General features: G+C 60.7%; 92 protein-coding genes, 2 tRNA genes, 1 pseudogene and 1 riboswitch (2 of these 96 running past the window's edge). Of the genes and pseudogenes, 22 read left to right on the top strand and 73 right to left on the bottom strand.

All coding sequences use genetic code 11. From position 1 onward, the window contains the following. The 7 genes from ACTQ48_RS01220 to ACTQ48_RS01190 all read right to left on the bottom strand — a co-directional run. Window positions 1-1,360: the 5' portion of a hypothetical protein gene (locus ACTQ48_RS01220; RefSeq protein ID WP_441569910.1), read on the bottom strand. Its footprint begins 626 nt before the window's first position; 1,360 of the gene's 1,986 nt are visible here — the first part of the coding sequence; it begins with the start codon at window positions 1,358-1,360; its stop codon lies beyond the left edge, outside the window. 117 nt (window positions 1,361-1,477) lie between these two features. Further along, a complete protein-coding gene (locus ACTQ48_RS01215) occupies window positions 1,478-1,840 on the bottom strand; it encodes a desulfoferrodoxin family protein (protein ID WP_427747728.1) in 363 nt (120 codons plus the stop codon). 165 nt (window positions 1,841-2,005) lie between these two features. Beyond that, a complete protein-coding gene (locus ACTQ48_RS01210; protein ID WP_441569909.1) occupies window positions 2,006-5,479 on the bottom strand; it encodes a DEAD/DEAH box helicase in 3,474 nt (1,157 codons plus the stop codon). Window positions 5,480-5,641: 162 nt separating this feature from the next. After that, the gene (gene dnaE, locus ACTQ48_RS01205) at window positions 5,642-9,445 is read right to left on the bottom strand and encodes a DNA polymerase III subunit alpha (RefSeq protein WP_441569908.1); all 3,804 of its coding nucleotides are present in this window, start codon (window positions 9,443-9,445) and stop codon (window positions 5,642-5,644) included. A gap of 262 nt (window positions 9,446-9,707) precedes the next feature. Next, complete coding sequence (locus ACTQ48_RS01200) at window positions 9,708-13,334, bottom strand: UvrD-helicase domain-containing protein (protein ID WP_441569907.1); 3,627 nt, start codon at window positions 13,332-13,334, stop codon at window positions 9,708-9,710. A 3-nt stretch (window positions 13,335-13,337) separates the two neighbouring features. Further along, window positions 13,338-16,436, bottom strand: a complete 3,099-nt coding sequence (locus tag ACTQ48_RS01195; protein WP_441569906.1) for a PD-(D/E)XK nuclease family protein — start codon at window positions 16,434-16,436, stop codon at window positions 13,338-13,340. 240 nt (window positions 16,437-16,676) lie between these two features. Further along, window positions 16,677-16,976: a YerC/YecD family TrpR-related protein gene (locus ACTQ48_RS01190; RefSeq protein WP_154515917.1), complete on the bottom strand. Its 300-nt coding sequence runs from the start codon at window positions 16,974-16,976 to the stop codon at window positions 16,677-16,679. A gap of 326 nt (window positions 16,977-17,302) precedes the next feature. Here ACTQ48_RS01190 and ACTQ48_RS01185 point away from each other — a divergent pair, with 326 nt between their 5' ends. Continuing rightward, window positions 17,303-17,668, top strand: coding sequence for a phage holin family protein (locus tag ACTQ48_RS01185; protein WP_427717799.1), 366 nt, complete (start codon window positions 17,303-17,305; stop codon window positions 17,666-17,668). 137 nt (window positions 17,669-17,805) lie between these two features. On the opposite strand, the gene ACTQ48_RS01180 is transcribed toward ACTQ48_RS01185, so the two are convergent. Then, window positions 17,806-18,234, bottom strand: coding sequence for an RrF2 family transcriptional regulator (locus ACTQ48_RS01180; protein ID WP_154515923.1), 429 nt, complete (start codon window positions 18,232-18,234; stop codon window positions 17,806-17,808). A 251-nt stretch (window positions 18,235-18,485) separates the two neighbouring features. Here ACTQ48_RS01180 and cysK point away from each other — a divergent pair, with 251 nt between their 5' ends. Both cysK and mnmA read left to right on the top strand, forming a co-directional pair. After that, complete coding sequence (cysK, locus tag ACTQ48_RS01175; RefSeq protein WP_441569905.1) at window positions 18,486-19,424, top strand: cysteine synthase A; 939 nt, start codon at window positions 18,486-18,488, stop codon at window positions 19,422-19,424. 18 nt (window positions 19,425-19,442) lie between these two features. Continuing rightward, window positions 19,443-20,708 (top strand): tRNA 2-thiouridine(34) synthase MnmA, encoded by a 1,266-nt coding sequence (mnmA, locus tag ACTQ48_RS01170; RefSeq protein ID WP_441569904.1) that lies wholly within the window; start codon window positions 19,443-19,445, stop codon window positions 20,706-20,708. A gap of 8 nt (window positions 20,709-20,716) precedes the next feature. On the opposite strand, the gene ACTQ48_RS01165 is transcribed toward mnmA, so the two are convergent. The 4 genes from ACTQ48_RS01165 to ACTQ48_RS01150 form a co-directional block, all read right to left on the bottom strand. Beyond that, window positions 20,717-22,090, bottom strand: coding sequence for a hypothetical protein (locus tag ACTQ48_RS01165; protein WP_441569903.1), 1,374 nt, complete (start codon window positions 22,088-22,090; stop codon window positions 20,717-20,719). A gap of 138 nt (window positions 22,091-22,228) precedes the next feature. Further along, a complete protein-coding gene (locus ACTQ48_RS01160; RefSeq protein ID WP_441570002.1) occupies window positions 22,229-23,248 on the bottom strand; it encodes a M42 family metallopeptidase in 1,020 nt (339 codons plus the stop codon). Window positions 23,249-23,512: 264 nt separating this feature from the next. Next, window positions 23,513-24,679, bottom strand: coding sequence for a lactaldehyde reductase (gene fucO, locus ACTQ48_RS01155; protein WP_154515935.1), 1,167 nt, complete (start codon window positions 24,677-24,679; stop codon window positions 23,513-23,515). A gap of 228 nt (window positions 24,680-24,907) precedes the next feature. Continuing rightward, on the bottom strand, window positions 24,908-25,624 hold the full coding sequence (locus ACTQ48_RS01150; RefSeq protein ID WP_154515938.1) for a YoaK family protein: 717 nt from the start codon (window positions 25,622-25,624) through the stop codon (window positions 24,908-24,910). Between the two features lie 249 nt (window positions 25,625-25,873). On the opposite strand from ACTQ48_RS01150, the gene ACTQ48_RS01145 reads away from it, so the two are divergent. Continuing rightward, on the top strand, window positions 25,874-28,018 hold the full coding sequence (locus ACTQ48_RS01145) for a YgiQ family radical SAM protein (RefSeq protein ID WP_441569902.1): 2,145 nt from the start codon (window positions 25,874-25,876) through the stop codon (window positions 28,016-28,018). On the opposite strand, the gene ACTQ48_RS01140 is transcribed toward ACTQ48_RS01145, so the two are convergent. From ACTQ48_RS01140 to ACTQ48_RS01130, 3 genes are all read right to left on the bottom strand, one after another. Then, window positions 28,015-28,926, bottom strand: a complete 912-nt coding sequence (locus ACTQ48_RS01140) for a CPBP family glutamic-type intramembrane protease (protein ID WP_441044650.1) — start codon at window positions 28,924-28,926, stop codon at window positions 28,015-28,017. The two genes, ACTQ48_RS01145 and ACTQ48_RS01140, sit on opposite strands and share 4 nt — an antisense overlap. An 88-nt stretch (window positions 28,927-29,014) precedes the next feature. Next, window positions 29,015-29,218 carry a type II toxin-antitoxin system RelB/DinJ family antitoxin gene (locus ACTQ48_RS01135; RefSeq protein WP_117647680.1) on the bottom strand — a complete coding sequence of 68 codons (204 nt, stop codon included), beginning with the start codon at window positions 29,216-29,218 and terminating at the stop codon, window positions 29,015-29,017. A gap of 972 nt (window positions 29,219-30,190) precedes the next feature. Beyond that, complete coding sequence (locus tag ACTQ48_RS01130; RefSeq protein ID WP_441569901.1) at window positions 30,191-32,338, bottom strand: DEAD/DEAH box helicase; 2,148 nt, start codon at window positions 32,336-32,338, stop codon at window positions 30,191-30,193. 568 nt (window positions 32,339-32,906) lie between these two features. Here ACTQ48_RS01130 and ACTQ48_RS01125 point away from each other — a divergent pair. From ACTQ48_RS01125 to ACTQ48_RS01110, 4 genes are all read left to right on the top strand, one after another. Further along, the gene (locus ACTQ48_RS01125; protein WP_441569900.1) at window positions 32,907-35,249 is read left to right on the top strand and encodes a heavy metal translocating P-type ATPase; all 2,343 of its coding nucleotides are present in this window, start codon (window positions 32,907-32,909) and stop codon (window positions 35,247-35,249) included. Window positions 35,250-35,396: 147 nt separating this feature from the next. Continuing rightward, window positions 35,397-35,618 carry a heavy-metal-associated domain-containing protein gene (locus ACTQ48_RS01120; protein ID WP_441067527.1) on the top strand — a complete coding sequence of 74 codons (222 nt, stop codon included), beginning with the start codon at window positions 35,397-35,399 and terminating at the stop codon, window positions 35,616-35,618. Window positions 35,619-35,666: 48 nt separating this feature from the next. Then, window positions 35,667-35,939, top strand: coding sequence for a metal-sensing transcriptional repressor (locus ACTQ48_RS01115; RefSeq protein ID WP_154515956.1), 273 nt, complete (start codon window positions 35,667-35,669; stop codon window positions 35,937-35,939). 146 nt (window positions 35,940-36,085) lie between these two features. Then, window positions 36,086-36,559: a hypothetical protein gene (locus ACTQ48_RS01110; RefSeq protein WP_154515959.1), complete on the top strand. Its 474-nt coding sequence runs from the start codon at window positions 36,086-36,088 to the stop codon at window positions 36,557-36,559. A gap of 90 nt (window positions 36,560-36,649) precedes the next feature. Here ACTQ48_RS01110 and ACTQ48_RS01105 read toward each other — a convergent pair whose 3' ends face one another. The 5 genes from ACTQ48_RS01105 to gltB all read right to left on the bottom strand — a co-directional run bounded on the left by ACTQ48_RS01105 (window position 36,650) and on the right by gltB (window position 47,330). Next, on the bottom strand, window positions 36,650-38,053 hold the full coding sequence (locus ACTQ48_RS01105; protein WP_441569899.1) for an amidohydrolase family protein: 1,404 nt from the start codon (window positions 38,051-38,053) through the stop codon (window positions 36,650-36,652). Between the two features lie 538 nt (window positions 38,054-38,591). Beyond that, window positions 38,592-39,668, bottom strand: a complete 1,077-nt coding sequence (locus tag ACTQ48_RS01100) for a hypothetical protein (protein ID WP_441569898.1) — start codon at window positions 39,666-39,668, stop codon at window positions 38,592-38,594. 354 nt (window positions 39,669-40,022) lie between these two features. Then, window positions 40,023-40,730 (bottom strand): hypothetical protein, encoded by a 708-nt coding sequence (locus ACTQ48_RS01095; RefSeq protein WP_441563073.1) that lies wholly within the window; start codon window positions 40,728-40,730, stop codon window positions 40,023-40,025. 424 nt (window positions 40,731-41,154) lie between these two features. Next, a complete protein-coding gene (locus tag ACTQ48_RS01090) occupies window positions 41,155-42,636 on the bottom strand; it encodes a glutamate synthase subunit beta (RefSeq protein WP_441569897.1) in 1,482 nt (493 codons plus the stop codon). 5 nt (window positions 42,637-42,641) lie between these two features. Beyond that, window positions 42,642-47,330, bottom strand: a complete 4,689-nt coding sequence (gltB, locus tag ACTQ48_RS01085; RefSeq protein ID WP_441569896.1) for a glutamate synthase large subunit — start codon at window positions 47,328-47,330, stop codon at window positions 42,642-42,644. Between the two features lie 523 nt (window positions 47,331-47,853). Between gltB and ACTQ48_RS01080 the strand changes: the two genes are divergently transcribed. Then, window positions 47,854-49,110 (top strand): Nramp family divalent metal transporter, encoded by a 1,257-nt coding sequence (locus ACTQ48_RS01080; protein WP_441569895.1) that lies wholly within the window; start codon window positions 47,854-47,856, stop codon window positions 49,108-49,110. Between the two features lie 469 nt (window positions 49,111-49,579). On the opposite strand, the gene ACTQ48_RS01075 is transcribed toward ACTQ48_RS01080, so the two are convergent. The 6 genes from ACTQ48_RS01075 to ACTQ48_RS01050 all read right to left on the bottom strand — a co-directional run bounded on the left by ACTQ48_RS01075 (window position 49,580) and on the right by ACTQ48_RS01050 (window position 52,189). Beyond that, on the bottom strand, window positions 49,580-49,723 hold the full coding sequence (locus ACTQ48_RS01075) for a rubredoxin-like domain-containing protein (RefSeq protein ID WP_035137395.1): 144 nt from the start codon (window positions 49,721-49,723) through the stop codon (window positions 49,580-49,582). Window positions 49,724-49,812: 89 nt separating this feature from the next. Beyond that, complete coding sequence (locus ACTQ48_RS01070; RefSeq protein WP_427717758.1) at window positions 49,813-50,316, bottom strand: flavin reductase family protein; 504 nt, start codon at window positions 50,314-50,316, stop codon at window positions 49,813-49,815. A 232-nt stretch (window positions 50,317-50,548) separates the two neighbouring features. After that, window positions 50,549-51,019 (bottom strand): SsrA-binding protein SmpB, encoded by a 471-nt coding sequence (smpB, locus tag ACTQ48_RS01065; protein ID WP_006235325.1) that lies wholly within the window; start codon window positions 51,017-51,019, stop codon window positions 50,549-50,551. Then, entirely contained in the window at window positions 51,009-51,926 is a 918-nt protein-coding gene (locus ACTQ48_RS01060; protein WP_441569894.1) for a hypothetical protein, read from the bottom strand. The genes smpB and ACTQ48_RS01060 overlap by 11 nt, the downstream gene beginning before the upstream one ends. Window positions 51,927-52,021: 95 nt before the next feature. Continuing rightward, window positions 52,022-52,098, bottom strand: a tRNA-Glu gene (locus ACTQ48_RS01055). A 17-nt stretch (window positions 52,099-52,115) separates the two neighbouring features. Continuing rightward, a tRNA-Gln gene (locus tag ACTQ48_RS01050) sits at window positions 52,116-52,189 on the bottom strand. 258 nt (window positions 52,190-52,447) lie between these two features. Between ACTQ48_RS01050 and ACTQ48_RS01045 the strand changes: the two genes are divergently transcribed. Next, on the top strand, window positions 52,448-52,711 hold the full coding sequence (locus tag ACTQ48_RS01045) for a hypothetical protein (protein ID WP_441569893.1): 264 nt from the start codon (window positions 52,448-52,450) through the stop codon (window positions 52,709-52,711). A 212-nt stretch (window positions 52,712-52,923) separates the two neighbouring features. Here ACTQ48_RS01045 and ACTQ48_RS01040 read toward each other — a convergent pair whose 3' ends face one another. The 14 genes from ACTQ48_RS01040 to rpmE all read right to left on the bottom strand — a co-directional run bounded on the left by ACTQ48_RS01040 (window position 52,924) and on the right by rpmE (window position 68,978). Continuing rightward, on the bottom strand, window positions 52,924-53,289 hold the full coding sequence (locus tag ACTQ48_RS01040; protein WP_441560095.1) for an arsenate reductase family protein: 366 nt from the start codon (window positions 53,287-53,289) through the stop codon (window positions 52,924-52,926). A 116-nt stretch (window positions 53,290-53,405) separates the two neighbouring features. Continuing rightward, on the bottom strand, window positions 53,406-53,972 hold the full coding sequence (locus ACTQ48_RS01035) for a VanZ family protein (protein WP_441063542.1): 567 nt from the start codon (window positions 53,970-53,972) through the stop codon (window positions 53,406-53,408). 120 nt (window positions 53,973-54,092) lie between these two features. After that, a complete protein-coding gene (locus ACTQ48_RS01030; RefSeq protein WP_427717749.1) occupies window positions 54,093-54,698 on the bottom strand; it encodes a recombinase family protein in 606 nt (201 codons plus the stop codon). 174 nt (window positions 54,699-54,872) lie between these two features. Beyond that, window positions 54,873-57,008: a ribonuclease R family protein gene (locus ACTQ48_RS01025; RefSeq protein ID WP_441569892.1), complete on the bottom strand. Its 2,136-nt coding sequence runs from the start codon at window positions 57,006-57,008 to the stop codon at window positions 54,873-54,875. A gap of 267 nt (window positions 57,009-57,275) precedes the next feature. Then, a complete protein-coding gene (gene ftsX, locus ACTQ48_RS01020; protein ID WP_154515997.1) occupies window positions 57,276-58,196 on the bottom strand; it encodes a permease-like cell division protein FtsX in 921 nt (306 codons plus the stop codon). Then, the gene (gene ftsE / locus ACTQ48_RS01015; protein ID WP_441054830.1) at window positions 58,183-59,400 is read right to left on the bottom strand and encodes a cell division ATP-binding protein FtsE; all 1,218 of its coding nucleotides are present in this window, start codon (window positions 59,398-59,400) and stop codon (window positions 58,183-58,185) included. The genes ftsX and ftsE overlap by 14 nt, the downstream gene beginning before the upstream one ends. Before the next feature lie 449 nt (window positions 59,401-59,849). Further along, the gene (locus tag ACTQ48_RS01010; protein WP_441014998.1) at window positions 59,850-60,791 is read right to left on the bottom strand and encodes a transketolase family protein; all 942 of its coding nucleotides are present in this window, start codon (window positions 60,789-60,791) and stop codon (window positions 59,850-59,852) included. A 1-nt stretch (window position 60,792) separates the two neighbouring features. After that, entirely contained in the window at window positions 60,793-61,623 is an 831-nt protein-coding gene (locus tag ACTQ48_RS01005) for a transketolase (protein WP_154516003.1), read from the bottom strand. A 207-nt stretch (window positions 61,624-61,830) separates the two neighbouring features. Then, the gene (locus ACTQ48_RS01000) at window positions 61,831-62,721 is read right to left on the bottom strand and encodes a YitT family protein (protein WP_427717738.1); all 891 of its coding nucleotides are present in this window, start codon (window positions 62,719-62,721) and stop codon (window positions 61,831-61,833) included. 163 nt (window positions 62,722-62,884) lie between these two features. Further along, window positions 62,885-64,033: a peptide chain release factor 2 gene (gene prfB / locus ACTQ48_RS00995; protein ID WP_441569891.1), complete on the bottom strand. Its 1,149-nt coding sequence runs from the start codon at window positions 64,031-64,033 to the stop codon at window positions 62,885-62,887. Then, a complete protein-coding gene (secA, locus tag ACTQ48_RS00990) occupies window positions 64,033-66,840 on the bottom strand; it encodes a preprotein translocase subunit SecA (RefSeq protein ID WP_154516012.1) in 2,808 nt (935 codons plus the stop codon). Before secA ends, prfB begins: the two co-directional genes overlap by 1 nt. A gap of 158 nt (window positions 66,841-66,998) precedes the next feature. Further along, window positions 66,999-67,271, bottom strand: coding sequence for a hypothetical protein (locus ACTQ48_RS00985; RefSeq protein ID WP_427794657.1), 273 nt, complete (start codon window positions 67,269-67,271; stop codon window positions 66,999-67,001). After that, entirely contained in the window at window positions 67,258-68,361 is a 1,104-nt protein-coding gene (locus ACTQ48_RS00980) for a hypothetical protein (protein WP_441569890.1), read from the bottom strand. The genes ACTQ48_RS00985 and ACTQ48_RS00980 overlap by 14 nt, the downstream gene beginning before the upstream one ends. A 191-nt stretch (window positions 68,362-68,552) precedes the next feature. Next, entirely contained in the window at window positions 68,553-68,978 is a 426-nt protein-coding gene (rpmE, locus tag ACTQ48_RS00975; RefSeq protein WP_154516018.1) for a 50S ribosomal protein L31, read from the bottom strand. A gap of 349 nt (window positions 68,979-69,327) precedes the next feature. Here rpmE and ACTQ48_RS00970 point away from each other — a divergent pair, with 349 nt between their 5' ends. The 3 genes from ACTQ48_RS00970 to ACTQ48_RS00960 all read left to right on the top strand — a co-directional run bounded on the left by ACTQ48_RS00970 (window position 69,328) and on the right by ACTQ48_RS00960 (window position 72,038). Next, window positions 69,328-69,615, top strand: a complete 288-nt coding sequence (locus ACTQ48_RS00970; RefSeq protein ID WP_006235289.1) for an ACT domain-containing protein — start codon at window positions 69,328-69,330, stop codon at window positions 69,613-69,615. 74 nt (window positions 69,616-69,689) lie between these two features. Further along, the gene (locus tag ACTQ48_RS00965) at window positions 69,690-71,108 is read left to right on the top strand and encodes a citrate synthase (RefSeq protein WP_441044635.1); all 1,419 of its coding nucleotides are present in this window, start codon (window positions 69,690-69,692) and stop codon (window positions 71,106-71,108) included. Window positions 71,109-71,195: 87 nt separating this feature from the next. Then, window positions 71,196-72,038, top strand: coding sequence for a Cof-type HAD-IIB family hydrolase (locus tag ACTQ48_RS00960; protein WP_441569889.1), 843 nt, complete (start codon window positions 71,196-71,198; stop codon window positions 72,036-72,038). A 117-nt stretch (window positions 72,039-72,155) separates the two neighbouring features. Here ACTQ48_RS00960 and ACTQ48_RS00955 read toward each other — a convergent pair whose 3' ends face one another. The 4 genes from ACTQ48_RS00955 to ACTQ48_RS00940 form a co-directional block, all read right to left on the bottom strand. Continuing rightward, complete coding sequence (locus tag ACTQ48_RS00955; protein ID WP_441569888.1) at window positions 72,156-72,950, bottom strand: Cof-type HAD-IIB family hydrolase; 795 nt, start codon at window positions 72,948-72,950, stop codon at window positions 72,156-72,158. Between the two features lie 206 nt (window positions 72,951-73,156). Then, window positions 73,157-74,977: an adenine deaminase gene (locus tag ACTQ48_RS00950; RefSeq protein WP_441569887.1), complete on the bottom strand. Its 1,821-nt coding sequence runs from the start codon at window positions 74,975-74,977 to the stop codon at window positions 73,157-73,159. Between the two features lie 402 nt (window positions 74,978-75,379). Further along, on the bottom strand, window positions 75,380-76,591 hold the full coding sequence (tyrS, locus tag ACTQ48_RS00945; protein WP_427717719.1) for a tyrosine--tRNA ligase: 1,212 nt from the start codon (window positions 76,589-76,591) through the stop codon (window positions 75,380-75,382). 96 nt (window positions 76,592-76,687) lie between these two features. Then, complete coding sequence (locus tag ACTQ48_RS00940; protein ID WP_441569886.1) at window positions 76,688-78,646, bottom strand: U32 family peptidase; 1,959 nt, start codon at window positions 78,644-78,646, stop codon at window positions 76,688-76,690. Window positions 78,647-78,806: 160 nt separating this feature from the next. Between ACTQ48_RS00940 and ACTQ48_RS00935 the strand changes: the two genes are divergently transcribed. After that, entirely contained in the window at window positions 78,807-80,999 is a 2,193-nt protein-coding gene (locus ACTQ48_RS00935; RefSeq protein ID WP_441569885.1) for a transglycosylase domain-containing protein, read from the top strand. A gap of 172 nt (window positions 81,000-81,171) precedes the next feature. On the opposite strand, the gene ACTQ48_RS00930 is transcribed toward ACTQ48_RS00935, so the two are convergent. From ACTQ48_RS00930 to yqeB, 24 genes are all read right to left on the bottom strand, one after another. Beyond that, window positions 81,172-81,609 carry an arginine repressor gene (locus ACTQ48_RS00930; protein ID WP_154516043.1) on the bottom strand — a complete coding sequence of 146 codons (438 nt, stop codon included), beginning with the start codon at window positions 81,607-81,609 and terminating at the stop codon, window positions 81,172-81,174. 132 nt (window positions 81,610-81,741) lie between these two features. Then, complete coding sequence (locus ACTQ48_RS00925) at window positions 81,742-82,902, bottom strand: glycosyltransferase (RefSeq protein ID WP_441569884.1); 1,161 nt, start codon at window positions 82,900-82,902, stop codon at window positions 81,742-81,744. A gap of 35 nt (window positions 82,903-82,937) precedes the next feature. After that, entirely contained in the window at window positions 82,938-83,762 is an 825-nt protein-coding gene (gene truA, locus ACTQ48_RS00920) for a tRNA pseudouridine(38-40) synthase TruA (RefSeq protein ID WP_427717709.1), read from the bottom strand. Window positions 83,763-83,854: 92 nt separating this feature from the next. Then, window positions 83,855-84,337, bottom strand: a complete 483-nt coding sequence (gene rplQ, locus ACTQ48_RS00915; RefSeq protein WP_271742473.1) for a 50S ribosomal protein L17 — start codon at window positions 84,335-84,337, stop codon at window positions 83,855-83,857. Between the two features lie 30 nt (window positions 84,338-84,367). Further along, window positions 84,368-85,309: a DNA-directed RNA polymerase subunit alpha gene (locus ACTQ48_RS00910; protein WP_154516055.1), complete on the bottom strand. Its 942-nt coding sequence runs from the start codon at window positions 85,307-85,309 to the stop codon at window positions 84,368-84,370. A gap of 32 nt (window positions 85,310-85,341) precedes the next feature. Then, window positions 85,342-85,938, bottom strand: a complete 597-nt coding sequence (rpsD, locus tag ACTQ48_RS00905) for a 30S ribosomal protein S4 (protein WP_006235275.1) — start codon at window positions 85,936-85,938, stop codon at window positions 85,342-85,344. 19 nt (window positions 85,939-85,957) lie between these two features. Further along, window positions 85,958-86,362, bottom strand: coding sequence for a 30S ribosomal protein S11 (gene rpsK / locus ACTQ48_RS00900; protein ID WP_006235274.1), 405 nt, complete (start codon window positions 86,360-86,362; stop codon window positions 85,958-85,960). Window positions 86,363-86,376: 14 nt separating this feature from the next. After that, the gene (gene rpsM / locus ACTQ48_RS00895; RefSeq protein ID WP_154516058.1) at window positions 86,377-86,751 is read right to left on the bottom strand and encodes a 30S ribosomal protein S13; all 375 of its coding nucleotides are present in this window, start codon (window positions 86,749-86,751) and stop codon (window positions 86,377-86,379) included. Window positions 86,752-86,765: 14 nt separating this feature from the next. After that, window positions 86,766-86,879 carry a 50S ribosomal protein L36 gene (gene rpmJ / locus ACTQ48_RS00890; RefSeq protein ID WP_006363204.1) on the bottom strand — a complete coding sequence of 38 codons (114 nt, stop codon included), beginning with the start codon at window positions 86,877-86,879 and terminating at the stop codon, window positions 86,766-86,768. Between the two features lie 150 nt (window positions 86,880-87,029). After that, window positions 87,030-87,248, bottom strand: coding sequence for a translation initiation factor IF-1 (infA, locus tag ACTQ48_RS00885; protein ID WP_035137443.1), 219 nt, complete (start codon window positions 87,246-87,248; stop codon window positions 87,030-87,032). 232 nt (window positions 87,249-87,480) lie between these two features. Beyond that, complete coding sequence (gene map, locus ACTQ48_RS00880; protein WP_329738298.1) at window positions 87,481-88,269, bottom strand: type I methionyl aminopeptidase; 789 nt, start codon at window positions 88,267-88,269, stop codon at window positions 87,481-87,483. Beyond that, window positions 88,266-88,892 carry an adenylate kinase gene (locus ACTQ48_RS00875; RefSeq protein WP_154516064.1) on the bottom strand — a complete coding sequence of 209 codons (627 nt, stop codon included), beginning with the start codon at window positions 88,890-88,892 and terminating at the stop codon, window positions 88,266-88,268. Before ACTQ48_RS00875 ends, map begins: the two co-directional genes overlap by 4 nt. Before the next feature lie 18 nt (window positions 88,893-88,910). Next, window positions 88,911-90,197: a preprotein translocase subunit SecY gene (gene secY / locus ACTQ48_RS00870; RefSeq protein WP_370450586.1), complete on the bottom strand. Its 1,287-nt coding sequence runs from the start codon at window positions 90,195-90,197 to the stop codon at window positions 88,911-88,913. Further along, the gene (rplO, locus tag ACTQ48_RS00865; protein WP_006235267.1) at window positions 90,191-90,640 is read right to left on the bottom strand and encodes a 50S ribosomal protein L15; all 450 of its coding nucleotides are present in this window, start codon (window positions 90,638-90,640) and stop codon (window positions 90,191-90,193) included. The genes secY and rplO overlap by 7 nt, the downstream gene beginning before the upstream one ends. A gap of 3 nt (window positions 90,641-90,643) precedes the next feature. Then, window positions 90,644-90,826 (bottom strand): 50S ribosomal protein L30, encoded by a 183-nt coding sequence (gene rpmD / locus ACTQ48_RS00860; RefSeq protein WP_154516067.1) that lies wholly within the window; start codon window positions 90,824-90,826, stop codon window positions 90,644-90,646. A 2-nt stretch (window positions 90,827-90,828) separates the two neighbouring features. Next, a complete protein-coding gene (gene rpsE, locus ACTQ48_RS00855) occupies window positions 90,829-91,353 on the bottom strand; it encodes a 30S ribosomal protein S5 (protein WP_154516070.1) in 525 nt (174 codons plus the stop codon). A 14-nt stretch (window positions 91,354-91,367) separates the two neighbouring features. Further along, window positions 91,368-91,736, bottom strand: coding sequence for a 50S ribosomal protein L18 (gene rplR, locus ACTQ48_RS00850; RefSeq protein WP_118270231.1), 369 nt, complete (start codon window positions 91,734-91,736; stop codon window positions 91,368-91,370). A gap of 75 nt (window positions 91,737-91,811) precedes the next feature. Then, on the bottom strand, window positions 91,812-92,348 hold the full coding sequence (gene rplF / locus ACTQ48_RS00845; RefSeq protein ID WP_370450587.1) for a 50S ribosomal protein L6: 537 nt from the start codon (window positions 92,346-92,348) through the stop codon (window positions 91,812-91,814). 33 nt (window positions 92,349-92,381) lie between these two features. Next, window positions 92,382-92,780, bottom strand: a complete 399-nt coding sequence (rpsH, locus tag ACTQ48_RS00840) for a 30S ribosomal protein S8 (RefSeq protein ID WP_006235262.1) — start codon at window positions 92,778-92,780, stop codon at window positions 92,382-92,384. A 119-nt stretch (window positions 92,781-92,899) separates the two neighbouring features. Further along, window positions 92,900-93,085, bottom strand: coding sequence for a type Z 30S ribosomal protein S14 (locus tag ACTQ48_RS00835; protein WP_022094280.1), 186 nt, complete (start codon window positions 93,083-93,085; stop codon window positions 92,900-92,902). A 78-nt stretch (window positions 93,086-93,163) separates the two neighbouring features. Beyond that, window positions 93,164-93,721, bottom strand: a complete 558-nt coding sequence (gene rplE / locus ACTQ48_RS00830; RefSeq protein WP_154516073.1) for a 50S ribosomal protein L5 — start codon at window positions 93,719-93,721, stop codon at window positions 93,164-93,166. Window positions 93,722-94,029: 308 nt separating this feature from the next. Further along, a complete protein-coding gene (locus tag ACTQ48_RS00825; protein ID WP_441038792.1) occupies window positions 94,030-95,343 on the bottom strand; it encodes a uracil-xanthine permease family protein in 1,314 nt (437 codons plus the stop codon). Window positions 95,344-95,641: 298 nt separating this feature from the next. Beyond that, window positions 95,642-96,685 (bottom strand): XdhC family protein, encoded by a 1,044-nt coding sequence (locus ACTQ48_RS00820; RefSeq protein ID WP_441569883.1) that lies wholly within the window; start codon window positions 96,683-96,685, stop codon window positions 95,642-95,644. A gap of 9 nt (window positions 96,686-96,694) precedes the next feature. After that, window positions 96,695-97,489, bottom strand: a complete 795-nt coding sequence (yqeB, locus tag ACTQ48_RS00815) for a selenium-dependent molybdenum cofactor biosynthesis protein YqeB (RefSeq protein ID WP_441569882.1) — start codon at window positions 97,487-97,489, stop codon at window positions 96,695-96,697. 102 nt (window positions 97,490-97,591) lie between these two features. On the opposite strand from yqeB, the gene yqeC reads away from it, so the two are divergent. Beyond that, a complete protein-coding gene (yqeC, locus tag ACTQ48_RS00810) occupies window positions 97,592-98,329 on the top strand; it encodes a selenium cofactor biosynthesis protein YqeC (RefSeq protein ID WP_441569881.1) in 738 nt (245 codons plus the stop codon). Window positions 98,330-98,442: 113 nt separating this feature from the next. Here yqeC and ACTQ48_RS00805 read toward each other — a convergent pair whose 3' ends face one another. After that, window positions 98,443-99,033, bottom strand: coding sequence for a nucleotidyltransferase family protein (locus ACTQ48_RS00805; RefSeq protein WP_441569880.1), 591 nt, complete (start codon window positions 99,031-99,033; stop codon window positions 98,443-98,445). A gap of 267 nt (window positions 99,034-99,300) precedes the next feature. On the opposite strand from ACTQ48_RS00805, the gene ACTQ48_RS00800 reads away from it, so the two are divergent. The 5 genes and pseudogenes from ACTQ48_RS00800 to ACTQ48_RS00780 all read left to right on the top strand — a co-directional run bounded on the left by ACTQ48_RS00800 (window position 99,301) and on the right by ACTQ48_RS00780 (window position 104,869). Then, the gene (locus ACTQ48_RS00800; RefSeq protein ID WP_441540479.1) at window positions 99,301-99,954 is read left to right on the top strand and encodes a helix-turn-helix transcriptional regulator; all 654 of its coding nucleotides are present in this window, start codon (window positions 99,301-99,303) and stop codon (window positions 99,952-99,954) included. A 121-nt stretch (window positions 99,955-100,075) separates the two neighbouring features. Beyond that, the gene (locus tag ACTQ48_RS00795; RefSeq protein ID WP_441569879.1) at window positions 100,076-100,765 is read left to right on the top strand and encodes a hypothetical protein; all 690 of its coding nucleotides are present in this window, start codon (window positions 100,076-100,078) and stop codon (window positions 100,763-100,765) included. A gap of 298 nt (window positions 100,766-101,063) precedes the next feature. Beyond that, a riboswitch (SAM riboswitch) is annotated at window positions 101,064-101,154 on the top strand. A gap of 8 nt (window positions 101,155-101,162) precedes the next feature. Then, window positions 101,163-101,585, top strand: coding sequence for a hypothetical protein (locus ACTQ48_RS00790; protein WP_441569878.1), 423 nt, complete (start codon window positions 101,163-101,165; stop codon window positions 101,583-101,585). 201 nt (window positions 101,586-101,786) lie between these two features. Then, a pseudogene (locus ACTQ48_RS00785) lies at window positions 101,787-103,045 on the top strand (IS256 family transposase). 120 nt (window positions 103,046-103,165) lie between these two features. Beyond that, complete coding sequence (locus ACTQ48_RS00780) at window positions 103,166-104,869, top strand: DUF262 domain-containing protein (RefSeq protein ID WP_441569877.1); 1,704 nt, start codon at window positions 103,166-103,168, stop codon at window positions 104,867-104,869. Window positions 104,870-105,239: 370 nt separating this feature from the next. Here the strand turns inward: ACTQ48_RS00780 and ACTQ48_RS00775 are convergent, their stop codons facing one another. From ACTQ48_RS00775 to ACTQ48_RS00765, 3 genes are all read right to left on the bottom strand, one after another. Further along, window positions 105,240-110,471 (bottom strand): AAA domain-containing protein, encoded by a 5,232-nt coding sequence (locus ACTQ48_RS00775; RefSeq protein WP_441569876.1) that lies wholly within the window; start codon window positions 110,469-110,471, stop codon window positions 105,240-105,242. Window positions 110,472-110,855: 384 nt separating this feature from the next. Next, window positions 110,856-111,590 carry an exonuclease domain-containing protein gene (locus ACTQ48_RS00770; RefSeq protein ID WP_441569875.1) on the bottom strand — a complete coding sequence of 245 codons (735 nt, stop codon included), beginning with the start codon at window positions 111,588-111,590 and terminating at the stop codon, window positions 110,856-110,858. Window positions 111,591-112,517: 927 nt separating this feature from the next. Further along, a complete protein-coding gene (locus ACTQ48_RS00765; protein ID WP_229770606.1) occupies window positions 112,518-113,111 on the bottom strand; it encodes a solute carrier family 23 protein in 594 nt (197 codons plus the stop codon). Window positions 113,112-113,352: 241 nt separating this feature from the next. Between ACTQ48_RS00765 and ACTQ48_RS00760 the strand changes: the two genes are divergently transcribed. Further along, window positions 113,353-114,009: a helix-turn-helix transcriptional regulator gene (locus ACTQ48_RS00760; protein WP_441015054.1), complete on the top strand. Its 657-nt coding sequence runs from the start codon at window positions 113,353-113,355 to the stop codon at window positions 114,007-114,009. 245 nt (window positions 114,010-114,254) lie between these two features. Here ACTQ48_RS00760 and ACTQ48_RS00755 read toward each other — a convergent pair whose 3' ends face one another. Beyond that, window positions 114,255-114,632, bottom strand: coding sequence for a RidA family protein (locus ACTQ48_RS00755; protein ID WP_154514683.1), 378 nt, complete (start codon window positions 114,630-114,632; stop codon window positions 114,255-114,257). Window positions 114,633-114,931: 299 nt separating this feature from the next. On the opposite strand from ACTQ48_RS00755, the gene ACTQ48_RS00750 reads away from it, so the two are divergent. Further along, window positions 114,932-115,343 carry the start of a DUF3656 domain-containing U32 family peptidase gene (locus ACTQ48_RS00750; protein WP_441569874.1) on the top strand. It continues 2,084 nt past the right edge of the window, so only the first 412 of its 2,496 coding nucleotides appear in the window; the start codon lies at window positions 114,932-114,934; its stop codon lies off the right edge, out of view.

Raw genomic sequence — 115,343 nt, 5'->3', positions numbered from 1 at the left:
GCGCCAGCACTCGCTCCATACAATCTTCCACCGCGTTGAGCGTCACGAGCTCTTGGGGCACCACGGCAGACGTGCGGTTGCGCACGCGCGCCACAAACTCAAGCGTCGACAGGTACACATCGCCAAAGGGCGCAAAGTCGCCCTGGTAGCCGCCGGACAGTGCGGGCGCCGCTAGCGCGTACTCGGTCTTGGAGAGCGGGCTCAACGCCATGGCGCCCAGCTCGAGCGCCGTATCCTCCAACATCAGGCCCAGCGCACGCGAGCGCAGACGCTCGGCATCGCCCGCCGACACGTCGCGATCGAGCACACGCGCCGCATCCGGTGCATCGCGCTCGACGGTGCGAATGTGCAGGCGCTCGGCAATCGCGCGGACGGCGGCACAGCGGGCAGCCTCGGCCTCTTCCTGAGCCGGCGTAAAGATACGGTTGCGCCCCAGCACAAGGCCAATCACATTACGCGGGCCCAGAGCGTCAACGGCAAGTGCCGCCAGCAGGGACGAAGGCAAGTCACCCTCGAGTGCCACCACAGCACGCGACGTGCCGCGAGCGCGGGCATTGTCGCGCACGGCGAGCACCAGCGCCTGCCACAGCCACGCCTCGGAACGAAACTCGGGCAGTTCGTGATCTTCCAGGGCATCGAGCATCACGCCGCGCTGAATCTCCTGAACCAGCAGGCTCTCCTCAAAACACGGCGCCTGGGCCACCACGCGACCGCAGTCGTCGAGCACAAACGAACCGCCGGTATATACCGACTCGTCGTACGCACCGACCGGCGCCATGCAGGCAAACCACACGCTGCGCTTAGATGCGATCTTGCGGTAGGCACCGCTGCGAACGGCGGCGATGGCGGCAGTCTCGCGGTCGGTCATGTCAAACGCGTTGAATTGGAAATACGCAATGAGGTCAACACCGGTCGGCAACATCTCGAGTTCGCGGTCCAAGTCAAAAATCACGGCGATGCGCACGCCGTCCACGTCGAACACCGGCGGCGCCCAACGCGTATCGTTGTTCTCGCCACGCTGCAGGGCAATGCTCGATCGCGCCGGCACCACATGACCGTCCTTGAGCATCATGTAGTCGAGCAGCGGCTGGCCCTCAAACGAAACCGCCGCGGGCACGATGCAGATCATATCGAGCTCTTGGATACGCTCGGCAACACCGGTCAGGCCTGTCAGCATGTCGTGCTCAAAGTCGGCAGTACCCACCAGGCCGCCGGGCAGAGCACCCATAAAGAGCGGAGCCGGGACGCACAGCACGCGCGCCCCGCGCTCGTGGGCCAGACGAGCCTGGTCCTCGATGCGACCGCAAATGCCCTCAATATCACCCAGGCGCATATCGATCTGTGCAAGTGCGAGCTTCATGGCCCAGCCCTTTCCGTCGTAAACCATCGAAACCGTAGTAAAAGCGCCGGCCGCATAATGCAGCCGGCGCTTGCATGTGCATATGCTAGCTATGATACCCCGAGCGGGGGCGCGCTCCTAGAACGTCGCGGACCACAGCCCATGCAGGTTGCAGTAGGCATAGACGGTACCGGTCTTGGAGCCGCCAGCGAAAAACGTCGCGGGCTTCATGCCGGGCTCAAGGTAATGGACCTCCAGGCGGCCCTCGGCCTCAAGCGCGATCCACTCGATGTAGTGCTCGGGCAGCATGGGGTGCTCCGTCGAGCCCACGCGCGCACGAATGACGTGGCCGTCGCGCTCGGTCTCGACAACAGGCACGTGCTTCTCGTGCGCCGCATCCTCGGTGTTTGCCGTCAGCTCCGTGCAGCCGGCAGGGGTCGCAACGTCGTCGCCAAGAGCGGCAACGAGCTTGCCGTCGGAGTCTTTAAAGAATTTCGCCATGATGTTCTCCTTTGCTGATGTGCCAATGTTCTCGTTAGTTCTTATGCCCAAAGAGCGCCGAACCATCCATGGCATTGCAAATGAACACATAACGGGTGAGGCAAGCGGTCGGGCCAGGACGAACCGGCGACCTGGCCCAGCCCGGCGGCCCCATCCCGCGCGCAGCTAGCGACCGTCGCCACCGAGCAGCGCCAGAACATCCTCGCGCGTGAACAGCGCCGACGAAATGCCGTCACCGCCGAGCACACTGTTGACCAGGTCGCGCTTGGACTCCTGCATCTGCATGATGCGTTCCTCGATCGTGTCCTTGGCGATGAGCTTGTACACGGTCACGGTGTGCTGCTGGCCAATGCGGTGGGCGCGGTCGGTCGCCTGGTCCTGCGCCGCCACGTTCCACCACGGGTCGTAGTGGATGACCACGTCGGCAGCCGTCAAATTAAGGCCCACGCCGCCCGCCTTGAGCGAAATCAAGAACACCGGCACCTCGCCCGCTTGGAACTGCGCAACCATCTTGGCGCGGCTCTCTTTAGACGATGCGCCCGTAAGCTTAAGGAAGGCGATATCCTCCTTGGCCAGGCGCTTGCCGATGATATCGAGCATGCCCGTAAACTGGCTGAACAGCAAGATGCGATGACCGCCGTCGAGCGCGCCGTGGACGAGCTCCATACACGTATCGAGCTTGGCGCTTCCCGCCTTGTAGTCCGCGTAATGCAGATGAGGATCACAGCAGATCTGGCGCAGCTTGGTGAGCTCGGCAAGTACCTTGAGCTTATCTTTTTTGAACTCCCCGGCCTCGCGGTGCTGCACTTGCTGGGCAATGCGGTCCTGGTTGGCCAGGTAGAGCTTGCGCTGCTCGCCGGCGAGCTGCGCCATCACCGTATCCTCGATCTTCTCGGGCAGGTCGGCCACCACGTCTTCCTTGACGCGGCGCAGCACAAACGGCGACACGAGCGCCTGCAGGCGAGCGGCGCTGTCACCCTCGGCGTGCTCGACCGGGCTTTCGAAGCGCTTGGCAAACGACTCGCGCGTGCCGAGCAGGCCCGGCATCAAAAAGTCGAAGATGCTCCAGAGCTCGGACAGGCGGTTTTCGATGGGCGTGCCCGTCAAGGCAAAACGCACGCCGGCAGGCAGACGCTTTGCGGCGCGAGCCACCTGCGTGAGCGGGTTTTTAATGTACTGGGCTTCATCCAGCACCACGCGGGCAAAGTCCTGCTCGACGTACTCGTCGATATCGCGGCGCATGAGGTCATACGACGTCACGACCACGTTATGCTCGGCCACGCCGGCAATTTGCACGCGACGCTGGGCCTTGGTGCCCACAATGGCGCACACATCAATCGACGGGGCAAAGCGCTCCAGCTCGGCAGTCCAGTTGTACACGAGCGACGCAGGGCACACCACAAGCGTGGGCTTAGCGTCCCCCGCCTCCACGCGCGCCAGGATATGCGCGATCATCTGGAGCGTTTTGCCCAGGCCCATGTCGTCGGCCAAGATGCCGCCAAGGCCCAGGTGTTCGAGCGAACCGAGCCACTGGTAGCCGTCGACCTGGTAGCCACGCAGCGTGGCCTTGAGCGAGGCCGGCACCGTAAAGTCCATCTTGCCGAGCGTGTCCAGGCGCTCGACGGTGCGACGGAATGCAGCGTCGCGATCGGCTTCGAGCGCGGACGTGCGCGCAAGCATGCTGTCGACGAACAGGGTACTCGACGCGGGAAGCGACACGCCGTCGAGCAGGTCGACGGCATCGACCCCCAGATCCTCGGCAAGGCCAAACGCGGCGCGCGCTCCCTCGTCCAGGCGAATGATGTCGCCCGACGTGAGACGAGCAAACGTCTGGTGACGCTTGTAGGAATCGAGGTAGATGGCAAGGTCTGCCGCCGAAAGGCCGCTCGCGCCCAGTTCGACGTCGAGCAGGTTACTCTTGACGGTGGCGCGCACCGAAAGCTTGGGCGCAGGGCGGACAGAGATCTGGCGCAGGCGGTCGCTAAGCATGACCTCGCCCAGCTCGGACAGGGCAGACAGGCCCTCAGTGAGCAAGTGGAACAGGCTCTCGTCATCGCGTTCCTCAAACGCCAGGCCACCCTCGTAAAAGTCGAAATACAGAGCCGCCGTATCCATAACGCGAAACTCTGCCACCTCGTCGCGCGGCGGCACGCCCGGGTGCTGCTCTTCGAAGGGGCTGCCCGGAGCGCCCATGCTAAAGAGATCTGCCGACCAGTCGCCGTAGGTAACCGTAATTTTGCAGGTCACAAGGCCATCGTCGACGCCGATCGCCATGGCAAAGCTTGGCTCGGGCGCCACGGTATCGAGCGCAGCGGGCGCGGTAAGGTCGGTGTAGTCGCGCAAGATAGGCAGCGCCATGCGGCAAAACTCACCCACCTGGTCGGCGGCGATATGGACCGGTGTGCGGCAGGGCAACAAGTGCGATAGGAACGGCGCGGCATGTTGGACAAACGCCGTGTCGGTACGGCGCGCGCGGCGCGTATCGACCAGATAGGCGACATCGCCCGAGGCAAAGCAGTACGTATCGGCCGGAAGGCGCAAGTCGTAGCTGCCCCCGGCTGCCGGCACAATCTTGGCAGCAATCAGCGGCGGGCGCTTAGCCGGGACTTCGTTCTCCCCTTCCGGCAACGACTCGACTGCCACCACGTAGGCGCGGTGCGTCGTCGTCCCCCGCGACCAAGCAGGTTCAAAGGACATGGTCCTGCCACGCAGCAGGTCCAGCACGGACACGATGGAATACTCGGATACCGGCAACTGACGCTCGGCGACAAAACCGCTGCGGGCAAAGTCGTACGATGCCGAGCGCGAGCTCGTAATATCGCCTAGGTAGGCGACCGTCATTGCAACAAAGTCGAGCAGCTTTGCCGACACGTCATCGAAAGCCTCGGGCACATGGGCAAACGTAAGCTTCTTGCCATAGGAGAACGTACCGCCGCGCACATAGGCATCGGCCATGCCGTCGATATCCTTAACCACGTAGGACACCGAGCCACAGCGGATGCGAAACTCAAGCGCCCAGCTAAAGCGATCGGCAAACAGCGGATTGTAGTACGGCACCAGCGAGGGCTCCAGCACTGCTTTGGGCGCATCGGGGTCAATGGTGCCGGCGAGCTTGCGGCGCATGGCCACGAGTTTATCCATGCGCGCGTCCGAAAGATCGGAAAGCGCTGCCACAAGGCTCGGGCTCGTGGGCACGGGCGCCGGGAAGGGAAAGTTGGGGTTGACCGGAGATGCGCTGGGCGCGGAGCGTGTGGGCTGCTTGGACTGTGCGGGCGGCACCGTAAACGTGCGGACCGGCGTGCGCAAACCCTCGACGGGCTCGGCGCCGCTGGCATCCAGATACGCCAACGCCGTGGCGATGGCGTGCTTGCACATGCCGGAATAGCGGAAGGCGGCGGGACAATCGCAGTCGTAGTCGACAACCTCGTGCTCGTCCATATCGAGCGCCACGTGCGTCTTATACAGGTCGCCGCGCGAACCACGCACCGTGCCCTCGATATTCACGTTTTTGGAAAAGCGCGAGCCGGAGTCCTCAAACGACAGCACGGCGCCGTTGAGCATGAGCGAACGCCCCTTCATAAAGGTACTGCTGAGCGCCGCCTCCTTACGAAGCGTCTGCACAAACGTCCCCTGCGCCATCGCTTCCTCCAATCTCACCCGGGGTAGCTAATTTGGGACGGGGCTATTTTAGCTACCCCCATATGTCGGTTGAGATGTGTTCCGACCCCGACTCATTCGCCGTCAGCCAAAGGGTAGCTAAAAAAGCCCCGTCCCAAATTAGCTACCCCGCCAACGGCGTCCTTAGATCACCGTCACGCGACCTTGGTTACCCACGATGGCCTTGGCCTCGGCCAACAGCGGAATCGAACGTGCGTTGACCTTAGCAGGTACCTCGGCACGCAGCACGCGCCCGTCCGCCTGCTCGATAAAGATCTCTACGCGGTCGCCGCCCGGGTTGGCGGTGAGCACCGTGGCAAGACGCGCCATGTTGCCCTGGCTAAAGCGGCTGTTGGGCACCATGACCTCAAACACCTTGGGCTTGTTGTTCTCCTCGTTGAGCTCAAGCGGCACAATCTCCTGCGCGATGATCTGGTCGCCGCGGTCCGAGCGCTCGAGCTTGCCCTTAATGCGCACAAACGCGTCGGACAGCTGCGCGCCGGTCTCGGGGTCGACCTCGCCGTACAGATACCCCTCGGCCTCCTTGAAGGTCTTGGGGAACACCACGACCGTAGCCTCGCCTTCCATGTCCTCGAGCTGCACGATGCCCATGGGGTCGCCGTTTTTGGTCACGCGCTTGGACACGCTCGAGACCATACCGGCCCACCACAGCGCCTTGCCCTCGGGAATTTCCTGGTTGATGGTGCCGCCCGTGGGGTTTTGCACCTCGTAGCCGGTGTCGATCTGCGAAAACGAGAAGTCGCGCGCTTTGCTGAGCGCATACTCAAACGGGCGCAGCGGGTGGTCCGAGACATAGATGCCCAGAACCTCCTTCTCCTGGCTCAGCTTAAGGTGGCGGTCCCATTCCTGGCCATCCGGATCGGGTACGCTCACCTCAAAGCCCGAGCCCTCAACGTCGCCAAACATGTCGAAGAACGACGTCTGGCCGCTCGCGCGATCCTTCTGGCGCTTTGCCGCGGCATCGATGATGTTCTCGGGGTTGTTCTTGTCCACAAAGTGCATCATCTGACGACGCGGATACCCCGTGGAGTCGAAGGCACCTGCCTTGATGAGCGATTCGATCACGCGACGGTTGGCCTGGCTCGAGTCCACGCGCTCGACAAAATCATGCAGCGTCTTAAACGGACCGCCCGCCTCGCGCTCGGCGATAATCGCCTGCGCCACGCCGGTGCCCACGCCGCGGATACCGGCCAGACCAAAGCGCACACCTTCCTTGGTAGCCGTGAACTCGGTACCGGACTCGTTGACATCTGGCGAAAGCACGGGGATGCCGTCGTGACGGCATGCCGAGACGTAGTGCACGATCTTGTCGGTCTTGCCCGTATAGGACGTCAGGACGGCCGCCATGTACTCGTGCGGATAATGCGCCTTGAGCCACGCCGTCTGCATAACCAAGATGGCGTAGCCGGCGGAGTGCGACTTGTTGAAAGCGTAGGACGCGAACTCGAGAACATCGTCCCAAATCTTCTGGGCGACCTCGCGCGTGTAGTTGTTCTTGATGGCGCCGTTCATCCAGTGGTCGTAGGTGGTCTCGTCCGAGCCATCCTCCCAGTGGAGCACCGTCGACGTGAGCAGCTTGATCTTCTTCTTAGCCACGGGCTTACGGATACGCGAGTCCGATTCGCCCTTGGAGAAGCCGCACATCTCGACGGAGATGAGCATAACCTGCTCCTGGTAGACCATGGTGCCGTAGGTTTCGCCCAGGATGTCGTCCAGACGGTCGTCGTAGGAGACGGCCGGCTCCTTGCCGTTCATACGGTTGATGTAGGACGAAACCATACCGGCGCCCAGCGGGCCCGGGCGGTACAGGGCGATCAATGCCACGACGTGCTTGTACTCGGTGGGCTTCATGTTCTTGATCGTGGCCGTCATGCCGGCGGACTCGACCTGGAAGACGCCGGCGGTGTGGCCGGAGCCCATGAGCTTAAAGATCTCGGGATCGTCAAAGGGAATCTCTTCCTCTTTGATGTCGATGCCGAAGTTCTTTTTGATGTTTGCCTTGGCCTTGGAGATAACCGTCAGCGTACGCAGGCCCAAGAAGTCCATCTTGAGCAGGCCCATGTCGGCAACGGTATGGCCCTCGTACTGGGTAATCTCGACGCCGCCCTTGGTGTCGAGCTTGGTGGGCACGTGCTCGTTGACGGGGTCGCGGCAGATCAGAACGGCGCACGCATGCACGCCCTCGCCACGGGTGAGGCCCTCGATCGAGAGCGCCGTGTCGATGATGCGGCGGGCGTCGTCGTCCTTTTTATAGGCCTCGGCAAAGTCGGGGTTAAACAGATCCTCTTTGCCGGGTTGTTTTTCGAGCACCTGCTTGAGCTTGACCTTGGGGTCGCTCGAGACCATCTTGGACAGGCGCTGGCCCATGTAGACCGGGTAGTCCAGGACGCGCGCGGCGTCGTTGATGGCCTGCTTGGCCTTAATGGTCGAGTAGGTGATGACGTGGGTGACCTTCTCGGGACCGTAGAGCTGGCGAACGTGCTCCACGACCTCGAGACGCCGCTCATCGTCGAAGTCCATATCGATATCGGGCATCTCGGTACGCTGCGGGGACAGGAACCTCTCGAACATCAGACCGTTCTCGAGAGGGTCGAACGCGGTGATGTTCATGGCGTAGGCGACGATAGCGCCGGCGGCCGAGCCACGGCCGGGGCCGACGCCGATGCCGTTGTCCTTGGCCCATTGCACGTACTCGGCGACGATCAAAAAGTAGGCGGCAAAGCCCTTGTCGCAAATGACCTTGTATTCGTACTCAAAGCGCTCTTTGATGTTGACGCCACCGATCTCGCGCGTGGCCCAGTCGTCACCGTAGTGCTGGCGCAGGCCCTTCTCGCACTCGCGGCGGAACTGGCTCTCGTGCGTCTCGCCGGGATCGAGCAGCGGAAAGCGCGGCAGGATGATGGAGTCCCAGTCCAGCTCAACGTAGCACTTGTCGGCGATCTCGAGCGTGTTGTCGCAGGCCTCGGGGCAATACGGGAACATCGCCCGCATCTCCTCCTCGGTCTTCATGTAAAACTCCGAGCCGGTCATGCGCATGCGGTTGGGGTCGTCGACCTTGGCGTTCATGCCGATGCACATGATGACGTCCTGCACGGGCGCGTCCTCGCGGCGCAGGTAGTGGAAGTCGTTGGTGGCGATGACCTTGACGCCCACCTGTTTGGCGATATCAATGAGCGTGCGGTCCATCTGCTCGTCGGTCAGGCCGTTATCGGTGGTAATGCCGTGTTCCTGGATCTCGATGTAGAAGTCACCGGGGTCAAAGGTATCACGGAAGGTCCCGGCCCACTTGATGGCGCCTTCCATGTCACCGCGGTCGATGTATTTGGGGATGATGCCCGCGATGCAGGCGCTGGTGCAGATCATGCCCTTGGCGTGGCGGCGCAGGTTGTCGAGCGTCACGCGCGGCTTGTAGTAAAAGCCCTGCACGGCGGCCTCGGAGACCGTTTGCATCAGGTTGACGTAGCCCTCCTGGTCCTTGGCCAGAAGGATCATGTGGTAGAGCTCGGGTTTGTGGTCGCGGGCGAGCGTCTCGTCCGGCGTAAAGTAGACCTCGCAGCCAAAGATGGGCTTGATGACCAGAGGCGGCTTGAGCTCGTCGATATTGCCCTTCTCGTCCCACATGGCCATGTCCTTCACATACTGGGCATGCTCGCGCGGGTTTGCCTCGGGATCGGGCTCCACCAGCTCGTCGCGGCGGTCCTTTTCCAAGAAGGCCTTGTCGTGGCTCCACGTTTTGTACTCGGGCGTGTTGTGGTTGACGGCGTCGCAGGCCAGCGCCAGATCGGGCACGCCATACATGTAGCCGTGGTCGGTAATGGCCACGGCGGGCATGCCCAGCTCTACGGCACGGTTGACCATATCCTGGATACGGGTTGCGCCGTCGAGCATGGAAAAAACAGTGTGGTTGTGCAGATGGACGAATGCCATGTGATGAGCTCCGATGCGGGTTCGTGTTCTGACTGAACGATTTTACCCCACGGCACGGACAGCGCCCGAACCTAGCCAAACCCACACGGGTAGCTAATTTGGGACGGGGCTTTTTTAGCTACCCTTTGACTGACGGCGAACGAGTCGGGGTCGGAATACATCTCAACCGATGTATGGGGGTAGCTAAAAGAGCCCCGTCCCAAATTAGCTACCCCTGAGCTGCAGTGGAATCGGGAGGGATCCCACCGCACGTTATTGAGGGTTAGAGGTTGTAGGTGACCACCTGGGGCTCGGCGAGCTCGACTGAGACATCTGGGGCCGTCTGCTCCACGCGGACGAACTTGACGGTCACCGTCTTAAAGCCCGCCTTATGCAGAACATCCGAATAGACGCGCGCCTGCAGGGCGTGCTTCTCGAGCAGCTGGTCGGGTGTCTCATCCGGCGTGCCACCCGTCTTGTAATCGATGACCAGTGCGCGTGACGGATCGGCCGGGTCGGTCGCCAGCGCATCGATGGCGCCCTCGGCATATGCACCGTAGCGGGCAATGTCCTTGTCCTCGCAGCCCAGCGAGAAGAACGGCACTTCGGCACGGACGCACGGCCAGGCAAGAAGCTCGGCACGGACCGACGACCTGAGCCAGCGATTCAGGGCAACGTCAAAACGCTCGCGCTGCTCCGGCGTCAGGCACCACAGGCGCGTCAGCGCATCGGCACGCTCAGCGGGCAGCGCATCGGCACCCATCTCGATGAGCCACAGGCAGGCGGCATGGAACGCCGAGCCCAGCGCCATGGGGTTGCCGGCGGGCTCGACAGCAGCCACGTCTGCATCGGCCATCTCCGAGCCATCCGACTCGGCATCGTCGCCCGCCTCGTCCATGGGAACACGCGCCTCGGCGGCACGGTCTTCCGTCTCGGCATGGAGCGCCGCGGCGATCGACGAATAGCTGTACGAATCACGCGCCGGGAACGGACACGTGCCCATGCGCACGCCCGCCGCCTGGGGATATACGAGTTCAAACGAATCGGGCATGGGGTCGGCAGGACCGGGCACGGTTGAGTGCGCAGCATTATCGGCGACATCGGTATCGCCACGAACGAGCCTGCCCTCGGCATCCAGCGAAGCGTTGGCCTCAAACGCCTGCTCGCCAAAGGTAAAGTCCGAAAGCGAAATGAGCTCGTAGTCGCCCGGCTGGGAGCTGTCGACTACCAGGCGGTCGGCATCGAGCTGCGGCATGTCCAGAGCGTCGGTCGGCAGAATGCGGCGCAGCACGTCGTAGGTCAGATCGGTCTCGACATCGAAGGTCGGCACCGTCACCTTGCCACGGCTCACGCCGGCATCCATCGCCAAGATCACCAGCTCGCGCGCACGGGTCATGGCAACGTAGAGCAAACGGGCCCGCTCCTCGAGCGAAAGCTGCAGGTCGTCGTTGCGCAGGCGGGCAAATGCCTCGGCGGGAGAACCCGTCGCACAGACGTCCTCCATGAGCTCCGGCGGTAGCCACAGCGACGTGCCCTTGCCCTTAAACGCATGCTCAAACTGCTTTTTGACGTCATCGCCCTTTACGAACGTGCCGTCCGAGAGTTTAACGCCGTCGAAGCGTGCCGGCAGCGCCACGACCTGCGCTCCGCCCTCGACGCGACCCATCTGTGCCGCACCCGAGGACTTACGCACGCCAAAGCACTCGGCGACCGCCACGACCGGATATTCCAGACCCTTGGAGGCATGAACCGTCATGATGCGCACCGCGCCGTCGCCCTCCTCGTTGAGGGCGCCCGGGGCCTCCTTGCCCGCCAGGAAGCGATCGAAGGCAAGCGCAATGGAGCGCGGCGAGTTACCGAACTCGGCCTCCGCCTCGGCCACGGCATCGAGCGCCTTGAGCACGTTGGCGGCGATGGCCTTGCCCTCGGGTCCGCGCTGCGCCAGGCGCACGAACCAGCCGGAAGCATTGACCGCGTCGCGCGCGATGGCGGCGAACGAATCACGCCCCACGCGACGCAGTGCGTAGCGCAGCACCTCGCGGGCACGCGTCACGAGCGGCAAGCCCTGCAAGCCCGGCACATCGGAATCGCTCATGATGCCCGCATCGATGTTGCGGCGCGACGTCTCGCCCGTCTGATCGTCGAGTTTGGTCGCCAGCGCCAGGAACTCCTGGGCGCCGAGTGCAAACATCGGCGAGGCCAGCAGTGGCATAAGACCCTGCGCCGTATCGGCCGGATTGGCGAGGGCACAAACCAGGGCGCGCACCGTCTGCACCTCGGCAGCTTGGGCAAAGACCGAGCCGCCCGCGATGACGCAGTCGAGCCCCTGGTCACGGAAGGCCTGTGCGTAGACGTCTGCGTTGGTCATGCGGCCCAGCAGCAGCACCATGCCGCCCTGGGGCTGGCCGGCATCGGCAAGCGCGCGGAATCGCTCCGCGATCGCGCGGGCCTTGGCCTGTGTGCGCTCCTGCGTACTGCCGCCGGCAACAAAGAGGGCCTGGCGGCGCGAGGCATCCGCCACCAGCGTGTCCTTGCGGCCGTCGCTCGCCTCAAGATCCAAAAAGCCCTGCATCAGGCCGCCGTCATCGCCGTCGAAGACGCGGGCCACATAGCGCAGCACCTCGTCGTGGCTGCGGAAGTTGCGCACGAGCTTGACGAGCTCGCCGGCGGGGGCATCGGACGTGGCAACCGTCTCCGACGCCGCCGTCGATTCCACCTTGCGCTCCTGGCGACGGAACACCTCGACCTCGGCGCCGCGGAAGCGATAGATCGACTGCTGCGCATCGCCCACGGTGCACAGCGCGCGCTCCCCCGCACCCGTCAGGTAGCGGATTAGATCGACCTGCATCTGATCGGTATCCTGGAACTCGTCGATCATGACCATCTTAAAGCGGCCCTCGTACGCAGCACGAATGGCAGGGTAATCGCGCAGGGCCTCGTAGGCCATGCGCAGCAGGTCGTTATTATCGAGGGCGGACTGGGCAGCCTTCAGTGCGCGATACTCGGCCTCTACAGAGCGGGCCAAGCCCACCAGTGCATCGAGCGCGGGGCCACCGCAGGCAAGCACGATATTGATAAATGCATCGGCGGCCTCGGCCTTGAGCAGCTCGACCTGCTCCTTGGGGAATGCCTTGCTCGCGCGCGGCATGGCGCACGACATCATGAGTCGCGCCGCATCGGCCATGGTCTTGCCGCTCGCCTCGAACGCGTCGATGGCATCGAGCGCCGTCTGCGCCTTCTCGGTCGCGGCCTTGCTTGCGCCCAGCGCCGATCGATAGGCATCGGCGAGCGCCGAGGTATCGGCCTGGCCGCGCGCCACGCGCACGTCGTCCATGCCGCCCGGCAGCTGGCTCGAGAGCTCCAGCAGGTCGCGTACCAGGCCCTTGATGGTCGTGCCGGCGCCAAAGGGGCCGCCCTCGCCCGCCATGGGATACCAGGCGTAGAGGGCCTTGAGCGATGCCGCGAGCTCGGGGGCGGCATCGGGTGCCGTCGCGCGACCCAGCACATGCTCAACAGCCTGATCCATGAGCTCGTCGGTATCGGTGAGCACCGTGAACTCGGGGTCGATGCCCAACTCCAGCGCGTGTGCGCGCAGGATACGCGAGCACATGCCGTGAATGGTCGAGATCCACGCGTCGTCGACGGTCAGCGCTTCCTCGTCCATGCCCTCGTCGATAAGCGCACGGCGCACGCGATCGCGAATCTCGGCCGCGGCATCCTTGGTAAAGGTAATGGCGAGCACCTGGTCCAGATGCTCGACGAACGGACCGGATTCGGGCGAGAGCGCGTAGACGATGCGGCGCGTGAGGGTAAAGGTCTTGCCCGAACCGGCGCCCGCCGAGACAAACAGCGGACGGTCGAGCGTCTTGACGATCTGCAGCTGTTGCGGCATCAAGGTCGAAAGATCCATGGTCTACACGTCCCTCCTTACAAACGTTCCTTCGTGGTTATACGAGCAGCGGGCATGCGCGGCCTGCGTCGACGCCGGATCGACAGCGGTGACGTTGCCCGCCTCGAGTTCGCGCAAGCGCTCGGCGATGCCGGCCTCCACGCGATCGAGCAGGGCGTCGAAGTCCATGCTGCCACCCTCGCCGGGGAAACCTTTCTTAAGGCCCGGGATGCGACCGTCGCCACGCTCTTCCTCGAGCAGCTCGGCGCTCGCGGCACCGCGCAACGCCGGCTTGCCGCCCTTGGTCGAAAAATAGAGTGCCGCACGGGTATCCAAATCCAGCGCCCGGCGCATGGCCTGGGCGTAGATGAGCGTTTGGGTATGTGGCGGCAACCAGCGCGGATCGTCGATGGGCGCCGTGCCCGATTCCTCGTCGCGCACCGTAGGATCGGCGAGCTTAAACTCCTCAACGCCCGTGCGATGCTTGTAGTCAATCACCACAGCGCGATTCTCGGCATCCACATCCACACGGTCGATGCGCCCGCCGAGCGGCCAGCCGGCATACTCGACCTGGAGCTCGTTGAACGCAAACTCCAGGTAGCGCGGAGCGAAGGGGGCAAGCGCCTCGGACTCGTAGGCAAGCACGCCCTCCAGCTGCGGCAAGATCTCGGCCACCTGACGCTCCTCCACCGGCGAGAGCGGCACCAGCGGGCCCTCGTTGCCACGCTTGCCGGCGTGCTCGACCAAGGTCTCGTCAAAGACCTCGTGCAGCAGCTCCTGCGCACGCGGCAGGTTTTCGGGCGTCACACGCTCCATGCCCTCTTGGGGCAAACGGGCATGCAGATGTTCCAGCACGTCGTGGACAAAGTTGCCCTTCTCCATGTTGCCAAAACCCGCGTCGATAGACTGGGGCTTAACGCGATACGAGACGAACCAGCACAGCGGGCAGGTGGAATAGGCCTCGATCTGCGAGGCAGACGTCAGACGCGGTACAAGCGGCGCGTCCTCGCCCTCACCGTCCCGATGGCGCAAGACCAGATATGGCACGGCTGCCTCGCTCAAATGCTGAGGAGCCTCGCATGCCACGCGCTCGCGCTTGAGGCCCTTGCCGACTGCAGGGTCAAAATCACCTACGATATCGCCCTCGCCCACGCATGTCACCTGAGCGGCACCGGTGGCCTCGGCATGCGCCCGCAACTCGGTCCACACGGCAGCCGGATAGCACTCGCGCGCCTGGCGATCGTGCGTCACGCGCGCAAGCGCAACCGGGCCACGTGCCGCCTCCATCGCGTGGCCAAAGCGCACGCGCAACAAGGCCGCAGGCTCAAGCGTCACGCCCTCGCGACCAAGGCTCGCAGCCAACGTGGCCAGCGGTCCTTCCTCGTGTGAGAGCGGATAGCTGTCCAGATCGACATCGGCAAACAGCACGGCATCGTAGCTGCCGGGGCGCAGAGCCGCCGCATCGGCAAGCGAGGCAAAGCGAACCTGGGCACGTGGCGCACCGTCAACCTCGTAGGTCTCGTAATCGTAGGCGGTGCTACGCTTGTCCACCTTGGTGCGAATGCCATCGAGCACGGGCACGGTCGCGGCCTGCGACACGTCGAGCGCGCGGGCGTCATTCATAAGGATGTCGATGGCGTGGCGCAGCAGGGCCGTCTCCGCTTGGCGACGAGCTTGGCCATCCAGGCTGCCCAGCGAGCGATCGGGCAACGCCTCGGCAACGGCAAGCATGGCCTTGAGCGCCGTCACGGGCTTGTCGCGCCACAGTGCCTGGAACACGTCCGAGACCACACACGGTACGTTCTTAAACCAGTTTTCGTCGCTCGCCGCCTTGCGTGCGCCCCTCACCTGGCCTTGCACGCTCTGCAGCAGGCTCTTAACGCCCGCGGTAGTCTTGCTACGCGAGAGACGCATATTCTTATCGAAGATACGGGCATTGGCGGCATCAGCGCCCGAAAGCGGACTGTAGATCCAGTCGGTAAGCTCCGGCGCGGGCCACCACTCGGTCTTTGACGCCACACCCTCATCGGCCGCCTTCATGCGCTCGATCAAGCTGGCAAGCGCCGCAAACTGCCTGCCCGCAATGGATTGGGAAAACGCCGTGAATTCAGTTGTCTCGGCAGCGATATGACGAGCCGCCAGACGAGAGGCAAGCTCACCGAACAGCTGGGGTGCCCGGGCAGAAACAACGAGCACGCGTACGGGGTCGGCGGAGGGGCCGGCGGTATCGTCGGCCCCGAAACCCTGGCGCGCTTTTACCAGATCATCAATTGCGTCCGCATAAGCATGAGCACGGGCGTGGGGGCCAGCGACCTCAATAAAGGCAGGCTGAGCGGTGGTTCCACAAGCGGCATCAGACGCGACGGCGTCCTCCCTCAGCGGCGCGACCTCAAACAGCACACCGCTGGCATCAAATGCCGCGGCAAGTTCCTCGCGCATCGCCGCCTGCTCGCGAGCAAGCAGCACGACGACCTCTCCCCCACTGTTCGCCACAGCAGACAGCAGCTCGAGCAGACCGTGCGTAAACGACGTGACGCCGCGTACACAGACGGCACGGGCGCACGCCGGCAGATTATCGGCCAGAGCGCTGGCCATAATGTCAGCCGCCTCGCAGGGCTCGACCATATCTCGACGGTCCAAACCGCCCGCGTAGGCACGCAAAAGCTCGAACACACGAGCCTCGGCATCGCTTTTTGGCACAGGCCGGCAATTGTTGCCACGGCATCGCTCGGCAGCTGTCCCCGCCACACCTGGCAGCACATCGCGGGCCATGCGCGCAAGCATGCGCACTGTGCCCTGGCTGCGCGAAAGCGGCTGCAGGTCGACATCATCGAGACGCGTGACCATGTCCGAAAACAGCATCTGGCGCTGCAGGTTGTCGACGAAACCGCGCCCGTCGCCCAAAAGCTCCCAAAGCGAGCGAAGCCACGACGCGGGCGTCTTGTAATCGATGCCCAGCGAAACGCCGGCTTCCGCCGCATCATGACGGCACAGGTCGAGCTCGGCAAACGTTGGCGCCAGCAGCACGGCACGCCCGTGGCGGGCAATAAGGTCGGCAAGCAGCGCCGACTCGGCATCGCTCAAATCCGTGCCGGCATTAGTGGTATAGATTCGAACAGGCATGGTCCTCCACTCAAACTGTTCGCAATAATCAATGCATCCATCCTACCCGCCCAAGCGGACACATTGCCACCGCAGCTTCATCTTTTGGCGCTTTGGAGACAAGTCGCTTTGCACCACGTTGGTGCCAAGGGGGCAGACTCGTCCGTTGGTGCAAAGGGGACAGGCTCGCTTGCACCAATTATTCGGCATATAAAAACCGCCCCCGGAGGAGCGGTTTTTCACAATTCGTTTTGCCGCGGCCTATTCGCCATCCTCCAGCTTAATGAGGATCTTGCGGTAGCCACCGTACTCGCCGTTGAGCGCCTTGGATACACGGCTCACCGTGGTGGACGAAGCGCCGGTACGGACCTGAACCTCGACATAGGGCTCGCCCTCATCCAGGTAGCGCGCGACCTGCAGACGTTGCGATAGATCGCAAATCTCGCGCGGTGTGCAGATATCGGTCAAAAACGCTTGGATATCTTTCTCGTCGTCCAAAAGACTAAATGCGTGGACTAGCTGCTTGACATCAGGCTTGTCAAACATGTTCTCGATATTCATCGATCACCGCCAAACCCGCCAAAAGGCATCGAAGTTGATACTGGCACCGGGCATCGTTCGCCCATTCTATGCAATAGGGCAACGCATGTGGCTTTTGCCCGTAGCAGTTTAGCACACCACCAAACTAAAGTGACAAGACTCTCTGTCAGCGGCGCGTTTTTTAGGACGAACGCCGTTTTGAAACCGAATGCGCACGCAAGCTCCACGAATATCTGAGACAATGGGCGCCCAACGCAGAGGCGCACGCCAAGGCAACCATCCGATTCGCCGCGGCAAACGAGCTTACGCGCCACCAACACGTCACGCGCACCGGAAAGGAACCTACCATGCGCTTCTTGCTCAACTGGCTTTTGACCTCAATCGCTATCGCGATCGCCACGTTCCTCGTCCCCGGCATTCAGCCCTTCGGCATGGCCGACGCCTGGGTCTGCTTTGCCTTTGTGGGACTGTTCCTCAACGTCGTCGACTCGCTCGTCAAGCCGCTCCTGACGGTCATCTCGCTGCCGCTCACCATTATCACGCTGGGTATTTTTCAGCTTGTAGTCAACAGCTTTATGCTCGAGCTTGCCAGCTACCTATCGGTAAATCTGCTGGGCGCGGGCATCTCCATTGCCAGCTTTGGGTCGGCCTTTATGGGTAGCATTTTGGTGTCCATCACTCGAAGCATCTTCGACAGCATCGCCAGGAACTAAAGCAACCGGATACGGACCGCCACAACACGCCAAAACGAAGGCCGTCCATCGCAACGATGGACGGCCTTCGCCTTTGTCAAGCCTCAGAGGACAAAAGAATCTACCATTTCTACCCCGTCCCCAAATGGCTGGTGGGGCTAGATGACGTAGTCGTAGCCCCCGTTGGGGGCGACGAGCGCATCGAGCGTCACACCGTCGAGGTAGTCGTTGATGAGCTTGTCCAGGTTCTTCCACACGTCGAGCGTGGGGCACTCATCAGATCGCGAGCAGCCCTTGCAGTCGCCATCCAGGCAGGCGACCGGCGCCAGGCTGCCCTCGGTCAGGCGCAAGATCTCTCCCACCGTGTACTGCTCGGGCGGGCGCGTGAGCACGTAGCCACCGCCCTTGCCACGCATGCCCGAAAGCATGTTGGCGCGCACGAGCGTAGCCAAGATGTTCTCGAGATATTTCTCGGAAATCCCCTGTCGCGCCGCAATCTCTTTGAGCGGGATGCGACCGGCCGCCTGGTGCTCGGCCAGGTCGACCATAACGCGCAGGGCGTACCTGCCCTTAGTAGAAACCAACATATATAGTGCTGCCTTTCGGTCTTTTAATCCGTTGAAATTCTAGCCGAAAAATTGGCTTTGAAAATACCCATTCCATCAAGGTGGTTAATCGGCTCGTAATAATCTCCTATTTCCTATTGCATTACTAGGCTTTAGTGTCTACTATGCTTGCCAACAGCTAAATGAACAACCTATAAGGTTTATGGGTTTAGCTACTAGGCCACCGTAAAACCACACGGTATCCAGTCATTTGAACACTTTGGAGGTTCACCATGAGCAAGGTTTATACGTCCATCGATCAGCTTATCGGCCACACCCCGCTTTTGGAGCTCACTCACTTTGAGGCCGATGAGGACCTCAAGGCCCGCGTGCTCGTCAAATTGGAATACTTCAACCCCGCCGGGTCCGTCAAAGACCGCGTCGCCAAGAACATGATTGACGAGGCCGAGAAGGCCGGCAAGCTCGTGCGCGGCGGCGACTATACCGTCATCGAGCCCACGAGCGGCAACACCGGCGTCGGCATCGCCTCGGTGGCGGCGGCTCGCGGCTACAAGGTGATCATCACCATGCCCGAAACCATGTCCGTCGAGCGCCGCAAGCTTATGCAGGCATACGGCGCACAGCTCGTGCTCACCGACGGCTCCAAGGGCATGAAGGGCGCCATCGCCAAGGCCGAGGAGCTGCAGAAGGAGACCCCCAACAGCATCATCGCCGGCCAGTTCGTGAATCCCGCCAACCCCGCCATCCATAAGGCCACGACCGGCCCCGAGATCTGGGACGACACCGACGGCAAGGTCGACATCTTCGTCGCCGGCGTTGGCACCGGCGGCACCGTGACCGGTGTGGGCGAGTTCCTCAAGGAGCAGAACCCCGAGATTCAGGTTGTCGCCGTCGAGCCCGCCACCTCCCCGGTACTCTCCAAGGGCCAGGCCGGTCCGCACAAGATCCAGGGCATCGGTGCCGGCTTTGTGCCCGACGTCCTCGACACCCAGGTCTATGACGAGATCATCCCCGTCGAGAACGACGACGCCTTTGCCACCGGCCGCGCCGTGGGCCACAAGGAGGGCGTGCTCGTGGGCATTTCGTCCGGTGCCGCCGTGTGGGCCGCGCTGCAGCTAGCCAAGCGCCCCGAGAACGAGGGCAAGACCATCGTCGCACTGCTCGCCGATACCGGTGAGCGCTACCTGTCCACGGCACTGTTCCAGGACTAGAGCCTTTTTTCCCATAGGTTGAGCTCAGGGACGAACCTGCCTCCTCTCTCTCCCGGCGGTCTGAGCCCATCCCGTCAGGGTGTCCCACGAGACGCCCGAACTTGCTACAATGTCTGCGGCGCGGAACCAGCCTCCCGCGCCGCTTTTCTTTTTTGGCCACATGCCACCAAGGAGAACCTCCCCATGCACAACAAGCGCGTGCTCGTCGCCATGAGCGGCGGCGTCGATTCCAGCGTGACTGCCTATCTGCTCAAGTGCCAAGGCTACGAATGCGTCGGAGCCACTATGCGCCTCACCTGCCCTGCGCCCGATCCCGTCACGGGCATGAGCAAGGTCGACCGTGACATCGCCGATGCAAAGGCCGTCGCCGATCGCCTGGGGATACCTCACCATGTGCTCGACCTGCAGCAGGCCTTCGACCGAAACGTTATCGAGCGCTTCGTGACCGCCTACCAGGAGGGGCTGACGCCCAACCCGTGCATCATCTGCAACCGCCATATTAAGTTTGGCGCGCTGCTCGACGCGGCACTCGATATGGGCTGCGACTACATTGCCACGGGTCACTACGCCAAAACGAGCCAAGCGCCCGATGGCACCTGGCAGCTGCACCGCGGCGAAGACTCCAAGAAGGACCAGAGTTACTTTTTGTATTCGCTCACGCAAGAGCGCCTGGCACGCACAATCTTTCCGCTGGCAGGGTTGGACAAAGAGCGCAACGTGCGCCGCATTGCCGCCGAGCAGGGCTTCATCAACGCCAAGAAGGCCGAGAGCGAGGATATCTGCTTTATCGCGGACGGCGACTACGCGGGCTATATCGAGCGCCGCTGCGGGCATGCCGCCGAGCCGGGCGATATTGTATGGCGCGACGGCAGCGTGGTCGGACGCCACGACGGCGCACTGCGCTATACCGTCGGCCAGCGCAAGGGCCTGGGCGTCGCGATGGCGCGCCCCGTGTATGTAACGGGCGTCGATACCGCCAACAACATTGTTCATCTGGGCGAGGCTGAGGACCTGACGGCGACAGCGCTCACGGCCAACGACTGGATCTGGAGCGCCCCTGCCGACCGCATGGAGGCAGAGCTCACGTCCGGCGACATTCGCGTGGGTACCAAGTACCGCTACCGTCAAAAGGACCAGGCAGCGACCCTTACACGTGGCGCCGACGGACAGATGCTTCTGACCTTTGACGAGCCGCAGCGAGCCATCGCCCCCGGCCAGGCCGTCGTTATCTATCGCGGCGACGTCGTCCTGGGCGGCGGCACGGTAACTGCCGCCATCAGGTAGCCGCAGGATTATCGCCGCACGTGTCGAAGCACCTCAACAGCAGCATTCACCTCGATAACGCGACGCTCGAGGCCGCGGCAAATGGACTCGAGCCGGCCCTCCGCTGTGGCCCATTCGCTCTGCAAAAGAATCTCGATCGCCTCATCAACAAATCCGTTGAGCCGCGATGAATCGAACCAATCGAGTGAGTCCGCAAGCGCCAGCTGGACGGAAGGGTCGGGCCCAAACGGCTTAGCAGAAAACCCAAACTCCCCAGCTGCGAGCACGGCAGTTGGTACGTTGTACCACAGGCAGTTGCCGCTATCGAACAGCGGAGCAGGCCTTATCTCCAGGGTGTCGACATTGCGGATGATGCCGAAGTTTCGCCAATGGCGATCGCTGTTGGCCAAAAGGGCATCGCAGACAATCATCTGCGACATAGACCTTCTCACGGCAGCCTCGTCTGCTCCATGCTTACCAAGGAAGCGGCAGTACCGGTCGTATGTCGAGTTTCCCCGCTGGCTACCAAGTGCGCCCTTAACGTAAACAGCCGGAACGTATTCCTCGCGGCCGTCAAGAAAGTCGTCGCACAGACACACAGGGCCATCGAACATCCGCTCAACCGTATAAGAAACATACTCGCCCTCCGACAACAAGCGACGATGTAGAGCCGTTGCAACCGCCTCGTTAAAGGGACGCTGATCGTCCATGCCGCAACCTTTAGCCAAAACGCGAATGCCGTTTCGGATCACCCACGATTTAGGAAGCTCGCCCTCGGATGTGTTGTCGGGATTTTTAAGACCGATGCCCTCCAGCCAACCCGAACGTCCCTCGGGCGCCGATCGCTCAAAATCATTCTCGAAGTAATTGAGGTTTCGCCATTTGAGCCCGTCGCATTCTGCCGGCCGCAGCCAATAGCAATCCGAAAGCGAGAGGCCCAGGCACTGAACCGGGACCTCGATGCCACTGGCAATTCCCAGTTCACGATAGCGCGAGACGAGTCCGGGGCGAACATCGGGCACCGACCGATGGCTCCACCACACGTTGAGCTCCCGTTTATTCACCGTAGGAGAAGAGCTCGAGCACGTGCCAAACGGCATTCGTTGTGCATCGAGGACCTCCGCGATTTCGAAGGGAAATTCGCGCGACGGATCAAATGAGAGATGCGCGACCTCATGGTCGGCCGACATCAGCGTAAACTTGCGCCCCACATCGGCCGCAGGACGGCGTCCACGTTTGCGGACCTTTTGATAAGCGACCGCGGAATTGTACTCGACCATCTTCCGTCCGCCCACAATATCGCACGCGAGCGTTCCCGATGCGGCAAGTTGAGATATGCGGGCTTTCGTAACGCCCAGCAGGCGGGCAGCATCACCCATAGACAAGTACTCAGACGTATCCATACACCGCATCACCTCGTTAAGTAATTTACACTTTTAGTTAATAGATTACATATATCATAATACTAAACGACCAAAAGCGAAAAAAAGCCCGAGAAATCGGGCTTTAGCGATTGGTCAGCCGAGTCGCAAGCTGATCCCCTAGCGCTGAACGTAGGCGCGAACCAGCTCGTAGGTATTACGCACGCCGTCGATGTGGCTGCGCTCGTAGTTGTGGCTCGCGTACACGCCAGGGCCGATCAGGCCGTGACGGATGTCGTAGCCGGCAGAAAGCGTGGCCTCAACGTCTGAGCCGTAATGCGGGTACACGTCGATGGCGTAATCGAGCTCCAGCTCGCGCGCGATATTGGACAGCGTGGTCACCAGATCGTAGTTGTAGGGGCCGCCCGAATCCTTGGCGCAAATCGACACCATGCGCTCGGTGCAGCCCAGATCGTCACCCACGCAACCCATGTCAACGCTGATCATCTCGCGCGTGTCGGCCGGCACAAAGGCACCGCCGTGGCCGACCTCCTCGTACACCGTAAAGAGCAGTGAAACCTTGCGCGAAAGCGTCGCCTCGCCAGCGGCGACGGCACGCGCCAAGCCCAGCAAAATGGAGGCCGACAGCTTGTCGTCCAAGAAGCGGCTCTTAATATAGCCGCTCTCCGTCACCGTGGTGCGCGGGTCCATAGCGATGATGTCGCCCGTCTGAATGCCCAGCTCAAGCACGTCATCCTTGCTGTCGACATTCTCGTCGAGCAGGATTTCCATGTTCTTCTCGATGGTCTTGACCGGCTCGTCGGCCACGTGCGCCGAAGGCTCGGTATTGAGGACCACACCCGTGTACACATTGCCATCGCGCGTGTAGACGGTGCAGTTCTCGCCATCGGCCGTAGACCACTGATGCCCGCCGAGCGTCGTGGGACGCAGGCGACCATTGTCCTTAATGGAGCGCACCATGGCGCCCAGGGTATCGACATGGCTCGCCAACACAAGCGGCTCGCCCTCGCCGCCAAGCTCAACCAGCACGTTGCCCTTATTGGAACGCTCGGGGCCAAAGCCCATATCGCGCAACGTTCCCATTAGATAATCAGTCGCCGCACGGGTATAGCCCGTAGGCGAAGCAATCGAGGTAAGCGCCTTCAACTGGTCAGTAATATAGGAGAGCGTAGAATCCATCTTGGACACCAAAGTCACCCTTTCATATCGAATTAAACCCACAGCAACAATACCACCGCGAACCATCTTTTTACCTAGCGAGACAACCCATCGAGCTTCTCAGAGCGGCGCCCGCCACGATAACGAGCCGGCGGGCCCCGCCCGTTAACCCCAGAATCTTTCCGCAGGACAGAAGGAGGCCCCGCCGCACGTAGTGCGCAGCGGGGCCTCCGACATGTCCGAGGACGATTGTGGGGCTAACGGGCAGGGGCCCGCCGAACCATGTTAGGCAGCCGGGCAGATCTTCTTGAAGAGCTCGATGACGTCGTCGAGCGTCGCCTCGCGCGGATTGCCCGGGAAGCAAGCGTCGGCCATGGCGTCCTTGGCCAGGACCTCGATCTCGTCAGCCTTCATGGCCTCGCAGACGTGCGGGATGTTCACGTCAGCGGAGAGCTGCTTAACGGCGGCGATAGCGGCGTCGGCAGCCTCATCGGTGCTCATGCCCGTGGTGTCAACGCCCATGGCGACGGCGACCTTGGCCAGGCGCTCGGCGCAAACCGGCTTGTTGAACTCCATGGCAATCGGCAGCAGCATGGCGCAAGCGACGCCGTGCGGGGTGTCGTAGTGGGCGGACAGGGTGTGAGCCATGGCGTGATCGATGCCCAGGCCAACGTTAGAGAAGCCCATGCCGGCAACATACTGACCAAGAGCCATGCCCTCGCGGCCGGAGCCGGGCTGGCCGGACTTGGCCTCGGCAACGGAGTCGCGCAGGTTCTCGCTGATCAGCTTGATGGCCTCAAAGTGGAACATGTCGGAGAGCTCCCAAGCGCCCTTGGTGGTGTAGCCCTCGATGGCGTGGGTCAGAGCGTCCATGCCGGTGGAAGCGGTCAGGCCGGCGGGCATGGAAGCCATCATGTCGGGGTCGACGACGGCGACCTCGGGGGCGTCGTTGGTGTCGACGCACACGAACTTGCGGACCTTCTCGGGGTCGGTAATGACGTAGTTGATGGTCACCTCAGCAGCGGTACCGGCGGTCGTCGGCACGGCGATGGTGAACACGGCGTGGTTCTTAGTGGGAGCAACGCCCTCGAGGCTGCGGACATCGGCGAACTCGGGGTTGTTGATGATGATGCCGATGGCCTTGGCAGTGTCCATAGAGGAGCCGCCACCGACGGTCACGATAGCATCAGCCTCGGCGGCCTTGAAGGCCTCGACGCCGTCCTTGACGTTCTGAATAGTGGGGTTGGGCTTGATCTCAGAGTAGAGGCTCCAAGCGATGCCGGCGGCATCGAGCTCGTCGGTCACCTTAGCGGTAACGCCAAACTTGACCAGATCGGGGTCGGAGCAGACGAAAATCTTCTTGTAGCCGCGACGCTGGAGCTCGCCGGGGATCTCCTTGATGGCGCCGGAACCATGATAAGAAATGGTGTTGAGAACGAAACGATTAGCCATTGATAGCCTCCCATCGTGTGCGGGGCACCCATTACGCCCCACGCTATGGCTCCCATCCTAACGCTTTTGAAGCGAAAAACGCGTGAGAACGTCAGAATATTTAAAGCGTTTCAACAACTGGTATCGCCACCGCCTGACCACTAAACAAAAAGGGGCGGCCGAGATGACCGCCCCCTCCCCATTATTGATCAGTGTGGCAAGGGGTCAGCCCCTTGCCACACCCTGCCGCTATTTTTGGCAGGCCTCTTTCCAATCTTCGCAGGCGCGCTTCCAGCGAAAACGCAGGTCGCGCTCGCGGTCGATAAACATGATGGCAAACGCCACGAACAGCAGCACGCTCGCCACCGCAATAGCGTGCAGCCCCATGCGCTCAATACACCAGTTTCCCAGCACAGCGCCAAACACAAAGGTAAAGATCACGCCAAAGTACAGCAGGCCGTTTTCCAAAAAGCCGCGCTTGTGGGTGATGATGTAATCGTCCACGTTTTGCAGCGCATTGCGCAGGTTACCGATGCACATGGTCGTGGCAATGCCGTGACCGTGGATCTTGCGGAAGCTCTCGACCTGCATACCGCAGGCAAACGAGATGAGGCAGTTGGCGAGCAAGTTGTAGCCGCCACCGGGGATAAAGCTCACGCCCAGCAAGATGACGGCTTCAAAGAACACCGTCACCTGGCGCCAGTGAATCACGCTGCCAAACCGTTCGTGTACCAGGTCGGCAAGCATTATGCCCACGGCAAACGACACCACAGGGAAGAAATAGCGCCCCGCGAGCGCCCAATTGCCCTCCGAGATGCTCACGCCCACCAGCAAGATGTTGCCCGTCTGCGCGTTGGCGAAAACATGGTCGCGCCCAATGTACGAATAAACGTCCATAAAGCCACCGGCGAGCGCCAAGATGATGCCCAGCTCAATAGACTCCGATATCTGTTTGGCACGCTGCATCGTCGTGCGCCCTCCTTGTTGACGACCTTCTCGTGCGTTGGCGGAAACATAGCCGCCGTTCATACTGTAACCCATTGACAACATGGCGCGCCCGCGAGACGGACTCCCCAACGCGCAGATACACCGTCTGGAAACAAACGGCGGGCGCGGCATCGACACCCGACACCTCGTGTACTCCACCAGTCTTTTTAGCCCCGTCCCAAAAGACTGGTTACAATTACGTGCAGCATACAAACACCGGGAGGAATCGTGGCAAAAAAGCCCCAGGACGCTCAGCACAACCAGCACGGCAAGCATGCCCAACGCGGCCAGCAGCAAAAGCGTGGAAGCAAAGCCCAGGGCTCGCGCCCCGCGCATGCCCCGGCAGCGCCTGTCCGCCCCTGGCGCCCGGGCCGCGATAAGTTCCTCCCCGTCAGCCGCGCCGACATGGATGCGCGCGGCTGGGACCAGTGCGACTTTGTCTACATCTGCGGCGACGCCTACGTGGACCATCCCAGCTTTGGCATGGCCATCATCAGCCGCGTCCTCGACGCGCACGGCTACAAAGTGGGCATCATCTGCCAACCCGACTGGACCGACCCCGCCAGCATCACCGTGCTCGGCGAGCCGCGCCTGGGCTTTCTCGTCAGCGCCGGCAACATGGACTCCATGGTCAACCACTATTCGGTGACCAAGCACCGCCGCCACACCGACGCCTATACCCCCGGTGGCGAGGAGGGACACCGCCCCAACCGTGCCGTCACGGTCTACGGCAACCTCATCCGCCAGACATTCAAGGACGCCCCCATCATCATCGGCGGCATCGAGGCAAGCCTGCGTCGCTTGGCCCACTACGACTACTGGCAGGACAAGCTCAAGCGCTCGGTACTGCTCGACTCGGGCGCCGACATCCTCATCTACGGCATGGGCGAGCACGCGATTGTCGAGATTGCCGACGCGCTCGACGCGGGACTGCCCGTCGATCAGATCACCTATATCAACGGCACCGTCTACCGCACGGGTTCGCTCGACGAGGTCTACGACTACGACTTGCTGCCCAGCTGGGACGACCTTACCGCCGACAAGCTCAACTACGCGCGCAGCTTTAACGTGCAGCAGCAGAATATGGACCCCATCACCGGACATCGCCTGGTAGAGCCCTACCCCAACAGCGTCTATGTGGTGCAGAACCCGCCGTCGGCGACGCTCACCACCGACGAGATGGACGAGGTGGCCGAGCTCCCCTACGCACGCGATTGGCATCCCGATTACGACGCAGCGGGCGGCGTGCCGGCCTTTGCCGAGATCAAGTTTTCGATCAGCTCCAACCGCGGCTGTTTTGGCGAGTGCTCGTTTTGCGCGCTCGCCTTCCACCAGGGCCGCGTGCTGCAGATGCGCAGCCACGACTCGATCATGCGCGAGGCCGAGCTGCTCACGCGCGATCCCGAGTTTAAGGGCTATATCAACGACGTGGGCGGGCCGACGGCCAACTTTAGCCGTCCCGCCTGCGACAAGCAGCTCAAGCACGGCGTATGCAAGAACAAGCGATGCCTGTGGCCGAGCGTGTGCAAGAACATGGTGGTCGACGAGAGCGGCTACACCCAGCTGCTGCGCGACCTGCGCCAGCTGCCGGGCGTCAAGAAGGTCTTTGTCCGCAGCGGCATCCGCTTCGACTACACCATGGCCGATGCCTCGGATGAGTTTTTGCGCGAGCTGCTGGAGCACCACGTCTCGGGCCAGCTACGCGTAGCACCCGAGCACGTGAGCGACGCGGTGCTTTCCGTGATGGGCAAACCGAGCCGAGCCGTCTACGACGCATTCTGCCGCAAATTTGAACGCTTGAACCGCGAGTACGGACTCAAGCAGTACGTGGTGCCGTATCTGATCTCGAGCCACCCCGGATCGACGATGAAGGAAGCCGTGGACCTTGCCGAGGCCGTGCGAGACATGGGCTACATGCCCGAGCAGGTGCAGGACTTCTACCCCACGCCGTCCACCATGTCGACGTGCATGTACTACACCGGCGTGGACCCGCGCACCATGGAGCCGATCTATGTGGCGCGCGACCCGCACGAAAAGGCCATGCAGCGCGCGCTCATCCAGTATCGCAAGCCCGAGAACTACAAGCTCGTGCGCGAGGCGCTAGAGAAAGCCGGCCGTCGCGACCTGATCGGCTACACCAAGCATTGCCTGATCCGCCCCGTGCCGCCACGCCCGGGCGAGACATCTGCCGGCGGCGGACATGGCACCGGTAAGAAGAGCGGCAAGGGCCACGGTGGCGCTGGCGGCGCTGGAGCCAAGGGACCCAAGGGCAGCAAGGGCCACGGCGGCATGTCGCGCGCACAGAACACCGCCGGGCGCAACCGTGCGGCTCAGGGGCGTCAGGGTGCCAACGGAGGCGGTCGCCGCAACTAAGGCAGCAGTGCGCTCGCTGCGTCCATCCCACACGCGTGGCGCAACGAGCGCATTGCCTCAACGAGGATGACGCCGGCGATAGCGACCGTAATTGCCACGTCGACCGGCGTGTTCACAAACCACAGCAGGCCCATGAGATACGACCCGGCATTAAAAGCAAAGTGCAGCAGGATCGTGTAGCGGAGCTTTCCGGTCGTCACGAGCACCCAACCAAAGATGAGGGCGGCGGCACCCGCGTAGCAACCCTGCACCCAATTCATGTGCATAAAACCGAAGATTGCCGCCTGCAGCATAATCGCCGCGGCGACACCCCACGTGCTTGGGGCCGCCCAGGACACTATGGCGCCGTCTTGCGCACTCGCACGACGCCGGCGCTTCCAGAGCGGACGGCACTGGGGATTAAACGCACGCAGCGAAAACTCAAAGATAACACCGCGCACCAGGAGCTCTTCGCAAAACGGCGCGCCGAGCACCGTGGTCAGGACGGCAAGAGGACTGGTATCGCCCATGCCCGTTTCCTCGACAAGCTCGCTGTAGTCGGCCGCGGCATCGGGCAACAGCGACAGCACGGCGTCGGTCACGTAGCTAACGACCACCTGCAGGGCAAGACCGATCACGATAACGCAGGCGATGCGTTTCCACGCCCCACGCGCTCCCCCGCCGAGCGGATGCTCGCTTTGCGAACGCGCCATAAACGAGCGCGGCCACAGATAACGCCACCACAGCAGCGCCATCAAAAACGACGCCGTCTGAGCGGCGGCCTGAAGCAATTGAATGTCGAGGTCATCGATCGAAAAACCCATGAACACCGATGCGACGCCAAGGGCGGAGAACAAAACGACGCTCAGGGCAATATCGGCAGCGACAACGCCAAAACAGGCAAGCGCCCACGCTATCGCATTGAGCATGCCAGCCTCCTCAAAACCCGGTACTTGGGAACGTTCCTTAACTGCCGGCAGAAAATGAACGTCCCCAAGTACCGGCAGTTTGGGACAGTCATTGTTGATGAGAATCGGGTGCAGTGCCAAAGGCCCCGCTGGGCGAAATGTCGAACGGGAAGGTGCCGCAGCGATTGAACGCGGCGATAAACATGCGGATGGCGTTGGACGGCGTGGTGCCCACGAGTTGGGTTGCCGCCGCGAAGGCCGCCTTTTCCTCGGGCAAGACCTTCGCGACAACCGGGGTCATGTGTTCTGCCATGGCGCTTCCTTTTTGAAACAACGGTAGTGCGGATAGATGCGGGCCACGCGGCTGGGCGACGGGCTGTGAAGGCAACCCGATTGGCCCGCATCTGGAGTTTGTTTCTGCGGCGTTGGTATTACTTGGTATTTCTAAGTTATACCCGGCAGATAGAATACCACAACCGGCCCCATGGGGACGGAGAAAAGACGGATTATTTTGTTGCTGGGTTAGTATTTAGAGCGTGATGATGTCCGAGATATCGAGGGCCTAAGCGTCGGCGTATGGCGCGCCCAGGCTGGGTATCCGGCGCATGGCGCCCTATTGTCTTGCATAATTTCGCTTATGCCATGCATAAAAATACGGGGGCACCCCTTCTCGTCCCAACGTACCCCCGCTTGTACCGTGCAAAAACCGGAGTTTTCAGCATCGCGGCCCCCGCAGGCGGTGCCGCGAATCGTGGACGCCGCGCGATTGGCGTCGTTTTGGGGCACGGCGCGACGCGAAACGCGCGTTATCGCCGCGCCGGACGCCGTCAGCCAACCCAAATCGCCTGCCGAAGGATCCCGCTGGCTCAAAAAGACGATTCCGGCGCGTATGCAGTCACCCCGGCTTGCTGAAAACTCCCAAAAATGCACGGCGCGCCCCGGGGGACCCGTGCGCGCCACGAAAAACACGCCCGCATCCAAAAGAATGCGAGCGCGAAAGCCGGATGGCGGCAAGGGCGCCAGGCAGCGGGCGAAATCCCCGGCGTGTCCGCCCGGGCACCGCAGCCGCCGCGCGTCAGCAGAAAACCTCATGCCCTGCGTTGATGTCGGCCCCCGCATACGCGAATCTCCAACTAGGTCGATAGCCCGTATCCCTTGCCGCGACCGTCTCCGTGCGTTTCCACGAAGAAGACTGGCCCCACCTAATACTGAGCCCACTAAAAGGGCCCCGAGCATAGTCTGCTCGAGACCCAAACTCGTGTCGCCTTACCGCGCGACGCGTATGTTACTTGCGCTTGCCGCCGCCGTCACCGGGGCGACGGGAGCTGCCGCCGCGCTTGCCGCCACGGCTGTTGCCATAGCTGCCACGGTTATCGCGACCGCCGGCACGGCCACCACGGGAGCCGGCCTGGTTGCTGCCACGTCCGCCGCGATAGCCGCCGCGGCGCTCCTCGCGGGTATCGTCGTAGTTGCGCCAGTCATCGCGACGATCTCGACTGGCACGCGGATCGCGACGATCGCGCGACTCGCCAGAACGGCCGCCGCGCTCTTCAAAGCGCTTGCCGCCACGGGACTCGCCGCCGCGGCCGCCGCGCTCGTCATCGCGACCGGAACGACGACGGTCGCCCGCGCCGCGCTTGCCGCCGCGCGAGCCACGGCCCTCGTCCTCGCGCTCAACACGGCGACGACCACCGCGGTCCTCGTCCTCGCGGCGACGGCGATGTGCCTCGCCCTGGAACTGCTTGGCACGACGCTCGGCACGGTTGCCGCGCGGGGCCGGCTCGACGGCACCAGCACCTGCACGCTCCTCGGCAGCCACCTCGCGGGCCACGCTCTCCACGGCCTCGTCCACGCGAGCCTGAACGCCCTCGCGCACGCGGGTCTTGCCGCCGCGCTTGGGACGGCTCGGGCGCTCGCTGTCGCCGCGACGCTCATCGCGACCGCGGTTGGAACGACCGGCCACATCGCCGTAATCGTCGCCGTTGCGCTTGCCGTCGCGACGCGCCTGCTCAAGCTTCTTCTTGCTCTTGGACTTACCGCGCTTGGTCTTCTTCTTCACCTTAAAGGCCGCAGGGTCGCGCTCGGGGTCAACCGCAGGCGGATTGGGGCCCACGTGCAGGTCGCCGGCCTCGTAGATGTCGGCCGTCTTGTCCATGAGCTTCTCGATCTCGTAGAACTCATCCACGTCCTGCTCGGTCACAAACGTGATGGCCCAGCCCAGCTCGCCGGCGCGCCCCGTACGGCCAATACGGTGGATGTAGTCGGTCGGCTCGGCCGGCACGTCAAAGTTCACGACGTAGCGCACGTCGCTGATGTCGATGCCGCGGGCGAGCACGTCGGTTGCCACCAGCACGTCGACGGTACCGTCGCGGAAGGCCGAAAGCGCGCGCTCGCGCTGGGCCTGGCTGCGGTTGCCATGAATCGCGGCAGCCTTGATGCCCTTGCGCTCCAGACGACGGCAGCAGCTGTCGGCACGGTGCTTGGTGCGCATAAAGACGATGGTGCGCTCCGGGCCTTCCTTCTTGAGGAACTCGGGCAGCAGGTTGTTCTTGGCCTCGATGGACACCGGGAACACAAACTGGTCGACGGTGTCGGCGGTCGACGTTGCAGGCGCGATCTCCACACGGGCCGGATCGCTCACCAGATCGGTGATCTCGCCCACGGCCTCCTCGTCGAGGGTCGCCGAAAACAGCAGCGTCTGGCGCTCTGCCGGGGTCTCGCGCACAATACGGCGAACGGCGGGCAAAAAGCCCATGTCGAGCATGCGGTCGGCTTCGTCGAGCACCAGCACCTTGACCTCGTCCAGGTGGCAGGCACCCTGCTCGATCAGATCGACCAGACGGCCCGGCGTTGCGACCAGGATGTCGCAGCCGTACTTGAGGGCAGCGGTCTGCGGCTTGTAGCTCACGCCGCCCACGACGGTCACGGCAACATGGCCGGTGACGTCGGCGATCTTGCTCGCGACCTCGTCGATTTGCTGGGCGAGCTCGCGCGTAGGGGTGATGACGAGCATCACGGGGCCGCGGCCGTTGCCCTCGGGCTTTTTAGCACCGCGACGACGGTTACGGCCGCCGCGCTCGCGCACAGGTTTGGGAGGAGCGATGTGCTCCAGATTGTTCATGGTCGGCAGCAAAAAGGCGGCCGTCTTGCCGGTGCCGGTCTGAGCGGCGGCAAGCAGGTCGCGGCCCTCGAGCACCACGGGGATCGAGCCGGCCTGCACGGGCGTCGGCGCCGTGTAACCCAGGTTCTCGATGGCACGAAGTATCTCGTCCGAAAGACCCAGCTCGTCAAAGGCGGGCAGGTTCTCGGTAGCGGACTCGACGGTCTCGGCGGCGCTGGCCTCGTCGGCCGCATCGAAGGCAGCCTGGGCCATGGCCTCGCGGGTCTCGTCCAGGATCTCGGCGTCGGTGACGTCGGATACAGAATTACGCATATGTTGTTGTTCCTTATCTGCACGCGCAAGGGGCACGGCATGCGGCCGCGCGGGCGTGCTTGGTAGTGCGCTAGTACATACAAAAACGGGTGCGCACAGAGAGGACGTTGCTCAGCACGCTGGCGATCGCTTTGGCAGCCATATCACGCGCCGTCCAGACGCAGCAGCTCTAAGCGATGGAGCAGATTCGCCGCGGGTTAGTATACCTGCACTCCGTATGCCCCCACGTAAACCACAGATGACGGGGCGGACGGAGCCGAGCAGAGACCCCCGCCGGACAACATCTCAATCTGTAACATCTACGGGGCAAATCGGGTCTCAGATGTTACAGACCGAGACAGAAGACTCCCCCGTCAGACAATGTCTCAATCTGTAACAGTAACTCGGCAAAAACGGAACTAGATGTTACAGATTGAGACGAAGGGCGAGGATGGTGCACTAACTTGGCAGTCGACCCCCGTATCGGAATGTCATACATTTCAACTTTTGCCATACACCCCCAGGGGGTATGGGTGTATAGTATCGACAGGCTAACAATTCCAACACCGAACCACAGAAAGGAGAGGCCATGGCTCAAGATAAGTTCGACGTAGGCGGCATGACATGCGCCGCCTGCCAGGCGCACGTGGACCGTGCCGTGAGCAAGCTCGACGGCGTCCAAAGCGTCGCGGTCAACCTACTCGCCGGTTCCATGATGGTCGACTACGACCCCGCGCAGGTCTCCCCCGACGATATCTGCACCGCCGTCGACCGCGCGGGCTACTCGGCCTCACCCGTCAGCACGGGCACCGGTGCCGCCGGCTCAAACGGCAGCGCGCAAGCCAGGTCTGGCGCCGCCCATATGGAGTCGCCCACCAAAAAGCTGGAGGCCGCCGCCTCTGCCATGCGCACCCGCCTCATCGTCTCGATCGTCTTCCTCATCCCACTGTTCTACATAGGCATGGGACACATGCTCGGCTGGCCGCTGCCCGGCATTTTCACCGACCATATCCACAGCATGACGCTCGCCCTCACCGAGCTCGTTCTGCTCATCCCCATCGTCTACGTCAACGACGCGTACTTTATCAACGGGTTTAAATCGCTCGCGCACGGCGCACCCACCATGGATGCCCTCATCGCCGTGGGCGCCACCGCTTCCATTGCCTGGTCGCTCTATGCCATGTTTATCATGGCCGACCAGCTGGCCACGGGGCAGGTGCACGAGGCCATGATGACAGGCATGGACAATCTGTATTTTGAGAGCGCGGGCACGATCCTGTCGCTCGTCACCGTGGGCAAATACCTCGAGACGCGCAGTAAGTCCAAAACCGGCGGCGCCATCGAGGCGCTCATCGATCTGGCGCCTAAAACCGCGACCGTCGTTGCCGACGACGGCAGCGAAACCATCGTCGACGTCGATAGCATCCTTCCCGGCCAGGTCCTGCGCGTGCACCCCGGCGAGTCAATCCCCGTCGATGGCGTGGTGCTCGAGGGTAGCTCGGCCGTGGACGAGAGTGCGCTCACCGGCGAGTCAATCCCCGTGGAAAAGACCGCCGGCGACACCGTCAACGCCGCCACCGTCAACCGCACCGGTTCGTTTACCTTCCGCGCCACGCGGGTTGGTGCCGACACGTCGCTGGCCAAGATCATCCAGCTCGTCGAGGACGCCAACGCCACCAAGGCGCCCATCGCCCGCATGGCCGACAAGGTCGCCGGCGTGTTCGTGCCCGTGGTGTTCGTGATCTCGGCCGTGACCTTTGCGGTGTGGATGGCACTGACCGGCAGCATAAACGAGGCACTTACCTCCGCCGTGGCCGTGCTGGTGATCAGTTGTCCCTGCGCGCTCGGCCTAGCCACGCCCGTCGCTATTATGGTAGGCACCGGCAAGGGCGCCGAGATGGGCATTCTGTTTAAGAGCGCCGAGGCGCTGGAGAGCCTGCGCAGCGTGGGTACCGTGGTGCTCGATAAGACGGGTACGGTCACCCGCGGCAAACCTGCCGTGACCGATATCGTGGTAGCCACGCGCGCCGACGGCTCGCCCGCCATGAGTGAAAAGGCGTTACTGAAGCTCGCTGCCGCGCTGGAGCGCTCGAGCGAGCATCCGCTGGCCGAGGCGATTATGACCGAGTGCGAGGTGCGCGGAATCGTGGCGCGCATGGTCGAGGACTTTGCCGCCGTGCCTGGACGAGGCGTTACGGCGCGCGAGGGACAAAACGCCATCGCTGCCGGTAACGTTCGCCTGATGAGCGAGCTGGGTATCACCGTGCCCTCAGGACTTGCGGAGCGATTCGCCGCCGAGGGCAAGACACCGTTGTTCTTTGCCAAGAACGGCGAGCTTGTCGGCACCATTGCCGTGGCTGACGAGGTCAAGGAGACGAGCGCCGAGGCCATCGCTGTAATGCGTTCGCTCGGCGTCGACGTGCACATGCTCACCGGCGACAACCGTGTGACGGCCGAAGCAATCGCCCGCCGCGTAGGACTGAGCAGCAAGCAGGTCATTGCCGACGTGCTTCCCGCCGACAAGGAACGCCACGTGCGCGAACTGCAAGATGCGGGCGGCAAGGTCGCCATGGTGGGCGACGGCATCAACGACTCCCCTGCCCTGGCGCGCGCCGACGTGGGCCTTGCTATCGGCACTGGCGCCGACATCGCCAAGGAAGGGGCAGATGTGGTACTCATGCGCAGCGATCTCATGGACGTCGCCCGCGCCATCGAGCTTTCGCGCGCCACGATTCGCAACATCAAGCAAGACCTGTTCTGGGCGCTGTTCTACAACGGCATCGGCATTCCGCTCGCTGCGGGCGTGTTCTTCCCCCTCACCGGCTGGCAGCTCTCGCCGATGTTTGGCGCCGCAGCCATGAGCCTGTCGAGCGTTTGCGTCGTAAGCAACGCGCTGCGCCTGAAATCCTTTAAGCCTAAAGTGGCAAAATAGGCTCACCATTACGTCCACTTAGAACGGGTTTTCCAGGTGCCCGAGATTGACCTGAAAGAGGAGCGACGCGTACTTTGGTACGCGAGTGACGGCTTGAAGGTCAAGGTCGGGTGCCTGGGAAAGCCGACATAACAGAGAGGAATACCCATGCGTTACACAATTAAGACTTCCGGCCTTATGTGTGGCCACTGCGACGCTACTGTCGAGACGGCACTGCTCAACGTTGCCGGCGTGACCGACGCCGATGCCGATCACGAGACTCAGACGGTACAGGTGGAGTGCGCCGACACCGTGGCCGCTGAGCAGCTCGCTGCCGCCGTCGAAGGCGCCGGCGAGAAGTTCCACGCCCTGTCCGTGACCGCAGCCTAGCTGCTACCAGAAGCATTCGACCCCATCGACCAGAAACGAGGACCCGCCATGATGGCAGACCACAAATCGGTGAACCGTATGCTCAAGACGGCGCGCGGCCAGATCGACGGCATCCTGAGGATGGTCGAGGAGGACCGCTACTGCGTCGATATTTCCACGCAGCTCATGGCCACACAGGCACTCCTCGCGCGCATTAACGCCGACGTGCTCAAGGCGCATATCGAGGGCTGCGTGACTTCGGCAATCGAATCGGGCGACGAAGACCTCAAAGCCGCGAAGCTCGCCGAGATCGAACGCGTCGTCGACAAGCTCTCTAAGTAATCGGCGCATTGGGGACAGACCACTTTGCACCGTCTTGATGTTCCGAGGACAGGTATGTTTGCACCACATTGGTGCAGATTAACCTGTCCCCCTTGCTCTAAATCGGGTATAAAGGCGTGCGGCATATCGAATGAAAGGCAATTTGCATGAATGACTTTATGAAGGGCCGCAATGGCGCCGACGAGCTCACCATCGTGATGGGTTTTACCGGCATCGTCATCGCGATGATCGGGTCGATGGCCCGCGTCCAGTGGCTCAGTTGGATCGCCATCGCCGTCATCGTGATCGGCGTGCTGCGCGGCCTGTCCAAAAACATCGACGCACGTCGCAAGGAGAACGAGGCCTTTGTCGCCGGCTCGGCTAAGGTCCCCGGCTTGGGCAAGTTTGTCGCCAGCTTGGGTGGCGGCGCTGCAGCGGCCAGCACCTCACGCGCGGCCGGCACCAGTAAGGAAGACTTTGAGCGTGCCAAGCGCACGGCCAAGAAGATGTGGAAAGGTCGCAAGACCACGGCATACCTCAAGTGCCCCAACTGCGGCCAGATGCTCTCCGTTCCCAAGGGCAAAGGCAAAATCCGCGTCACCTGCCCCAAGTGCCACGCCAAGATGGAGACGCGCTCGTAGCCGCCATACCGCAGGACAAAATAAAAGCCGAGGCCTCGCACTGGGACCTCGGCTTTTTTGAATGCGGCAAAGGACCCGCCCCCGTCACGCCTACGCCACGCCGTCGCGGGCAAGCTCCTCGGCAAGCGCCTCGGCTGGCATGGCCATAATCGTGTCGAGCTCGGCGTCCACCTCGGGAATACGCTTCACCTTGAGTTTGCGCACCAGATCGCCACGACACATCACGTGCATCGGCTCGCGCAGAGCGCACAGGTCATCGAGCGGATTCTCGCGCGTCACCAGGATATCGGCAGCCTTGCCGCACTCGATCGCACCGGTCTCGCCGCCCAGCCCCAGCAGCTCAGCATTGACCTGCGTAGCCGTATGCAGCGCAAACGCATTGCTCACGCCCACGTACTTGGCAAAATAGGCCACCTCGCGCCACATGTCGTACTGGGTCACGAACGGGCAGCTCGAATCCGTACCCAAACCTACCTTGATACCGGCTTCCAGCGCCGCACGAGCGCTCTCGATAATGCCCGAGCACACGATATCGCCGTTCTTCTTTTGCGTTTCGGTCGAATGAGTCTTCTCCGGATCGAGCAGCACAAACGGCAGTGCGGGGCTGATCGTGCAGGTCACACTCGGCGCACGCCCCTCGAGCTGAGTTCCCGCGGCGCCGCGGTACAGCTCCAGGATCTCGGGCGTCAACGGAGCGCCGTGCTCGATCGTATCGACGCCGGCCTCGAGCGCGGCCTTCACCCCCTCGGTGCTCTCGACATGAGCCATAACCGGAAGGCCCATATCGTGCGCCGCCTTGCACGCCGCTGCGGCAACCTCCACCGGCATACGCAGCACGCCCGGCTCGCCTACCTCGGTCGCATCGAACACACCGCCCGTTACGAACAGTTTAATGACATTGGCACCGCGCGCATACAGGTCGTGAACCTGTTCGGCCGCCTCGGAGGGACTGTTGGCCACCTGCGCGAACAGCCCCGCGCCGTGGCCACCCGGCACCGTAACGCCCGTTCCCGGCGCCACCAAACGCGGACCCTGATACTTGCCGGCATCGATGGCATCGCGCACGGCCAGATCGGCAAACAGCGGGTCGCCCGCACCGCGCACCGTGGTCACGCCGCTTGCCAGCTGCTGTTGGGCGCTGCCCTTAAGAATATGGCGCACGATAGCGCGCCCCACGGGATTATCGAGCTTCTTCATCAGCGCGCCCGCATCGCCCGCCGAAACCGGCTTGCCCGAGCCGCACAGATGCACATGCATATTGATGAGGCCCGGCATGAGATACGCCCCGGCCAGGTCGAGGACCTCGGCACCTGCAGGCGCCTGCGCAACAGCACTCGGCCCCATCCACGTGATGACACCGCGCTCAACGGCCACGGCCATGTCGGGCTGCGGCTCCATATGCTCCGAACCATCCAGGACGGTCGCATTGATAAACAACGTGGAACGATCGGCAGACGCCATATCGAGCTCCTCCCTCACGATTAACTTGAACATTTGTCCATTATCACCTAATGCAGCAAACTAAAGTCGAACATATCGGTTAGCGGAGGGACGAGAGAGCTGTGAGGGCAAACGGAGACAGCACGGCAATGCTCCGGCCGTTCCAGCAAAACGTCTTGATCTGTAACAGGTAGACCAGGTTTTAGCAGCCAGATGTTACAGATCGAGATCTTTCGGCACCGCGTCCATCCTTTGTCTCAATCTGTAACAGTTGGGTCGATTTTTGGCCGTTAGATGTTACAGATCGAGATCTTTCGGCACCGCGGCCAACTTTGTCTCAATCTGTAACAGTTGGGTCGAATTTTGGCCGCAAGATGTTACAGATCGAGATATTCTCCAGCCCTGTCTTCAAACATCTAAATCTGTAACATGTAGACAGGTTTTCGGCCTCTAGATGTTACAGATTTAGATCTTCTAGCGGCAGCCAACCTTCTGTCTCGATCTGTAACAGTTACGAGGCCAAACGGCCCCTTGTTGTTACAGATCGAGACAAACTCGACAGGAACAACCACATCCGCGTTAGTCGTATCCCTCAGCGCCCATACCACTGACGCTTCCATCCCTCAGCCAAATCGGCCCGCTGCGAAATACCCGCCAGCCTCATCTTTTCAGCCAGCTTCCCCGGGTTCTTGAGCTCATCAAACGTGAACCTCAGCACCTTGTGCCCGAGCATTGTCAGATGAGATTCCCGCTGACGCTCTGCTACGAACGGATCGACCGACTCCCGATCCCCACCATCCTGCAGGGTATACTTTCCTCTTCCGTCGAGCTCGCCAATCACGCACGTCCCGTCCTCGAGCCTCCAGAAATAATCGACCCGAAACACCTGGCTCGAATCGAGCGGATCGCGAAACTCCACCTGCAACTCTGGCACCGGAAAACCGTATGCAATAAAGAACGCTCGGAACCGAGACTCGCCACCGTTTTCGGACAGCCCGTCCGCATGCGACGCAATCACCTGAGCTCTGCGATACCCGCGTCTGCCCTCGCAATCGGCCTGGAGCCGTTCGCAGAGGTCGTCGCGCGATATGCCCTTCGCCCGCAGCGCAGAATCGGCAATCGCCAGACCATATGAAAACGGCGCACGCAGCAGACAATCCTCCACCGTGCGCCAAAACGGCGTCACTCGCACGCCGTCGACGCGCTCAAGCGCACCCGACGCCTGCGGACGCAGCAGCCTATATCCCGTACTCAACGCCACCGAACAACCCGTCTTGACCAAGTAACGCGGCCCGAGCAGATCATTCGGCACCTCCAGACCCCATATCAGCGCGGCGTCATACCCCCAAAACGCCCAATCGGGATGAAACTCCGCAAGCCCCTTGATGGTCCGCCGAGCCCGCTCCGGCGGCGTCAACGCATCCCATTCATGCTGAAAACAGAATAGGTGCGATTCGGGCTCCGCAATATCGTCTGTGCCCACATGGCGCCGCAACCACATGAGCTCGGCATTATCGTGCGTCGCAAGCAGCACGCCTTGTTCAGCCGCCTCCGTGAGCCTGGCAAGCATCCTATTCCGCGCCAAGGTGCTACGTGCTGCATGTTTGTGTTTGAAAACGGTATTAGACACTTTCATCACCACCACGTCAGACAAATGGACCATCGTCACCGTTGCCTCCGCTGACAAATGTCTTGATCTGTAACAGGAAGACAATCTTTGAGCCTCTAGTTGTTACAGATTTAGATTGTTCGGCACCGCGGCCAACATTTGTCTCGATCTGTAACAGTTAGGTCGAATTTTGGCCTGTAGATGTTACAGATCGAGACATCCCCCCTGCCGGGTTCCAAACATCTCAGTCTGTAACAGTTAGACGTTCTCCAGACCCCTAAACGTTACAGATTTAGACAAACCAGCAACGCCCAAGCAGTCGTCTCGATCTGTAACAGGTAGACCGGTTTTTTGTCCCTAAACGTTACAGACCGAGACAAATAGACGGGCGGCGGAGGCGCGACTGCCCATCCCCTACTCCCATTCCTGTTTGTAGATGTTGAGTGACTTTACGTAGCGCCCCTGGGCGCCCATGATGTCGCGAACCAGCCGTAAGAAGAAGCTGATACACGAGGTATCGAAGCCATCTTCTAGGTCCTCAGGATGCACGGCGCCAGGCCCGTCGACCGCCGTATCGCTCAGGCGCGCAATGTCGTAGAGGTAGAGCTGCCCCGCCGTCAGCCAGACGTCGTCGACGCACGCGAGGCGCACCGCAATCGCGCCATCGCGCCAGTGTTCCTTTTGCACGATATGCGGATCGTAGACGTCAAAGCGACGGTCGGTACGCGTGTCACGCAGCGCGACCATACCGGTCGCGGGATCCTTATCCAAAATGCCAAAGCGAGAGAAATAGTGCGTGTCGCGTACCTGCTCGAGCCGTCTGAGCGAGACGGGCGAAAGCGACGCCGGCGGCTCGTCAACATACAGCTCAAGCAGCGTCTTGCCATGGTAATAGGGACGCTCGAACAGCAGCCAATCGGTAAATGCCATGTTATAGGCCATGATTTCATTTTGCGAGGGCTCCTCGCAATAGCTGAGCCATGGATCGACTATCACTTCGAACTGTGTACGCGCCGCCTCCAAAAACTGAAACTTGCGCAGCATCCAAAACTGGGCCATGCCGGCAATATCGTCACCGACGGCCTCGGCCAGACGTCCCCGGTCCAAAACATGATCAGCCATGGCATCCTCCTCAAACTGATAAACCTCAATTTGAGCTTACGAGGAGGGCGGGTGGTCGCCGCCATCACGGGCGAAATGGGCATCGGGCTGCAAACCAGATGCTGACCAAGCGCTTGACGGGATACTTGCAGATTATACAAATTGCCACAAAATCGCGGGTAGAACTAGACGAATCACCCGCGCCGCTGTCCGCAAACAACTAAAGCCGCCACATAAACAGCAGAGCGCAACGAGCGCAAACGCCAACGGGTAGGCAGCCAAACGTCGGCAAACGAGCAAAACGCTCGCAAACCCGCAAGGAGTGTCCCCGGATGCCGGCATATAAGGAACGTCCCCAGCTGCCGGCACTTGGGGACGTTCCTTATATGCCGGCCGTTGGGGACAGCCCTTGCCGATTCGATTGTTGAGTAACTCTGTGATTGTCTTACAGCCCCAGCGTCTCGGCGACCTCGTCTGCGCAGGCGAGGGCATCGGCCATGGCACCCACCACGAGCGAGCTGCCGTTGCGGGCATCGCCGGCCACATACACCGGCGCGGCATCCGCGGCAACGCCATCCACGCGAGCCGCAAGATGCGAGTCCTCGGAGGCCATCACGGGCAACGGACGGCCCGCCGTGGCAATAGGCACGTCAACAGCGTCGAACACGCCGTGCTCCGGACCCGTAAAGCCACAGGCGATCAGCACCAGCTGGGCCGGCACCTCGTGCTCGGAGCCCGCAATGCGTTCGGGCTTGCCGGCCGACCAGTCCAGATCGACCACGCGCAGGCCCGCGGCCGCGCCCTTCTTGTCCAGCAATACCTCGAGCGTATCCACGCCCCAAGCACGCATCTCGCCGCCCATGGCAGCGATAGCCTCCTGCTGACCGTAGTCGGTCTTCTTAACGTTGGGCCACTGCGGCCAGGGATTGCTCGCCGCACGCTTATCGGGCGCAGCCGGCAAGAACTCAAACTGACGCACACTGCGTGCACCCTGGCGCACCGCGGTACCCACGCAGTCGTTGCCGGTATCGCCGCCGCCAATGACTACAACGTCCAGGCCGCGCGCGTTCACCGCGGGCTCACCGCCATCGAGCACCGACACGGTCGAAGCCGTCAGGTAGTCCACGGCATACACCACGCCCGGGGCATCCACATTCGTAGCCAAAAGACCGCGGGGCGTACGAGCACCGGCAGCCACCACAACGGCGTCAAAACCATTGAGCTTGGCCGCCACCGCAGGGTTCGTAACGTCAGTACCCAGCTCAAAGACAATGCCCAGCTCGCGCATGAGCGCCACGCGGCGCTCGACCACGGACTTCTCGAGCTTCATGTTGGGAATGCCGTACATGAGCAGACCGCCTGGGCGGTCGTCGCGCTCAAACACCGTCACGCGGGCACCGCGACGCGCAAGTTCCCATGCAGCCACCAGGCCAGCCGGGCCGGAGCCCACCACGGCGACCGAGGGTGCGTCCTCCCCTGCCGGCTCAAAGCGACGTGGGCCGCCGTTTGCCCATTCGTGGTCGCTGATCGCGCGCTCGTTATCGTGAATCGTTGTGGGCTGGCCGTCGACCGAACCCAGGTTGCACGCAGCCTCGCACAGTGCCGGGCACACGCGGCTCGTAAACTCGGGCATGGGCGAGGTGAGCGACAGGCGCTCGGCCGCCTCGTCCCAGCGACCGCGATACACCAGCTCGTTCCACTCGGGAATCAGGTTGTGCAGCGGACAGCCACTCGGACGCGCCTTGCCAAAGCTCGCACCCATCTGGCAAAACGCCACGCCGCACATCATGCAGCGGCTCGCCTGGGCGCGGCGCGCATCGTCGTCGAGCTCCACATACAGCGGATCGAAATCGCGGCTGCGCTCCTCCACGGGGCGCAGCTCGTGGGTCACGCGATCGATATCAAGAAAAGCACCGGGCTTACCCATGGCACTTACGCCTCCTTCTTGGTCGAAGCAACAGAGCTGACAGCCACGGGCGCAGCACCGCCCGCGACATCAAAGCGAGCGACATCCGCGTTGCTCGCGCGGCCGGTCACGATGTCAAACGCCAACTCCTCGGCCTGCGCATGCGTCTTGCCCACGGCCTCGGCCGCAGCGACAATCGCCAGCACGCGCTCGTACTCGGTCGGAATGACCTTCACAAAGTGCTTGCTCATCGAGTCGAAGCTGTAGAGCAGCTTAATGCCGCGCGGGCTCTGCGTCGCGTCCACGTGCTCCTGGATAAGCGCGCGAATCTGCGCCAGCTCGACAGCCGTCGGGGCCTTGAGCTCCACGCTCTCGTGGTTCACACGGGCTTCGAGCGTGCCGTACTGGTCAAAGACATAGGCCACGCCACCCGTCATACCGGCGGCGAAGTTCTGCCCGACCTCGCCCAAGATGAGCGCCAGGCCGCCCGTCATGTACTCGCAGCCATGGTTGCCGCAGCCCTCGACCACCACAGTGGCACCGGAGTTACGCACGCCAAAGCGCTGGCCTGCCAGGCCGTTAATAAAGCCGCGGCCGCTCGTGGCACCAAAGAACGCCACGTTGCCCACGATGATGTTCTCGTCGAACTTGTAGGTCGCATGCGAGTTGGGGCGCACCGACACCTCGCCGCCCGATAGGCCCTTGCCAAAGTAGTCGTTGGCGTCGCCGCACACGTTGAGCGTAATGCCACGCGGCAGAAAGGCGCCAAAGCTCTGACCGGCCGAACCATCGCAATCGATGGTGATGGAGCCGGCGGGCAGGCCCTCGGGATGCGCCTTGGTCACCGCATTGCCCAGGATGGTGCCCACGCAGCGGTTGACGTTGGCGATATCGGCGCGGAACCGAATCGGGCGCAGGTGCGCACGGGCATCGGCCGTATAGGGCACAAACAACGTGGAGTCGAGCGTCTTGTCGAGCTCGCTGTCCGCAGCCATCTGCGGCAGGAAGTGGCGACCGTCGGCGCCCGGGATATGGGCACCGAACTCGCAGGTCGCGCTCGCCAGCACGGGCGACAGATCAAGCAGGTTGGCCTTGCGGTTGCCCGGTACCTCGATCTGGCGCAGGCACTCGGGATGGCCGACCATCTCGTCGACGGTGCGGAAGCCCAGGCTCGCCATGACCTCACGCAGCTGCTCGGCAACAAAGAGCATAAAGTGCTCAACGTGCTCGGGCTTGCCGCGGAAGCCGCGACGCAGGCGACAGTTTTGCGTGGCGATGCCGGCCGGGCAGGTGTCCTGCTGGCAGTCGCGCTGCATGAGGCAGCCCATGGAGATGAGCGGCATGGTCGCAAAGCCAAACTCCTCGGCGCCCAGCAGGCAGGCGACGGCAACATCGGTGCCGTCCATGAGCTTGCCGTCGGCCTCGAGCACCACGCGGGAGCGCAGGCCGTTTTGCAGCAACGTCTGCTGAGCCTCGGCAAGGCCGAGCTCCAGCGGCAGGCCGGCGTGCCAAATGGAATCGCGCGCCGCGGCACCCGAGCCGCCATTGTGGCCGCTGATCAAGATCTTGTCGGCGGCACCCTTGGCCACACCGGTGGCGATGGTGCCGACGCCGGCCTCGCTGACCAGCTTGACCGACACGCGCGCGCCGGGGTTGGCGTTCTTAAGATCAAAGATCAGCTCTGCCAGGTCCTCGATGGAGTAGATGTCGTGGTGCGGCGGAGGCGAGATCAGGCCGATGCCGGGCGTGGACTGACGGACCTCGGCGATCCAGGGGTAGACCTTCTTACCGGGCAGGTGGCCACCCTCGCCGGGCTTGGCGCCCTGGGCCATCTTGATCTGAATCTCGAAGGCGCTGCACAGGTAGCGGCTCGTTACGCCAAAGCGCGCACTTGCCACCTGCTTGATAGCGGAGTTCTTGGAGTCACCGTTAGCCAGCGGGGTCTCGCGACGCGGATCCTCGCCGCCCTCGCCCGAGTTAGAGCGTCCGTGCAGGCGGTTCATGGCGATGGCCATGCACTCGTGCGCCTCTTTGCTGATAGAACCGTACGACATGGCACCGGTGTTAAAGCGGCGGACGATGTTGCGCGCGGGCTCCACCTCGTCGAGCGAAACCGGCGTGCGGCCGTTGGCATTAAAGTCGAGCAAGTCACGCAGGCGCACGGCACGGCCGGTGCGGTGCAGGCGGGCGCTGTACTCCTTAAAGGTGTCGTAGCTGTCCTCACGACAGGCGGTCTGCAGCAAGTAGACAGTCTGCGGATCGATGAGGTGATCCTCGCCGCCGAGCGGGCGCCACTTGGTCAGACCCAGCGTGGGCAGCTGATCGGGAGCCGGGCTCTTAAGGATAGCGAGCGCGGCGTCGTAGCGCTCGTTTTGCTCGCGCTCAACGTCCTCGACACCCATACCGCCCACACGGCTCACCGTGCCGGCGAAGTACGCGTTGACGAACTCCGACGTAAAGCCCACGGCCTCGAAAATCTGCGCCGAATGGTAGCTCTGCACCGTGGAGATGCCCATCTTGGACATGATGGAAACGATGCCGGCGGTCGCAGCCTTATTGTAGTTGGCGATGCCCTGCTCGGCTGTCACGTCCAGATCGCCGTGCGCCGCCAGGTCGCGAATGCACGCATGCGCGTTGTACGGATAGATGCCGCTCGCGGAGTAGCCCACCAGCGCCGCAAAGTCGTGCGGAGACACGGCGTCGCCACACTCCACCACGATGTCGGCAAAGGTACGCACGCCGGCGCGGATCAGGTGGTTGTGCACGCAGCCCACGGCGAGCAGTGACGGCACGGGTACCTCGTCCGCTCCGGCGCGATCGCTCAACACCACGATGTTCACGCCGTCGCGGACCGCAGCCTCAACGTCCTCTGCAAGCTGCTTGAGCGCAGCCTGCAGCGCGCCCTCGCCGGCATCGCGGCGGTAAACGGCACGGAAACGGCGGGTCTTAAAGCCAACACGGTCAATCGCGCAAATGCGGTCGAACTCCTCCTCGCTCAGCAGCGGGCGCTCCAGACGCACCAGTTGGCAGGCCGTACGAGAGTCCTCGAGCAGGTTGCCGTGGTTGCCCAGGTAGAGCGTGGTCGAGGTGACCATATGCTCGCGCAGGGCGTCGATCGGCGGGTTTGTGACCTGGGCGAACAGTTGATAGAAGTAGTCAAAGAACGAGCGTGTCTTCTTGGACAGGCAGGCCAGCGGCGCATCGATACCCATCGAGGCGAGCGGGGCCTTGCCCTGCTGGGCCATGGGGCGCACGACCTCGTCAACATCATCCCAGTGGTAGCCGAGCTTGGCCATACGCACGGCGGCAGGCACCTCGGCATCCTCGGCGGGCGTTGCCGCGGCGGGCTTGTCGAGCGCGTCAACGGTCAGCGTCTCCTCGGCAATCCAATCGCGGTAGGGCTTTTCCTTGGCATAGCGGGCGCGCAGCTCGTCATTGTAGATCACACGGCCGCGGGCAAAATCGACCTCGAGCATCTGGCCCGGTCCCAAACAACCGCTTGTCAGGATATTCTCGGGGCGCACCTCGATGGTGCCCACCTCGCTTGCCAGCATAAAGCGGCCGTCGCGCGTCACGTAGTAGCGAGCCGGGCGCAGGCCGTTGCGGTCGAGGGCGGCACCCAGCGTACGGCCGTCGGTAAAGGCGATGGCCGCCGGGCCGTCCCAGGGCTCCATGAGCATGGACTGGTAGGCATCGTAGGCGCGGCGCTCCTCGCTCAGGTTGTCGTTGTGGTCCCACGGCTCGGGCAGCAACATGGACGCGGCACGCGTGAGCGGACGGCCGTTCATGACCAAAAACTCGAGTACATTATCCAGAATCGCGGAGTCGGAACCCTCGCGGTTGATGATGGGCATCACACGCTCAAGATCATGCTGCAGCACGGGGCTGTACAGGTTAGGTTCGCGGGCGCGAATCCAGTTGACGTTGCCCTTGAGGGTGTTGATCTCGCCGTTGTGGATAATAAAGCGGTTGGGATGTGCGCGCTCCCAGCTAGGCGTGGTATTGGTGGAGTAGCGCGAGTGGACGAGCGCCACGGCCGTCTTGACGGCGGCGTCGTTGAGATCGATAAAGAAGCGGCGCATCTGCGTGGCGACCAGCATGCCCTTGTACACGATGGTACGCGAGCTCATGGAGCACACATAGAAGATCTTGTCGCGCAGGGCAAACTCGGCGTCGGCCTTCTTTTCGATGGTACGGCGGCACACGTACAGGCGACGCTCAAAGGCATCGCCGGCGGGCGTGTCGTCCGGACGGCCCAGGAAGGTCTGCAGGATGGTGGGCATGCAGGCGCGGGCCGTCTCGCCCAGATCGTGAGGGTCGACCGGCACCTCGCGCCAAAAGAGCAGCGGCACGCCGGCCTCGGCACAGCCTTCCTCAAACACGCGGCGGGCATCCTCTACGCCCTTGTCGTCTTGCGGGAAGAACAGCATGGCCACGCCATAGTCGCCCTCTGCCGGCAGAATCTGGCCGCACTTTTGAGCCTCTTTGCGGAAAAAGTGATGCGGAACCTGGAACAGGATACCGGCGCCGTCGCCGGTATTCTTCTCGAGTCCCGTGCCACCGCGGTGCTCCAGGTTGACCAGAATGGACAGCGCATCGTCCAGAATCTGGTGGTGGCGCTCACCGTTGATATCGGCAAGAGCGCCGATGCCACATGCATCGTGGTCGAATTCGGGGCGATAAAGGCCCTGCTGCTGAGCGGAATCTGCCTGCATCGCGATCCTCCCCTAGATATTTAGACAGTCAGTTGAATAGGCATACTAGAAGCATCGCCGGCCCATTGTGTTTCCCGCCCGTTTCGAAACAATTGCGTAACGCACGCCCTACGAGTGGACACCGCCGACCTCAAGGGCAACAACAAGGACCCCAGGTTCGGCCTGTAAGCTAACCGCTTCAAACATCTCAATCTGTAACAGGAAGACCCAATTTCGACGACTAACTGTTACAGATTGAGATGTTCTCGAGAGGCGGTTCCGAATGTCTCAATCTGTAACACGAGGGGCCGGTTTTGGCGGTCAGCTGTTACGGATCGAGATTTTCCATAGGACCATTTCTTCCTGTCTCGATCTGTAACACCTAGGCCCAATTTCCATCCCTAGTTGTTACAGATCAAGACATTTCGGCAACCCCCTTTTACCACCCTATTCAAATACAACAATTTTGTTAGTCATGGTCAAATTTTGAGCCTAAAACGGGTATCCTTTGCGGCGTCAAACAAACGGCACGCAGGAGTGCACCATGATCGACCATCTCAAACATCACTTTGGCTCCCCGCGCACCGGCGGCCACGGCGGACTCGACATCGCACGGCATATCGGCCCCGGGCTGCTCGTGACCGTCGGCTTTATCGACCCGGGCAATTGGGCCTCCAATATGGCTGCCGGCTCGCAGTTTGGCTACGCGCTGCTGTGGATCGTCACGCTGTCCACGATCATGCTCATCGTGCTGCAACACAACGCGGCTCACTTGGGCATCGCCACGGGCATGTGTCTTGCCGAGGCCACGACGCGCCACCTGCCCCGCCTCGTCGGGCGTGCGATACTCGGCAGCGCGTATCTAGCCACGGTCGCCACCGCCATGGCCGAAGTCCTGGGCGGCGCGATTGCACTTCAAATGCTCTTTGGCCTGCCCGTACGTGCCGGCTGCATCATCGTGGCGGCGGCATCGATTGCCATGCTCATGACGAGCTCCTACAAACGCGCCGAACGCTGGATCATCGCCTTCGTGGGCGTGGTGGGACTTTCGTTTTTAGTCGAGCTTCTGCTGGTCAAGGTCGACTGGCCGCAAGCCGCCACAAGCTGGATCACGCCCAGTATGCCCACCGGCTCAGTCGCGATTATCGTAAGTGTCCTAGGCGCGGTCGTTATGCCCCACAACCTCTTCCTGCACTCCGAGGTCATCCAATCCATGCACTTTGAAGGCCAAGGCGAGCAGGTTATCGAAGAACGCCTGCACTACGAGCTCTTCGACACGCTCTTTTCGATGGGTGTGGGCTGGGCAATCAACTCGGCCATGGTCATCCTGGCCGCAACGACCTTCTTTGCGCACGGCATTGTCGTAGACGACCTCGCCGTCGCAGCGGCCACGCTCTCCCCCATTCTGGGCCCGGCAAGCTCGACCATCTTTGCGGTGGCACTGCTGTTTGCGGGCATATCGAGTAGCGTGACGGCGGGCATGGCGGCGGGCACCATCACCGCGGGCATATTCGACGAAGAATACGACATCCACGACCGACATTCCTCGATCGGAGTGGCGGCCTGTTTCGTCGGCGCAGTGGCGGCGTGCCTGATCGTCCCGAATCCTTTTGAGGGTCTCATTTGGAGTCAGGCACTGTTGTCGCTTCAGCTGCCGATTACGGTCTTTGTGCTCATACGACTCACCAGCTCGCCCCGCGTCATGGGCAAATACGCCAACTCGCGCCCGCTCAACGCGTTGCTCGTAGGGATCGGCGTCATCGTGACGATTCTCGACATCGTGCTGCTAACGGGGATGTAATGGGATGGCGTGACTGTCCAGATATAACGTCTCAATCTGTAACACGTGAACCCGTTTTGAGCCCTTAGATGTTACAGATTGAGATTTTCTGAGAGATAGTTTCAGTTTGTCTCGATCTATAACAAGTGGACCCAATTTCCGCGCCCAGATGTTACAGATCGAGATATTTCTTCAGCCCCAACCTTTTGTCTCGATCTGTAACAAGTAGAGGGGGTTTACGTGCCTAAATGTTATAGATTGAGATTTTGAGAATGATGGTTTTGGTTTGTCTCGTTCTGTAACAGGAAGACCCGTTTTGAGCCGTTAGATGTTGCAGGTTAAGACAAAAGGTCGGCCGGACTCACAACAGACAGGATCGGCTAATAGCAGCCGTGATCCCTTGGGGACGGAGGAAAAGGGCCCCGGCCGGGATATCCGACCGGGGCCCTTGGACAGAGCTATATGTTGCTGCAAGTCGTGTGTCTACGAGCTACTCCTCGACGAGCTCAAACTGATCGGGACCGACGCCACACACCGGGCACACGTAATCCTCGGGCAGCTCGGGCGTGTCGACCTCTACCTCGTAACCGCAAACGGTGCACACGAACTTGTACGTCTTCTTTTCCTCGGCCATGATGTTCTCCTCTCGAACGTGGCTGCTGGTGTACTTTGCTTATTAGTATACATTCTTAATAATATAATGCAAGCGGTTTTACCGCATTTCTACCCTTGGTACGAAGACGCCTTGGGCGGCGTCTTGCCCTTCAGGACCTTATGGTAGTAATCGTAGGTGAGCGGCGTCTCGTCGCTCAGGCGCTCGGCATCCTCGACCTCGCCGATAAACAGTAGATGCGTGCCCACATCCACTGTGTCGATCAAACGGCAGCTAAACAAGGCCGCCGCATGCTCGGGAACATAGGGCATGCCCAGTGCGGTCTCGCGCGTCTCGTACTTGGCAAATTTGTCATAGTTGCTGCTGGTACGGAATCCAAAGTTACCAATGTAGGGCATATCGGCCGTCTGATCGATCACGGTCAGCGCAAAGGCCTTGGCAGACGAGATAACGCCAGACGTGACATTTTCCTTGTTCACGGCAACCGAAATGCGCGGCGGCGTGGACGTCACCTGCACCGCGGTGTTGATAATGCAGCCGGCGCGCGACCCATCTGCCGCGGCACTCACCACATACAGCCCGCACGGCATCGTAAAGAACGCAGTTTTATCCAAAACGATCACTCCCCTAACTCGGAATTGAGCCTTGCAGACGTATATACCCACAATGAGACATATGTGTCAGAACGGTAAGAAAAATGAGCCACACGCAGTTGCGGTGAAAAAGTCCCTGTTTAAGCCTGGATACCCAACAAACAGGAACTATTCCACCGCAACTTGCGAGGAGCAGACCGGGAGTACGACAACAGTGATGGATGAACATCCCCGCCCGCCCGGATATCAACCCTTAGCGATTACGCTCCTTAAGCGCGCGATCGATTTCGCGCTGAACGTCACGTTTGGCCATGTCCTCGCGTTTGTCGTAGAGCTTTTTGCCACGGCCCAGGCCCAACAGCAGCTTAACGCGACCATCGGTATTAAAGTAGAGCTCGAGCGGCACCAGTGCATAGCCGCGGTTGCGTAGTTTGCCGTCAAGAAAATCAATCTCCTTGCGATGCAGCAGCAGACGGCGCCGGCGATCGGGATCACGGTTCCACACACCACCGTGACTATAGGGATGGATGTGCAAACCCACCAGCCAGCACTCGCCGCCGCGAATCAGCGCAAAAGTATCGGTAATCTGACAGGCGCGCTCGCGAATCGACTTGACCTCGGTACCGCTCAGCTCAATGCCGCATTCGAATGTCTCGTCGATAAAGTATTCGTGATGCGCCGAACGATTCTTGGAGATGAGCTTGCGCTCGCGCTTACTGGGCATCGCCGGCCTCCTCGGCGTCATCGGCTTTCCCGCTCGCGGCCTCGCGTTTGGCCTTGCGCTCGGCGTTGAGCTCGGCATCGCTTTCGCGCACCAGCTTAATGATCGCCGCGCATGCCTCCTCGCCCACCAGGTCGCGGGCACGGACCGTCAGGCGTGTAGCCTCCTGCTTGTCACCGTCGCCCGCAGCGTCGGTCGCACACATAATCAGACAAATGGCAATCTCGGCCGAAGGCGAGGTCGGTACGCCCTGCAACGCCAGCTCGCCCATCACATGCTCATCACTCTCGTCGGCGGCATCCGGATAGGTGGCATGGATCTTGCTGAGCAAGCGCGTCGTATGTGAATCGCCAGGGGCCAAGCGCAGCGCCAGACGTGCGCAACCCACGGCCGCCGAGACGTTCTCGGTCTCGGGCTCCAAAAAGTACTGGCCCAAGTTGGCGTAGGCGCGGGCGGCGCACCTGCCGTCACTCGCACGCTCCAGCACCGAAAACGAAAGCGAAGCCCACTCCTGCTTGTCCTCGAGCGCACGGAACAGCTCGGCCAGATCCAGTCGGTAGTTGCAGTTCATGGGGTCCCAGCGCACGGCCTGCATCAAGGCATTGCGGGCGCTCACATAATCCTGCTGACGGATGTAGGCAAACGCCATGTCGGAGTACAGGCGATCAAACGGCACCTCGACCTGCACCAGCTCGCGTGGATCCTTTTCCACGCGGCGGTAGGCCAGGCGCTCAAACTTGCTATCGAAGCTAAAGTACTGGCGGCTCTCCTCCGTTTTACACTCGGCATCGATATACTCCTCGGCGAGCTCCACCAAACGCTCCAGCAGCGGCGTCGCCGTGGCCAGGTCTCCCTGCGCCAGGTAATTCTCGGCATACGTAATGTCTTGTAGGCTGATGGGCAGGTCCATGGCAACTCCTCGGTCCAGGTGAAACGCGGCTCATTCCACACATGCGGTGTATACACAAAACCCGGGTCTCTTGCGAGGCCCGGGCATTCAATTTGTGGTAGCCCGTACCAGATTCGAACTGGTGATCTCCGCCTTGAGAGGGCGGCGTCCTAAACCGCTAGACGAACGGGCCATATGTAGCAAATGCAATGGCTGGGATGGAGGGAGTCGAACCCCCATTGACGGAACCAGAATCCGCTGTCCTGCCATTAGACGACATCCCAATGACTGCATCGCTGCGCTCGGCTGTGCCTTTGCGCAAGAAAGAAATATACGGGAAGTCGCTCCGTGACGCAAGCCCCAATTTTGACTTTTTTAAAATTCGGTCAAATTGGCCTAATTTCGTCCAACCCGTGAAGGACCTGTGATGCCGACCGCTGTACGCGAAGGGCAAAACGCCGCGAGCGGTAGTCCTCAACCGTTGGCAGATACTAACGCGAAAACGATAGCACCAGGCAACACAATCGAAGTATCTTTTGATCATGCGGACGTCATGGCATGCGGCGCTCCCCGACCTCAAGCGCATCCAGGCAAGCCTCGTCGAGCTGTCCGGCATGCCGACCGTCATATCCGAGACGAACCGGGAGCGGCGGCAGCGCGAGCGCCTGCAGCGGCAACGAATTTCGTTTATCTGCCCCGGCATTCAGGCATACCTGCCCTTTATGGACGAAGAGTACTGGAGCGACACGCCCGACAAGCACGTAAAGATCTACGACCCACACGAATGGGCGCAGCTGAAGGACTGACTGGGGCAGGCCCGCCCTGGAGTAGGCCCGCCGGAAGAAAGCGCATCCCAGATTTCAAGCTCAAACTGGTCCCCACTTTCCCGTCGAGCCCTCAACCGGAAACCGTGTCCCAGAATCAGCGCTCGAAACGGGACGTCATGTCCGATAGAGCCCTCAACCGGAAAGCACATCCCAGAATCAGCACTCAAAATGGGACGCACTTTCCGAAGTCGCTACAGCAACGCCTCGGTCCAAGCCGCTTCCCTAAAGCCGGGGATCGCAAAGCCGTCGCCCACCAGCAGCGGGCGCTTAACCAGCATGCCGTCAGTCGCCAGCAGCTCGCAGCATTCCTGGTCCGTCATACCCGCATCCAGGCGCGCTTTCAGACCAAGCTCTCGATATTTCATGCCCGACGAGTTAAAGAAGCGTCGCACCGGCAGCCCCGAACGAGCAATCCAGGTCGCAAGTTCCTCAGCCGAAGGATTGTCTGTAACAATATCGCGATCGACGTACTCAACCCCATGCTCGTCCAACCAGGCCTTGGCCTTTTTACACGTCGAGCATTTGGGGTATTCAACAAACAGCACTGCCATGGGGATTCCCTTCTTAGAAAAGACAAGTGTCTGGCAAACAGCGCATCGATGGCCATCTGCGACCAATGCCGATATTGTAACCAGCGCCGACGTACAGGCGGTCGCGATTTTCCATCTTGAGATTAGCGCCTCGCATGGGCGCCAATGGGACAGGTCGCGCGCTGAACCAGCGCGGCGGCCAACAGCACCAACAGCATGGCGACAACGTAACCCGCGGCATCGAAGCCCAGGTCGATCATGTCGAAATGACGACCAGGAACAAAGATCTTGTGCACTTGGTCACCGACAGAGCAGACGGCGCAAAAGAGCAGAGCGAGTACGTACCGGAATCGCGCGCATGGCAGGCACTCGCCCAGGCATGCCACTGTCGCCGAAGCAAACAGTCCTACAAAGAAGAACTCAACGGTATGTGCGACGCGACGAATGTTGGCACCCATCCACAGACGAACGGGCGCAAGCGGGTCGGGATGAACAGTGGCAGTCGTTGAATCCGTGCCCTCGACGGCATCCCCCGCCTGGAACTCCTGCGTGGCGTCGGGCCGCACGTCCGCGGCCCGTCCTTCCACCGCACGCGCGGTGGACTCGCTGAGCGACGACGTCTGCTCCACGTTTTGCTCCGTCAGCATCCAAATACTTGCCAGCGTCACGACCAGCAGGACAATCGAAATCCATCCGACCATGTGCTTCACACGCGCCAAGGGCTAACCTCCGTCATTTTTTGAGCAGCAGCGAGTGTACCCCCAAATGCAGTTGTCGCCGTAGCAAAATCCAAAATGTTCGAATCGGGGCGCCAAAGGACCGTGGCGCCCCTACTCCATCTCGCGCATCCAGCGATCGAACGTCCCCACGCACACGCCTAGCCGCTTTGCCGCCTGACTCCGCGTGATATCACCCGCCTCGTAGGCATCGCGTACCAGCTCGAATTGCGGGGGACAGGGCTTGCGGGGCCGGCCAAAGCGCACGCCGCGCGCTCGCGCCGCCGCAATGCCCTCGGCTTGGCGCCGGTGGATGTTCTCGCGCTCCACCTGCGCCACATAGCTCAGCAGCTGCAAAACAATATCGGCAATCAACGTACTCGTCACGTCCGACCCACCACAGTCTCTGGCGCGCGTGTCGAGCAATGGCATGTCCAGCACCACGATGGCGGCGCCGAGCTCTTTGGTTATGCACCGCCATTCCTCGAGGATCTCGCTGTAGTTACGGCCCAGCCGATCAATGGAAAGTACCACCAGCACATCGCCGGAATCCAACGCGCACAGCAGCTCGCGATACCGCGGTCGATCGAAGTCCTTGCCACTCGCATGGTCGGCAAAGATATTCGCCGGTTCCACGCCATAGGCGCCCAGCGCATCCAGCTGCCGATTCAGATTTTGATCACGCGAGCTCACCCGCGCATACCCGTACACCGTTGTCATCTCATCCCCGCTCTCTCGTAAACCTCCCAAAAAGGGACAGGTTTATTTTGGTAGGTTTTATCTCCCCTATAGCAGGCGGAAGACGCAAGCGCGCGAGCGGCAAGACGATTGAACCGCCACGAAAAAGGCAGCCCCAAAAGACCGCCCCGTTCTCTATCAATCACCAAATTCCGGCTAATGAATAAGCCTGAAATCCAAGTGCCCGCGGGTCGTGTTGACGCGCGAGACCTCGATGATCACGCGTTGCCCCAACTCAAAACGGCGCCCCGTGTCGGCACCCGTCAACGTGAGCGCGTCCTCGTCAAACTCGAACCACTCGCTTCCCAAGCTCTTAATCGAGACCAAGCCCTCGACCTGTGTCAGGTCGAGGCGCACAAAGAGGCCCATGCTGCTGACCCACGAAATGGTTCCGGCATAGCGCTCGCCCAGACGATCCTCGTAATACTGGGCGATCTTGATCTTTTGCGTCGCATGGCTGGCGGCGTCGGCCGCACGCTCGGCATCGCTGCATGCACGGCAAATCTGCGGCAAGATGCGCGGCAGCGACTCGCGACCCCTGCCGATCAGCCGCGGCGTGCGCGCCAAGGCATCCTTGCCGCCCAGCTGCTCATACGCCAGTTGCAATTTGAGCACGCGATGGACAACAAGGTCCGGATAGCGTCGGATAGGGCTCGTAAAGTGGCAGTAGCACGGCGCGGCGAGCGCAAAGTGGCCCTCGTTGCGCGGCTTGTACAGTGCGCGCTGCATACTGCGCAATAGCAACGTGTTGACAAGCGGGGCATTTGCCGTGCCAGCGGCAGCGTCAACCGCCGCCTGCAGATCATCGGGACTTCCCAGGGCAATGCCGGCCGCGCGGCGATCGTCAATGATACCCAGCTGAGCCAGCGCCACAGCGGCCCCGTGCAAGCTGTCGGGGCTGGGATCCTCATGCACGCGATAGCATGCCTCAATATCGCGGTCTGCCAGCCACTCGGCAACGCACTCGTTGGCAAGCAGCATAGCTTCCTCGATGAGCGACGTGGCACACGAGCGCTCGCGGGCCACGATCTGCACGGGAATGCCGTCCTCGTCCAGCAAAGCGCGAATCTCCGCCGTGTCAAAGTCGACCGAGCCGCGCGCACGGCGAATGCGACGGCGTCGCTCGGCAAGCTCGTTGGCAGCGACTAGAAAATCGCTCAGATCCACGTCGTAGTCGCGGGCAGTCTCTTCGCAAGTCAAACCGCGCTCAAGCGCCTCCTCGCGCGACGCCTCGGCTGCAGCAACATCCTCGGCAGCACCTTCCAACACGGAGTACTCCACCGCACCGGCACGCACCAGCAATGCCTCGGCACCGTCATAGTCCATGCGCACGCGCGAGCGAATCACACTGGGATACGGATCGTAGTGGCGGACGTGCCCCTGCGCATCGAGCTCGATGTCGACGGTAAACGCCAGGCGATCCTCGTCGGGGCGCAAGGAACACAGGTCATTCGACAGGCGCTCGGGCAACATGGGGAGCACGCGATCGGCAAGGTACACCGACGTCGTGCGATGGCGAGCCTCTAGGTCGATGTGTCCGTCCCAGGCCACATAATGCGATACATCGGCGATATGGACACCCAGCTTGTAGCCGCCCTGCGTCGTGCGCTCCAACGAGATGGCGTCGTCAAAGTCGCGCGCGTCGACCGGATCGATCGTGATGATAAAACGGTCGCGCAGATCACGGCGAAGTGGGTCCTTAAGAGCTGTCGCCACGTCGAGCGATAGCTCCTCGGCCTCGGCAAGGGCGGTCTCGGGATAACTATCGGTATAGCCGTAACGAGCCATGACATATTGAACGCCCAAGTCGGGTGCATCGTCGCCGCCAATGCGGCGCTCAAGAGTCACGGTGCCCGATTCCAAGCGTGTCGGATAGGTCAAGATGCGTGCGACGACTGCATCGCCCGGATGCACGCCCAAACGCTCCGCCGAAGTATCCTCGGGCAAAATAAAGAAATCGGCCTTGAGACGCGAATCAAGCGGCTCGATCACACCGAGCGGGCCTGCCGTCTGATACGTGCCCACCACGCTTATGGCCGCGCGCTCGACAACGCCCTCGATCACGGCACGGCGATCGCCGCGCGGTCCGGTCTTAATGCTCACGGCCACGATGTCGCCGTCCATAATCTCGCGCTTGCCGCGACCCATAACCTTATAGTCGCCATTATCGGTGACAACATAGGCGCTATGCTCATGGAGCTGCACGCGGCCCGTCAGGCTGGGACGCCGCTCGCTACGCACCGGCGCGCGCTTGTTGCGAGCGCTACGCTTATGTTTGTTATTGCGCCCCATGGCGCCTCCTTACTATCTGTTGCGGGGCCCGCAGGCGCAACCGCATCATGTCAAAACACCGTGCAGGCCTAAACCGCACGCATCAAAGAGTCTACCCAATCAACAACAGGGCACGCACCTCGCGTCATGATCCCTATGTGACGGAGAAAATCGAATTATCGAGACAAGCCGAACTGCCGGTGAGTCCTTTTCCTCCGTCGCACGGGATCAAAAAACGGGCCGCCCCAGAGCGGGACGGCCCGTTAGCAATACTAATTCCAGCTGTGTCTACACGCGCAGGTAGCGACGCATGGCAATGGCGGAACCAAAGAGACCGATGATCACGCCGACCAGGATCAGTGCGGCATACGTCACCAGGTAGTATTGCATCGGCAGCGCAAACGACATCCAGCCAATGCTCTCCTGAAGACGCGGAACCAACAGGTTGCGAAGCAGCTCCAAAACACCGATGGAAAGCAGCGAGCCCAAAACGGCCTGCAGCACGCCCTCGGTGATAAACGGACCGCGAATAAAGCCATTGCTGGCGCCCACCAGGCGCATGATAGCAATCTCGCGGCGGCGAGCCGTAATCGACAGGCGAATCGTGTTGTTGATAAAGATGAACGCGATAAACGTCAGCAAACCAACAAGCACAACGGCAGCGATGCGGATGTAGTTCGTCACCTGGAACAGGCGGCTCACTTCCTCCTGACCGTACAGAACGCTCGCATCGACGTCACCGTCATCCGCGATCTTCTGGAAATCGGAGTTCTTCTTGAGCTTCTTGGCCGTGCTCTCGACCTGGGACGGATCGTCCATCTCGATCGCGAACGAAGCAGGCAGCGGATTCTGGCCGTCAAGTGCGCTCAGAGTGGCGTCGGCGTTACCCGACATCTTGCTCGTGTACTCGGCCAGCGCGTCGTCCTTGTCCTTATAGGTCACGGACTTAACGTTGTTCCACGTCTTGAGCTCACTCTCGAAAGCCTGGACGTCGGCCTGGTCGGCGTCATCGCTAATAAACGCGTTGATAACAACCTGGTCCTCAACGGTGCCGATCACGGAGTTCAGCATCGCGGAACCCATGATGAACAGGCCGATGATAAACAGCGAAAGAAAAATCGTGATGACGGCGCCGAGCGAGGTGGTCCAGTTACGGAAGAAGTGGCTCATTGCCTCTTTGAGCGAATAGCCCACGTTAGTTGGTGCCATAGTTGCCGTAACCTCCCCTCTCCTGGTCGCGGATTACGTGGCCGCCCTCGAGGGCGATCACGCGACGATGCATACTATCGACCATCTCGCGATCGTGGGTAGCCACGATCACGGTCGTGCCGGTGCGGTTAATGCGCTCGAGCAGCTTCATGATGCCGAGCGAAATTGCCGGGTCGAGGTTGCCCGTTGGCTCGTCGCAAATCAGCAGCGGCGGACGGTTGACCATGGCGCGGGCGACGGCCACGCGCTGTTGCTCGCCGCCGGAAAGCTGATCGGGCAGCGAGTCCATCTGATCGGCCAAGCCGACCAGACGCAGTACCTCGGGCACCTGGCTGCGAATGACGCCCTTGGGCTTGCCTATGCACTGCAGGGCAAACGCCACGTTTTCATAGGCGGTCTTTTGCGGCAGAAGCTTAAAGTCCTGGAACACGGCGCCAATCTGGCGGCGCAGGAAGGGAACCTTGCGGTTCTTGATTTTCATGAGATCCTGACCGGCGACCAAAATGCGACCGCTCGTAGGCCTGACATCACGGTTGAGCGTGGAAAGCAGCGTGGTCTTACCCGATCCGGAATGACCGACCAAGAAGACGAACTCACCCGGATAGATCTCGATGTTGATGTCGTCGAGTGCGGGCTTGTTGGGCTGTGCCGGGTAGATCTTGGTGACATGCTCCATCAGAATGACGGGCTCGACACCGGCCTGCTTGGCCATCTTCTTGCGACTTGCCTGCGGATCGATAGGCGCGAACACCGACGTAAAATCGGGGTTGTTGAGCGCATTGTCAAGACTTGCGACCTCGGCAGCCTGATCATTCTCGACCATGGGCGCAGCGGGCTGCGTAGGATCGGGAATGCCGGCAAAGAGGCCGGACTGCGCCGGCTGCGGCGCGGGCGTAGCAGGAACCATGGGATCGGGAATGCCCGCCATGGTCGGCTGAGGCTCGGCTGACGTCTGAGGCTGGTTCACGCGAGCAGTCACCTTTTGGACGGGCTCAAAGCCCGCAGCGGCAGAAAGCTCGGCATCGCTGGTGGGATTGTAGGCAAAGGGATCGGATGCCGGCCGTGCCTGATCTGCCGGCTGTGCGGGGGCCTGGGCAATATGCTGGCCCTCTGAATCCGGAGTGGCGAAACGTGTGCCCGGGACACCTTGCCGTGTCTTGGGGGCCTCATCGCCCGCACCGGAGGTACGGAAGTGGTTACCCACTGGTGCTCCTTATCATCGTGCGTTTAAACTACATGAGCGCTTTGTATTTTAGCAGCATTAGCTTCGCTGCACATAAGAAGCATGGCAGGGTTTTGGTCTCACCGGCCGCGCACAGGGCTACCTCCCAAATCGTCCTCGGATATGTCGGAGTCCCCGCTGCGCGCTTCGCGCTGCGGGGACTCCTCCGTCCTGCGGAAAGATTTGGGAGGTAGCCCTGTGCGCGGCCTGCGGCTACTAAGGAGTCGCCGCGTTTTTCTTGGGGTGCTGCGTATACAAAGTTGGAAGGGCTGAGTTGCACTTTGCTGGCCTGGGCCCGCTTCCCGGAGGAAGCCCTTGCTTGGTGCGGGCCCGATTTGTTTGTTGCCGAAAAAACAGGGGCGCCCTCTTTGGGGGCGCCCCTGTTCTGGCTTGCATACGGTTGCTGAAGCGATACTTTGCCTCGTCTTGCCCTAGGCCAAGAACTCCTTGGTGGTTGCCACGATGTTGGCGGCATCCAGGCCGTACTTGTGCAGGAGCTCGGCGCCCGGGCCGGACTCGCCAAAGGTGTCGTTGACGCCAATCTTCTTGAGCGGCGTCGGGCACTGCTCGCAGAGCACGTCGGCAACGGCGCTGCCCAGGCCACCGATCACGGAGTGCTCCTCGACGGTCACGACGTGGCCGGTCTTGGCGGCGCTCTTGACGATCAGATCGGCGTCGATGGGCTTAATGGTGTGCATGTTGATGACCTCGGCGTCGATGCCCTCGGCAGCGAGCTGCTCGGCAGCCTCGAGAGCCTCGCCAACCATCAGGCCGCAGGCGATGATGGTCACATCGGCGCCCTCACGCATGACGATGCCGCGGCCCGGCTCGAACTTGTAGGTCTCGGGGTCGTTGATGACCGGCGAGGCCAAACGGGCAAAGCGCATGTACACGGGGCCGTCGCACTCGTAGGCGGCGCGGACCACGGCGCGGGCCTCCACGTCGTCGGCCGGGACAATCACGGTCATGCCAGGGATAACACGCATAAGGGCGATATCCTCGCAGCACTGGTGCGTGGCACCGTCCTCGCCCACCGAAATACCGGCGTGCGTGGCGCCGATCTTGACGTTGAGGTGCGGATAGCCGATGGAGTTACGGACCTGCTCAAAAGCGCGGCCGGCGGCAAACATGGCAAAGGTGCTCGCGAAGGCAGTACGACCGGTGGTCGCGATACCGGCGGCGACACCCATCAGGTTGCTCTCGGCAATGCCCACGTCAAAGAAGCGGTCGGGGCAGGCGGCCTTAAACTTACCGGTCTGCGTGGCGGCAGCCAGGTCGGCGTCGAGGACCACAAAGTCGTCGTGCTCGGCAGCGAGCTCAACGAGGGCCTCGCCGTAGCTTACACGCGTGGCGATTTTCTTGACGTCTGCCATCCTAGAGCTCCTCTCCGGCGGCCGTGAGCTCTGCCATGGCCTGCTCAAACTGTTCATCGTTGGGGGCCTTGCCGTGCCAACCAACCTGGTTCTCCATAAAGGAAACGCCCTTGCCCTTCATGGTCTCGGCGATAATGGCGGTAGGCTGACCCTTGGTGGCGCGAGCCTCGGCAAAGGCGGCGCGAATCTGACCGAAGTCGTTGCCGTCGGCGAGCTCCACCACGTGGAACTTAAAGGCGCGGAACTTGTCGGCGAGCGGCATGGGATCGTTGACCTCCTCGACGGGACCGTCAATCTGCAGGCCGTTGTGGTCAACGATCACGCAGAGGTTGTCGAGCTGCTGATTGCCGGCAAACATGGCGGCCTCCCAGACCTGGCCCTCCTCGCTCTCGCCGTCGCCCAGCAGGGCGTACGTGCGGTAAGTATCGCCCCAGTGCTTGGCGGCGACGGCCATGCCCACGGCGGCGGAGATGCCCTGGCCCAGCGAGCCGGTGGACATGTCGACGCCCGGGGTGTCGTTCATGTTGGGGTGGCCCTGCAGGTGGCTGCCGATATGGCGCAGCGTCTCGAGGTCCTCCTTGGGGAAGAATCCGCGCTCGGCGAGCACGGCGTACAGACCCGGAGCGCAATGGCCCTTGGAGAGCACAAAGCGGTCGCGGTCGGCCTTGCGAGGATCGGCCGGGTCGACATTCATTTCCTCAAAGTACAGATAAGTCATGATGTCGGCAGAGCCGAGCGAACCGCCCGGATGGCCGGACTTGGCAGCGTGCACGCCGGTGACGATGCCCTTCCTTACCTCGTTGGCAACCTTTTTGAGCTCTTCGTCGCTCATTGTGCCTTCCTTTCATCCTCTTTAGACAAGATGCGCACGGCGCAGAAGGTAATCCCAACCCAGCCGCAATGCACGTGCGCCATTCATTATGCTGGAAACTGAAGGCTTTACCAGAGTTTTTATCATTATTTGAATAATTTAGCTGGCAGACCCGCTGATGAATCGGTTTATCAATGTGAACGTCTTTTGGATGGAGCGCAGTCTACCCTACGCGTTAATGTCCTTGAACCCCTCACCGAAGGCTTCCGTAACGTCGGCGACCGTCACGATAGCTTGAGGATCGCGCTCGCGCACGATGGTCTTGAGTGTATTGAGCTCGCGGCGGCTAACGATCACCATAATCACCGGCTTCTCAGCGCCCGAATACATGCCGGTCGCCTTAAATTTAGTGCAGCCGCGACCCAGGCCATACATGATATCGGCCGCGATATCGGGGAAATTCTCCGAGATGATGAGCACCATACGGCGCTTGTTGCCGCCATCGACCACAGCGTCGATCACATAGCCGCTAATTACCATCGAAAGCCCTGCATACAGCGCGTTCTCCAGAGAGAAGACGGGGGCCGATGCCGCGCATACGGCGACATCGATCGCCATGACGGTCGAACCCACCGGCAGCGAGGTATTACGCGAGATAATCTGGCCGATGGTGTCGGAGCCGCCGGTGTTGGCGCCGGCGCGTAACACCATGCCGTAACCAATGCCCGTGATAATGCCGCCCCACATAGCGGGAAGCATCAGGTCCGCATCTGCCAGAGGCGCTACAAACGGGGCAAACAGGTCGGTAAAGAAGCCCAGTAGCACAAAGCCTGTCGCCGTCTGTACCACATAGAACATGCCGCCCTCGCGCATTACGACCAGCAACAGCAAGGCATTCATCACGATGGTTTGGATACCGACGGGCAGCGACACGCCCCGCGCGGCACCGACCGCCTGGATAATAGTCGCAAGGCCCGTAACGCCACCGGCGGCAAGACCGTTGGGAATCAAAAACAGGTCGGTCGCGATGGCCGCCAAAGCGCACCCAAGCATGATCTGGGGCAGATCGTGGAAGAAGTTCATTGAAAGAATGCGCTTGATATCCAGACGATATGCCATGCTACCTCCCTCAAAAAAGCGCACCCCCTTGGGTGCGCTTTGAACTTCTTACCGTGTTCGATTCTACCGATTCGCCGAGCAAAAGCCACCCCGCGGCGGGTTTGCTCTGGATATAAAACCGCCCTGGTCAGAGTTTAGTGTCGGTCCGAGACTCACCCGGGGCTTAAGCGGACGGAGACTCCGCATCAGCATTGCCGGTAGCCCAGCGATGGTAGCCGATCACAAACGGATCCAAGTCGCCATCGTCGAGAACGGCGTCGACGTTGCTGGTCTCCACGCCCGAGCGCAGGTCCTTGACCATCTGATACGGATAGAGCACGTAGCTGCGGATCTGGTTGCCAAAGCCAATCGTGGTCTTGGGACCGCGGATCTCGTCGAGCGCCTCGGCGCGCTTCTCGAGCTCAATCTCGTACAGGCGGGCCTTGAGAATCTGCATACACGCGGCCTTGTTCTGAATCTGGCTGCGCTCATTTTGGCAGGTCACTACAATGCCGCTGGGAAAATGCGTCACGCGCACGGCGGAGTCGGTAGTGTTGACGCCCTGGCCGCCCGGGCCGCTTGCGTGGTACACGTCGACGCGGATATCGTCGGGGTTGATCTCGATATCGATATCGTCGGGCAGCACCGGAATGACCTCGACGCCGGCAAACGTAGTCTGTCGACGCTTCTTGTCATCGGTGGGGCTAATGCGCACCAAACGGTGAACGCCGGTCTCGGCACGAAGCATACCGAAGGCATCCTTGCCCTCAACGGTAAAGGTCGCGCGATCAATGCCAATGACCTCGGCAGCGGGGCAATCGTTGATGGTGACCTTCCAGCCGCGGCGCTGGCAGTACTTCATGTACATCTTAAAGAGCATGAAGGTCCAGTCCTGCGCCTCCAAGCCGCCCTGTCCGGGCTTGATGGTCACAATCGCGTCACCGTGATCGAACTCGCCGGTAAACCAGCTCGAAAGTTCGAGCTCATCGATGGCGCGCGACAGACGATCAGCCGTGGCGGCAGCCTCCTCACGCAGTGCAGCGGCATCGGGGTCATCGCCCATTTCCTCGGCAAGTTCCAGCGCCGCGCGGGCATCGGAGAGCTCGCCGCGCGCGGTATCCACGGCGGCGATATCCTCCTTGGCGCGCGCAATCTCTTCCATCGTGGCGCGAGCGGCATCGGCGTCGTCCCAAAAGCCGGGAGCGACGCTCTTGGCCTCAAGCTCGGTCACGTGGGTGCGCTTCTCGTCCAAATGAAGATACGACTCAACCTCGCCGAGCCGGTCCGCAAACGCGTCCAGCTCGGCGGGCGTTACCTCTAAAGCCTCGGCCATTAACGATTCCTGCCGTGGCAGTACTTGAACTTCTTGCCGCTGCCGCAAGGGCACGGTTCGTTGCGACCCACGTTGACATACGGGTCGTCGCTCTCGGACTTGCGGTAGGTGGTCACCTTAGCGCCGTTGTTGACAGCTGCCGGTCCACCCTGGACGGCCGTGCGAGCCTGTGCCCGTGCCTCCTTGCGCAGGACCGAGTTGCCGTTGTCGCCATCGACGTCGGCGGGGCCGGAGAAGCGCGCACCCTCGAGCGCGGGGTCCTCCTTGCGCTCCACAGCCTGCGGGGCGGCCTTGATCTCGATGCGCAGGACGGTGCGCAGGTAATCCTCGTACATGGTGTCAACGAGCATCTGGAAGGCACCATAGGCCTCAGTCTTGTACTCGACCAGCGGGTCGCGCTGACCAAAGCCGCGCAGGCCGATACCGGTCTTGAGGTAGTCCATCTCCTGCAGGTAGTTCATCCAGCGGGTATCGATGACGCGCAGCATGACCTGGGTGTTGAGCTCGCGCATGAGGTCCTCGCCCAGGCGCTCGGCCTTCATGTTGTAGCACTTCTCGACGTAGGCTAGGACATCGGCAGCAAGGGCCTCGTAATCCTCGTCGGGGAACTTGGGCGTATCGATATGGCCGGTCAGCTCCACGACCCACTTGCGCAGGCCATCGAGGTCACGCTCGCCGTCGTGGCTGTCCTTAGTGCAAAACTCCTGCACGCAGCGGTACACGGTGTCGTGCATGACCTCGGTGATGTGGTCGGTCAGGTCCTTACCGTCCAGAATCTTGTTGCGCTCGGCGTAGATAACCTGGCGCTGTTTGTTCATCACGTCGTCGTACTCAAGAACGCTCTTGCGCATGGAGAAGTTGATGCTCTCGACCTTGTGCTGGGCGCTCTCGACGGCCTTGGAGATGATCTTGTGCTGGATGGGCATGTCGTCGCCCATTTCTGCCGTGACCATCATCTTGGAGACGCGGTCCATCTTGTCGCCACCGAACAGGCGCATCAGATCGTCCTCGAGCGACAGGTAGAACTGGGTCTCGCCCGGATCGCCCTGACGGCCAGAACGGCCACGCAGCTGGTTGTCGATACGGCGGGACTCATGGCGTTCGGTGCCGATGACGGTCAGACCGCCGGCGGCAAGCACGCGCTCGCGCTCGGCCTTGCAGGTCTCCTTGGCCTCGGCGTTAAACTGCTCGAGCTGCTCGGGCGTCACGTCCTCCATGGTCAGGCCCTCGTACTCAAGGCGCTCGCGCACCAGCTCGTCGGGGTTGCCGCCCAGCAGGATGTCGGTACCACGACCGGCCATGTTAGTAGCGATGGTCACGGCGCCGTAGCGTCCGGCCTGGGCAACGATATGAGCCTCGCGCTCGTGGTGCTTAGCGTTGAGGACCTCGTGCGCGATGCCGCGCTTGGTAAGGGCGGCCGACAGCTTCTCGGAGCTTTCGATGGAGACGGTGCCCACCAGGACCGGCTGGCCCTTGGCGTGACGCTGCTCGACATCATTGGCAACGGCGTTGTACTTGGCCTGGATGGTGCGGTAGACCAGGTCCTCGTGATCGACACGCTGCACGGGCTTGTTGGAGGGAATGACCTCGACGGGCAGCTTGTAGATCTCGCGGAACTCGGCGTCCTCGGTAAGCGCCGTACCGGTCATGCCGGAAAGCTTGTCATACAGACGGAAGTAATTCTGCAGGGTGATGGTGGCAAGGGTCTGGTTCTCCTCGCGCACGAGCACGCCCTCTTTGGCCTCGATAGCCTGGTGCAAGCCCTCGGAGTAGCGACGGCCCTCCATGATGCGGCCGGTGAACTCATCGACAATCTTGACCTCGCCGTTGGTAACGACGTACTGCTTGTCGCGGTGGAACATGTATTGGGCCTTCAACGCCTGCTGCAGGTGGTTGACCAGCTGGCCCGAAAGGTCGGCGTAGATGTCCTCGATACCCAGGCGGCGCTCGATCTTCTTGAGGCCGCGCTCGGTGGCGGCAATGGTGTGCTTGGCCTCGTCCATGACGTAGTCGCCCGTGGGCTCCACGTCCTCGGTGGCGGTGAGCATGTCGTGCGACACGTCCTCGCCGCGCTCCAGCCCGCGCACGGCGCGCGCGAAGTCCTTGTAAGTGCTGGCCGACTTGGTGCCGGCGCCCGAGATGATCAGCGGGGTCCTGGCCTCGTCGATCAGGATGGAGTCGACCTCGTCGACGATGGCATAGCTGTGGCCGCGCTGGACGCGCTGCTCGGGGCGGGTGACCATGTTGTCGCGCAGGTAGTCAAAGCCAAACTCGGAGTTGGTGCCGTAGGTGACATCGGCCTGGTAGGCCGGGCGCTTAAGCTCGAGCGGCATGTTGTTCTGCAGCAGGCCGACGGTCATGCCCAAATACTTGTAGATGCGGCCCATCCACTCGGAGTCGCGCTTTGCCAGGTAGTCGTTGACGGTAACGACATGCACGCCCTTGCCGGCGATGGCGTTAAGATAGCCGGCCAGGGTGGAGACGAGCGTCTTGCCTTCGCCGGTCTTCATCTCGGCGATATGACCCTCGTGCAGCGCCATGGCGCCGATGAGCTGTACGTCAAAGTGACGCATGCCCGTGATGCGCTTTGAAGCCTCGCGCACGGTGGCAAAGGCCTCGGGGAGCATGTCGTCAAGCGACTCGCCGTTAGCATAACGCTCGCGGAACTTATCGGTCTGGCCGCGAAGCTCCTCCTCGGTCATCTTCTCAAACTGAGGCTCAAGCCCGTTGATCTGGTCAACGATCTTGTAGTAGCGCTTAAGGTCCTTATCGGATCCAAAGGACAGCAGCTTTGACATGAATCCCATGTGGTTTTCCTTTTTTTGGCCATCGCCCGTAGCGCACTGCACTGGGCGAGTTAAACACAGATAGTTGTACTTTAGCCAAACGGGACGCACGCTATACGCTCGACCTCATCCCCCACGTAATAACTACGACCGACCTGCCAAAAAGGGACGTTTTATTTTTAGTGGCTACGGCCCAGATAGGCGCCGATAACTTTGCGCTGCTCGGCGCTCGCCCGATAGTAGACGCGAAGCTCGCCTTCGGCATTCAAATCAAAGCGCGCCTCGTCAATCAGGCCATTCTTGTGCGCGGTCATGAGCGCCTCCTGCATGCGCGGCCTTGCAAAGGCGGCAAACGATGCGTACTCGGCCGCGAGATCGGCCATCACATCGTCGACGCAAGCCTCGTCATGGCAAACAAAATAATCGAGCATGGCATAGTTAAGCGGAAGCATCCCGATCACCGTCCTTTTTAACCATGTCGAGGGGATTCACGGCAATCAGGCAAATGCCGACGAGGTTGACGGCGGCCGCCACCCATGCGACGGACGGAAGCGCGTAGCCGTCAAAGCCCAAGACCAGGCCGACGATAATCCACGTAAACAGCGGCGCTGTAAAGGTATAGGTGCCGTTGATGGCCATGCCCAGCGCCGTGCCGCACATGGAGTTGGCGCGATACCAGCTCATAAACGAAAAGTAGGCGGCAAAACCGGAGCAGGCGAAAAACACGACGGAGGATTTGTCGGTGAGCGCTTGGGCGACAAGGACGTAACTCTGACCAAGGGGCTCTCCGCATGCCAAGGTTAGGGCCGGCAGTACCAAGCACAGGTTGCCGACGCCCGAGACAAGCTGACGGATGTTGATGGCGATCTGAGGATCGATCATGCAGGTGGCGCGGCCGCCCACGCATCCCTCGACGCCCCAGCACAGGGCGGCTAACAGCGCCAGGCCCAGGCCAAGCGCCATGCCGAAAGATGCCTGCCCGCTCAGGCCGGCGCTACCGATCATGGCGCCGGCGACCACGCAGACAACGATGCCGGTGACGACGCGGGGGCTAAGCGGCTGTCGGTAGAGCACGCGGGCGAGCACCGCACCGATCGCGGGGTTGAGCGCGGCGATGGGCACGGCAAGCGTGCCTGCCTGCGAAAGCGCGATAACGTAGGCGGCAGAAGCGATGGGCCCGCCAATGAAGGCGGCGGCGATAACGATGACGCCGGGCTTTGAGGCGATGCAGCGGCCTAGGTCGGCGAGTTTGCCCTGACCGGCAGTGAAAAACGTGGCCCAGACGGCACTCAGCACGTCATTGACGCCCGAGGCGATTGTGGGCAAGATGAATACCGCCAAAAGGCCGGAGGGAGCAAATGCATCGAACCAACCGGCCCAAACGCCAAAGAGCTGACCGGCGGTAACAAAGGCCGTGTACAGCGCATACATGCAGCTCGAAAGCGCCGCGACAGCGATACCCTTCCTAAAATAGGCAGCATCGAGCGCACGCTTCTTTGCCACCGCGAGCTCGCGATTGCCCAAGGACGTCGATGTGTCCACGTAGCCTCCTATCGGTTACCTGCCAAAAAGGGACAGGTTTATTTTGGCAGGTTTTATCTGGGCAAACGAAAAATCCCCACCGTTCGGTGCAAAGAGGACGTGCTGCTTTGCGTCGATAAGAAAAGGGCCGTGCACCCAATTGGATGCACGGCCCTTTTGCCATGAATGCGAGCGATTCCTCGGCGAGCTATTTACTCAGCAGCCTCGGTGGTCTCGGCCTCGGCAGCGGCCTCCTCGACGGGAGCCTCTGCGGGAGCCTCGGCGGCCTGCTTGGCAGCCTCCTCGGCAAACTTAGCGGCACGCTTGGCCTTCTCGGCAGCCTTAGCCTCAGCGGCGGCCTTGCGAGCGGCCTCGGCCTCAGCAGCCTTGGCGGCCTTGGCAGCCTTGGCCTCCTCGGCCTTCTTGAGCTGGGCGGCAGCGGCGCCACCGAACTTGTCGGCGAAGCGCTGGACGCGTCCACCGGTGTCGACGAACTTCTGCTGGCCGGTGTAGAACGGGTGGCACTCGTTGCAAAGCTCGACCCTCATCTCGGACACGGTAGCGTGCGTCTTGAAGGTGTTGCCGCAGGAGCACGTCACCGTGCACTCGACATACTGGGGATGGATACCCTGCTTCATGGTAGGACTCCTTATTGGTCAGGCGCTGGTTACCGATCAGCGCATAAGGCGTCTTGGTTTCCGACCAAGACAACAAACTCGGCTATGGTACCACGGCGTCGAGCGTCCCACAAAAGGTTCACGGTCTTTACGCCGGAGCGCACAGGCGAATCTGCCCGATCGCGGCGCCAACAGAGCCGCCCGAGCTGTCCAGGGTGCCAAAAATACACCCTACGAGACAAGCGCTCCATGTTGCAGACGTGTAACGCCGCAGCAAAGGTGCCCCTTTTTGCACGGGACAGGTACAATGATGAACACTGTACCGTAGCGGAGCGCCGCCGCGCGCCGCCAACACGCGAAAGGGTTTCCCATGGCCGAGATCTCGTCCTCCCGTATCGTCATCACCGTCCTTGGCAAGAACCGCCCCGGCATTGTCGCCGGCGTCACCCGCGTCCTGGGCGAAGCCAATGTCGACATCCGCGACATTACGCAGTCCATTATCGAGGACATCTTCACCATGACCATGCTGGCCGACACCGCCGAGTCCAAGCTCGACTTCGCCGAGCTGCAGAAGGCCCTGGCCGAGGCCGGCGAGCTTTCGGGCGTCAACGTGTCCATCCAGCGCGAGGACGTCTTTAACTTTATGTACCGCCTGTAGCGAACAGGCTGCGTGACGACGGCCCAACGTGCGCCCAGGCGCAACGTCGCCACATGGCCCGGAGAGGAGCGCACATGGCCTACGACGCCAAGAAAATCTATTACCGCTTCGATGACCATCTGAGCCGCCTGGTCCTGGACTACGAGGCCAGCCGCCAGATTGCGCCCGAAAGCGAAAATTTGTATTACGGCATGCCCACCGAGCCTTATGACGAGGGCCTGTTTGTCGAGCACAATGTTAAGCGCGGTCTTCGCAATGCCGACGGATCGGGCGTGGTCGCGGGCCTCACCCGTATCTCGGACGTGCACGGCTACAACAAGGTCGACGGCCAGGTCGTGCCCGACAAGGGTCGACTCACGCTGCGTGGTTACAACATCGAGGACCTCGTCAACAATGCCCAGGCCGAGGACCGCTATGGCTACGAAGAGGTCGCCTACCTGCTCATTACGGGCTCGCTGCCCAACAAGGATGAGCTCGACGGCTTTTGCGGGCGTCTGGGCGCGTTTAGGCACCTGAGCGACGAGTACGTTAAGGAATTCCCGATGACCACGGTGTCGTCGAGCATCATGAACGTGCTTCAGCGCGCCGTGCTGCTGCTCTATGCCTTCGACGCCGAGCCCGACGTGATCACCCCCGAGCACGAGATCGATGTTGCCATCTCCATGCTCGCCCGTCTGCCCCGTATTGCCGCCTTCGCGCACATGGCTTCGGTCGCCAAGCGTCGCGGCTCCGAGGTGCATGTGCCGCACCCCACGCCCGGCCTGTCCACGGCCGAGACCATTTTGCAGGTGCTGCGCGGCGGCATGGCGTTCACCCGCGACGAGGCCATGCTGCTCGACGTGATGCTCATGCTCCACGCCGAGCACGGCGGCGGCAACAACTCCACCTTCGCCTGCCGCGTGCTGTCTTCTTCGGCCACCGACCCGTATTCCGCCTACGCCGCGGCTATCGGCTCGCTCAAGGGCCCGCGTCACGGCGGTGCCAACGCCAAGGTCGTATCCATGCACGAGGACATTCGCGCGCATGTTTCCAACTGGGAAGACGATGACGAGGTCGCTGCATATCTGAGCAAGATTCTCGACAAGCAGGCCTTTGACGGCACGGGGCTCATCTACGGCATGGGGCACGCCGTCTACACGCTCAGCGACCCGCGCGCCGAGGTCTGCCGCCACTACGCACGTTCGCTCGCCGCCAAGAAAGATCTGGGCGAGGAATTCGCGCTGATCGAGCGCATCGAGCGCCTGGCGCCCCAGGTCATGCGCGACCATGGCATGACCAAGCCCATCTGCGCCAATATTGACCTGTACACGGGCTTTATCTACAAGATGCTCGGCGTACCCGAGACGCTCTTTACGCCGATGTTCGCCGTGGCCCGCATGGCAGGCTGGTCGGCACACCGCATGGAAGAGCTCTTCTGCGCACACCGTATTATTCGCCCGGCATACCGTCCGGTGATCGAGCCACTGGAGTACAAGCCACTCGCCGACCGTTAGGACGCGCACCGTTATAGAACACGAGCGTGGCCAGGGCATCACCGCCCTCGGCCACGCTTTTTATGCCAGCAGAAAGGGCTGTATCGAATGATTGTTTTTTCCGATATGGATGGAACACTGTTGACGAGTGACAAGCAGATGAGCGACGCCACCTGGGCGATGCTCGACGAGCTCGCACGTCGCGGCATTGAGTTTGTACCGTGCACGGGGCGTCCGCTGTCGGGCGTCTTTGAGGCCATCCTCGCCCATCCCGCCGTGCACTACGCGGTCTGCGCCAATGGCGCTAGCGTCTGGCAGCTCGACGAGGATGTGCCCACCGATGCCTCACGCGCCAAGTGCATATTGAGCCGACCGCTCGACCGCGCCATCGCCCACCGCGTCCATAGCATTGCCGCCGGCCACGATGTGACCTTCGATATCTTCGCGGACGGGCAGTGCTTCCTCCCCCGCTCGCTCTACACGCGCCTGGACGAATTCTGCGGCGGAGATCCTCACATCGCGGCTTCGCTCAAGCGCACGCGAACGCCGATCGACATGGATATCGACAGCAAAATCGACGAGGTCGAGGTGCTCGAACGCATCGCCATGTACTGGCACGACTCAGCCGACCGCGATGCTATCGTGGCGGCGCTCGACACACTCGAAGGCATTGAGGTCACGCGTTCGTACGCCATGAATATCGAGGTCATGGGCGGGGGCGCCACCAAGGGAACGGCATTGGCTTGGCTATGTGGGCATCTGGGCGAGCCTCTCGCCGACGCCTGGGCGTTCGGCGACAACATCAACGACATCCCCATGCTGCAGGTAGCGGGCCACGGTACGGCGATGATCAATGCCGAGCCCGAGGACCGCGAAGCCGCCGGCGCCATCACCGAATACGACAACGACCACGACGGCGTCGCCCGCGCCATCATGGCCGCCCTCGCCTAGCAGCAGCAACCCGGCAGGGTAGCTAATTTGGGACGGGGCTTTTTAGCTACCCTGGTCACAGTAGTCGTTGGGGGCACTCTTCGCGGGGCGCTGCAAGGACTGTCCCCATCTGCCGAATTAGGCGAGACTCTCCAGCACGCGACGGAGCTCCTGCTGAACGGCGTGGTCGCTGTTGCAGCCTACGACGCGATCAGCAACCGCCTTGAGCGCGGGGCGCGCGTTTTCCATCGCGCAGCCCGTGCCGACAAAGCGAATGATCTCGTAGTCGTTCATCGAGTCGCCAAACGCCATGACCTCGTCGCGTTCGACGCCATAGTGCTCCATGAGCTGTGCGATGCCCGAGGCCTTCGACACACCGGGCTGCATGGCATCGATCCACGCGTTGCCCGAAGGCGCAAAGGTAAAGAACTGGCCGAGTTCGCGCTGTAGCACGTAGGCGCTGTCCATAACGGCACAGTCATCGCAAAAGATACTCGCCTTGATGATATTTACGCTGGGATCGGGCAGCTCCCAAATGCGCTCGGCATTGGGAAGGTCCTTATCGACCTCGCGTACGAACTTGCACTCGTCATCGAGCAAAAAGGACTTGGTTCGGTCAAAGAGTGCAAGATGCAAATTGGGAAACGTCGCGACGGCCTGGGCGAGCTTTCGAATCGCCAGGTGCGAATACACCTCGCGGTCTACCATTTTGCCGTCGGCGTAGACCTGGGCACCGTTAGCTGCGACAAAGTCCATCTTGTCGCGAACGGGTGCAAAGAACTCGCACAGGCGATCGTAGCGGCGGCCTGACGATGCGGCAAAATGCACGCCATGCTCGCGTAGCGCCAAAATCAGTTCGTAGGTCTCGGGAGGCACCTGGCCGTTTTCGTCAAGCAACGTGCCGTCCATATCGGATGCAATCAGCTTAAACATAGAAAAGCTCCCTTCGGGCTTGCTGGAATCGAACGTGTATCCGATTCCAACGTACCCAAAGGGAGCTCAAATAAGACCCCGCAGTCATAAACGTTACATAGACCTGGCAAATAGCTCACGCGCGCCAGAGAGCCCACGGTCGCGGCGTCAGGCGACACGCCAAAGAGTGTCCCCAGCGACTAGTCGTTTAAGAACGTCCCCGATGATTAGTCGGCGTAGGTGAAGGTCGTGACGTCGAACATGCCCTCGGGGCGGATGCGGAGCGTCGGGATGACCGGCAGGGGCAGGAAGATGATGCCCATGATGGGGTCGAGCGGCGGCTCAATACCCATGGCGCGCGCCTTGACCATAAAGTCGTCGTGCTGCGCTGCGACATCCTCGGCCGTGCCCTCGCTCATCAGGCCACCGAGCGCCAGCGGAATGCGCGCCACGACCTCGCCGTTGCGCACCAGCACGTGACCGCCCTGGCCCACGGCCTCAACAGCAGCCATCATATCGGCGGCGTTGTCGCCCACCACGCACACGTTGTGCGAGTCGTGGCCGATCGTGGAGGCAATGGCACCACCGGTGATGGTGAAACCGCGCACCCAGCCGCGACCGATATGCTTGCCGACCAGGCCCAGGCCAGCGGGGCCGTCGCCGTCGACGCCCTCGGCTTGCAGCGACACGCCGCGGCCATGGCGCTCAATCAGCATAATGCGGCGCAGGCCCTCGGCGCTCTCGGGGCGAGCCATACCCGTGATGGCCTTACCCGGCACCACGTCAATCACAGCCTCGCCCGGCTTAAAGGCATAGTCGAAAACGTCGAGCGAAAGCTTCGGCAGCTTAACAGAGGCGCGCAGCTCGTCGGCAAGGGCCGCAACCTCAGCCATCTCGGGTGCGATCTCGCCCACAAAGGTGCCATCCTGCGCCACCAGAGCACCGGCGGCATATACGCGATGCGGCGCCGTGGCAAACGTCAGATCGTTGAGTACCAGCAGGTCGGCACGCTTGCCCGGAGCGATGGCGCCGCGGAGCTCATGCGGATCGCGGCAACCGTGGTCCAGGCCAAAGGCCTCGGCCGTGGAAAGGGACGCCATGGAGATGGCGACCACCGGGTCGATGCCGGCCTCGATGGCCACGCGGCAGGCGTTGTCGATCATGCCGGTCGAAAGCGCGTCGGAGGGAGCGCGGTCGTCGGTCGCAAAGCAGCAGCGGCGAGCACGGGCGGGGTTTTCCAGCAGCATAGGCGACAGGTTGGCAAGATCATGGCTGCAGGTGCCCTCGCGCAGCATGACATACATGCCGCGGGATAGCTTGTCGAGCGCTTCCTCGGGAATCGTCGACTCGTGGTCGGCGATAATACCCGCCGCGGCATAGGCGTTGAGATCCTTGCCGGCAACAAGCGGAGCATGACCGTCGACCTGCTTGGACGGCGTCTGGTTGGCAGCATCGATGCGAGCGCAGGTCTCGGGGTCGGCCATAAAGACACCCGGCAGGTTCATCATTTCGCCCAGACCAAAGACGTCGCCCGGATGCTCGGCAAAAAACGCCTGCATATCGGCAGCGGTGATGACGGCACCGGCCTGCTCGTCGGGCAGTGCGGGCACGCACGAAGGCATCATGTACTTGATGGAGATGGGTGCGCGACAACCGTCCTCGATCATAAAGCGCAGGCCGTCTAGGCCGGAAACGTTAGCGATCTCGTGGCTGTCGGCAATAGCGGTGGTGGTGCCACGCGTCGCCGCCATGCGCGCATACTCGGCGGGACGGATGTTCGAAGACTCGATATGCAAGTGTCCGTCAATAAAACCGGGTGCGAGATAGCGACCCTGACAGTCGATAACCTCAGCTGCCTCGTACGTGCCAGCAGCGTCATCTCGACCATCGTAGAGAACACCGACGATCACGCCGTCCTTGACGGCGACGCTACCGGGCGCCACGCGCTGACCGTACACATCAACGATCTGCGCGTTGGTAAACAGCGTGTCGACGGGCACGCGGCCCTCGGCGGCATCGATCACAGACCTCATGACCTCAACGGACATACATACTCCTTTAACCGTAGAAAAAAGCTGCGGAGCGGACAGACCTTCACCGCAGCAAGCCAATAGCCATTGTATGCCCAAACGATGGGCCAGCAATACGCCCCTCTGCTTAACGGCACACACCGCTTGGCGCAATGGGGACAGGCTGCTTTGTACCAAAAAGAAACGTCCCTAAGTGCCAACCGGGACAACGCCGTAGGTGGAGGACGGACAGCGAGCGGACTCCAGAGCGAACAGATTGGCATGAAAAGAGGACGGCATAGACCTTCTGGTCATGCCGTCCTCTTTGAATGACAAGTTGTCGCTCTGGAGCCCGCGCAGCGTCGACCGGTCCGCCGTTCGTTAGAACGGCGGAACTGAGGGCAGCGTCGACCGGTTACGCGGTTTGGTAAAACCGCGTAACTAAATCAGCTTAAAGCCCTTGCGTTTGCCCACGGAGAGGGTGTCGCCCAGCTTGAGGGCACTGGGGTCGATGTTGTAGCTCTTGGGAGCCACGGCCTTTCCGTTGATCTTGACACCGCCGCCGTCAATGTCGCGGCGGGCCTGACCGGCGCTGGCCGAAAGACCCAGGTCCTTGAGCAGGCCGGCAAGGTAAATCTGGCCCTCGTCGTTTACGGTCAGCTCAATATGCTTCTCGGGGAAGTCGGCGAGCTGGCCCTCCTTGAACACGCGGTCGAACTCGGCCTGAGCCTCGTCGCCGGCACCGGCGCCGTGGTAGGTGTCACACAGGTCGCGGCCCAGAGCGCGCTTGAGCTCATAGGGATCGGCAGAGCCATCGGCCAGGGCAGCGTCGATCTTGTCGACCTCGGCCGGGGTGAGCGAGCTCGCCAGGCGGTAGTACTTGCCGATCATCTCGTCGGGGATGGACATGGTCTTGCCGAACATATCCTTGGGCGCGTCGGTCAGACCGATGTAGTTGCCATAGGACTTGGACATCTTACGGACGCCATCGGTGCCCTCGAGCAGCGGCATGGTGAGCGCGATCTGCGGCTCCATGCCCATCTTCTCCATGAGCTCACGGCCGGCGAGCAGGTTGAAAAGCTGGTCGGTGCCGCCCATCTCCACGTCAGCCTTGATCATGACCGAATCGTATGCCTGCATCACGGGATACAGGAACTCGTGCAGGGCGATCGGCGTCTGGGACTGATAGCGCTTGGTAAAGTCATCGCGCTCAAGAATGCGGGCGACGGTGAACTTGGAGCACACCTGCAGCAGACCGGCCAGGTCCATCGACAAGATCCAGTCGCCGTTGTGCACGATGGTGGTCTTCTCGGGGTCCAAGATCTTCATGGCCTGGCTCACGTAGGTCTCGGCGTTGGCCTCGATCTGCTCCTGAGAAAGCTGCGGGCGGGTGGAGTTCTTGCCCGAAGGATCGCCGATCAGCGCGGTACCGTTGCCGATGATCAGGGTGACGTTATGGCCCAGGTCCTGGAACTGGCGCATCTTGCGCAGGGGCACGGCGTGGCCCAGGTGCAGGTCGGGGCTGGTGGGATCGACGCCGAGCTTGATGTTGAGGGGCTCACCCTTCTCAAGCTTCTTACGAAGGTCGGCCTCGGGGACGATCTTCGCGGCGCCCGAGGTGATGATACGCATTTGCTCGTCAACAGACAGCATTGGGTATCCTCCTTTTGCTATAGCACCCTCGCCGAAAACGGCGGTGCTGGAAGTCCATAAACTCTCATATGATAACAAACTGACGCGACGCAGCACCTACGACAGGAAAATCCTCGTCCTGCCGCATGCGTCGATGGCAACTGGCAGACGTGTACCGTCACGCTCAACCAGATAGCGCGTCTGCCGGCGACGCAAACAGTCGCGGCAACAGGCCTGTCCCGTCGCATCGGTGGCACAGACGCCCTCTGCGGTCAGCAGGCAGTGCTCGCACACCATGAGCTCGGGACGATCGGTATCGACGGGGCCCAGGACGCCAGGACAGGCGGCAAGCTCGGCAACGCGTTTCGCATCGTGAGCGACAAGTTCGGCAGGCAAAAACACGCGCTGCGCCCCAAGCCCTCGCAACCAAGCGAGCGTTGCCCGGTTCGCACAGAACACCGGCGCTGCCACGTCAAAGACGACGCGCAGTTCGCGAGCTATCGCCACTTGTCCCAGATTACGACAGACGATGCGGCCGGCGCGCTGCATGAGCGACCGAGTGCGCTCGATATCGCCCACACGGCAGACCTCGTCGAGCACAACAGTCGCATCGGACAGGTCGAGCTCTTCGTTTGGGTCCTGGTCCATCAGCTGCCAGGCAAAGACCAAGCGAGCGGCGACAGACTCTGCAGGTTCTTCCGGCTGCGCGCCACCATCCATCAGAACGCCCGCAAACGGCAGCGTCTCGACAGCGCGTTTCGCAAGCGCGACCGCATCGGCCTCGGCCCGCATGCGCTCCAGTGCCGCCGCCGTTTGCTCAAGCACACCAGCGCTGCGAATCAGATACACTTCGCAGCCCGCGTCGACCTTGCGCTTGCAATGGACAACGATGCGCTCCCCCGCCGCGGCATCCACCGGGCAGGGAACTTGCGGCCAGCGTTTAGGTACATCGGGGCGCGCGTCGGCGCCCGGGTAAAACCTGATCTCGAGCGTATCGCCCGCCGCCACGGCGGCATCGAGCTCGACGGTCACTTCCTCGTGTCCCACGGCAACCAAACGGCCCACACGCACGCCCTGGTTGATCGCGCGTTCAAAACTCATAAGCTCCGCGCCCGAGCGGCCTCGCAGATACGCGTCGGTAAACCCGCGGTTAAACGACCTTCCCAGCTCACGTTCGAGCGCCTGCACGGCATCGGGATCCCACGCGCCATCACGCAGCATATCGAGCGCCCGGCGCCACGCCCGCACCACGTTGTAGACGTAGTCGGGGTTCTTCATACGACCCTCAATCTTGAGCGACGCCACCCCGGCAGCAACAAGCTCGGGTAAATGAGCAATGCCCAGATAGTCACGCGGGCAGAGCAGACGATCGCCTTCGACGGCAACGACGCTCTCCCCAGCCTCATCCACCAAATCGTATGCCAGGCGGCACGGCTGCGTGCAGTCGCCACGCATCGCCGACCGTCCGCGGCGCAGGGCCGAAAACTCGCACGCGCCCGAATAGCCAATGCATATGGCGCCATGGCAGAACACCTCGATGGGCACACCGGTAGCGCAGAGCGTCGCAATCTCTGCCACGGTCAGCTCGCGCGCCGTCGTCACGCGCTCGACCCCCAGCTCGTCAGCCGCCAAACGCACGGCCCCCTTGCTATGGACGCCCGCTTGGGTGGACAGATGAATCTCGACCCCCGGAATTGCCGCATGCAGCGCGCGGGCTAGGCCCGCATCTGCCACGATCAATGCATCGGCGCCCAGCGCATGCGCATGTGCCCCCAGTGCCACGGCATCGGACAGCTCGTCGTCGAACACGAATACGTTGAGCGTCACGTACACGCGCACACCATGGGCGTGCGCCACGGCACACCCGCGCGCAAATTCGTCATCACTAAACCCGTGCGCACTCACGCGGGCGTTAAATCCGCTCAACCCGGCATAAATGGCATCGGCACCTGCCGCGATCGCGGCGAGCATCTGATTGAGCCCGCCAGCCGGAGCCAACAGCTCGGGCAGTGCCAGACCCGATGTTGGCGTCCCATTCCCGCATTGTCTGCTAGGCTCCGTCGCCCAAATCGCCATCGGCAAACTCCTTACCAAGGTATGCAATCACTCTGTTAATTGCCGTCAACCAGCATACACGAGGCTTCGCGCGGCTCGATTGGTTTATCGTGTAATAACTTATGTCCATCCTGCCCGACGCATACCCGCCGCCTGGCACGACATACTTGGAGGTCAACATATGGGTCCTCGCCAACGACAGGGACACGGTCGCTCTAAGACGCACGTCCTGCCCGTCATCCTGCTTTCGCTTTTGGGCTTTTTGCTCATCGCGGGCGTAGCATTTGGCATCGGCATGATCGGCAACGTCAACCGCTGGCTGTCCGACCTGCCCGACTACACCGACGCCAACGCCTATCTGGTCAGCGAGCCTACCGAGATTGTTGACTGCAACGGCAACAAGATCGCCAGCTTCTATACCCAAAACCGCAAGTCCATCACCAAGGACCAGGTCTCCCCGTACGTCCTGCAGGGCACGATCGACGTCGAGGACGAGCGTTTCTACGAGCACGGCGGAATCGACCTCTTGGGCATCGCGCGTGCCTCGGTGGCAACCCTTGCCGGCGGCCACGAAGGAGCCTCGACCATCACCCAGCAGCTGGTGCGCAACACCATCCTGCAGGAGGAGCAGTTCGACTCGACCATCGAGCGTAAGGTGCGCGAGGCCTATATCGCCATCAAGATGGAGGACATGTACTCCAAAGACGAGATCCTCATGATGTACCTCAACACCATTTACTATGGCCACGGCGCCTATGGCATCGAGGCCGCCGCCGAGACCTACCTCTCCAAGAGTGCTTCCGACCTCACCCTGAGCGAGGCCGCGCTGCTCACCGGTCTGCCCAACTCGCCTTCACAGTACGACCCCACGGTCAATCCCGACCTGGCGCTTTCCCGCCGCAATAAGGTGCTCGACAACATGCTGCGCCTGGGCCACATCACGCAGGAAGAGCACGATGCCGCGCAGGCTGAGCCCATCACCCTCAACGTGACCGAGATCTCGGGCAGCGGCGTCGACGTATACTCACAGCCCTACTTTGTCTCCTACGTCAAGCAGCTGCTCGAGCAGGAGTTCTCCACCGACGTACTCTTTAAGGGTGGCCTGACTGTTAAGACCACCATCGACCCCACCATGCAGCAGGTGGCCGAGGAGGCTGTGCGCTCACAGCTCGACACGCTTTCGCTCGATGGCCTGGACATGGGCATGGTTGTCGTTGACCCCAAGACCGGCTACATCAAGTGCATGGTGGGCGGCTACGACTACAACGCCGACCAGAACCACGTCAACCACGCCACGGCCAAGCGTCCCGTGGGCTCCACGTTTAAGGCCTTTACGCTGGCAACTGCCATCCAAAACGGCATGAACCCCAACGTCATTCTCAACTGCAACTCGCCACTCAAGGCCAAGGGCACCACGACCGAGGTGCAAAACTATGGCAACCAGAGCTATGGCAACATCACGCTTAAGCAGGCAACGGCATACTCATCCAACACCGGCTATATTCAGGTGGCCGAAGCCATCGGCAATGACAAGATCATGTCGCTCGTCAAAAAGCTCGGCATCGATCCCGCCAAGGACAATATCGAGGACGTTCCCGTCATGACGCTCGGCACCGGGTCCATCTCACCGCTCGAGATGGCATCGGCCTACGCCGCTTTTGCCAACGGCGGCTATTATCGCCAGCCGATCGCCATCACCGAGATCGACTCGCGTACCGGCTCGGTTCTGTACCAGCACACCGACAATCCCACGCGGGTGCTCACCGAAGGTGAGGCTGCCGCGGTTACCGACGTTCTATCCGGCGTCATGCAGGGCAGCGGCACGGGTGCCGCCGGCGCGCTGAGCGTCAACCAGCCCTATGCCGGCAAGACGGGCACCACTGACAACACCACCAACCTGTGGTTCTGCGGCTACACGCCGCAACTGGCATGCGCCCTGTGGACCGGTTATTCCGCAGGCGAGATTCCCATCCAAAAGTACGGTTCGGACCTGCTGGGCGACAGCACCAACCTGCCCGTCTTTAAGAAGTTCATGAACACCGTTCTTGCGGGCGCCGAGCGCGAGGAGTTCCCGACCGGAACGGCTCCCACGTACAAGAACAATAACGTCTGGAAGTTCTACGGCGCCAACAACAAGAAGAAGGAAGAGGGCGAGGATAAGGACGAAGACGAGGAAAAAGAGGAGGAGACCACCGGCGGGAGCGGCAGCGAGGGCGGTAACACCGGCGGCGAAGGCGATGGCGGCGGTACCACCCCTACTCCCAACCCCGACCCCAGCCCCAGCCCCGACCCTGGCCCGACCCCCGATCCCAGCCCTAGCCCGACCCCCGATCCCAGCCCTAGCCCGACCCCCGATCCTTCCACAGGTCAGTAGATAGCAAAGCGCCCGAGCAGCTCAAATGCTCGGGCGCTTTTTGTTGGGACATACATGGCATATCGCGCGCAATCGAGATGCCAAGACAGGACCGTCACAAAAAGGGCGTCGGCTCAAAACCGACGCCCCTGTATTTCTGCCGTCTTAGCTGGCGTTGTTTACGCGCGTAAAGCTATTTACGCGCGGCACTGAGCTTGTTAATCAGCGCTTCGAGGCGTTCGCCATCCTCGGCAGTCTGAGCGATAACCAAAATCGTGTCATTGCCGGCAAGCGATCCGAGCACATCGGGCAGCTCGGCCGCATCGACAGCCGCGGCAATGCCCGAGGCGGTGCCGGGCTGAGCCTTAATCATAACCAGGTTGTCGGTACGCAACACACCGGTAACCAGCTCGGAGACCATGCGCTGCAGGTGCAGGTCCTCAGCCAGAACATAGATGCCCTCGGGCAGTTTGCGCAGCCCCATATCGGCGATGTCACGCGAAACCGTCGCCTGCGTGCAATCAAAGCCCATGGCGCGGAGTTCGTCCACCAGCACGCGCTGCGTACGCACGTCTTTATTGCGCACGATATCTCTGATGGCATCCTGGCGCCCGTTGCGTTTTTTAGCCATATAAAACCTCACTTCATAGATGGCGAAGACAATCTATCAGTGATTGAATAGTTTAGCGCTATTTGAGGCTATTTGTGAATAAGAACGCATTTCGAAACAATTATATGCAAATTATTTTCGAATATGACACAGCTAGGCTATCCTTGCGCCCGTTCTGTTCAAAAAAGCAGCCAGATGCGCATACATAACGCAGCGCATAGGCTTAACGTTGGCAATCGGCCCAAACAAAAGCCCAAGGCCTCGGCGCTCTCCCTTAAGGGCCACCGCCATCTGGCGGGTCCGCACGTCGTTGAGCATATCACGCAATCGTGCCGTGCGCTCAATTGAAGACACCCCATGGGGGCTCAGGCACAAATTCTCGATACAAGCAACCAAGCGGTCATAATAAAACCGTTGGCAGGCCAGCTTTAGATGGTTATCGTCATCTATTGCGTCAAATGGCACGCAAAGCTCTTCAAGCGCCTTGGCGTCGTCGGAAAGTCGCGAGAACATGGTGGGGTCGAATGAATCCGCAACCGATGGCGCGGCCGTATGGAAACAAGCTTCGGCGCACCCAAATACGCGTTCCGCATGCGAAAGGGCAGGCGCCAAAAAGGCGATCGCACGATACGACTCGGCATGCTGCAGACACAACTCAAACAGGGAGCGTTCATACATCACGCCGGAATTTTGACAAACCAGACCGCTCTCGACCAGCTTGGCCAGGCCTAAAGCCCGGTCTCCATCGTCGGCAAGGGCAATGGATTGCGCGTCCAACATACGAGAATGGCGTTCCCGATGCGTATCGTAGCGATCGAGCGACACCGAGGGAAATACGATATCTGCCGAGGTCTCACAAGCGACATCGAGCATTGCCAAAAACGCGTGCGGCGCAAACCACTCGTCGGCGCTCATTGCGATAATGTGGGCCCCGCGCGAAGCGGCAAAACCCTCGCGAAGGCAAGCTCCGCTCGACGGATCGTCAACGTCTATCAAATCGATGTGAATATCTCTGCCCGCGGCAACATCGAGCGAATGACGAACGCCCGGCGCAGCGTTGCGACATGCAACGACAATCTGCATATCGTAGAGGTCTTGGTTTTGGACGCTTTCGAGTGCGCGCATCGCGTAGCTGGGTGAACCCTCCACAACAAGGATCACCGAAAGTCGCGGAAGCGAGCCACGTCGAAGCAAGTTATCCATCCTCTCGACAGCAATAATCAACTGCCGTTCATGGTACACCCCGGCAATAAACGCAATGAGTCGCCTGATGCGCTGCACGCCAAGAACAGATGTTGCACACGGCTCGCCCACACGAGCAGCATACTTAGATGGCTCTCGCTTCTCCCCTATTCGAGCGCGACGAGCTCGGTGGGGTCATAATCTACGCCCATAAAGGTAAGGCCGCACGCCGGCGCCGTGGGACCCGCAGCAGTACGATCACAAGCGTCAATCACCTCGCGCATCCACTCGGGATCGCGGCGATGCATGCCGATCTCGACGAGCGTTCCCACGATGGTGCGCACCATCGAATGCAAAAAAGCATTGCCTTCGATGGTAAACGTAAGGATATCCTCGCCAAAGGCGACCTCGTGGCCAAACTCGGCACGCATCACGCAACGATGCGTTGGCTTGCCCACGGCAGAAGCGACCTTACAAAAGCTCTTAAAGTCCTGTTCGCCCAAAAGCGCTGGGCAGGCGGCTGCCATCGCATCCACGTCCAAAGGATAACGGTGCCACCATACCGCACCACGCGATAGCACCGGACGCGCATCGCGATCGGCAATGCGGTAGGTATAGGTCCGAGAACGTGCGTCAAAACGCGCAGAAAAGCCCTTACGGGCCTTGTAGACCTCATTAACGGCGATATCTTTGGGCAGCAGCGCATCCATAGCTCGCAGCCACCTGCGGCGCGTTAAAGCGAGCTCAGCGTCCGTAACGGGCACGCTGATGTATTGGGCCACCGCATGCACCCCTGCATCGGTGCGCCCGGCACACGTCAAATCGACTGAGCGGCGCAAGAGCGTCTCTATGGCAAGACGCAGCTCTCCGGCAACCGTCGTCTGCCCCGGCTGCTCGGCAAATCCGCTATAGGACGAGCCGTCATAGGCAACACGAAACACCAACGTGGCATCGAGCTCTGGAGTCAAATTGAAATCAGACGGCGCGGTCATGGGCGCTCCCAACAAACAAACAACGATATCGCGACAAAAAAAGAGGGGTACGCGAACGTACCCCTCGAATATAGCCTATGCAGACGAATTGTCTACTCAGCGGTCTCCTCAGCAGGAGCCTCCTCGGCAGCGGTCTCCTCGACAGCCTCGACCTTCTTGGGAGCAGCGGCCTTCTTGGGGGCCGGAGCAGCCTTCTTGGCCTTGGGCGTGCAAGGCTCGGTGACGAGCTCCATGATAACGATGGGAGCGTTGTCGCCCTTACGGTTACCGAGCTTCATGATGCGGGTGTAACCGCCGTTGCGATCCTGCCACATGCCCTGAGCAGCCTTGTCGAAGATCTCGGCAACGAGCTGCTTATCGCCGAGCTTGGCGATAGCCAGACGACGAGAGTGCAGGTCGCCCTTCTTGGCCCAGGTGATGATCGGCTCGACAACCGAACGCAGCGCCTTAGCGCGGGTCTCGGTGGTCTTGATGCGGTCGTTCTCGAAGAGGGCCTTGGCCAGGCTCTTCTTCATGGCCTTGGTGTGGCTCGCATCGGTGCCGAGCTTCAGGCCCTTCTTAACGTTGTGACGCATGGTCTAGTTTCTCCTCAAATATGCGAAGCATTAAGCCTTCAGGCTCAGGCCCATGGACTCAAGCTTGTCCTTCACTTCCTCGATCGACTTAACACCGAAGTTGCGGATGTTCAGAAGATCGTTCTCCGAGAACTCAACGAGCTGACGGACCGAGTGAATGCTGGCACGCTTAAGGCAGTTGTAGGAACGGACAGAAAGGTCCAGATCCTCGATCTGCTTGTCCAGCTCGGCGTTGTCGTTGGTGACCTCGGGAGCGAAGATCGAAACCTCCTCCTCGACCTCGGGGGTCTCGGCAAGGTTCATAAAGGCAGCCATATGCTGGTTGATGATATTGGCAGCCTGGACCACGGCGTCGCGCGGGGCGATGGAGCCGTTGGTCTCGATCTCGAGGACAAGGCGGTCGTAGTCGGTATGCTGACCGACACGGCAAGCCTCAACGAGCTTGGCGCAACGGGATACCGGCGAGTACAGCGAGTCGACGTGGATCACACCGATGGGATCGTTGTCGCGCTTGTTGGCCTCGCCAGAGACATAGCCGCGGCCATAGCCGATGCGCATGCTCATGGTGAGATGGCCACCCTCGGTGAGCGTAGCGATGTGCTGCTCGGGGTTGACCAACTCAAACTCGGACGGAATAAAGAAGTCCGCACCGGTGACCTCGCAGGGGCCGTCAACCGAGATGGTGGCGGTCGCCTCGTCGGTCGTGCCGAGAGCCCTGAAGACAAGACCCTTGACATTCAGGACGATGTCAGTGACATCCTCGACCATGTTAGGGATGGTCATGAACTCGTGCTGCGCACCATCGATCTGAATAGCCTCGACGGCGGCACCCTCGAGCGAGGACAGAAGAACGCGACGCAGGGAGTTGCCCAGCGTATCACCGTAACCGCGCTCGAGCGGCTCGACGGAGACACGAGCAGACGTCTCGTTGATCTCTTCGACCTGAACCTGAGGCCTAATGAATTCTGACATGTATTACCTCCAGCCTCAGCAGCCCGGATGGACTACTTAGAGTAGAGCTCGACGATGAGCTGCTCGTTGATATCACCGCTGATCTGCTCACGCGTCGGCAGAGCGAGCACGTTACCAGACAGCTTCTCGATATCGACCTCAAGCCAGCCAGGGACCTCAAAGCGCTCGGAGGAAATCAGAGCCTCCTTGATGGGGAGGAGGTCACGGAACTTCTCGCCAACAGCGACGACGTCGCCGGCCTTGACGCGGTAGGACGGGATGTCCACGCGCTTGCCGTTCACGGTGAAGTGACCGTGGCGGACGGACTGACGAGCCTCTTTACGGGTGCGAGCGAAGCCAAGACGGAAAACAACGTTGTCGAGGCGAGACTCAAGGATGATCATGAGGTTCTCACCGGTGACGCCGTTCATCTTACGGGCCTTGTTGAAGTAGCCGTGGAACTGCTTCTCCAGAACGCCATAGATGAACTTGACCTTCTGCTTCTCGCGCAGCTGCATGCCGTACTCAGATTCCTTGCGACGGCGCTTGGGCTGACGGATAGATTCCTTCTTGCTGCTGTAACCGAGCTCAGCGGGATCGATCCCGAGCTGACGGCAGCGCTTAAGAACAGGAGTCCTGTCGATTGCCATATTGATACGATCCTTTCAGTTACACGCGGCGACGCTTCTTGGGGCGGCAGCCGTTGTGCGGGATGGGGGTCTTGTCCTGAATGCTCGAGACCTCGAGGCCAGCAGCCTGGAGGGAGCGGATGGCGGTCTCACGACCGGAGCCGGGGCCCTTGACGAAGACGGAAACCTTCTTCATACCGTGCTCCATGGCCTGCTTGGCAGCAGCCTCGGCAGCCATCTGGGCAGCGAACGGCGTGGACTTACGGGAGCCCTTGAAACCCACCTGGCCAGCCGACTTCCAGGAAATGACGTTGCCCTGGGGATCGGTGATCGAAACGATCGTGTTATTGAACGTAGAACGGATGTGAGCCTGGCCCACGGAAATGTTCTTACGGTCCGCGCGCTTCAGACGGGCAGCGCGAACGTTCTTCTTAGCAGTAGCCATCTATCTAGCGCTCCTTATTTCTTCTTCTTAGCACCGATCTGACGCTTCGGGCCCTTGCGGGTACGAGCGTTAGTGTGGGTGCGCTGGCCGCGGACCGGGAGGCCCTTGCGGTGACGAAGGCCGCGGTTGCAGCCGATGTCCATAAGGCGCTTGACGTTCTGGTTGCGCTCACGGCGGAGGTCGCCCTCAACCATGATCTGGTTCTTGTCGATATACTCGCGGATGGCGTTAACCTCATCCTCGGTGAGGTCCTTAACGCGCGTATCCACGTTAACGTTGCACTCGACGCAAATCTTCGTCGCAGTGGTGCGGCCGATGCCGTAAATGTAGGTCAGACCGATCTCAACGCGCTTCTCACGCGGGAGGTCGACACCATTAATACGGGCCAACGTAGTCTCCTCTCTTAACCCTGACGCTGCTTATGACGCGGGTTCTCGCAAATGACGAGGACCTTGCCATGGCGCCTAATGATTTTGCACTTATCGCACATCTTCTTGACCGAAGGACGTACCTTCATCGTTCTTCCTTTCGGTAGCGCTCAAACTACTTCCCTACTATCTACTCGCCCAGCCGCAGGCGTTTAAAACTATGGCTGGTCTTCACACACAATCCGACCGTAGGTTGAGCTAAGCCTGCAGTCGGAAATAGAGTGTGTGTATGCGTGCCGCTATTTGTAGCGATAGGTGATGCGGCCGCGGGTCAGGTCGTACGGGGAAAGCTCCACGACAACCCTGTCACCGGGGAGAATACGGATGTAATTCATTCGAATCTTGCCAGAAATGTTGCACAGAACCGAATGACCGTTCTCGAGCTCGACCTTAAACATGGCGTTGGGCAACGGTTCCTTTACCGTGCCCTCGAGCTCAATTGCGTCTTCCTTCTTCACAAGCAATCATCTTTCTCTAGAAAACGACAGCGATTGAGTATTCTACAACACGTATACACGCATCGTAGTAACTTCGTAATGGCTCCACAACTACGTGGAACTTGTTACATTTGAAATGTAAAACAAAGCCGTTCCCTGATGCCCAAGATCGCCTTGAAATGAGAAGGCATAGACCTTGGGGTCATGCCTTCGAAATTGAAAGGCGAGGTTGGGCATCAGGGGGCGGCGACTTTTACATTTCTCCGCCTTGGAGCGAACACCAGGATCCTTGCGCATCGGTGGTAAGAATCACCGGACCGTCATTGGTGATGGCGACGGTGTTCTCGTAGTGCGCGGCGGGCAGGTGGTCGTTGGTGGTGACGATCCAACCGTCGGAGCCCGTGCTCACATGGTTGGAACCCATCGTTACCATCGGCTCGATGGCAATGACCATACCGGCCTGGAGGCGAACGCCCCTCCCCTTCTTTCCATAGTTAGGAACGTTGGGGTCCTCGTGCATCACGCGGCCAATGCCATGGCCCACATAGTCACGAAGCACGCCATAACCGTGAGACTCGGCGAGGGACTGGACGGCATAACCAACATCCCCGATATGGTTACCGGGAACAGCCTGCTCAATGGCAGCCTTAAGGCAATCGCGCGTGACCTCGCACAGGGCCTTGGCCTCGGGCGTAGGGGTGCCGACGAAAAACGTCCATGCGTTATCGCCAACCCAACCGTCGACAACGGCTCCCGTATCGATGGAGATGATATCGCCATCGCGCAGGATCATATCGGGGTTGGGAATACCGTGGACCACGGCATCGTTGATCGATGCGCAAATGGTCCCCGGGAACCCGCCGTAACCCTTAAAGGCCGGGGTGCCGCCATGCATGCGGATAATCTGCTCCGCGAGCTGATCGAGCTCAAAAGTCGAAACGCCGGGACGCACCATGGCTCCAACGTGGCGGAGCGCCATCTTAGATAGCGCTCCTGCCTTCTTCATCTGCTCGATTTGCGTTGCAGACTTAATCTTAATCATAGACCGAGGGCCTCTTTGACATCCCCGTATACGGTCTCGCGAGCCTGGTCACCGTTGACCGACTTGAGCAGACCCTGGCCACGATAGTAATCGACAAGCGGGCTCGTGGACTTCTCGTAGACGTCGAGACGGTTCTTGATGGTCTCGGGCTTATCGTCGTCGCGCTGATACATCTCGCCGCCGCATTTGGGGCAGGTAACATCGGCAGCAGTGCCGGTGTAACCGCAGGCGCGGCAGGTGCGACGCGAGGACAGACGATCGATGATGACCTCGGGGGCAACGTCGACCAGAAGGGCGCAGTCGATCTCGCGACCCATGGTGGAGAGCTCGGAATCGAGCGTCACAGCCTGGGCGGTGTTGCGCGGGAAGCCGTCGAGGATGAAGCCCTGCTGGGCGTCATCGGCGGCAAGGCGCTCCTTGACAAGGTCGATCACGAGCTGGTCGGGAACGAGCTCGCCAGCGTCCATGTACTTCTTAGCCTGAATACCAAGCTCGGTGCCACCCTTGACGGCAGCACGCAGCAGGTCGCCCGTGGAGATGTGGGCGACGCCAAACTCGGCGACGAGCTCCTGTGCAACGGTGCCCTTACCGGCACCCGGAGCTCCGAGCAATACGAGGTTCATGAGCAATCCTCCTCTAGCCTATTTAAAGAATCCGTCGTAATCATACATCTTGATCTGGCCTTCGAGCTTGTCGACCGTGTCGAGCACGACGCCGACCATGATGAGGATGGACGTGCCGCCAAATGCCTGGATCAGCTGATTGCCCGTGAAGGAGAAGATGATCGAAGGCACGATGGCGATGAGCGCCAAAAAGACAGCGCTGGGAAGCGTAATCTTGTTGAGCGCGTTCTTGATGTAGGCCGCGGTAGCCCTACCCGGACGAACGCCCGGAATAAAGCCGCCCTGCTTCTTAAGGTTGTCGGCCGTGTCATCGGGATTGAACACCATGGAGGTGTAGAAGTACGCGAAAAACACGATGAGGACAACGTTAAGCACCCAGTTGAGCCAACCGGTCGAAAGCGCAGAGGCAACTGCCTGAATCCAGCCGATGCCGGGGAAGAACACGGCAACCTGAGCTGGGAAGTACAGCAGCGCCGAAGCGAAGATGATCGGCACGACACCCGCGGTGTTGACCTTGATGGGCAGGTAGGTGGTCTGGCCACCCATCATGCGACGGCCCACGACGCGCTTAGCGTAGGAGACCGGAATGCGGCGCTGGCCGCGCTCAAGGAAAACAATCAGCGGGATAACCAGCAGGATGATGGCGCAGATGATCACCATAGTGATGATGCCACCGCCATTGCCCTCGGTGCTGGAGAAGATCGCCTGCGGCAGACCGGCCATGATGTTCGCAAAGATGATCAGCGACATGCCATTGCCGATACCGCGCTGGGTAATGAGCTCACCAATCCACATGATCAGCATGGCGCCCGCGGTGAGCGTGCCGACGATCATGAGGTCGAAGATGATCTCGGGAGCGGCGGCGCCATTAAAGCTGATGCCGAAGCTCTTAAAGAGGAAGAGGTAACCCACGGAGTTGAGGATTGCCAGAGCCAGGGTGAGGTAACGCGAATACTGCGTAATCTTGGTCTGACCGACCTCGCCCTCGCGGGCAAGCTCATGCAGGGAAGGCACAACGGCCTGGAGCATCTGGAGGATGATCGAGCTGGTGATGTAAGGCATGATGCCCAGCGAAAACACCGACACATAGCTCAACGCGCCGCCAGAGAAAAGATTCAGGAGGGCCATAGCACCTGCGGCGACCGAATTGTTATCGGTCGAGAAAAGGCCCAGCATCCCCTGGAAGGGAATGCCGGGCACAGGAACGTGCGCACCAATGCGGTACACGACGAGCATAGCTATGGTAAAAAGAATCTTTTCGCGCAGTTCTTTGATGCGGAAAGCATTCTTAAGACCATTTAGCACGGCAGCTCGACCTTTCCGCCGGCGGCCTCGATCTTGGCCTGCGCAGAAGCGCTGACCTTGTCGACCTTGACCGTGAACTTCTTGGTAAGCTCACCATTGCCGAGCACCTTGACGGGCTCGAACTCGCTCTTGGTGATGCGAGCGGCCTTAAGAGCGGCACCGTCGATCACAGCGCCATCCTCGAACTTACGCTCGAGACGCTCAACGTTAACAGCGGTGTACTCGATACGACGGGGGTTGCGGAAGCCCGGAAGCTTGGGCAGGCGCATAGCCAGCGGAGTCTGGCCACCCTCGAAGCCGGCACCCTTGGTGCCGCCAGAGCGAGAGCCCTGGCCCTTCTGGCCGCGGCCAGAAGTGGTGCCGTGACCCGAAGAATTGCCACGGCCAACGCGCTTGCGGTTCTTGGTGGAACCGGGCGCGGGAGTAAGATCGTGAAGCTGCATTTGCTACTCCTCTACAATCTCGACAAGGTGCTTGACCTTGAAGATCATGCCGCGGACGGACTCGTTGTCAGTAATCTCGCGAACCTCGCGGATCCTGTGGAGACCGAGGGCACGGACAGTACGGACCTGGTCCTGCTTGCAACCGTTGGTGCTGCGGACCTGCTTGATCTTGATGGTGTCAGCCATGCTTAGTTCTCCTTACCGACGAACATCTCGGAGACCGTCAGGCCACGGCGAGCCGCGACGTCCTCAGGGCTGGAGAGCTCCTTGAGGCCCTCGACGGCAGCCTTGATGATGTTGAGGCCGTTGTCGGTACCGAGGGACTTGGACAGGACGTTCTTGATGCCAGCAAGCTCAAAGAGGGGACGCACAGCGCCGCCGGCGATAACGCCGGTACCCTCGACAGCGGGCTTGATGATGATGCGGCCGGCACCAAAGTGGCCGATAACCTCGTGCGGAATGGTGCCCTCTTCGGTCACCGGCACGTGGAACATGTTCTTCTTGGCATCGAGAGACGCCTTGGAGATGGCCATGGGCACCTCAGCGGACTTGCCCATGCCAACACCGACGTTGCCCTTGCCATCGCCAACGACGACGAGAGCGACGAGGCTCATGCGACGACCGCCCTTGACGGTCTTCGACACGCGGTTGATGTAAACGACGCGCTCCTCGAACTCGGAGGCCTCGCGCTGCTGCTTCTGATTACGAGCCATGTGCTACATACCTCCTAGAACTCGAGACCGGCGGCACGAGCACCGTCGGCGAGGGCCTTGACGCGGCCATGGTAGATACGGCCACCGCGATCGAAGGCGACCTTGGTGATGCCGGCCTCGATGGCACGCTTGCCAACGAGCTGACCGACCTTCTCCGCAGCCTCCTTGTTCGAGGTGTGGGTGCCCTTGAACTCGGCCTCGAGGGTCGAGGCAGAGACGAGCGTCAGGCTGGAGCCCTTGCTGTCGTCGATGATCTGGGCATAGATGTTGGCGTTAGTACGGGTCACGCGAAGACGCGGACGCTCGGCGGTACCCGAGATCTTGCCGCGAACACGACGCTGACGACGCTTGAGGCCTTCCAGCTTCGCCTTATGCTTGTTCATACGTAAACTCCTAAAAAGGTTGATCTTGCCAGCACCTAACGGGGTGCTGGTCTTATGCGAGTGAGTCGGTTACGACTACTTGGCGGCCTTACCCAGCTTGCGGCGGATGTGCTCGCCAACGTAGTGGATACCCTTGCCCTTGTAAGGCTCGGGAGGACGATGGCCGCGGATCTCAGCGGCGATCTGACCGACCTGCTGCTTGTTGATACCCTTGACGTTCACGTGGGTGTTGTCGGGAACCTCGAAGGTGATACCCTCGGGAGCCTCGACGATCACGGGATGCGAGAAGCCCAGGGAGAACTCGAGGTTCTTGCCCTTCTGCTGCACGCGGTAACCGACGCCGGCGAGCTCGAGCTTCTTCTCGAAGCCCTCGGAAACGCCAACAACCATGTTGTGGATGAGGGCGCGGGTGAGGCCGTGGCGGGCACGGGTCTCACGCTCGTCGTCGGGACGGGAAACGGTGAGGACGTTGTCCTCGATGTTGATAGCGAGCTTCTCATAGACATCGAGCTCGAGCTGGCCCTTGGGGCCCTTGACGACAACGTTGTTGCCGTTGACTGCCACTTCGACTCCGGCGGGAATCTGGACAGGCTTATTACCGATACGAGACACGGTGATCTCCTTTCCTTCTACCTACCGAGCGAATTACCAGACGTAAGCGATGATCTCGCCGCCGACGTTGTGCTTGCGAGCATCGCGGTCGGTCATGACGCCATGGCTGGTGGAAATAATGGCGGTACCAAGGCCACCGCGGACGCGGGGCATGTCGGCAACGCCAGTGTACTTACGCAGGCCCGGCTTGGAAATGCGGCGGATGCCGTTGATGACCTTAGCCTTCTTGGGACCATACTTAAGCGTGATGTGCAGAGTCTTCTGGGGAACGGTGTCCTCGACATCGTAGCCCTCGATGTAGCCCTCCTCGTGCAGAACACGAGCGATCTCGACGAGCTTCTTGCTGCTCGGCATGGAGACCGTGGCCTTGTTCACAGAGTTAGCGTTACGAATGCGCGTAAGCATATCTGCGATCGGGTCTGTAAGGTTCATACAGATTCTCCTTCGTTCTTGATGAACACGTGCTCTTGGTTCTTCGCCGCCCTTAACGGCAAAGCCTAACTAGCACGTTTTCCCTGTTCCAAACGGATGCTTGAAACGCTGGTAGTGACTTACCAGCTGGCCTTCTTAACGCCGGGAAGCTCGCCCTTGAGTGCAAGCTCGCGGAAGCAGACACGGCACAGGCCGAACTTGCGGTACACAGAGTGCGGACGGCCGCAGCGCTGGCAGCGCGTGTACTCACGAGTAGAGAACTTCTGCTTGCGATTGCACTTGACGATCATCGATGTCTTAGCCACTTATATCCTCCTCACATAGAGTATTGTTCGCCCCAAGCGCCGCCCCTTGTGGGAACGGCGCTTATAGGGCAGGTGAACCTATTTCTTGAACGGGAAACCAAAGGCGTCCAGAAGGGCCTTGGCCTCCTCATCGGTGTTGGCGGTGGTCACGAAAGTGATGTCCATACCACGCTGGTGATCGACGGAGTCAAAGTCGATCTCGGGGAAGATGAGCTGCTCGGTGACGCCCATGGAGAAGTTACCACGGCCGTCGAAGCTCTTGGCGGAGATGCCGCGGAAGTCGCGGATACGGGGGATAGCGACGGAGGTCAGACGATCGAAGAACTCCCACATACGGTCGCCACGCAGGGTAACCTTGCAGCCGATCGGCATACCAGCGCGCAGGCGGAAGGTAGCGATGGACTTGCGGGCACGGGTGATCATCGGCTGCTGGCCGGTGATGGCGCGCAGGTCGCGCACGGCACCGTCGATGGCCTTGGAATCGGTAGCGGCCTCGCCGACACCCATGTTCACGACGATCTTCTCAAACTTGGGGATCATCATGACGTTCTCGTACTGGAACTTGTCCTGAAGCTGCTGCTTGACCTCGTTGTTGTACTTGGCCTTCAGACGCGGCACATACTTCTCTTCTGCCATTGTTCACTCCTTCTTGGGGTTTTAAGCACGGGGCGTGGCCACGGTGGGTTGTCCTCGTGCCTCCTGACTGCATCCGCGCCGCTCATGGCATTTCGCGGTTTGGACTCGACGCAGCAGGAGCCGACAAAACAATCGGTACTATACGCGCATTGGGTGCGTATTTCCAGAAAAACATCGTCTGCCTGCACAACTCCACAACTCCCTCGCACAAATGGGTCCCAAAAAGCCGTTGCGGTGAAATAGGGACTGTTTGGCGGCCTAACAGGCTTAAACAATCCGTATTTCACCGTAACTCATCATATGGGGCGTTATTTTTGGCGAGGCAGGACCAGGTTGAGGACGACGGCGACAAGTGCGGCGACGGCAATGGAGGATCCGCCAAAGACGGTGTCGACCCATGCGGGGAATCCAGCGCCGGCAAGTGCGCCGGCCGTGCGCTCAATGCCCGTACCAAAGGCGATAGAGAGACCCATGAGCGTGGTATCGCGCTGAGACAGGCCGTGGCGGGAAAACATGACCACACCGTTCATGCCGATGGTTGCGAACACGCCAATGGTGGCGCCGCCAATCACCGGCTGCGGAATGGACGTGAGCACTGCCGCGCACTTGGGCAGCAGGCCCGCGACGAGCAGAATGGCGGCTGCGAGCGTAAAGACCATACGGTTGACGACCTTGTTCTCGGCGATGATGCCCACATTCTGGCCAAAGGTTGCCGTGGGGACGCCGCCCAAAAAGCCCGAGAGCATACCGACGAGACCATTGGCGATCAATCCGCCCGAGATCTGACTATCGGTCGCGGGGGTATCGAGCGCCGCAGAGGACACGGCGGCAAACTCTCCCATAACCTGCACGGCGTTCACGATGGCCACAACGCCCACCACGGCGCACGCCGCTGGATCGAACACCAGACGATGGGCACCAAACGCCGGTGGGGCAAACCAACTTGCAGTCGCGACAGCCGAGAAGTCGACCATGCCCAGCACCGCCGCAACGACAAAACCTGCGCAGATACCGGCCAGGATGCTGCCCAGCTTGAGCGCGCCCTTGCCGTAGTTACCGACCATAAAGGTGACGACAAACGTCACGAGCGCGACGGTCCAGTTGGTGACGCTGCCAAAATCGGCCGCGCCCTCCCCGCCCGCCATGGACGCCACGGCAACCGGGCACAGCGACAGGCCAATGACAAAGATGACGGTGCCGAGCACCGGAGCTGGGAACAGAAAGCTTACGCGCTTAAACAGCAGGCCGAAAAGCACGACGAGCGCGCCGCCGATAACTTGAGCGCCCAGCACGGCCTCGAAACCAAGCTCAAGACCGACCGCTTTAAGTGCCGGCACGAAGGTAAAGCTCGCGCCCATCACGATGGGCAGGCCCGAACCAACGATGCCTTTTATGGGGAACTGTTGAAGGAAAATGTCAAGCGCCGAGAGGACCAGCGACGCCTGAATGACGGCGGCTTCCTCTTGAGGGGTAAAGCCGCAGACCGACGCGATGATGATAGCGGGCGTAACGATACCCGCGAATGCCGCCAGCACATGCTGCAGTGCATGGGGCAATACCTGCACAAACGAAACTTTTCCCGTACGCTCGAACAGGGCGTCCCCTGCCACCGACTCTGCCATTTGCGCCTCCCATACCCTAGGCAGCGGCCCTATGCCGCCCAACGGGCGGACATTATAGGGCATATGGCACAGGTAGCATTTTGACCCGCATGCGGCAGAGGGCTGGGGTAGCTAATTTGGGACGGGGCTCTTTTAGCTACCCAACAGTGAGCGAACGCCTCGAGATGATTTTTCTGGGACGGGGATTTAAAAATCATTGCGTACCTAATGATTTTTTAGTCCCCGTCCCAGAAAAATCATCGAGCAGGCAGGGTAGCTAAAAGAGCCCCGTCCCAAATTAGCTACCCCTGGGATGCGACTAGCGCTTGCGGGGGACGAGCTTGGTGCGACGCAGATGGATCATCTCGGCGGCGATGGAGATGGCGATCTCTTCGGGGTCCTCGGCCTGAATGGCAACGCCGATCGGCAGGTGCAGCTCGTCGATCTGGTCCTGCGTAAAGCCCTCCTGCTCCAAGCGAGCCCGCACAAAGGCCGTCTTGCGGCGCGAACCCAGGCAACCCAAATAGGCGGGCTTGGCGCGCATGGTCTGAATCACCACATCGATATCGGACTTGTGGCCCGCCGTGGCGACGACTACCAGATCGCGCGGACCGATGGGGCACGACTCGTCCAGGTTCTTGTAATCGACCAGACGACGGTCGTAGACGCCGGGCACCCATTCGGGCGTCAACGTGCCGGGGCGATCGTCGCACGCCACAACGGCAAAGCCCGCCGCCGTGAGCACGCGCGCCGTCGCGGCGCCCACGTGACCGCAGCCAAAGATGTAGGTCAGGCCCTCGGGGCAAAGCGTCTCGATGTGCGCCGGGGGAATCTCGGAGGCGGCGTTGGTGTAGGTGACCTTACTCCCCTCTTCCGTCAGCGAAAGCCCGGGGCAGCCCACAATGGTGCGACGCGACTCCTCGCCATGGTATTCGGCAGCGTCGCTTTCGAGCGCGCTTGCGATAAACGGTTCAAAGTCGATGACGAAGTCGCCGATGCGTCGATACGCCAAGACGTCGGCAACCGACTGGAACAACGGCGCCTGCGATGCATCCAGGTGCAGATAACACAGGCAGATGGCTCCGCCGCAGATCATGCCGGTATCGGAGTTCTCGCCGCCCATGGTGTAGCGGACCAGGCGCGACTGCCCTGCGGCCAACAGCTCGCGCGCCTCGTCCAGCGCAAAGAGCTCGATCTTACCGCCGCCGATGGTGCCCGCTTGGCTGCCATCGGCAAAGACGGCCATCCAGGCGCCCACGCCGCGCGGCGATGACCCTGCCGTGCCGGCAACTACCACCAGCTCGCACGTCTTACCGGCCTTCAGAGCGCCAAGCGCAGCATTCACCACATCGAGCTTTTCCATCGTCGCTTCCTATCCCCTAAAAACGTCGGTGAACATGGCGAGCGCCTCGAGTACGCCGCCGCCGACCGACGTCGCCTTGTCCGAAATATAGTTGATGTAGCTGGCGTCGCCGCGCGGGTCGACATCGGCGCATTTAAAGCCCTCAGTGACTTGAACGCCGTTCGCCAAAAGGCCGCGCAAGCAGCCGTCAATCTGCGTGACCATGGGAGTGTCGCCCGCATACCCGATCACATCACCGGCACTCACGATGTCGCCAATCACATGGTCGGACCTAAACACGCCGGCGGCGGGGCTGTGGATAACGCGCTCCTTGCCATAGCCGGCGATGACACCCGGCACGCCCGTATTGGGCTGGGGCGAGCCCTGGGTGATGACGCGGCCGAGGAAATGCCCACGCATGGTCTCGACCACGGCATCGCAATCGACCGGCGCGGTAAAGCCCGGTCCTACGGCGATGACGACAGGCGCCATATCGCGCGTGGTGCCCAAATTGCGCTTGGCCAGGATCGCGTCGACCACGGCAGCGGGCTTAAGTTCGCCGAGCATCTTGGCCTGGGGATCCACCACGACGGCAACATCTCCGGCCTGGGTAATTGCAAGCGCCTCTGCCGGCGTCTGCGCCAAGCGAGCGCGAATGCCCTCGACCTGAACCTCGCCCAGGCGAATGGCCTCGCAAAAACTGATCGTGCGACGGATGCACGTGGGAACCGCGATATCGGCCATGACAACCGACACGCCGGCGCGCACCAAACGGGCGGCGACGCCTGTGGCGATATCGCCGGCGCCGCGAACATAAACGAGCATTTTCGGGGCACCTCCCTGTGCTACGGTTTGAGCAGAGCAAAAGCGGTTCGACCGCTACTCTGATGATTATTTATTATCATAGTATTATACGGCGGTGAACAGATGGAAACGGTTAGCGGCATTCTCGCCTCGGCGCTCAGGATCGAGCCGGGCATCACCGCAATTATCGGCAGTGGCGGCAAGTCGACCTTGCTAAAGACGCTCGGCCTTGAGCTTATGCGCGCGGGCGGCCGCGTGCTCCTCTGCACCACCACGCATATGTTTCCCGTCGCCGGCGTGCCATGGGACGGGACGGGTCGTCGCCTGGACGCCGCACCTTGGAAGCCGGGCGCCGCACATGTCCCCGGTTGCACCTGCGAGGCCTGCGCGGGCCTTGCGCGGGGAAGCATCTGCCAAGCAGGTGTCTTGGACCCCGAGACGGGCAAGCTCTCTGCCCCCGCCGAGCCGCTCGGCGAGCTGGCACAGCGCTTTAACTACGTCTTGGCCGAGGCGGACGGCAGCAAGCGGCTCCCGCTCAAGGCCCACGCCGCCTGGGAGCCGGTAATTCCCTCTGGCACGGCCAACATCGTCTGGATCGTTGGCGCCTCGGGACTCGGCAAGCCCATCAACGAAGCCGTCCACCGCCCCGAGCTCTTTTGCGAGCGTTGCGGCTGCGAGCTCACCGATACCGCCACGCCCGAGCGCGTCGCCCAGGTGCTCAATGCCGAGATGCAGGCGCTGAGGCTCGACACCGCACGCGTCATGCTCAACCAAGTCGACACGCTCAGCGACCCCACGATGGCCGACCGCTTTGAGGCTGCCCTCGGCCGTCCCGTCGTCGCCACCAGCCTCCAGGGGTAGCTAATTTGGGACGGGGCTCTTTTAGCTACCCCATGCTGAGAGAAAAATCATCAGGTAGGCAGGGTAGCTAAAAGAGCCCCGTCCCAAATTAGCTACCCTGGCGGCACCCCCTGCTAGCGGGGCACGTAGCAGGCCGCAACGTGTTCTGAGACGCGGCGCTGACCCTTGGCGGTGTCGACATCCCACAGCTCGTAGGCACGTGCCTCGACCAACTGGATATCGGCACGGCCGCGCAGCAGCGACGATCCGCCGTCCTTGCCCTTAAGCCCCATAAGGTTAGGAAAGAAGCTCGCGGGGAACAGCACCGGAGAGGCCGGCTCGCCGTTCAGGGCAAGACGCACGGGCGCGACACCGCCGCTGGCCTTAAAAGCACCGGCGAGTGCCTCAAAGGAATCCGAACTCACGAGCGGCTGGTCGCCCGGCAAAAAGAGGCAACCTTTCCAGTTGTGATCGACTCCCCACGAAAGGCCCGCACGGACGCTTTCGCTGCTCAGCTCGCCCTCGTGCAGCGCGCACGGGCAATGCTTGTCCTCGCAAATCTGAGCGACCTCGGGCCAGCGCGTCGAAACCACAACGTCAAAGCCCCGGGGAACCGAATCGATGGTCCGGGCAATCAGCGGCTCGCCATAGATATCGGCAAGCATCTTGTTAGAGCCAAACCGCTTGCCCTCGCCCGAAGCCATAATGACGCAACCAAGTTTCATGGCGATACCTCCCCTGAAGCCATCGTACCCATAACGCGCGTCGCGGGGCATCTACATCGAAAGCGCTTATCCCGCACGCCCACGATGCAAAAAGAGGGCACCCCGCCGGTTGGCAGAGCGCCCCCTTTACATGGCTTACCTCAACCCGGCTTTAGACCTGAAACCAACGGACGGCGTTGCGCTCATAACGCAGCGGCACTTTCGTTATTTGCGAACAAGTGGGGTTTATGGCAAAGTGTGCCCAAACTAATTTTTAGGAAGGCACCCATGACCCCCGCACAGATTGAGTTTTATAAGCGCCTTGCACACGGCCTGGCGCTCCAGTTTGGCCCCAACTGCGAAGTCGTCGTCCACGATCTGGAGACCGAGGACGTGGACCACTCCATCGTAGTAATCGAAAACGGCCATGTAAGCGGGCGCAAGCTGGGTGACGGTCCCAGCCATATTGTGTTTGAGTCCATGCACGAGGACGCCACCGACGTGCACGACCGCGAGCCATACCTCACCAAAACCGCCGATGGCAAGCTGCTTAAGTCCTCGACCATCTTTATCCGCAACGACGAGGGCAAGCCTGTCGGCATTTTGGGCATTAACTTTGACATTACGCTCATGAAAGCTTTTGAGCGCTCGCTCGATGCCTTTACCGGCACCGACGGCACGGGCTACACCGAGCCCGAGCCCATTACCAAAACCATCGGCGACTTGCTCGAAGATCTGCTGCGCGAGTGCGAGCAATACGTGGGCAAGCCCGCAGCCCTTATGACCAAGGATGAACGCATTCGCGCCATTGGCTACCTCGACCGTCGCGGCGCCTTCCTCATTTCCAAGTCGAGCGAGCGTGCCTGCGAGTTCTTTGGCATCTCTAAGTACAGCTTCTATAGCTACCTCAACGAGGCAAAGGCTGCCGCCGGCGACAAATAGTCAGCGCGCCTGCGCCCCTCCCCTTTTGGGCGTGAGTTCTGGAATGCACGAATCCAAGACTCGGCCGCAAGGCAAGTTCCATATAATCGAAGGACGAGACAGTTCGAAAGGATGGAACAAGATGGGGTCGAGCAACGCATCGCGCAACGACCACGGAGGCTTCGCTTCTGCCGCCAGGCATGCGAAACGCGTGTTTGACGAGGGCGAAGACGATCTGTTTGCGTTGAGCCTCGACGACGTGATGAGCGATCGCCCCTGGACAGCCGACGAGCACATGAGCGGCAAAACCCATTCGGCAGGCGATCCTTCCGAGACGGCATCGTTTATCGCCGCGGCGCAGCATCTTGCGCCCGAACCGCCCGTTGCAGATCTCGACGACTTTGCGACCCGTCAGCTTGCCTTCGATTCCTGGGCTGATGCCGATCTGGACGAAACATCTGCCGGCGCGCCGACGCTCGGCGAGCCGGTAAATCCGCTTGTCGCCGCGTCCGCTTCCGAATACGAGCCGGACGACCATGCGCAAGCTATACCCACGTCCTCATACACCGATAGCCACACTGATAACGACGATTATTATGGCGACTACTACGCCGCAGAAGAGGCGCCGCGCTTTTTGGATTTCAATCCAGTAGCAAAGATTATCTTTATAGCGATCGTCGTGGTGCTGCTTGGCGTCATTGCGTTTGAGGGATTCCAGCTGTTCCGCAGCCCCGTCGAGTCCGAATTGGCAACGCAGCAAAAAGAGGACGAGAGCAACGACTACCTCGACGTCAACAACCTCAAGGGCGACCCCAACGACGGGGACGAGTAGCGAGGGCTGAGGGCGGCTGAAGCGTCCATATGTAGCACCAGCTTCTACGTGCTGTTTTGTTATCCAGTTACACTTTTCCAGATGTTGAGACCGTCAGATTCGACACTTTTCCGTACTTTTGAGGTGCCGATTTCGACACTTTTCCGTACTTTCTTACGGACGATTTCGACACTTTTCCGAATGTTGGCCGAATAATTGCCGCGTAATCAAGCGCCGTCTGCACATCATTTCGCAGGCGGCGCTTGATTTGTGTCCGCGCGCGCTGATAGACTCCATCGTGCCCGCAAGGAGCGGGCGCGTTTTATCCAGAGTCGGGGTAGAGAGTTGGCTCCACGATCCCGACGCCAACCGGCCAAGAGGCACGGTGGCCCTGCCAACATCGATGAAAGGAGTCCGTATGGACAATTTCTCCGTGCGCAGTGAGCGCAACTTCCACAATCTGGCAGCCAAGCCAAAACGAATGCATCTTCTGGACGCGCCGAGCGGCTATGCCTCGGCCATGGTCAAGAGCAGCCTCTCCCACCAGATGCGCTTTACGGTACAGAAACTCGAGGAAGAGCTCTGCACCGCTGGCAATCCACATGTGTTGCAGATCAAGTTGCTCGGAGATGACTCGCGTGAGCCGTCTAGCTGGGAGCTGTTTGCAGACGGCGTGTGCGTTGCGGACGGATCTGGCACCTTTGCCCGTGAGTGCTTCTGCGAGGGCGCTGAGGTGTTTTTGGACCTGTGCCGCGATGCCGTACGCGCGGCTGGGCTGCGCCAGTGGAGCCAGAGGGAGTACGAGCTGCTGAGTGCTGCCCGCGGGATTGCGAGGGTGTAGGTAGACGCAGGCGGCATCATGGTGGCGCGCAGTCTTTGATCACACGATGTCAAAAGACTGGATCGCGTCGGAAATGTTGGTGTAAGCGCGCCGACGGCTGACCGCCAAACGCAAGCGGCCCCTGTCCTAGAATCTGGAATTGCTACATAACACAGGTTCTGGGAAAGGACAGGGACCGCTATGGAGATATAAGCGGACGCGATGCCGGAAAAGGCCGCCATCCCGAGGTCGACCGACGGGATGGTCGACATCCAGTCGCTGCTCAGGCCGCTCGCCGAGCAGGTGGTCAACGCCATCATGGACGAGGAGGCCGACCGGCTCTGCGGCGACGGGGCCAACAGCAGGAACGGCTACCGCAACCGCACGCTCGAGACGTGCGCGGGCACGCCCAACCTGAGAATCCCCGAGCTCAGGAGGGGCAGCTTCTTCCCCGAGGACGTCCTCGAGCGCCACCGGCGCGTCGACCGCGCGCTCGTCGCGCCGGTGGCCGAGATGTACGCCACCGGCACCGGCACCAGGAAGGTGCAGAGGATAGCCGAGAAGATGGGCATCGAGAGGCTCGGCAGGGACCGAGTGGGCGCGATCGCCGCGACCCTCGACGCCGAGATAGCCGACCTCGCGGGGTGTCGCCCGATGCGCGCGCGATACCCTGCATCTGGCTCGACGCGACCTGCGTCAAGTGCCGCCGCGGGGGCCGCGTGGCTTCGACCGCGGCGGTCACGGCGATAGGCTGCGACGAGTCCGGCTGGAGGCGGGTGTTGGGGGTGTCCGTGGCGGGCACGGGGCCCTGCGAATCGTGGCTCGGTTTCCTGCGGGAGCTGCGCGACCGCGGCGCGACCGGCACCGAGCTCGTCGCATCCGATGCCCACGGGGGCCCGGTCAGGGCCATAGGCGAGGTCTTCCAGGGGGCGGCCTGGCAGCGATGCGCCGTGCACCTGGTGCGCGACTGCATGCGCGAGGCCGGCTCCCGGCAGCTGGGGCGCCGCGTGGGGCGCATCGTCTCGTCGGCCTTCCGCGCCGGGGACGCCGCCACCGCCGTGGCCATGTACCACGCGGCGTGCGAGATGCTGGAGGGGTGCCGCCCGAGGGCGGCGAGGGTGCCAGAGGAGGCGGAGCCCGACGCGCTCGCGTACCTGGACTTCCCGCCGTCGCACTGGAAGCGCCTGCGCACCAACAGCGTGCAGGAGCGCGCCAACAGGGAGATAAAGCGCCGCTCGCGCGTGGTGCAGGTCTTCCCGTCGGAGAGTTCGCTGCTCAGGCTCGTGGGCGCCGTCATGTGCGACCAGGCCGAGACATGGTCCGGCTCGCGCTACTTCTCGGAGAGGAAGATGGCCGAGATGCATGACGCCGCGTTCAGAATGGGTGCCGCGGGCGAGCACGACTGGGCGGAGCTGGAGAAGGCGGCCAGGAAGACGATCGAATCCAGCCTGGAACTTGCCGACAGCGTGGAGGCGGCCTAGGATATCAACTGATTCCGGATATCGGACACAGGGGCCGCAAGGGCCCTGACACCAACTTTCTCGACACTACCGAAATCGGCTCACCAGCAATAACCGCGAAGGATAGATAGGTCATTAAGGATGGATGCAGGAAAATCTACGATAAGCGGCGTGTTCAACGGATCGCGCCTGCTCGAAATACCTTTCTACCAAAGGGCGTACGTCTGGGGAGAAGAGCAATGGGAGCGCTTCCTTGGCGACATGGAGTTCGTCACGGCCTCTAAGCGACCTTATTTCCTTGGTTCCATCATCCTGAAGCAGGCCTCCTCCGGTAACACCTGGTCCGAGGTGTCCGAGGTTCGCACCGTCATCGACGGCCAGCAGCGACTCACGACCATGGTCATCTTCTTCAAGGCACTCTGTGCGAAAAACGGCACAAACAATTTGTTTGAGCGAGATTTCGTCCTGGAGACCGGCCAAATCGCCCTAAGACACGGCAAGTACGACCGGCAGGATTTCGAGAGGGTCGTCAGCGCCACGGACTGCGAGCCCATCGAGGGCACCTCGGCCATCATCCGCGCCTACAACTACTTCCTCAAGAATATCGACCCAGAGAGGGTCGACAGGAACACGATCAAGTCGAACGTCCAGTTCGTCTGCATCGACCTTACCGAGGGCGAGGACGAGCAGCAGATATTCGACACCATCAACTCGCTCGGGGTGCGCCTGACGACGGCGGAGCTCCTCAAGAACTACTTCTTCAACCGCGAGAACGAGCAGGCGTTCAAGGAGTGCTGGGAAGACGTCTTCGAGCCCACGGCTGAGAAGAGGGAGTATTGGGAGCAGGAGGTCGTGACCGGGCGCATCAAGCGCACGCTCGTCGACCTGTTCTTCGACGCGTTCCTCCAGATCCTGGTTCAGGACAAGAGGCGTGGCGTCACGACCGAGGACAAGCTCTTCTATTCGCGCACGTCCAACCTCTTCCAGTCCTACAAGGACTTCATCGGCAGGTACTGCAACGGAGACAAGGACGAGATCCTCAGCAGCATGAAGGCGTATGCCAAGGTGTTCGAGTCCACGTTTGACCCAAGCTGCTGCGACGCGGACATCCCCTCCGCCCCCGGCATCGAGCGCCTGAACGTGCTCATATTCGGCCTCAAGAACTCGACGCTCATCCCGTACGTGCTCTACGTTCGCAAGAACGCGGAGTCTTCGGGCGAGGAATCCGAGGTCTTCGCCCTGCTTGAGACCTACATCATCCGCCGAACGCTGGTTCAGGCGACCACGAAGAACTACAACAGGTTGTTCACCTCGCTGATCCTGAACGAGGTGAAGGACGCGGAGGCGCTGAGGAAGGCTCTCGAAGCCAATGACGAGGCGACGACATACATGCCCGGCGACGCCGAGGTTCGAGCGGCATTCGAGGAATCGTGTCTGTACAACCTCCAGTCCAAGGGCGTCCTCTATCTGCTGGAAAGCGCCATTCGCCCAGGCATGAGCAGCACAGCCCTGCTCGGATTCAACCAGTACACCCTCGAGCACATGATGCCCAAGAAGTGGCGAAACAAATGGGGAACCCTCGACGACGAAGCCGCCACGCGAAGGGACCGGAAGCTCCTCACGCTCGGCAACCTCGCCATCATCACGCATTCGCTCAACGCCTCCATCCGCGATGCCGATTGGACCACCAAGAAGCAGGGAAAGGGATACAAGGACGGCTTGGCCCTCTGCGCCGCCGGCCTTGCGACCATGGCCGATGCCTTGGAGAAGAAGACTTGGGACGAGGGCGACATCGCCGAACGCGCAGAATGGCTTGCGGACAAGGCGTTGGAGGTCTGGTGCTAAGCCCTACATGCGCCCCATCTCGAAGATATCTACACAATCACTTCCTCAGAACCATCGCCCGTCTCGGCATTTTCCTCTACCACCTTGAAAATTGTGACGTTGTCGGGTCCGATGACAATCGTGTCAGCCTCATTGAAGGCGAAGTTTATCGTTTCGAGCTCCTGAAATTAATCCGCAGGCATATCCACGAAGTACACTCCAGGTTTAATTGCTATTGGTTCAGGACGCAGGGCCCTTTGCTAAAACTTTATCCATTGTCTCCCAACATAGAGGAGCGTCAGGACATTTTCGGCAAGCGGGTTATCTCTACGACCTCAATTATTTGTTGTGCAATTAATAGACACCGTTCATGTACTTCGTGAATGCTTCGTTATTTTGTGTACCACGCAGGTCGGGACGATGTCGACCTTGACCCTTGTTTGCTGTATTTGAACCTCACTTTATATTTTGCCTCGATGCCGAGGCGCTTTTCCTTAAACACCGGATCGTCAATGACCCATAGCGCACCGTGTTTGCTTCGCTTATCAATACAGGTAAGGCCCAGAGAGTTCAACTCAGCAAGCAAAGCATCCCCACAACTGTTTCCTTTATGCCATTTAAGTGCTTCTGATTGCAGCGTAAGCGCTTCTGATTGCAGCGCATGTGCAATGCTAGCCCGCTTACCCTTAGGGTACAAAATCCATCCGGAAAGACCAGTGTTCGCGCCGGTGTCCCCAAAGTTGTAAACGCAACTGTAATCAAACGAAGAACAGATGTCCTTTATTGACGCCCGCATTGATAAGTCGCCAGGCACCCAAAAGACGTCCGCCTGCTCGGTTTCATAGAACCGATGCCCTGCCCGTTCGAGTGCGAGCAGAAGCATCTCCTGTCGCGAATCCTCAGTTATTGTCTGTCCACGTTGTTCGTCCACCTGCTCGCACTGGCCGCTTGCGTCGTCATTCTCGATCACATCCGAGCAGCCAGCCGCAACAGCAAAGTCATCCGCCTTGGTATGCGCTTCCTTAGCGCCATCATCTTTCGATAGCATATCCGGCTCGCGCGGCGGCTCCTGTTCTTGAAGAGCGGCTGCGATGGCCGAATCTCGAGCAACCGTGGACTCGAGTGTGTTCTCGTCCACTTCGTCATCGAAATTGTCACGAACCGCCTCGAGCACTCGCTCGAGAAGTTCGCTGGTGTCACGGGCAACCGTGGGGAACTGCTGGCCTGGCTTAATGTCGTAAATAGCGAGTTCGGCTACAACTCGATCCATCGTTGCATCCCGATCGCTGTAGAACTCACTACCTCGAATACGGATGAAATCCCATCCCACACGTTCCAGAATCGTCTGTCGCTCCATGTCCGCGATAATTTGCCCCTCGGTTGAATGCCAACGATCGCCGTCGCATTCGATAGCAACGTTGTGATGGTCGCTTTGCACGACAATATCAATGCGGTAGCTTCCGACTTCCTTTTGCTGCTCATATTGATAACCGCGCTTGGAAAGCTCAGTGCACACCTGCAACTCAAAATCGGACTCGGCTTTTTCTTGCGCCTCCTCAATCTGAGTGTCAAACGTATGCGGGTCGAGCATGTACTCAATTAGCTGCCTACGCAGGTCGCCACTCTTTAAATCACGAACTGGATCAAGCGAATATACAAGCCACATCTGGTCTTTCGCGCGGCTCGCAGCAACGTTGTAACGCTTCTTGTATGCGTCATCCGAGCCCGTCCCCATAAAGCGCAAGGGAGTCTCGGATTCGTTGCTGTCAACCATGCTTAGAATCATGACATCGCGTTCATCGCCCTGGAAACCCGCAGCGTTGCCGCAAATAATCTCATGTTTTTCAAACTCAGCGGGATCCATCTCTTTAAGCAGTTCGTTTCGAATCAAGTCAGCCTGCTCTTCTCCCAGCAAGGACAAAACGCCAAATGTCTTGTTCTCATATTCTGGCTGCTCAAGACAGGCACGGATAATCGCAACTGCGGCTTTGGCCTCTTGCTGGTTAATCTTCGCCTTGCCCGAGCGCATGCCGCTTTTGACGCGAAAGGGAACCAACGCCGGCATCAATCCACCCGCATCGGCGTCTCTCAGCGCCTTGATTTTTCCACCGTACGATAGCCCATTGCTAAAGCCGATGATATCCGGCACGCACCTAAAGTGCTCGGTAAGCATGATGGGCGAAAAGCCCTGCTGGGCAATTTCGTAAAGCGAGTATCTTGCTCGATACAGATGGGCGTTGGGAATTCCCTTTCCCTCGATATATGAAGCAGCCAATCCTTCGGCAGTGGATTCCTTTGCACCGACAGAAAGAGGGCTTACCTGTTTGTCATCACCAACAACAATTACCTTTTTTGCAAGATATGTAATAGCCAGGGCGGTCATGTCGGCCTGGCTTGCCTCGTCGATGATTACGATATCAAACAGATTGTTGGCGGGGTCAAAAGAGTCAAGCGCTTGGCCAATCGGCATAATCCATGCCGGCACAGCCCGCTGACATTTCGCCATGAGAGCACGGGCCTTCGAGCGATGCCGCGATGCATTCTTGCCCGTTCCCTTGCCAATTCGCGCGACCGTCTGCTTCCAGCCGTTCAGCGCGACCTTGAGCTCTGTATTGCTCTCAAGGTCCTTGTGAATCTTGAGCCACGCCATCATGCCTGCCAATTTTGCCGTTATGTCACGATAGCGTTTGCCCAGCTCAGAAATTTCCTTCTGGGGATTGGAAGAGTTTGCACGATCGGCATACTCAACGATTGCCTGGCACTGCTTGTATTTCCATGCTCGTTCGATATCCCGCGGAACGCTCGTAGCCCCGTGAACGCCCTCGCGCTCACGAACGGCTTGTGCCCATCCCGGAGCAATTTGCGACAACTGATTCAGTTGCTCATGTCGGCGCTTAACTGCCGCCCTTATTTCGCACAGCCACTGTAGACGATTGTACTGATCGCGGTATGTTTGCACCAAGCCGAGTTCGGGGTCAACCGCTTCGCCGAAATCTCCAACAGGGCGAAGCTGCACAATGCAGTCACTCAATGCAGCGACGGTCTCACAGTGCTTGGCCGAAGCGTCTTCGATTCTCTTCAAAACGTCCTCTGCCCATGCCTTAATCGCCCTTATTTTTTTGAGTGCGACACATAACTTAAGGTAATCCGTGAGATCCGTTTCCAGTGCTTGCAAGGTTTTGGCCACGACCTCCTTTTCGGAAATCATGGAAGGGCAGTCAAAGAACGCTTCATGAGAGATACCGCTTGAGTCCAATGCGTCAAACAGCTTGTCAATGCACTCGGCTTTCCACGCAAGGGCCGCCTTAATACCCTCAACATATCGAAATGCCACGTGCTCGGGCTCACTGCTATCCAACTCTGCAAAGCAGCTCACGCCAACGGTTCCCATAAGCGCATCCCATTGAATGGCGCAAGCGTGTCGCTTGTCCATAAGCTCTATGTAATCCAGGATGGCATCGCAGTCCTCGGGCGAAGCCGCCTGTGCCCCGTTGACCGCCACACCATCGGGCAAGCTCTTGACCGAAGAAAGCAGCTTTCGCAGGCCCGTTTTAGCTAGGTACTCTTTGTACCCGCTTACAAGCGCGCGCAGTTGTTGATAATCGCTGTTGTCACCAAGCGCAACCTGCCTCGGAAACCACTTGCTTCGATATGACGAAGCCTGCTGTTCAAGCAACTGAACCTCATCGCAGAGACGATGCCAGATCGTTTTCTCGCCCTCGCCCCTCAAGGATCTCGCAGCGACCTCTCGCTGCCACTCCTCGCTCAGAGCTCCGTGCATTACAAGGTTCTTCACCGTGCCGAATGCTTCGGACTCATTGTCCAAAACGGGGAGAACAGCCGATCCGACCTCCACCGCTCCCCCATCGTCGCATAGCTCCCAACCGTGGCGACGAATCAGCTCGTCCGCCAAAGAACTGGCTTGGTTGTATTTCTCAAACTCCTGTGCATAGACGTCTGGCTTGGGGAGCAAAGCCATCCAGTCGACATCCTGTAGACAGATTGCCTCTGCCTCATCTTCTGCAGAGGCAATGCCGTTGCTTTGGTAAAGTTCCTCGACAATCGAAATATCAAGCTGCGCCAACAGCTTCACCTGGCCGGGAATAATGTCGCCCAGCTCTTCCTTATTCTTTGCAACAAATTGTGCGGCATCATGCGGAGTGAGGGTTTCATTCCCCAGATCAAACTGTTTGTTCTCGGCCTCTCGTTCAACAAAGGCGGATTTGCGCGCCTTTGCAAGATCAACCAGTATCTCTTCTCGCTGACAAGATAGTTCCTGCACGGATTTATTCAGTTCACTTATCGAATGCTCGCCGAGATGGTTGACAATCGCTTCTACCGAATCACGAGCGTCCTTACCGTTAGATGCCAGCGAAGACACACAAAGGCTTCTGAGCTCAGGAGGCATCTTGTCGGCAAGAACCGTCAAAGCCTTTGAGGTATAGCTCGTTACAAGCACCCTTTTGCCTTGTGCCAAAAAGCTGCCCATCAGGTTTGCAATCGTATGGGTTTTACCGGTACCCGGAGGGCCCTGAACGAGAACGGCGTCATCTTGCTCGATTCGCTTGGCAATCTCTAACTGCGCACGGTTGGCAGGTTTCGCCAATAGAATCTCGTCGTCTTCTCCGTTTGCCTCCGCCAAGCGCCGAGAAACCGTAGACCCGTCCGATAACTCCTCAAGGACCGGGGTGGTTTCATCGTGCGTAAACTCGCCAAGAAGGCCGTTTAAGAACGCAGGGACGCGCTGAGTCTCATCAATCGTTTTTACAATTCTGCCGATAGCGCCCGCGGTTCCATCAGGACGCTGCCTAAAGATTAAATAGAAACCGGGTCGAACGTCTATATCGGCTTCTTGGTCTCGCGCAGCATCAGCGCGGTCAAAATAACGAGACTTGGGCGATAGCTGATTCACGAGCAGTTTGGCTTCACGGGCAATTGCATCACGATCAAGCGGATGCACTTCTTCCTCGTCGAGTCTCTGTTCCGCCTCGCTAATCTTGCTCATCGTCAGATTCTGAGACTGAGACAGCAGGTCCTTTTGAATCAACGTGTCGGAATCGACGTCTTCAACGGAAATGATTCCCTTTTCCGCATCGAGCTGAATCCTCATGTTCCGCGTAAAGACTGGGTGATCCACCCTCTTGTCTTCGGAAAGCCGAACGTTCATCGATGCGGCAACAACCTCGAGTTTATCGGGGTCGCTCTTGAGTTTTTCTTTCATTTTAAACAGGCGCTCATACACCCCAGAGGCTTCTGTCGCCTTAGTTTGGTATGTGACCCATTTGTCTCGCTCGCCGCCCCATTCCTCAAGCAGTTGAGCTCTAGCGGGATCGGACATAAATAGATCTTGAGGCGCTTCTTCATTTGCCTCCGCAAGCTCCTCGGGTGGAAACTTAAACCCTATCTGGTTCTTATAGCTTTCCCATCCGCTTGCAATCCACGGCGCGATCTCATCCGGAGGCTGCGGGCACGTTTTGAACTCCGGTTTAGCGACACTCAAAATCGGACCATCGTTATTAGCGGAATCGCGAAATCGCACCTCGATCCATCCGTTATCTGTTGGCAAGCTCTCCAAATCAATGCAGTCCGAAGCGTAATCGCTTACGTTGCGAACGATCTTCATCCTAATCTTGGAGAACTCTTCCAAGTATCCAAAAAGGGCCTCTGCCTTATCTACAACCGATAAGTTATTAAGATCAGAACCCATTTGACACCATCCGCGCAGTCATCTATCTCGGCCAGCACAATATGTTACTAGCTTACACGGAAAACCTGGCGATATTGGCATTAAATCGACAAGCGTGCGTTTGCATGCCTAGTTATCAGTAGGGCCCTCTAACTCAACGGAATGCATCGCACGCATATGAATCGCTACAATCTCATATCAATATAAAATGAGCCCCGGTGACTTGAATCAGAGGTCATTCCCGGGGCCATTGACTTATAGCTTTTTCGCATGAGGACAATTTATCAAATGGGCTTCGGTTGCGAGGACCGACAACGCCCCCTACCTCCCCTCCGCCTTCAGCTTCAGCAGCAGGTCGCCCAGCTCGGGGCACTTGCTGGAGAGGCGCGTCTGGGCTCGCTCGCCCATCCCCCACCGTTGGCGGACTTCCTGGGCGCGCGGGCTCACGTGGTAGTCCCCGTCCATCACCTGCTTGAGCAGCTTGGCGGTCACGCGCGCATCGGCAAGGGCGCTGTGGGCGTGGCCCGTCGACTCGTCGAACTCAATGCCAAACCACATCGCCGCGTCACCCAACGAAACGCGCCCGTGGCTGCCCACGTCCATGATCGATGTGTAGAACGCCTGCAGGTCGGCCCAGTCCGTAGGAAATGCGGAAAGGTCGATGTGCTTTGCCTGGCACTCGGCCAAAAGCTGTCGACGGTCCGTCTCGCTCCAGCAAACCACCTGGGCGGAGTAGCGACCGATCCAATCGCTGAGCCTTTTGATCACCATGTAGAGCGGATCGGCCATCGCGGTGTCCACAGCCGATATCCCTGTGAGCTCGCGGACGGGAAACGCAACGCCTTCGGTAAATTCCGTCTGCACAAACTGCGAGAACTCGCCCATAACGTTGCCGTGGTAATCGAGCTTGACGGCGCCGACCTCGATAATCTCGTTGCGCAGTCCACGGCGCTGGCGCTGCTTTGGCACCGGCGCAAACTCAAAGTCCAGCACGATCTGGCGCGCAAAGTTCGTCGTATCGATAGCCGAGATACCCGACGTCTTTTCAGCTGACACGGTTATGGCCTTTCTCCGTTGCCTGCCGCTTGCTACATAGGCGGCTACATTGCCGTAAGGATAGGCGCCCGTGCGGACATGGAAGCGGGGCGCAATGCCACGCGCGCCAGGCACACGCCATGCAGGCGGCCCCAAGGGAGTCGCCCGCTCTATTCAAATGCATGAAAAAGATTGAGGCCCGGTGACTTGAATCAGAGGTCATCCCGGGCCCATCAGAGCCCGTAGAGCTCTTGGTTGCTTTGGTCTCGCTCTTCACGGCGCTTATCGAACTTTCCGAGGCACTCAAGCAGCATTCGAAGCATAACAAGTCGCTGCCATTAAGGCACTGACCTCTTGACCAAGCAACGGCGCTGCCCAGCTATCACCCTTGGGCTGCCGTCAACTTTATTCTATCCGCGGGCGCTTGGTTTAACAAATGGATTTTCGGCAACGAGGCCTCGGCGCCCGTTCCTGCGTTCGCTCAACTCGTCGCTCTACTCCAGCCACCACTCAACATCCACGGAGCACTCAACCGCAAATGCTAAAGACCGCGCGATCGGGCAAAGACCCGTCACCAACAACACAGGACGGTCCCTCAGCTTCCTTTACGTTATAGCTAGCTATAACGTAATTCGACAATCGCTCACGCAGAAGGGGCGGCACGCCACCGCACGTGGACCGTTCCGGAAGCTCCGGGGCAAATCCACCCTGCGAGCGCTTGTCGGACTTTCCGAGGCACTCAAGCAGCGTCCGAAGCATAAAAAGAGGGGTCGACGCCGTTAAGGCATCGACCCCTTAATCTAAACAACGGCGCTGCCCAGTTCTTCACCACTTGGGCTGCCGTCAGCCTTATTTTACCCACGGGACAAACCCTTTGAAGTGCGGCTTGGCGCCGCATGACGTCGGCGGACGAGGCGATACGTCCGCCGACGAATAGCACCGAATTGGTTACTTCTTGCTCTCGGGCAAGACCAGATCAACGGCAGCGTCCTTGGCAGCATCGATGTGCTGAGCCACGACCGGCGTCTGCGGAAGGATCAGGTTGAGCACGATGGCCATGATGGCGGTGGGGGTTACGGCATTGGAGCCGATGACGGTGGACACCCAGGTGGGCATGCCCTCGCCGGCAAGGCAACCGCTGGCCATCCAGATACCCAGGCCAAAGACGACGGAGGTACCGACGATGGTGGTGGTGCGCTGCGTAAGGCCCTCGCGGGTGAACATGCGCACGCCGTTCATGGTGATGGTGCCAAAGACGCCGACGGTCGCGCCGCCGATGACGGGCTGCGGGATGGCGGAGAGCACGGCAGAGAGCTGCGGGAACAGGCCGGCGATGGCAAAGACGGACGCGATGATCACAAAGACCCACTTGTTGACGACCTTGTTGGAGCAGATGATGCCCACGTTCTGGCCAAGGGCGCTGGTGGGAAGACCGCCCAGCAGGCCGCCGCCGATGCGGCGGAAGGGAGCGAAGGCCTGAAGGGCCGTGTCGATTGCCGAAAGAATGAGCGCCACCTGAATGATGTCGGTGCTCTTTCTCATTCTCAATAATAATTTTTTGTTATCAGACTATTTTTCAGCTGAGACAACGCATTTCCGCAGGTCAGGAAAGTGTCTGGTCAAAATAACATCTAACTTTTCTTTTGGTCGACCGCTTACCGCCAAAATCCTACCGTTCGTCTGTATTACGCAATGTACCTGCGAATATACGAGTCAATAGACACCGTGTTACCATAAGAAAAAATTGTTATGAAACTTCCGATTTCATCCAAAGGAGTTGCCCGTGAACGAGACTGTACGTCGCTTTTTGCCGATGGTCGATTTCCTGGAGCAGATACTCGGCAAAAACAGCGAAATCGTGCTGCACGATTTCTCGGATCCCGACCACGCCATCGTCGATATCCGCAACGGCATCGTGAGCGGCCGCAAGGTCGGCGGTCCCGCCACCGATCTGGCACTCAAGATCATGCACGACCCCAAGTATCGCGACCTGCCGTTTATTACGGGCTACGAGGGGCGCGGTGCCGGTGGCAAGACGTTGGAATCCGCAACGTACTTTATTCGCGAGGATAACGAGATCGTCGGCATGCTCTGCGTCAACACCGATCTTTCCACGGTACGCTCCATCAACGCCATGGCTCAGCAGCTCATGGCCTGCTTCGACGCTGTGCCAAGGCAGGCGGAGCCCGCGTCTATCGAGGTCGAAATACTTTCGGAGTCTACACAGGAGCTCATCGACCGCAGCATTTCCGAGTTGCTCGAAAGCCGCGGCCAGGATGTCGCCTCGCTTGGGCAGGCCGATCGCGTGGACGTTATTCGCCACCTTAACGGCAACGGCGTATTTATGCTCAAGGGCGCTGTTGCCTGCGCTGCCACCTCGCTAGGCATCTCGGAGCCCAGCGTCTACCGCTACCTGCAAAAAGTCCGCAAGGAAGGCTAACGAGCAAAATGGAGCGCGGGCAGTCTTTTTGGGACGGGGCTATTTTAGCTACCCTCCCTCTGCCCACGATTTCGATGAGCCGCAAGTAAAATCAATCCTGCATATAGGGGTAGCTAAAATGGCCCCGTCCCAAAAAGACTGCCCTTGGTGGCTCCGCAAGCGATCCGTCACGTGACAAAAGAACCCTGCAGCTCACACGCGCTGCAGGGTCTTTTTGCATGTCATGTTTAGTTGTTGCCAACGCCTTAGAGAGCGGCGACGACCTCGATCTCGACCAGACCGCCAGCCGGAAGAGCGGCAACCTGGAAAGCGCTGCGCGCGGGGAACGGGGCCTCAAACTTGGAGGCATAAATCTCGTTCACGGCGGCAAAGTCGGCGATGTCAGCCAGGTAGACCGTGGTCTTGACGACATCGGCAAACGTAGCGCCGGCAGCGGTCAGCAGGGCTTCGACGTTGGCGAGGGACTGCTTGGCCTGGGCCTCGATGCCCTCGGGCAGCTTGCCGGTCGCGGGATCGATGCCCAGCTGGCCGGACAGGAACACCATGTTGCCGGACTGGATACCGGGAGAATACGGGCCGATGGCTGCGGGCGCGTTATCGGAAGACACGACGGTCTTGCTCATGTTTTTCTCCTTACGATCAAATAGAGAGCGTGAGCGCGGCGTTCGCACCGGGAGGCACAGTTCGGTCTGAACACCGCGCTTGATTGGGATAGTAGGGGATGATTACGCCCGCTGCAAGATAATTATCAGAATGCGAGAATATTTTATCGCCCAACGGTTTCCCCGAACCGCTGAACGGTTCTCCACGGGGTCAGCCAGCCCAGGCTACTGAAGACTTTGTCCTGCTTAGGCTGCGGGCATCGCCCATCGCGACGGCGCCACTATACTTTTGTGTATCTGAGCATTTTGAAAGGCAGGATATGACCGCAACCGCCAGCCGAACCACCAACCGCAGGCCCGAGCTCTTGGCTCCCGCCGGAGGCCCGGAGCCCTTTGCCGCCGCGCTCGCCGCCGGGGCAGACGCCATCTACTGCGGCATGGGCAGCTTCAACGCCCGCCGCAAGGCAACCAACTTTACCGATGAGGCCTTTGAGCAGGCCTGCCGTGCTGCACACCTGGCCGGGTCGCGCGTCTACGTCACGGTCAACATCGTCATCAAGCAGTCCGAGATGAGCGATGCGCTGCAGCTCATCCATCGCTGCTCCACGCTGGGCGCCGACGCCTTCATTATCCAGGACTGGGGCCTGTTCTTTGAGGTCAAGCGCACCATGCCCGGCATCGAGACCCATATCTCGACCCAGGCGAACATCCACGATGACCGTGGAACCATCT

Origin of the sequence: Collinsella sp. Sow4_E3 (genome assembly GCF_052116285.1) — a bacterium.
GTDB lineage: Bacteria > Actinomycetota > Coriobacteriia > Coriobacteriales > Coriobacteriaceae > Collinsella.
The sequence above is the reverse complement of the archived record's forward strand: the minus strand, read 5'-3'. Positions and strand labels throughout refer to the sequence as shown.

Bases quoted from the DNA above. Each gene is read 5' to 3' on its own strand.
- rpmJ (WP_006363204.1), bottom strand. From the start codon at position 86,879: ATGAAGGTACGTCCTTCGGTCAAGAAGATGTGCGATAAGTGCAAAATC.
- ACTQ48_RS00795 (WP_441569879.1), top strand. From the start codon at position 100,076: ATGGGGTCGAGCAACGCATCGCGCAACGACCACGGAGGCTTCGCTTCT.
- ACTQ48_RS00800 (WP_441540479.1), top strand. From the start codon at position 99,301: ATGACCCCCGCACAGATTGAGTTTTATAAGCGCCTTGCACACGGCCTG.
- ACTQ48_RS01140 (WP_441044650.1), bottom strand. From the start codon at position 28,926: ATGCTCAATGCGATAGCGTGGGCGCTTGCCTGTTTTGGCGTTGTCGCT.
- rpsH (WP_006235262.1), bottom strand. From the start codon at position 92,780: ATGAACCTTACAGACCCGATCGCAGATATGCTTACGCGCATTCGTAAC.
- ACTQ48_RS01115 (WP_154515956.1), top strand. From the start codon at position 35,667: ATGATGGCAGACCACAAATCGGTGAACCGTATGCTCAAGACGGCGCGC.
- ACTQ48_RS01045 (WP_441569893.1), top strand. From the start codon at position 52,448: ATGCGGACGTCATGGCATGCGGCGCTCCCCGACCTCAAGCGCATCCAG.
- ACTQ48_RS01215 (WP_427747728.1), bottom strand. From the start codon at position 1,840: ATGGCGAAATTCTTTAAAGACTCCGACGGCAAGCTCGTTGCCGCTCTT.
- ACTQ48_RS00765 (WP_229770606.1), bottom strand. From the start codon at position 113,111: ATGAGAAAGAGCACCGACATCATTCAGGTGGCGCTCATTCTTTCGGCA.
- ACTQ48_RS00820 (WP_441569883.1), bottom strand. From the start codon at position 96,685: ATGGAAAAGCTCGATGTGGTGAATGCTGCGCTTGGCGCTCTGAAGGCC.
- ACTQ48_RS01195 (WP_441569906.1), bottom strand. From the start codon at position 16,436: ATGCCTGTTCGAATCTATACCACTAATGCCGGCACGGATTTGAGCGAT.
- rpmD (WP_154516067.1), bottom strand. From the start codon at position 90,826: ATGGCTGACACCATCAAGATCAAGCAGGTCCGCAGCACCAACGGTTGC.
- ACTQ48_RS01095 (WP_441563073.1), bottom strand. From the start codon at position 40,730: ATGGCTGATCATGTTTTGGACCGGGGACGTCTGGCCGAGGCCGTCGGT.
- tyrS (WP_427717719.1), bottom strand. From the start codon at position 76,591: ATGCTGTCTGTTGACGAGCAAATGCGTATCATCACCTCGGGCGCCGCG.
- ACTQ48_RS01125 (WP_441569900.1), top strand. From the start codon at position 32,907: ATGGCTCAAGATAAGTTCGACGTAGGCGGCATGACATGCGCCGCCTGC.
- ACTQ48_RS01185 (WP_427717799.1), top strand. From the start codon at position 17,303: ATGCGCTTCTTGCTCAACTGGCTTTTGACCTCAATCGCTATCGCGATC.
- ACTQ48_RS00950 (WP_441569887.1), bottom strand. From the start codon at position 74,977: ATGTCCGTTGAGGTCATGAGGTCTGTGATCGATGCCGCCGAGGGCCGC.
- truA (WP_427717709.1), bottom strand. From the start codon at position 83,762: ATGACCGCGCCGTCTGATTTCAATTTGACTCCAGAGCTCGATGCCACG.
- ACTQ48_RS00755 (WP_154514683.1), bottom strand. From the start codon at position 114,632: ATGAGCAAGACCGTCGTGTCTTCCGATAACGCGCCCGCAGCCATCGGC.
- rplQ (WP_271742473.1), bottom strand. From the start codon at position 84,337: ATGCGTCACAACGTTAAGAAGGGCCTGAAGCTCGGCACCGATGCGAGC.
- rplR (WP_118270231.1), bottom strand. From the start codon at position 91,736: ATGAACAAGCATAAGGCGAAGCTGGAAGGCCTCAAGCGTCGTCAGCGT.
- ACTQ48_RS00780 (WP_441569877.1), top strand. From the start codon at position 103,166: ATGGATGCAGGAAAATCTACGATAAGCGGCGTGTTCAACGGATCGCGC.
- rpsE (WP_154516070.1), bottom strand. From the start codon at position 91,353: ATGGCTCGTAATCAGAAGCAGCAGCGCGAGGCCTCCGAGTTCGAGGAG.
- ACTQ48_RS00985 (WP_427794657.1), bottom strand. From the start codon at position 67,271: ATGCTTCCGCTTAACTATGCCATGCTCGATTATTTTGTTTGCCATGAC.
- gltB (WP_441569896.1), bottom strand. From the start codon at position 47,330: ATGCAGGCAGATTCCGCTCAGCAGCAGGGCCTTTATCGCCCCGAATTC.
- ACTQ48_RS01210 (WP_441569909.1), bottom strand. From the start codon at position 5,479: ATGGCGCAGGGGACGTTTGTGCAGACGCTTCGTAAGGAGGCGGCGCTC.
- secA (WP_154516012.1), bottom strand. From the start codon at position 66,840: ATGGGATTCATGTCAAAGCTGCTGTCCTTTGGATCCGATAAGGACCTT.
- cysK (WP_441569905.1), top strand. From the start codon at position 18,486: ATGAGCAAGGTTTATACGTCCATCGATCAGCTTATCGGCCACACCCCG.
- ACTQ48_RS01200 (WP_441569907.1), bottom strand. From the start codon at position 13,334: ATGGATCTTTCGACCTTGATGCCGCAACAGCTGCAGATCGTCAAGACG.
- ACTQ48_RS01060 (WP_441569894.1), bottom strand. From the start codon at position 51,926: ATGGACCTGCCCATCAGCCTACAAGACATTACGTATGCCGAGAATTAC.
- ACTQ48_RS01110 (WP_154515959.1), top strand. From the start codon at position 36,086: ATGAATGACTTTATGAAGGGCCGCAATGGCGCCGACGAGCTCACCATC.
- ACTQ48_RS00790 (WP_441569878.1), top strand. From the start codon at position 101,163: ATGGACAATTTCTCCGTGCGCAGTGAGCGCAACTTCCACAATCTGGCA.
- ACTQ48_RS00955 (WP_441569888.1), bottom strand. From the start codon at position 72,950: ATGTTTAAGCTGATTGCATCCGATATGGACGGCACGTTGCTTGACGAA.
- ACTQ48_RS01160 (WP_441570002.1), bottom strand. From the start codon at position 23,248: ATGGATTCTACGCTCTCCTATATTACTGACCAGTTGAAGGCGCTTACC.
- ACTQ48_RS01080 (WP_441569895.1), top strand. From the start codon at position 47,854: ATGATCGACCATCTCAAACATCACTTTGGCTCCCCGCGCACCGGCGGC.
- ACTQ48_RS00960 (WP_441569889.1), top strand. From the start codon at position 71,196: ATGATTGTTTTTTCCGATATGGATGGAACACTGTTGACGAGTGACAAG.
- ACTQ48_RS00775 (WP_441569876.1), bottom strand. From the start codon at position 110,471: ATGAAGATCGTTCGCAACGTAAGCGATTACGCTTCGGACTGCATTGAT.
- ACTQ48_RS01150 (WP_154515938.1), bottom strand. From the start codon at position 25,624: ATGCAGCGTGCCAAACAGATATCGGAGTCTATTGAGCTGGGCATCATC.
- smpB (WP_006235325.1), bottom strand. From the start codon at position 51,019: ATGCCCAGTAAGCGCGAGCGCAAGCTCATCTCCAAGAATCGTTCGGCG.
- ACTQ48_RS00965 (WP_441044635.1), top strand. From the start codon at position 69,690: ATGGCCTACGACGCCAAGAAAATCTATTACCGCTTCGATGACCATCTG.
- ACTQ48_RS00875 (WP_154516064.1), bottom strand. From the start codon at position 88,892: ATGAACCTCGTATTGCTCGGAGCTCCGGGTGCCGGTAAGGGCACCGTT.
- ftsX (WP_154515997.1), bottom strand. From the start codon at position 58,196: ATGGCACCAACTAACGTGGGCTATTCGCTCAAAGAGGCAATGAGCCAC.
- ACTQ48_RS00825 (WP_441038792.1), bottom strand. From the start codon at position 95,343: ATGGCAGAGTCGGTGGCAGGGGACGCCCTGTTCGAGCGTACGGGAAAA.
- ACTQ48_RS00930 (WP_154516043.1), bottom strand. From the start codon at position 81,609: ATGGCTAAAAAACGCAACGGGCGCCAGGATGCCATCAGAGATATCGTG.
- ACTQ48_RS01105 (WP_441569899.1), bottom strand. From the start codon at position 38,053: ATGTTCAAGTTAATCGTGAGGGAGGAGCTCGATATGGCGTCTGCCGAT.
- map (WP_329738298.1), bottom strand. From the start codon at position 88,269: ATGATTAAGATTAAGTCTGCAACGCAAATCGAGCAGATGAAGAAGGCA.
- ACTQ48_RS01000 (WP_427717738.1), bottom strand. From the start codon at position 62,721: ATGGCATATCGTCTGGATATCAAGCGCATTCTTTCAATGAACTTCTTC.
- rplO (WP_006235267.1), bottom strand. From the start codon at position 90,640: ATGCAGCTTCACGATCTTACTCCCGCGCCCGGTTCCACCAAGAACCGC.
- rpmE (WP_154516018.1), bottom strand. From the start codon at position 68,978: ATGAAGCAGGGTATCCATCCCCAGTATGTCGAGTGCACGGTGACGTGC.
- ACTQ48_RS01090 (WP_441569897.1), bottom strand. From the start codon at position 42,636: ATGGGTAAGCCCGGTGCTTTTCTTGATATCGATCGCGTGACCCACGAG.
- ACTQ48_RS01025 (WP_441569892.1), bottom strand. From the start codon at position 57,008: ATGGGGCGCAATAACAAACATAAGCGTAGCGCTCGCAACAAGCGCGCG.
- ACTQ48_RS01135 (WP_117647680.1), bottom strand. From the start codon at position 29,218: ATGGCAGAACACATGACCCCGGTTGTCGCGAAGGTCTTGCCCGAGGAA.
- ACTQ48_RS01180 (WP_154515923.1), bottom strand. From the start codon at position 18,234: ATGTTGGTTTCTACTAAGGGCAGGTACGCCCTGCGCGTTATGGTCGAC.
- ACTQ48_RS01075 (WP_035137395.1), bottom strand. From the start codon at position 49,723: ATGGCCGAGGAAAAGAAGACGTACAAGTTCGTGTGCACCGTTTGCGGT.
- ACTQ48_RS01005 (WP_154516003.1), bottom strand. From the start codon at position 61,623: ATGAGCGACGAAGAGCTCAAAAAGGTTGCCAACGAGGTAAGGAAGGGC.
- ACTQ48_RS01130 (WP_441569901.1), bottom strand. From the start codon at position 32,338: ATGCGTAATTCTGTATCCGACGTCACCGACGCCGAGATCCTGGACGAG.
- yqeB (WP_441569882.1), bottom strand. From the start codon at position 97,489: ATGCTCGTTTATGTTCGCGGCGCCGGCGATATCGCCACAGGCGTCGCC.
- ACTQ48_RS00940 (WP_441569886.1), bottom strand. From the start codon at position 78,646: ATGGCGATTTGGGCGACGGAGCCTAGCAGACAATGCGGGAATGGGACG.
- yqeC (WP_441569881.1), top strand. From the start codon at position 97,592: ATGGAAACGGTTAGCGGCATTCTCGCCTCGGCGCTCAGGATCGAGCCG.
- ACTQ48_RS01165 (WP_441569903.1), bottom strand. From the start codon at position 22,090: ATGGATACGTCTGAGTACTTGTCTATGGGTGATGCTGCCCGCCTGCTG.
- ACTQ48_RS01030 (WP_427717749.1), bottom strand. From the start codon at position 54,698: ATGACAACGGTGTACGGGTATGCGCGGGTGAGCTCGCGTGATCAAAAT.
- rpsD (WP_006235275.1), bottom strand. From the start codon at position 85,938: ATGGCAATCGACAGGACTCCTGTTCTTAAGCGCTGCCGTCAGCTCGGG.
- ACTQ48_RS00935 (WP_441569885.1), top strand. From the start codon at position 78,807: ATGGGTCCTCGCCAACGACAGGGACACGGTCGCTCTAAGACGCACGTC.
- dnaE (WP_441569908.1), bottom strand. From the start codon at position 9,445: ATGGCATTCGTCCATCTGCACAACCACACTGTTTTTTCCATGCTCGAC.
- rpsK (WP_006235274.1), bottom strand. From the start codon at position 86,362: ATGGCTACTGCTAAGAAGAACGTTCGCGCTGCCCGTCTGAAGCGCGCG.
- ACTQ48_RS00805 (WP_441569880.1), bottom strand. From the start codon at position 99,033: ATGAAACTTGGTTGCGTCATTATGGCTTCGGGCGAGGGCAAGCGGTTT.
- ACTQ48_RS01010 (WP_441014998.1), bottom strand. From the start codon at position 60,791: ATGGCAGACGTCAAGAAAATCGCCACGCGTGTAAGCTACGGCGAGGCC.
- ACTQ48_RS01190 (WP_154515917.1), bottom strand. From the start codon at position 16,976: ATGAATATCGAGAACATGTTTGACAAGCCTGATGTCAAGCAGCTAGTC.
- fucO (WP_154515935.1), bottom strand. From the start codon at position 24,679: ATGGCTAATCGTTTCGTTCTCAACACCATTTCTTATCATGGTTCCGGC.
- ACTQ48_RS00910 (WP_154516055.1), bottom strand. From the start codon at position 85,309: ATGTCAGAATTCATTAGGCCTCAGGTTCAGGTCGAAGAGATCAACGAG.
- prfB (WP_441569891.1), bottom strand. From the start codon at position 64,033: ATGGCCGAGGCTTTAGAGGTAACGCCCGCCGAGCTGGACGCGTTTGCG.
- ACTQ48_RS00970 (WP_006235289.1), top strand. From the start codon at position 69,328: ATGGCCGAGATCTCGTCCTCCCGTATCGTCATCACCGTCCTTGGCAAG.
- rplE (WP_154516073.1), bottom strand. From the start codon at position 93,721: ATGGCAGAAGAGAAGTATGTGCCGCGTCTGAAGGCCAAGTACAACAAC.
- ACTQ48_RS01120 (WP_441067527.1), top strand. From the start codon at position 35,397: ATGCGTTACACAATTAAGACTTCCGGCCTTATGTGTGGCCACTGCGAC.